Below are 115,343 nucleotides of genomic sequence, written 5' to 3' on the forward strand. Positions count from 1 at the left end.
AGGTGCTTTATCAGTATTTGGTTCTTCTTTCATGAACTTCGTATTCTTCTCTAAGATGAAGTTTGGTTCTAAGAAAGACAACATAGCTGTTGCTATAGAGCCATTAACTCAAGCGGACTTAATATCTGCTAACCCAATACCAGTATACGTTACTAACTTTATAGGTGGTGCTATGTCTGGGGTTATAATATCTCTAATGGGATTAACAAACATGTCTCCTGGTACTGCTACTCCAATAGCTGGTCTTGCTGTTATGTTTGCTTACAATGATCCAATGAAAGTTGTAATAACTGCTACTGGTTGTGCTTTAGTAAGTATAGCTGCTGGATTTATAGGACATGCAATATTCAAAAACTACAAAATAACTACTGCTGATATAGTTCGTGGAACTAACTCTAACGATTCTCAAGCTGCTTAATAAATAGTTAAATAGCTAATATCATTATTGATATTAGCTATTTTTTTATGTTTATCTATTAATCTTTCTTTTTCATATCCTGGATCGACTATATAACATTTATTATTGAATTCAATAAAGTAATATTCTATTCATAAATATTCATCCCAAATAATAATTAATAGCTTCTTTATATCCAACTAAATCCATTCGAGTTGATACTGCATGAAGCCCTATCAGATGTATCGATTCATTAATACTTGTACAGCAATCTTGTAGTATTTTAACATTATATTTTTCTGCTTATTTTGATATTGCAGTGTGTGTTACACATTCTTGTGTCATCATACCACATACTAAAAGTTCTGTTAATACTTTTTCTAAATCAGTTTTATAAAATCCATCTGCATATACTTTAACTACTATCTTACCTTCTGGTGCAGCTTGTAAAATTTATGTATGTATTTCTGCTCCAACTGTTCCTTCATTGAAAAATGACGCTAATCCTAAACTAGGATCTGCTATATGTCGAATGTGTACTATTGGTATATTATTCTCTTTTGCTTTTTTATTGCATTTAAAATATTTTGTAAATCTATTACTAAAAGTACTTTGCACATTTTTATATCTCCTTTTATGTTATAAATAACTTTATTATTTGATAAAGATCAGGTAAATATGTTTAATTTACTTTGTTATTTATCATAATTAAATTATAATATTTTTATATTATTTTTCAATTTTGTGACGAAAAAGTTATTGTTATAAAACTTTCATTATGAAAAACTTATAAAGAATTTGAATTTGAAGATTGATGAAATAGATTTAAATATACTTAAAGAATTAAAAGACGATTCTAAATTAACCTCCAGATACCTTGGATAAAAATTACATATGACTGGCCAGGCTGTAGGTGCTAGAGTTAATAAACTTATTAATGAAAGCGCTATAGAAAAATTCACTATTGATGTAAATAATTATAAATTAGGGATAAATAATAATACTTCATTTATAAAACTTATATGAACAGTTATGACCATATTAATATTAAGTCAATTATAAATAAGTATAGTGAAATTACTGAAGCTTTTAGTGTAAGTGCTGACTATTGTTACTTATTAAAAGTTGAAACTTTAGATAATATTTTATTTAATTCTATTTTAAATGAAATAAGCACATTTGCTAATTATCAAGTTTCTATGTCTATTGATAAAATAAAGTAAATCATTGATTTTTATATCTTTGAATTATATACATATGATAGTGGTCTAATATTCAATTTATTATACTTACTTTGAAATAGAATTATGTCGATTTTTTTCCTAGTATGGAAATTTTATTATATTTTAAACATTTTATTGTATTTTTCATATAATATGATATAAATATTATCCATATTTATAATCTATTATATGAGGTGATATAATGAAAACTGATGACTCATCTTATTGTTATCATAGTAAACATCATAATTGCACATACTGTGATTGTTTATACACAAATTATTTATCTAAGTTCTATAAGCTATTTTATACATTTTTGTCCAAAAGTCCATCAGAAATAAAAGAGGTTCTTCTTCCATTTATTAATAAAAAAATACAAATAATAATACCTGCGTCTCCTCCTGCTGCAAAACCACCTAATATAACAGGTACCCTAATATATATTGATGATACAATCATTAAACTTAAACTTAATATGGAAAGTAAAGAATCTACCAAAATAGGTATTTATTTATTAGATTCTATCTTAGGCTTTATACCTTTAAATGACAAGGATAATGGTGGATGTGAAAAAGAAACCAACCCTTTAACTACGGTTATCTCTCAGTATCTAGGAAAACGAATCCAATTATCTCTTATTAATGGTTCTACCGCAAAAGGAGTTGTGTTAGATATAACTAATGACTTTGTCAACATTCAATTAGATCAAACTGAACCAACAACAACTCCTCTTGTAGCAACCTATACTTTATCACAAGTATCTAGTGTTGTTGATTTAAGCCCTTCTATAAAATCCCACAGTAGTAAAGGGCAAGGCCATGGTAAAAATGGTCAAGGTAGTAGCGGTAAACATAGTAGTGAGGTTTCTAAAGGAAGTATAACTGTTCAAGTATCTGTTATTTGGGAAGATAATAACGAACATCCAAATGATATAGATGTAAACTTTATACGAGATGGAATTATAACAACAATTCATACTATTAATGGAGTTGCTACTTTTTCCTGTGAACCTAGCGGTAATTTAGTTATTCAATGCCAAGATATTCCTGGATTTATTACTCCATATAAGGAAATCAAATTACCAGGTAATGTTAGTTTTATTATCGAAACACTTATTTATGCCTCTGCTTCCATATCAGTTACCGGCATAACACTTTATCCATCTGATTTAGGACTAATAGTTAGTGATTCTTATAAATTAAAAGCACAAGTTCTTCCACTTAATGCTAATAACCAAGATGTACTTTGGGAATCTTTAAATGTAAATATCGCATCCGTTGATTCTACTGGAATTGTTACTGCTCATGAACAAGGGGATACTACAATAAATGCCTCTAGTGCAGAATCACCATATCTTGCTCAAACAAATGTATCAGTACTAACAATAACTAATATTGTTCCTATCCCAAGCATAGAAGCTATTCTTGGTGAAGTTATATTACTTCCAACTACAGCAAATGTAGTTAGAAGTGATTCTTATATAGTACCTATGCCTGTTACTTGGAAACTTAATGACTCTTATGTTGAAACTACATTTAAGGTACCATCTGACGCTACTGGTAATTTCACTTTAACCGGAGTAGTTGATAAAACAAATCTTCTTGCAACTTTAACTATATTAGTTGATACTTCTCAAACAGCTATACCTGTAACTGGATTAACCTTAAATATACTTTCTGATTCTATCTATGCAGGTGATAGTATAAAACTTATACCTACTATTGAACCAGATAATGCCACTATTAAGGACGTAGTATTCTCATCTAGTGATACATCTGTGGCTACAGTTTCTTCTAGCGGTACAATAACTGGTATATCTCCAGATTTTGCTACTATAGAAGTTACTACCGTAGATGGAAACTTTAAAGCTTATTGCATAATTTCAGTATCATCAGTTCCAGAAATAGACTTAATCTATTCGGTAGAAAATGTATATAGTTCTTATGAAGATGTTGTAATTAATGTTGAGAACTTAGTGGCTGACCGTATATTTTCACCGACTAAATACTATATAAAGATTGAGAAAACAGGTTCTAATCCATTAGTTGGTACAGGTTCGGTAATACTCCAACCAGATGCGACTACTTTTATGCCATATTTTTTTACAACATTCACAGCAACACCTAACTATAATAACCAGTACTTCTTCTATATGAGTACTGACCCTAGTTTTCCAAAGTCAGATGAACAAACTCTTTCTACTAACTTTAAAATAGGTTCTGCTGTACCTACATTTAATCCTAATGATATTCATGTTGATTTAACTATAATTGGTGGAGATTTAGACAATAATCCTTCTGACATTACTTTTATATTAGCTAGAGAAATTGATTTACCTATAAATGAAATCACGTGGAAGAATTATATTTTAGATTTAACTGCCGAAGATATACAATTTACAGATGAAGTTAAATTGAAGGGAAAATGCAATTCTGAAGGCGTTGTAATATGGGAAAAACCTAAGGAAACATTAAAACTTGGTGGATATATATTATTAGAGGTTACACCTGATGGGTATATTGATAACCTTAACTTAATTAATCCTGATGGTGATGGTGGACTTTTAAAAGAAGTTCAACTTACTCGTGATAACATTATTGTTAGACATGTTGTTAATACTCCTCTTTAGTAAATATAACTATATAAAATAACTTATCGTTAATTACTTTCTTTACAATTATAACAATTATTTGTTTATATGTTCGTTAATTTATAACAAAAAAGATATTAGCTAAATGGCTAATATCTTTTCGTGTATTTCAATGGTGCGGATGAAGGGAGTCGAACCCCCACGCCATAGGCGCCAGATCCTAAGTCTGGTGCGTCTGCCAATTCCGCCACATCCGCCAATATTTATTACAAGTTAATAGTAGCACATATACATATCAACCGCAACAAAATTTATAATAATTCATTATGATAATATTTATATTATCATAATGAATTATATGTTTTATAGTATTGTAACCGTAATCTTTAAAAATCTAATTTAATGTTTAATTTTAAATAAACTACCTAACGATTTTCCTAGTTAATGTACCTATACCAAGCCCCATCATTACTATTCCAATAATTACTTCTATATTAGTTAAGAAATAGCTAACCTTAGTTGGCTCACAATTTATACATCCTAGTCCACCAAATGTACCTACACTTAAATTTATAGTTTCATTAATATCATTAAAAAACTGTGCTAAAGAAAGTGTTCCTATTGTATTAACAGTATATCTAACTTCTTCTCCATCAATGGCTACGCCTGTAAACAAATATAAGATAGCAAATATAAATATTATTACTATTCCTGAATAAAGGGCGTATTCTGGTCTTTCTCCAAAACCGCAAGTAAACCAGTATATATATGCTCTAATTCTAGGGAATAAAGATATACATTTGCTTTGTATTCCTTTCGCTAAGTAATAGAATTCTCCAAAGTTATTATTTAAATTATTTTCTTTAAATTTATTTGCTAAAGTCTCATATGTCATATAAATTCCTTCATACTCAGATTTGTCCTTTACCCTAGGTTCAATTTTATCAAAGAAACTTTTTTCATCTAACTTTGTTCTATATTTGTCATCAAAAGTTAAATCAACTATATATGAAGCTACTATCTTCCCACCTGTGAAATCACAATCTTCAAAAGTAATCTTATTTAATTCACAGTTGCTTAATATTAAGCTAATCATAGATGTTTGCTCAAAAGAGGTATTTATTATTTTACTTTTTTCTATTATTGCAAAGGAAATATCACAGTTTAAAAACTTTGCATAAATATTACAATTATTGAAACTAGTGGACAAGTTGTCTTTTCTATTTAGTGATGGAAGCTTATCACTATCTTTCTTAACCATAAAACAGTTTTCAAATATTACCCCACCACCACAAAATTCACAGTTATCAAAAACACATGCAACAAATCTACAGTCTATGAATTTTACATTATTAAATTTGCAGTCAATAAATTTTGTACAAACGATATCTTCTTTACAAATAATATGAAAATCTTCTTCTCCTAAAACTCCTTTTTTTCCAAAACTATCTCCTTCATAGCTTTTAAAACTGTATCTTTCACTAGGTGTATATCCACTTAGGGAATCTTTATGTTTCAATATATTATTATATAAGTTTTCATTGTTATGTTTTCTTTTATCCAACTGATTATTAACTTTAGCTCTTTCCTCTTTAAAATTTATATAAGCCATAGTTTACTCCTTCTTACTGTTTTCATAAATATATGTTTATTATGTTGTTTTTGAGTACTAATTATACTTTCGCTAATTCATAAGCTATGAAAATTATATTTTATTTATATAAAAAATTCGCTTTATATGAGCGACTTCGTCCGTTGCTCAAAATCTTTTTTAAGTTCAAAGCCAGTTTTTGATATTACTTATGTTCAGAAATTATCCACATTTTTCGAAGTATTATAATATACTTAAGCATAAAAAATGCCTTAGTAATTTACTAAGACATTTTTATATCATCTTATTTAATTATATATATACTATTCAGCTAACTCTAAGTCAGCTTCTTCTATTCTCTTACCAAGTATTTGAACTCCTACAAATACTGCAAGTAAGGCTAATGGTAATACTAAATATATAGGTAACCCAAGTCCAGCTGGTATATATCCAAATAAAATTGTAATCGCACCTACAAATAAAGCATATGGCATTTGAGTCTTAACATGTTCAATATGATTACATCCTGCACCCATTGAAGATAATATTGTTGTATCTGATATTGGAGAACAGTGATCACCAAATATGGCACCTGTTAATACTGCACTTGTACTAACTATTATGAATGACATTTCTGGGTTTATAGAATGTGCAAGTGGTACTGCTAATGGCATTAATATACCCATTGTTCCATAAGCTGTTCCTGTTGAGAAAGATATTATAGAACCTAATACAAATATTAAACTTGGTAGTAAGAATGCTGGGAATGATCCTGATAATAATTTTATTAAGTATTTTGCTGTACCTAATTCCTTTATTACAGAGCTTAACGACCAAGCAAGTAATAATATAACCCCTGTTATTACTAATGTCTTCATACCATCAACCCAAACATCTATTGCCTCGGATATTGTGAATATTTTTTGTCCTACAGCCATGATTATTGCAACCACACTTGCAAGTAAAGCTGATTGGAATAATGCTACAGATGCATCAGATGCACTAAATGCTTCTTTTATAGCTTCAAAAGAAAATGGCGAATTTGTAAATATTGATATTAAAGTGGCATCATCTCCACCCATGATACTTGAGTATCCACTATAGTAAAATGCAACAAGAGCCGCAGCAATTAATGTTCCTATAGGTATTATTGCATTCCATATACTTAATTTTACGCCCTCTTTTGGTTCTAAATCAGATTCTACAGACTTTTCATCTTTAGTTGATGATACTTCACTTCCAGTATTTCCTCTTTGTCTTGCTCTTATTTCAGCCTTTCTCATCGGTCCAAAATCTTTCATAAGTAAAGCAGATATTACTATAAAAGCAAGTATTAATATATTATAAAATCTATATGGTATAGTATTTAAAAATACACCAAATGCATTTGTTTCTAATCCTATACCTTGAAAAGCTTCACCTATTAATCCAACTTCAAGTCCAATCCAAGTAGATATTATTGCTAATCCTGCTATTGGTGCAGCAGTCGCATCTATTATGAATGCTAGTCTTTCTCTTGATATTTTCATCTTATCTGCGACAGGTCTCATCATTGGACCTATTATTAATGCATTTGCATAATCATCAAAGAAAACTAAAAGCCCTGCAAACCAAGTAATTAATTGAGTTCCTCTAGCACTTTTTGCTCTTTTTGCTAATGCTTCAGCTATAGCTTTTGCACCACCCATTTTTGCTACTAAGTTTATAACCCCCCCTATAGCTAAAACTTGTAGTATAATTCCTGCATTCCAAGGATCAGCAAGAGAATTTAATGCTCTATTTACTACATCTAAGAAAGATTGAACTAATGCACTAAATACATTGCTACCTGTGATATTCAAGATAAAACTACCTGACATAATTCCTATTAACAATGATACTACAACATTTTTCGTTATAAATGCTAGTGCTATTGCCACTAATGGTGGTATTAAAGTTAAAATACCAAATTTAGCTGCATTTGCCGCCTGAATATCTACTTCCTCAGCAAATCCTGTAGTTGATGATAATATTAAAATCATCGCTGTCATTAAAATAAGTCTAAAATTTCTTCTGTTCATGTTATTTCCCCCTTTTAAGTAATTGTAGTGAATATTTTTGAGGGTTTGAGTAAAATAAAAAGAGCCTTGAGATAACACTCAAGGCTCTATATTTTGTACATCAAATTAAACTATATAAGCATACAAAAACTTCCTTAAATGATAGCTCACCACAAAACAAGTTTGTGACAGTGATACATATATTTTATGCATCCCCAGTTATACAACCTTAAAGCTTCAGTTATACACTTCGGCGATAATTCCTTTCCTAGTAAATCATTGTGCTTACCTCATTACTAGTACTCTTAAGTACCGCGCCTCTACCCTACATTTTATTCACTTTTCTTATACTTATTAGTATATATTACCAAAACATATATTTCAATAGTTTTTTCAGAATATTTTACAAAAGCTGAATTTTTTATATTGTCCATTTAATTATATGTGGTATTATATAATGAAGTTTAAATTTTAATACAATCCTTAAAATTAACTATATTTTTGTAATATCAATTCATATCTTATAGTTTTTAGACCTTTACCATTTCATTATAAAATAAAGCAAAAATTCAATATCAGTTTTCAATCATAAGTTTTTTTACTTTTTAACCTTATTTTATCATTTACTTTTCTAGCAAAGAGTATATAATATTAAGTATAGAATTATTTTTAATTATCTGACATTAAGGAGATGTTTGTTATGAGAACGTATAGTTTTAAAGAATTTCAAATGATGTATGGTAAAATAAGCCCTTTCGAATTTAAGGATAAATTAATAGACTTAGCCAAGTACTCTGCTAACAAAAATAAGAGATGTGTATTGGATGCTGGCAGAGGAAATCCAAACTGGACTGCAGCTACACCTCGTGAGGCTTTCTTTACTTTTGGACAATTTGCGGTAAGCGAAACCAGATCAAATTGGGATCTAGGTGATTTAGCTGGTATGCCCCAAATTAACGGAATTGGTGATCGTTTTTATAAATATATAGAGGAAAATAAAAAAATGCCAGGATCTGATCTTGCTAAAAGGATAGTTGACTTCGGAGTAAACGTACTTAATTTTAATATAGATGAATTTGTTCATGAACTTGCAGATGGAATAATTGGAGATAATTATCCTTTTCCAGATAGAATGCTTCCTCACTGTGAAAAAATTGTTCATGATTACTTAATCCAAGAAATGAAATATGACACAAAAGTAGGCGGTAAAATAGATGTATTTGCAGTAGAAGGTGCAACAGCAGCTATGTGTTACATATTTGATTCATTAATGGCTAATGAACTTTTAAGAAAAGGTGATAAAATAGCTCTTATGACTCCTATATTTACACCATATCTAGAAATACCTCATCTTCCACGTTATAATTTTGAGGTAATAAATATTAATGCTGATGAAGTTGACGAAAATGGAAATCACACATGGCAGTATTCTAAGAAAGAACTAGAAAAACTTAAAGATACTTCAATAAAAGCTTTATTTGTAGTAAACCCAAATAATCCCGCTTCTATAGCTATAAACGAAGATTCATGCAACAACTTAGTTGAAGTAGTTAAAAACTATAATGAGGATTTAATGATAATTTCAGATGATGTTTATGGTACTTTTGTAGAAGACTTTACTTCTTTAATGGCTAAGCTTCCATACAATACTATAGGGGTTTACTCATACTCTAAATACTTTGGTGTTACAGGTTGGAGATTAGGTACTATGGCTCTCCATGAAGACAATGTTTTTGATAAAAGAATTAATGACTTAGATGAAGGTTTAAAAAAATCTCTTAACAAACGTTACGGAGATATGAGTATGAATCCATCAAGTATACCATTTATGGACAGAATAGTTGCTGATAGTAGACTTGTAGCATTAAATCACACGGCTGGCCTATCTACACCACAACAAGTTCAAATGGCATTTTTCTCTGCTTTTGCATTAATTGACTGCCAAAATTCTTACAAAGCCTTAAATATGAATATTTGTCATAAACGTCAAAAATTATTATATGATGCTTTAGGAATAGAAATTAAAGAAGATAAAAACAATGCTGCTTACTACACTCAGTTTGATATAGAAGAATGGGCTAATACTACTCATGGTGAAGGCTTAACTAAGTATATAAAAGAAAAATATTCACCAGTAGATGTATTATATAAATTAGCTTACGATTACTCTGTTGTATTATTAAGCGGAAATGGCTTCGCTGGGCCTGAGTGGTCTATAAGAGTATCACTAGCAAACTTACAAGATGAAGCTTACACAGAAATAGGTAATGCTATTAAAAAGATCTTAGACGGATACTATACTGAATATGAAAAATCAATAAGCTTAGTAGTATAAATAGTATGAGGTTTATCAAAATAATTTGATAAACCTTTTTATTTTCTATAAATTTATCTTTTCACAGGTTAAAATTATTTACTTAAGACTACTAATAAGTATTTTTAATATAATACTTTTCTAATAAACTTAACAGTATCTCTTCTGTGCCATCCATACCAATACTTTTGCTTATTTTATAGTGTTCATCATTAAATTTAGCTAATTCACCATGTTTCAAAATATATGGATTATTTGCTATATTCAACATGCCCAAATCCATTATAGAATCGCCGATTGAACTAAATTGACTTATATTTTCTTTGTTTATTATAAAATCAATGGCATTTTCTTTATTTATTCCTTTTGGTAAGAAATATATCTTTCTCCCACTTATGTAGTGTAGCCATTTATTTTTATTTAGAGTTGTTATGTACTCTTTTATATTATTAATATTAAAAATACTTTTATCAACAACTAAATAAAAAAATAATTCTCCAGCATTCTTTAAACTAATTATTCCAGGAATATTTTTATATTTCACAAATTCATCCATCATATCTTTTCTTTTTCCAGATGAATTAACAATATCTTTTATAATAACATCCCATTCCTTTAACGGTTCATTGTCTTTAAGAATTGTACCCCCATTAGAAGTTATAGCATATTTAAATTTAATATTATAATTATTAAAATCTATCCTTCTAAATTGTTCTGCTGTTCTTGTTGTTGTTGGTATAAATGTTCCAAAATCTTGAATTTCTCTTAAATATTCTATTGTTTTTAAGGAAATATAAGATACTTCTTTATTATTTACTTTTTCTATACACTCATATTCATTGTCAAAATCATTAAATTCCTCGATAAATTTATTAGAATATATTATACTCCTATCTAAATCTGAAAAAATAATCATAATTATACATCCTTCATCTTTTTAATTACCCCACAGCACTTATAGGATTTTAGATCTATGATCTCAACTTTAACATTCTTCTCTTTTGCTAATATTAAAATATGCTCTAAAGACTTATCATTAATATCTTTTACTAATATTTTATCTGGTACTCTTCTTAATAATACTCTTGTTGTCTCGCCTATTCCTGGTTTTATAAAGTTAACGTTATCAATATTATATTTATTTTTTATTGTTGATATATCAATATCTCCACTTTTTGTTATTATATCTTCATCATAATTAGAAAGTTCTTTATCTATATTATTATACTGACTTATAAAACAACTACTAATTGTTTCTATATACCTTATAGACTCATCCTTATTTTCTAAATGTTTATAATATTTAGCTCCATGAAAATCTTCTATACCTATTAAATCATTTCTTAGTACCGTCCTACTAATTAATCCTGATACTGTAGAGTTTAAGCATGCACTTGGAATTAGAAAGTCTTCTCTAATTCCATATATACTCGAGTATCCTGCTGGATCTGCAAGTACTGCTAGGGTAGAATCTAAGCTGATTCCTAAATTATTTTTTATTTCAATACATGAGTTATTTAACTCTTTAGAAATAGTTCCTTTTCCTGTCCATCCATCTAAAAACTGTATTTTTTTACTTGGATGATTTCGTACAATATATTTTATTGCGTTAATATCTATTCCCCTGTCTCTTATTATAGATATTGTATAATGAGTAACCTCTATATTATATCTATTTTTAAGATATCTTTTTACTAATATTCCTATAGGTGTTCCTGCTCTAGCTAAAGATACCAGTACTAAGTCTTTGCCATTTTTTTTTAATATTTTCTCTGCCATTACTCCAATGCAAAAAGCTAGTTTTTCTTTTGTATCATTTAATTTTAAGTTATATAAATTGAGATATTCTTCACTTACTTCATTTTCTATTGGTATCATTTCAGAATAATGTCTTCCACTTTGTATTTTTATCTCTCGTTCTTTATTACCTTCTTCTATTATTAAATCTGAAATATCTTTGAGTAAAAATATTACATCTTCTTTATTGTATGTCCCAAATTTGTTCATCCATTTTCCCCTTATTCTACTTATCTACAACAAACTATACTTAGTCTTTCTATAGATGTATTTTTTACTATATCTATAAATTGATCAAAGTCTTCTTTTTCATTTTTTAATTCTACAAATAAGTAACACTCTTTATAGTTTTTTTTATCTAAATTATATACATAATTAACTACTTCAGGATTATAAAAACTATTAAGCTTAAACTTTGTTTTTATAGGATAATTTTCTTTATCTATTTCAATAATCGGACTTCTAGTTATAGAATGATAACATATATTGCCAACACATTCTTTAGCAAATAACATTGGAATATACATAAATTCCTCTGTTCCTAAAAACAAAATTTCATCGCTATAATTACTAATATCCAATTTGTTTTTTTCTCTTTTAACAATATCTTTAAGTTTATCCTGGTCTTCTTTTGTTATTCCAAATCTACCAGTATATTTTACATATTTCTTACTTCCTATATATTCATCCATATCTAAATCAATATATCTAACATCTAATTCTTTATTATTAATCTTACCTATACTTTTATTATCTGTGTCTATATTATTATAAGTAAATTCAAAACTACCTTTAAATAAATAAACGCACTCTATAATACAATTTAATTCTTTTTCTAAATCTTTTATTTTATTTATACTATCATCATCCATCCAGTTTAATATTGAACCTATTGTATATCTTCTCTTTGGATATAAACTTTGTATTTTCTTAATAATATTCATACAAGTTTTTGCAGTTGTAATTTCATCATCAACTAGTATTATTTCTTCCCCATTTTTAATACTTTCTAAGTTATTAAAATACAATTTGTGATCTGTTGCATGTGAATGTTCTTCTAAGAAATCTAAACTTTTGTATTCTTCAACTATTTCTCTTGTAGTATGTATAAATTCATAGTCGCCCTCAATATAATCAAAAACACTATGCCCTATTGCAGTGCCCGTTTCCGCAAAAGAAATAACAGTACCACTCTTGGTACTTATTTTTTTACTATTATATACCTCTACTATTAACTTTCCTAGTTCATCCATCTTCTCTGCTTTACATGGTAGGTGCTTACCTAATGGTTTTGATACAAATAGAAATCTTCTTTTAGGATTGTTTCTAACAGCAATATCTAAAAAATCATTAATTTTTAGATTAAGTGGATTTTCAATAATATTAAAATCACATTTAAAATTTAAGCAACTCATTGTAGTCTACCCCTTCATTTAAAACCCCATATATTTTTGATAAAATTATTATTTTCTTTGCCCATAGTAAGTGAGGATTTATTTCATTCATCCTTCCTCCATATACACCTTTACTAACACCATATATACTATCAACACTATTTATAATTGATGTAGCATCAACATAGTCTTCATAATTTACTACACATAATGCCTGTACTATTGGTATTTGTGATGGATGAATTACTGTTTTACCTATAAACCCATGAAATTTATCTAATAAGATTTCTTTAATGTATTTTTCTTTAATTTCTACATCATACATATCAAAGAATTCAGAAACGCCTCCACTTATAGGAATATCTATTTCTGGTCTATTCAAATGGTTAATAATATCTTGTATAAATGTTGATATTATCAAATTGTCATAAATAGAGAAATGCTTACTTCTTCTAATTCCATATAAACCTAAGATATCAGTTACCCCAATTCTGATATTTAGTATTCGTTTTTTATTACTTAATATAGTATTGTATAAATCATTAAAGTACTTATCTTTACTTTCTTTGTATACAAATTCCTTACTTTCTATAATGGGTATTACATACATATCCATTAAATCTGAATTATCAAGTATCTCAATACATTCTTTTAGTAAGCTGGCATTTGCTTTCGGAATTAATATTCCTGTAATAATTCCTTTGTTTTCATATATAATTTCCCCTATTTTTTTCAATTGTTCACTATCCTTTATTCTTACGAAAATTAAAGGAATATCATAATTATTTTTTAATTTGTCCTTTTTTATGTCTTCAAGGACATTTATCAAGTTGTTAATAGCTTCTTTTTCACCATTTATACCTACTGCATCTTCTAAGCAAATAGCTAGTGGTCTAACTCCCCTTACTTTTCCCGCTATACTTTTATAAATCATTTTGTATTGAGTTGCAGGTACATATAAAAAAGCCCCTAGTGCATACTTTAGTATATCTATCTCAGTACTATAATCAAATTCACAGGGCTTATTTAAAAATATTCTATTTATATTTTCATCATCTATGTAATCAAAGTATCTCATTTTTTATCCCCCCTTTTTATGTATATATACAAATAAGTAGATTATTAAAATTCAAACTTGTAAGCAAAATATCCAGAAGATAAAAATAATACCATCTTACACTTGTTATACAATTACTAAATGTAAGTTAAATCTTAAATCATCCTCTGGATATGCATTACTTATAAAAGTAATTTTAACAATCTACTTGTTGTATATTATAGAAGTATTTAATTCTTCTAACCTTTTCGTATTGTCTTTTAATGCTACTCTATTAGCTTCTTCTATTCTCATAGTTTCATCTATACCACTCTTAATAGTGTTATGCATTTTTTCTAATGTTTCTATTTGTATGGAACTCGAACCTGCCATTCTTGCTATTTGCGCACTTTGAGTAGTAACATTTTGTGCATTTCTTAATAATAATTCATTAGTTTTATCATCTAAAGCTTTTAGTGATTTAGCTTGTAACTCTTGTTTTTTAAGTAATATTGCTTGAGATAAACACTGCTTAAATACTGGTAGAGTTACTACGAAAGCACTGTTTATTTTTCTTACTAATCCAAAGTTATTATTTTGCATTCCACGAAGCATTGGGATAGTTTGTATTGCAATATTTTCAGCTACTCTCAAATCATAAACTCTTTGATTAAGCATATCATATACACTTAATAATTGTTGATAATCAATAGTTGCCATTGGATCAGCACTAGTTTCTGACTTTTCTTTGAAGAATGGTAGTATTTCATTATCCATTTCTTCTATTGCCATTTCACCTGCAACGATGTACTTTTGAAGTTCATTATAGAAATCAAAGTTTTCGTTTAACATTGCTCCTATTTGCTTATTAGACTGTGCTATTTCTCTTTCATAATTTTCAAGTTCTATTTGTATTTTTTCTACTTCAGAACCTAATGTTTCATATCTTTGGAACATTAACTCTACTGCATTATTAGCTTTTTTAAATATCTTTTGCATAAAAGTTGGTTCTTTAGCTTCTTGGAAATCATCTAAATCAAACTTATCCATTATTTTTGTAAGTTGAAGAAGCATTTTAGAGTTTTCTTCATTTCTGTTCATCTTTATTGAATTTAATAAGCTATCTGAAACTCTTGCTATACCTTCTGAAGCACCTCTTCCGAATTGAAGTATTGTTTGTGGATTTTCTACTTCAATAAGCGAAGTTAATGCTTCTACTTCTTTACTTTTTCTAAATTCTAGCTTCTTATTATTTGTATATTCCATAATATCAAAATTATCGTTATTGTTTTGAATATTAGTATTTTCTACTACTTCTGGCTTTTGATCATTCGATAGCCCATTTAAATTTATTGCCATTTTGACCCGCTCCTTTTCCCAAACAACTTTTTGAATAAAGGTACATCCTCTTCCAGTGAACCTAACTTTAATTCATAAGCCATTTTATCTAATCTATGTGTGTCTACTAATTGACTGTTTACAACACTTTCTATACAGCTTTCTCCACTTGGAGAAAATAAAATTATATCAAATCCTATTTTGTTAAGTAGTAGCATCAAGAATGTAACTTCTTTACTAAAAATAAATCCTTTTTCCATATACATAACTAGCTTCGGGTTGATCATAGCATAATCAAAGTTATTTATCATATATACAAACTTCTTATTCATATGAAGTACTGTATATAAGCCTTTAATTATGTCTTCCTTACTTAGCTTTTCTATAAACATATCATTTGCAATAACTTCTTCAACTTTTTCAAGTAACATAATTTTTTGCTCTAAATGAAGTGTAGAAATAGAGTAGTTATAGTCATTTATAACAGCTTGTTTATCAATAATTCCTTCCCCATTTATTACAAAAGATAAACTGTAAGCTTCTTTAGTAAATTCCTTAGAAAAATTGTTTACATTTCCATCAAATTCTATAAAGAAAACATCTTCCCCATCTTTAAGACTATTAACCAATTCTAAGTATTGATTATTATCATTATAAACTCCATTTATTTTAGAAAAAAATACAGGAACTATTACATTTTCATTGTCAAAAGTAAAGCCTGGTCTTAATTTTGAAGGTTGGTTATAATATATTGAAATCTCATCTATAGTTGAACTTAGTAATAAACTTTTCACTTTTCTATCTTGAAGTTGCCAAGGTTTTATAAAACCTGAATCATTTAACAACTCATCACTTATTCTTCGTGATGCCTGTGCGCCTACGGTCATAGTCTTTCTAATTGAAGTTCTATCTATTATTTCACCTTGATTTCTTCTCTCCTCAAAAGATAGCAATTCATTTGAAGCATTATATACTTCTTTTAAAAGACCATACTTACTTATATCTGAATCATTAATATTATTACATTTATTAGGGTTTAGATATAATACATCAAAGCCTGAAAGATGTAATATTATTAATAAATAAATTTCATGTTTTTTAATATCTCCATAAAAAATACTTATAGGAGCTTCATTTTTATTTATTTCTATTTTATTTATATATAACTTTATCCAAGACAATATTTTAATAATAAAATTCTGCTTAACTCTGTCATTTGCAAATTCATCTTTCTTATCTATTAGAAATATGTCTATTGCTTTTTTTATTCTATAGTTCATTGATTCTGAGTTAATTATATTAATATCTAATGTATCTAAATTATCTCTATAATTAATTAATTTATTTTTAAAATAATCTATCGTATCAAAATCACTTGGATTTGGTATTGTGTCATGAAATAATACCATATCCTTTCTACTTTCAAAGCTTTTGCTTATTTTATATATTTCAAGATTATACAAGTCCTCTTTATCTACGCCTTCATAAGAAATAAAATAGTTTTTATAACCTTTTGATGGCGTATAATTCCCTCTATCTGATTGGCTGGAGAATATTTTATTGAAAACTTCCATACTCATCTATCCTCCCATTTTATTAGAGGATGAATAATACTATTCATCCTCTTATATTTATTAATCTGCTATTGCACATTCAAATTTATCTAGATTTTGCATCATGTCCTTAAGACCTGTGTCATTAGTTCCTTGCCCTATTGCTCCAAATTGCCATGTATTCCCTTGTCTGTATATATTTCCAACCACTAACCCAGTTTTACCTGAATAATCGTCAGTTAAATTATATCTAGCTATTTCTTTTCTAGTGTTAGTATCTACAACTCTAATGAACGCATTTTTTATCATTCCAAAGTGTTGTTTTCTTTGCACACAGTTATATATATTTACTACAAAAACTAAATTTTGTATATTTCCTGGAATTTTATCTAGATTAACAAGTATTTGTTCGTCATCTCCATCACCATCACCAGTTAAGTTATCTCCTGAGTGCATTAATGAACCACATACACTTCTTAAATTTCCAAAGTATACAAGATCTTTCATATTATCAAGTGTTCCATTTTTATTTAACATAAAAACAGACGCATCACAGTCTACACTTGATTCTCCTCCACCGAATAATGATTTTAAAAATCCTCCACCAGTCGCTTGAACTGGATCCCATCCTAATCCAACAGTTATAGCACTTAAACCTGGATTAGCTTTTTTAAGGTCTATTTTTTGACCTTTACTTAAATTTATAGACATAACATTACCCCCTAATTAATTACACATTTATTCCGAAGTTATTGCATAATGCTTCTAGTCCACCTTCGAATCCTGAACCTAATGCGTTAAACTTCCATTCTCCATTGTGCTTGTATATTTCTCCAACAACTATAGCAGTCTCTACACTAAAGTCTTCACCTAGTTCATACTTTACAAGCTCTTCATTATTATCATTATTTAAAACTCTTATATATGAATTACTTACTTGTCCAAAGTTTTGTCTTCTTGAAACAGCATCATGTATAGTTACTGTAAAAGCAACTCTTGATATATTAGCTGGTATTTTTGTGATGTCAACCATGATTTGTTCATCATCTCCATCTCCATCACCATTTCTATTATCTCCTAAATGCTCTACTGCTCCTGAAGTATGTTTTAAATTGTTGTAGAATATAAAGTCTAAGTCATTAGTAACTTTTCCATTATCTCCAGCTAAGAATGCAGCTGTATCTAAGTCAAAATCAAATCCACCATCATATTTGTTTAAATCCCAACCTAATCCTATTATAAGTTTTTTAAGTCCTGGATTACTTTTTGTTAAGTCAACTTTTTGCCCTTTTGCTAATGTGATACCCATAATTTATTCACTCCTTGTTTATTTGTCCTAATTAATAAATAAAATTATATTTAATCTTATTATAGCATTTATTTTGTCTTCTTTTTAACTTTATCGCATATTTTTTTTGTTAATTTAAGTATATTAGATGTCTTTTTTTATATTTTAAATTAAATTCTTAAGTAGTAAAGCAACAATGATACATACTGTAGATTCCATAAAATAAGACTAGCACACAAAGTGCTAGCCATTTTAAAATACAATTTCTTTTTTCTCAATGAATATTTGATGCCATAAGCAAAACATAAATACTGTCCATATTTTTCTTGAATTGTCCTTTTTATCACTAATGTGTTCATCTAATAGTTTAATAACATAGTCTTTATTAATATATGTATCAACTTTTGCATCTTCAATTGTACTTCTTACTATATTTCCTAAGTCATCTTTTAACCATACTCTAATCGGAGTTGGAAATCCTAGTTTTTTCTTTTCAACTACATGTTTAGGTATAATGTCCTTAAATGCTTCTCTTAATAAAACCTTAGTATTATTATCACTAATCTTTTGATTTATTTTTAAGTTTCTAGCAACATTAAAAACTTCTTTATCTAAGTATGGCACTCTTAATTCTATTGATGCAGCCATAGACATTTTATCACCTTTTTGCAATATATCACCAGGTAACCATGTGTTTATATCTACATGTTGCATTGTAGTTACATAATCATAGTTTTTACTTATTGCATCTTCATATATATCGTCTAATATATTCTGATAATTTAATTCTTCTTTGTATTGTACCAAAACATCTTTTACTTCTTCATTTTCAAATATTTTTGCATTTCCAATATACCTTTGACTTAATGGCGTAGTTGCTCTATATAAATAACTTTTACCTCTCATTTCTGGCATAGATTTCGATGTAAAATTTAATATTTTTTTTATATACCTAGGCATCTTTATAATTGGTGCCACACTATTATATTCTTTATATATGTTATACCCTCCAAAAATCTCATCTGCTCCTTCACCTGATAATACTACTGTTACATGTTTTTGTGCTTCTTTTGATAAAAAATAGATTCCTACTTCAGAAGGATCAGCAACTGGGTCGTCTAAGTGATATGCTACTTTAGGAAGGGCTTTTATATAATCGTCCTGACTTACTTTTATTTGTATATTTTCTATACCTAAAGCAGTAGCAGTTTTATTAGCTACCTCTAATTCATTATATCCATCTGCTTCAAATCCAACAGAGAATGATTTAATTTTAGGATTAATACTAGAAGCAATAGTAGCAACTATTGATGAATCTATTCCACCTGATAAAAAAGTCCCAACGTCAACATTGGCTTCCATATGACGAGATATAGAGTCTACTATTACATTTTGTACATCTTTTGCTTCGATGCTTTTCTCCGGTGTTAGCTTTACTTCAAAGTATTCTTCAATAGATAGATTATTATCTTTTACAAAGAAATAATGTCCTGGTGGAATATGATTAATATCTTTTACCATAGTTTTATTTTTTGGCACAAACTGAAATGATAAGTAACTTTGTAAGCTTTCTTCGTTAATTTCCGGCTTATCTAATAAATTAAATATAGATTTGTATTCAGAAGAAAATGCTATAATGTCTTCATTGTTTATATAGTATAAAGGTTTAATTCCAAATATATCTCTAGCTCCAAATAATTCATTACTTTCCTTGTCATATACAAGAAAAGCAAACATACCTCTTAACTTATTTACACAATCTCTTCCATATTCTAAATATGTAGTTAGTAACACTTCAGTATCACTTTTAGTATTAAATTCATATCCCTTTTCTATTAAATCATTTCTTAGTTCCTTATAATTATATATTTCACCGTTAAATACCATTACTTTGTTTCCTTTTTCAAATGGCTGGCTTCCACCAACAATATCTATGATACTTAACCTTTTAAAAGCAAAATCAATTTTTTCATCTTTAAAATATCCAGTATGATTTGGTCCCCTATGATCTATATCTTTTGCTATACTCTCTATATCAATGTTTTCAGTAATATTTTTATAATAAATTGAAACGTGTCCACACATAAATTATTATTCCTCCATATAAATTGTAGTACCTTATATTTTTGTCCTAAAAAATAAGTTTATTCAATTTTACAAAGAATATTTTCAATAAATTAAAATAAGCTATACAAAATAATATTTGCATAGCTTATTATATAGTTTATATTACTATCTAACTTTAATTCTTAGAACTGTTTTCATTTTAGCTTCTTCTGTTTTTCTTGGATCTGAAATGTATATTTCTTTATGTATTTTCTCTATCCTTTCAAGGCCATTTTCTTTGCAGTATTTTTCCATTAATGAGAAAGTTTCTGGTTCATTATCATAACTTCCTATATGCATACATTGAACACATAAACCTTCTTCAATTTCTTCAAACTTCACATGTTCTAAGTATGGATTATCTTTTTTATCTTTAACACTTTCTACTGCAAGGTTAAAAATTTCCTCAGTTACAAAATCTGGTTGTCTAATCATTAGTTTATACTTAAAATGGTCCTTGCTTAAATAATCTAATTTTCTTCCTTCTTCATCTAAATCCCATACTCCCTCTAGAGGAAATACTGTATATTCATAATATCCTTCTGGTGCTATATTCTTCTTATGCATCATTCTTACAAAATAAGAAGTTGAATATAAAGATTCTACTGCTCTTGAAAATTCTTCATTATTTGGATTACCTTCTCCTTCAACAGTAAAGTATTTCATCTTAGGTACATTTATACTTATAGGCTTAGATTTTGGTAAGTATAAATCTTTATCTTTTTTTCTCCATTCATATTTAGTCATAAATATTTCTCCTTTTTATATTTCAACATACTTATATTCCTAAAGTTTATTTACTAATCTTCATTTCTTTTTAATATACAAAAAAATTATACCATATAATCTGACATCTTATTCTAGATATCTTCATATATGGTATAACATCCAATCAACATATTTATTAACTATATTATTTTGTTATAAGTATTAATTCTACAGGAATAAAAGCATCTACTTTTTCCCCTTTAAGTATTTTATCTATTGTATCTACTGCAGTTTTACCTATTAATAAAGGTTGTTGAGCTACCGTTGCCGCCATTTCACCATTTTTAACTGAGTTAACAGCATCATCTGTTGCATCAAATCCAACTATTAATACATCCTTCATTCCTGCATCAGCTAGTGCTTTTTGTGCTCCTAGTGCCATCTCATCATTTTGAGCAAATACTGCATCTATTTCATTTTTAGATTGTAAAATATTCTCCATAACAGTTAAACCTTGAGTTCTATCAAAATCAGCACTTTGCTTAGATACTATATTAATCTTACTTTTAGCTATTTGATCATCAAATCCTTGCCCTCTATCTCTTGTAGCTGATGACCCTGCTGTTCCTTCAAGTTCTACAATGTTGCCTTCTCCACTTAACTTTTCTATTAAGTAATCAGCTGCCATCTGTCCTCCAGCTACATTATCTGAAGCAATATGTGAAACTACCTCACCACCATTTGCAACCCTATCTACAGTTACAACTGGTAAATCATTGTTATTTGCGATCATTACAGAAGCTACAGCCGAATCTGAATCAACTGGGTTTAATAAAACCATTGATACATTTTTTACTGTTAAATCTTCCATATTTGATACTTCTTTTGCTGGGTCATTTTGAGAGTCTAGTACTACTACTTCATATCCTAACTCTGCTGCTCTTTTTTCAATACCACTTTTTAAATCAACGAAAAATGGGTTATTTAAAGTTGATACTATAAATCCTATTTTTTTAGTTCCATTGTCTTCAACTTGGCATCCAACAAGCATTAAGCTTGCTAACACTATTGTCATTATTATAGAAAGAAATTTTTTCATGATATCTTCCCTTCTTAGTTACTTTTTCTATCTAATAGTACAGCTATTAATATAACTATACCTTTAACCATCATTTGATAATATGATGATACATCTAATATATTAAGTGCGTTACTTAATACACCTATTATTAATGCACCAATTATTGTACCACTTATCTTACCTTTTCCTCCAGCGAGCTTAGTACCTCCTAGTACTACTGCTGCTATTGCATCAAGTTCATATCCACTTCCTGCTGTAGGTTGTGCTGAGTATAATCTTGAAGTAATTATTATACCTGCTACTGCTGATAATATACCACTTATTGTATATACCCATATTTTTATTTTATCAGTGTTTATTCCTGATAACTTTGTAGCCTCTTCATTACTTCCTAATGCGTAAGTATATCTACCCATTTTTGTATTTTGAAGTATATAGTAACATAATATAAATACTAATATCATTATTATTGCTGGTGTAGGTATACCAAAAATTGTTCCTCCACCTATTTTACCAAAGTTCATTGCTAGCTCATTACTTCCAAGAGTTATTGGCTTTCCATCTGTAAATACTAATGTTAAACCTTTAAGTACTGTCATAGAAGCAAGTGTTGCTATAAATGGTTGTAATTTACCTTTTGATATTACAAATCCATTCATAAACCCTACTATAGCCCCTGCTAATAATGCAGCTGCTACACCAACAAATATACCTTTCCCAGATACTAATAAGCTTGCACATACAGCTCCACTTAAACCTAATATTGAACCAACTGATAAATCTATTCCACCTGTAAGTATTACAAAAGTCATACCAGCTGCTATTATTGCATTAACTGATGTTTGTCTTAATATATTTAGTATATTTTTTACACTTAAAAATGCTGGATTTAGCATTGATACTATAGCTATTAATAATACTAAGCCTACTAAGCTTTTATATTTAACTAAAATTTCTTTTATGTTTATTTTCTTTTCTGCCTTAACTGACGTTGATGATGTTTCCAATGTTATGCCTCCTTAGCTTCAACTGCACATTTTAATATAGCTTCTTGTGTTGCATTACTGCTATCAAACTCTCCTGTAACACTACCTTGACTTAAAACTAATATTCTATCACTTAGTCCTAATATTTCTGGCATTTCAGAAGATATCATTATTACTGCCTTACCTTGACTTTTAAAGTTATTAACAAGGTCATATATTTCTTTTTTAGCTCCAACATCTACACCTCGAGTAGGTTCATCAAGTATAAGAACATCTGGATCTGTCATAAGAGCCTTTGCTATAGCAACCTTTTGTTGATTACCACCACTTAAGTTTCTTATTAATTGATTTTCACTTGGAGTCTTTATATTCATCTTATTTATATAATCTTTCACTTCATTTAATTCTTTTTTCTTATCTACCTTGAAGAACGAAGAAATTTTATTTAAAGATGATATTGTCATATTTTCCTTTACAGATAAATCTAATATCAATCCATCACCTTTTCTGTCTTCAGAAACATATGCTATTTTATTTTTTAGACCATCTTTAGAGCTTTTGTTATCTATGCTTTTACCATTCACATATATATTTCCACTACTCTTCTTTAAATGACCATATATTGTTTTTGCAAGTTCCGTTCTTCCTGCTCCCATTAATCCTGATATACCAAGTATCTCTCCACCTGCTACCTCAAATGAAACATTATCAACATATTCATTACTTAAGTTATCAACTTTTAAAACAACTTCTCCCTTTTTCATCTCTAACCTTGGAAATTGATCTGTAAGCTTTCTACCTACCATCATTTCTATCATTTTATCTTCATCTAAGTTTACTATTTCTTCTCTACCTACATACTTACCGTCTCTAAGTACAGTTATATAATCACAAATTTCAAATATCTCTTTTAATCTATGTGAAATATAAACTATTGCTTTCCCTTCATTCTTAAGTTCATTTATTACATTAAATAAACTTTCACTTTCTCTATCTGTAAGTGCATCTGTAGGCTCATCCATTATTATTATTTTTGCATCTAATGATAATGCTTTTGCAATTTCAACCATTTGTTGTTCTGCTATGCTTAAGTTTTCTACTAACTCTCTTGAACTAATTTTTACATTTAGTTTTTCAAGTAATTTATCTGCATCCTTATATAACTTCTTAAAATCTATCTTTAAGCCACTCTTTGGCTCACGTCCTAAGAATATATTCTCCCCTATTGATAAATCATGTATTAAATTTAATTCCTGATGAATTATAGCTATACCTTTTTCACCAGCATCTTTTGGTCCTTTTATGTCAGTAAGTTCACCTTTGTAGTAAACTTGACCACCATCTTTTTTATAAACACCACTTAAGATTTTCATAAGTGTTGACTTTCCAGCTCCATTTTCTCCCATTAGAGCCATTACTTTTCCTTCGTAAAGTTCTAAGTTAACCCCATCTAACGCCTTAACTCCTGGGAATTCCTTCACGATGTCCTTCATTTGTAAAATAGGGCTTTTCATTTAAAATACAACTCCTGATTTTAATATTATATTTGCATATGGGCTACATTCACCTGTTCTTATTACTGCCATACTTTCTTTTGTCATATTTTTAAATTCCTCATGACAAACCTTTGTTATCTTTACATTTTCAAAACGCTTTAATATTTCTTCATATATATTTGCGTTCATTTCTTCTATTTCATTAGCTATTATTATTTCTTCAACACATAGCTCTTCTAATACTGCATCCAATGTATCTAAGAAAGTCGGAACTCCATATTTTAGAGCTAAGTCTATTCTATTTACGTTAGATGGTATTGGTAATCCACAGTCACCTATCGTTAAACTATCAGTATGTCCCATTTTCGATATAGTGTACGATATTTCACTATTTATTAATGCTGTCTTTTTCATTATGTCTACTCCCTAAAGTTTTCTACATCTTCTAATGTTGGAAGAGAGCTTTGTGCGCCTTCTTTCATAACACTTAGTGCTCCAACCTTTGATGCAAAGTCCATTGCCTCTTCAATATTTTTTCCATTTGCAAATGCTACTGATAATGCTCCAGTAAAGCTATCTCCTGCTGCTGTAGTATCAACAGCATCAACCTTATAAGCATTTTTAAACATCTGTCTTTCTTTATTTATATATAAACTTCCTTTTGATCCTAACGTAACTATTAATTCTTTAACACCTTTATCTATCATTAACTTAGCAGCTTTGACTATATCATCTTCACAATTTATACTTATTCCACTTAATATTTCTAGCTCAGTTTCATTAGGAGTTAATAAATCAACATTCGCTATTATTTCATCTTCTAACTTAACTGCAGGTGCAGGGTTAAGTATGATATATTTATTTAATTCTTTAGCTTTATTTAGTGCATACTTTATTGTATCTAGTGGTGTCTCAAGTTGTACTACCACTATGTCACTTTCTATCACTGCTTCTATATTATTATCTATATCAGATTCCTTTACCTTGAAATTTGCTCCAGGTGCTACTACTATTGAATTTTCCGCATTTTTATCAACAGTAATCATTGCTACACCTGTAGGACCTTCTTCTATGTGAATGTACTTAGTATTTACATTATCATTTTTAAGTGCATCTATTAATGTTTTTCCGAAGCTATCATTTCCAACTTTACCTATCATATTTACACTTCCACCAAGTCTAGCCATAGCAACTGCTTGATTAGCACCTTTACCTCCAGGTACCTCTTTAAAGTCACTTCCAATTAGAGTTTGACCTCCCTTAGGCATGTTATCAACTTTTACTACTAAGTCCATATTTAAACTTCCAATAACGCATATCTTTTTCATTTATGACCTCCTGATGTATGTATATATAATAAATAGAATATTAAATTTACTTTTATTTTTCTTTATATAGAGTATCATATATATTTTATTAGTGCAACACAATTATGGATTTTGTATACAATTCAATAAAAAAATCACCTTATTAGGTGATTTTTATTAATTTTATTCTATTCTAGCTACAATTAATTCCTTATATATATTTTGTGATTTATATTTAAAATAGTCTTCTTTTGATAATTCGAAAACATGACATTTTATATAATTGTGCCTAATTTTCTTGTCATAAGTTTTAATATATCTAAATCCAAGACTCTGTAATGATTTTCTGGTATATTTATTATCTTCGTAAGTAATAGCCACAAGTTTATTCATATTTAAATAGTCAAATCCATACATTAATGTGCACACAGTTAGTTTAGTAGCTAGATTATCTCCCCAGTACTTTGGATTAATACATATACCGATTTCGCCTTTCATATCTCCTTTTCTGATATTATTAATTCCGATGTTACCTATAACCCTATTATCTTCTTTTGAAAAAATTGCTAAATGACCTATTCTACCTTCCCTATAATTTCTAATAAAAAATGTATTTATAAATCGTCTTGTTTCTTCTACGCTATCATGGGATTTAAAAGGTAGGTATTTAACTACTTTATCTTCCTTATAGTAATCATACATATCCTCTGCATCACTTAATCTTGCAGGTCTTAGTATATACTTATCAGTTTCTACTACTTTCATCTGAGGATATAAATTATCATTCATATTAATCACTTCCTCACATATTTGTTACTATTTATATATGAGAATGAACTAGTCATTGTTAATAAATTTTAGTATTAATATATTATTACTTTTTTAATAAAAAAATGGCTATGTAATATATACATAGCCATTTTTTTATTCATTATTTATTCATCAATTATTTAGTAAAATGTCTTTCTAATAACCCTAAGAATGCCTTACCATGTCTAGCTTCATCTTTACACATTTCATGAACTGTATCATGTATAGCATCTAATCCTAATTCTTTAGCTTTTTTAGCTATTTTTAATTTTCCTTCAGTAGCTCCATATTCAGCTTCTACTCTTGCTTGTAAGTTAGCTTTAGTATCAGCTACTACTACTTCTCCTAATAATTCAGCAAACTTAGCAGCATGTTCTGCTTCTTCAAATGCTATTCTCTTATATGCTTCAGCAACTTCTGGGAAACCTTCTCTATCAGCTTGACGGCTCATAGCTAAGTACATACCAACTTCTGTACATTCTCCAACAAAGTTTGCTCTTAATCCTTCTAATATTTCTTCATCTATACCTTGAGCAACACCTATTCTGTGTTCATCAGCCCAAACCATTTCTCCACTCATTTCATCGAACTTTTCAGCTCCAACTTTACATACAGGACAAAGTTCTGGTGCAGTTTCCCCTTCATGTATATATCCACATACTGTACAAACAAATTTCTTCATTTTTTTCTCCTCCTGATATTTATATATATATATTTTCCAACATTTTCTTTATTTCTATATTAATTATATACCACCAAATTATAACTTTAAACAAAAAAATAAATTTTTTTAATATTTTTTTATGATATAATCAAACGTGACAAAGTCACATATTTTTCCAATTAATTTGTATAGAATATATATATAGATTAAATGAAACAATATATATGTATATCATTATAAACAAGGAGTGTATAATTATGGTAAATGTAATAAACAACGATGCTTTTAAAACAGAAGTAGAATCTTACAACGGTGTAGCAATAGTAGACTTCTTTGCAACTTGGTGTGGACCTTGCAAAATGTTAGCGCCAGTACTAGATGGATTAAGTAACGAAATGGAAGGACAAGCTAAATTTTTAAAAGTTGATATAGATGCAAACTTAGAATTAGCTCGTAAATTTAATATAAGTTCTGTTCCAACTATGATAATATTCAAAGATGGTAAGCCAGTTGATACATTAGTTGGATTTGTTCCAAAAGAAAGTATAGCAGCTAAATTAAAAGCTCAATTATAATAATAAAAAAACTATCTGGATAAATTCCAGATAGTTTTTTTATTATTTACTACTATATAAAGAAGATGCTCCTATTATTCCAGCATCATTACCTAATTTGGCAATAACAATATTGCCAAATTCATATTTTTTGTACAAAACATTTTCTCTTACCATTTCTTTTAATCCATCTAATATTATATCACCTGATTTTGATAGCCCTCCGCCTATTGCAATAATTGAAGGGTCTAGTGTATTTATCAGACTACCTATTCCTTTTGATAAATAATTTTTAAATCTATTTATTACTTCCACTGATAAGCTATCTTTTTCTCTATATCCATCAAAAACCATCTTTGCTGTTAAGTCACTTATATCACCAACATAATTAGTCAATATAGTTTCTCTACCTTCATTTATTAGCTTTTGAGCATACTTTATAATAGCAGTTGCCGAACAGTAAGTTTCAAAGCATCCATTTGTTTTACAATTACAATCATAATAATTTTCTCCAATTACTATATGACCAACCTCTGATGCCATGTTATTTGCACCACTGAAGCATTTACCATTTAGTATTATTCCACCTCCCACTCCTGTTCCAAGAGTTAACATTAAAGAAATATCATGATTTTTCATAGCTCCAAAATTATATTCTGCTAAAGCTGCTACTGTTGCATCATTTTCTGCATAAACTTTAGTACCTTTAAACTTACTTTCTATATTGTTTATAAAATCTATATTGTCCCATCCTAAATTTACACATGTTACTCTTCCATCTTTGCTAATAAAGCTTGGTACCCCAAATCCAATTGACTTTATACTATTTATATTTAAATTATTTTTATTCAGTAATTTATCAATATTCATTTTAATATCTTCTAATACATCTTTAAATCCGCCTTTATTGGTGTCAAATTCAGCTCTATCCATAATTTTACCATTAGTATCTACTATACCAATCTTTATACTAGTACCGCCAATATCTACTCCAATGTTATACATGTCATATCTCCTTCGCTATAAAATATTTCTGTACATATAAAAATAGACTATTTCGATATAAAGAATTATAATTAGTATACCATTTTTTATCTTAAATCTTAGATTGGGGGTATTCCTGCCTAATTGATAAAAATATCTTTGGTTACTTTATTTAATCCTATCATGAAATAGTCTATTTTATTGTATATTAGTTACTACTCTGCATCTTTAAATTGTACACTCTTCCATACATCTGCATATGCCGTTTTGTTTATTTGATAGTTAGTTATTTTTTCTTTTATTAAGAAAGTCTTAGCACCTTGTACTATTGGAACTTTTACTGCATCTTCTTCAACAAATATCTTTTCAGCATCTAATAACATTTGCCATCTAGTAGCTGGGTCATTTTCTACTTTTGCATCAGCCACTAACTTATCGTAAGCTGGGTTATTATAGAAAGCATTGTTTATTGAACTATCACTTACCCATAATTCTAATAGAGCCATTGGATCTGTGTAGTTAAGTCCATATGTACATAAAACCATTTGATAGTTACCTTCATTTTCAAGGTCTAGTCTATTCTTAAATGGAACTTGCTTTATTGATACTTTTAAACCTGGTAAGTTCTTTTCTAATTGAGATTGTAAATATTCTCCATTTTTCTTATCTCCTGCAGAGTCAGTTAATAATAATTCTATATTTATATTTTCACCTAAAGCTTTCTTAGCTTCTTCAAACTCTTTTTGAGCTTCTTCTACATTGAAGTTTACACCTTCATAAGAATCTCTAAAATCCTTTCCATCTGGTCCGAAAGTAAATCCTTTTGGTATTATTCCTGTTGCAACTACAGATCCATTGTTAACAACAGAGTTAACATATTGATCTTTATCTATAGCCATAGATATTGCTCTTCTTAAATTAACATTTGATGCAACTTCATCAGTAACATCAAACTTTAAAGAAGTAGCTGCACTTCCTAAAGTAGACATAAACTCTGGGCTATCTTTATACATTTGAGCATCATCACTTGATAAAGAAACCTTATCTATATCTCCAGCTTCATATAAATTTCTACTTGAAGCTGTATCCTTATTTATTATTATTTCTACTCTTTCAGCATCAACATTTTTTGCATCCCAGTATTCTTCATTCTTAACGAAGTTTAATCCTTCATCAGTTCTCCATTCTTCAATTATAAATGGTCCAAAAGATAATGTAGTGTCTATTGATGTACCAAAAGTTTTTCCTCCTTCTTCTACCTCTTTTACAAAGTCTTCGCTTATTGGGTAGAATGATGGCATTGCAAGTAATGATTCAAAATATGGTACATTTCTTTCAAGTTGTACTTCTAAAGTATACTCATCTATTGCTTTTACTCCTAATTCACTTGGCTGTAATGTTCCTTCAAATATTTGTTTATAATTCTTTATACCCGCATAATCTAAGAATTGAGCTTGCTGAGAACCTACTTTAGGATCTGCTTGTCTCTTCCATGCATATTCAAAGTCTTTTGCATCTACAACATCTCCAGTTTCTACAGGCTTTCCATCTACAGTTTTAAACCACTTAACACCTTCTCTTATCTTAAAAGTATAAGTTAAAGTTTCTTCATTAAATTCATAACTTTCTGCTAATGCATTTATTGGCTGGTCATTTTCATCTAACATGAACAAACCTTCCATAATATTTGCTAATAAATCCTTTGTTGCACCATCATAAGCATGTGTAGGGTCAGTTAATTTTATATCTGAAGTCCATGCTAATTTTAATACATCAACACTATCTCCATTTCCTGCGCTATCCCCACCTGACGAGCTTGAACATCCAACTGTTAATGTCCCAATTAATAGTGATGATACTAATAACATAATACCTTTTCTTCCTAGTTTCATTATGTTGCCCCCTTAAAATAATATTGTTGATAATTTATATGAAAGTTTTTAAGTCACTTAAAAACTCTTCATTCAACTCTTTTAACATTTCTTTAAAAATTCTTGTAGCATTTTCTAAATCATCAAGATGAATGATACTATTATGTGAATGACCATATCTAGTTGGTATACATATTGTCATACCAAATGAACCTTCCTGATTAGAGTGCATTGCACCATTGTCAGTACCACCATTTAGCATAATATCAGTTTGGAAAGGTATATTATTTTCTCTCGCTACTCTTCTTGCTAGACTTACAAGTTTCTTATTTCCTAAACTTGTTGCATCAAGTACCATTATTGCAGGACCCTTCCCAAGTTCTAAAGTTGAGTCATAAGGATCAATCCCTGGAGTATCTCCATAAGCCCCTATATCTATTGCAATAGATATGTCCGGCTTAACTTTGTAAGAAGCTGTTTTACCACCTCTTATCCCCACTTCTTCCTGTACAGTTCCAACTAAATTTAACTCACAAGGCAATTCTTCTTTAGAAATATTTTTTAGTAACTCACTAATTATTGCACAACCTACTCGGTTATCCCACGCTTTTGTAGCTACATATTTTTCATTGCACAGTGGTTTATATGAAGATATTGGAGTTAGAGGGTCCCCTATTTTTATTCCATATTCTTCTAGTTCCTCTTTGGAAGAAACACCAAAGTCTATAAATAAATCAGTGAACTCAATTTCTTTTTTATTCTTCAATACTTTTACAGGCTTGTGACCTATTATGCCTATATATTCTTTATTATCTTCTGTTTTAACAGATACTTCTTGTGTCATTAGCTGAGTTGGGTACCATCCGCCTATAGGTTTGAAATAACAGAATCCTTTATCATCTATATGAGTTATTACAAAACCTATTTGATCTATATGCGCCGCTATCATTACTTTTGGACCATTCTCTTTACCTTTTTTAGTAAAAATAATACTTCCTAATTTATCAAAACTAACTTCATCACAATGATTTTTAAGTTCTTCATACATTACTTTTCTTATTTCCTCTTCATGACCAGAAATAGAATTTGTTTGAGTTAATTTTTCAATATACTGATAATCAAATTTCATATCTTCTCTCCCCGTTTATTTATGCATTTACTATTAATTCTTTTTTATATACTTTTATTTCACTTTCTGATCCATATATAAAGTGACCTGGTTTTATTTCAATCCATTTAGGATCTTCTTTATCGTAATTATGAATGCTTGCATCATATACTATTCTTTTTCTATTTCTTTCATACTCTGGATTAGGTAGTGGTATAGCAGATAACAAAGATTTAGTATATGGATGCAAAGGATTATCATATAGTTCCTCTGCAGTAGCTAATTCAACTAATTTCCCTCTATACATAACACCTATTCTATCTGAAATATACTTAACCATTGAGAGGTCATGAGCTATAAACATATATGTAAGACCTTTCTCTTCCTGAAGTTCTTTCATTAGATTTACAACTTGAGCTTGAATAGAAACATCAAGTGCTGATATTGGCTCATCAGCAATTATAAACTCTGGTTCTACAGCTAGAGCTCGTGCAATACCTATTCTTTGCCTTTGACCTCCTGAGAATTCATGAGGATATCTACTAGCATGGTCTGCGCTTAGTCCTACTGTTTCAAGAAGCTCTACAACTTTTTCTCTTTTTTCTGCACTATCTTTTGCAATGCCATGGACATCTAATCCCTCTCCGATAATATCTTCTACTGTCATTCTAGGATTTAGTGATGCATATGGATCTTGGAATATCATTTGTATATTCTTTTTAAATTGCTTCTTTTCAGCACTAGAATACCTACCTTTTGTATTTTTACCTTTAAATAAAATATCTCCACTTGTTTGATTATAAAGTCCTATTATACTTCTTCCTGTTGTTGACTTTCCTGACCCAGACTCCCCAACTAAGCCGAAAACTTCACCTTTGTATATATTAAAACTAACATTATCAATTGCTTTAACAGTGTTATGTTTATCTATTTTAAAATACTGCTTTAAATTTTTGACTTCTAATAAAACCTCTCTTCTTTCCATGCTCTAAAACCTCCTTATACATTTTTATTTAATTTTGCATCTAATACAGCTTGTGGAGGTATTACCTTTGGAGCCTTTGGATGCAATAGCCATGTTGCTGCATAATGTGTATCACTTATTTTAAACATTGGAGGCTCTTTAACAAAATCTATTTCTAGCGCATATTCGCTACGATATGCAAATGCATCACCTACTGGTGGATTAAGTAGATCAGGTGGTGTTCCTGGTATATTGTAAAGCTTTGAATCTTTACTATCTAAGTTAGGCATTGATGCTATTAATCCCCATGTATAAGGATGCTTAGGTTCATAGAATATTTCATCTGTAGTTCCTATTTCTACAATCTTACCTGCATACATTACAGCAACTCTATCAGCTACATTTGCTACAACTCCCAAATCATGAGTTATAAATATTATGGATACACCTGTTTTTACTTGTATATCCTTTATTAACTCTAATATCTGAGCTTGTATTGTAACATCAAGGGCTGTAGTTGGCTCATCAGCTATTAATATTTTTGGATTACATGCTAATGCTATAGCTATTACAATACGCTGTCTCATTCCCCCTGAGAATTGATGGGGATATTGCTTATATCTTTTCTCTGCCATTGTTATTCCAACTAATTCTATAAGCTCTATAGCTTTTACTTTTGCATCTGCCTTAGATAGCCCCTGATGCTTTATAATTCCCTCTGAAATTTGTTTACCTATTGTCATAGTTGGATTAAGAGAAGTCATAGGATCTTGGAATATCATCGCAATATCCTTACCTCTTATTTCTTGTATCTCTGGTTTACTTAATTTTATTAAATCTTTTTTGTCAAATATTATTTCTCCACTTTCTATTATTCCGTTTTTTGCAAGTATTCCCATTAGAGCCTTAGTAGAAACTGACTTACCAGAACCAGATTCACCAACTATAGAAAGAGTCTCTCCTTTTTTAAGGTCAAATGTTACGCCTCTTACTGCTTTTACTTTTCCTGCATGTGTTTCAAATGATATTCCTAAATTTTTTACTGATAGTAACGTCTCCATTTTAAGCCCTCCTCCTATTTATTACGCATTTTTGGATCTAATGCATCTCTTAATCCATCTGCTAGCAGATTGAAACTAAGCATTAGTACACTAATTATTGTTGCTGGTACTATAAGTAGATAAGGTGCTGAAAACATTGTTTGGAATCCATCATTTACTAACACTCCAAGAGAAGCACTAGGAGCAGGTAGTCCAAGGCCTATAAATGCTAAGAATGCTTCGTAGAATATTGCATTTGGTATTGTAAACATTATCATTACAACAATTTGTCCAATAGTATTTGGTATTAAATGTTTTGATATAATCTTTTTATGTGAAACTCCCAATGTTTGAGCTGCCATAACAAATTCTTGTTCTTTTAACTTTAAAACTTGGGCTCTAACTATTCTACTCATTCCTATCCAACCTGTTATAGCAATGGATAATCCTATTGGGAAAATTCCCGGATCAAATGCTAGTATGAATAATATTACTACTACTAACCCTGGTATTCCAGCAATAATTTCTGAGAATCTTTGCATAAGCATATCAACCTTGCCACCAAAATAACCTGATATACCACCATAAGTAACTCCTATTAGGAAGTCTACTAGTGCTGCTATACATGCAATCAATAATGATATCCTTACACCACACCATATTCTAGTCCATACATCTCTACCTAAATCATCTGTTCCAAAATAAAAATATTCATCCTCTATTCCTCTTTGTTCATATACATCTACACCTCTAAGTTCTCCATCAAAGAATTCACCAATCACTGGAATATTTTCTAAAACTGGTACCCTCGGTGGAAGTTTAGAATATACTGCAAATGGTTCTAACTGTTGTGAATAAGTATATTTACTAACTACTGGAGCAATAAGCGCCGTAGCAACAATTAAAGTTATCATAAACATACCTACTATAGCTGCCTTATTTTTTAATAATCTAACTCTAACATCTTCCCAAAATGTTAGTGAAGGTCTATCTATTTTTTCATGATTTTGACTATTACGTCCTACAAGACTAAAAAGTTGGTCGTCAAGTTCTTCTATGTCTTCTATATTTTCTACATAATCTCTCATTAACTCTTCCCTCCTGCAACTCTTATTCTCGGGTCAATTATTCCGTATAGTATATCAACTATGAATAATGCAAGTAGATATAATATAGAATAGAACATTGCTACCCCCACTATTACAAAATAATCATTAGTTAATATTCCGTCTACTAGTAATGATCCTACCCCAGGAACTGAGAATATCCTTTCAATAACTGTCGATCCTGTTAGTAATCCTACCGTCATTGGTCCAACTATTGTTATTACAGGTGTAAGTGCATTTCTTATGGCGTGTTTAAGTATTACTGAACTTGTTTTTATACCTTTTGCTTCTGCAAGTAATACGAAATCTGATCCTAATACTTCTATTAATTCTGTTCTCATAAATCTAGCTATTGTTGCTATTACTCCAACTGAAAGTGCTATTGTTGGTAAGATACTTGATACAAATGGATTACTTCTTGAGTATACTACTGAGAAGAACTCAGAGTTAACGCCTAGTGTTGATTGCAACAGTATCGCAAATATAAAGGATGGCACCGAGATTCCAAGCACTGCTACAACAGTTGATGCATAATCCCATACAGTATTTCTCTTTAGTGCTGCTATTACCCCTATTAATATACCAATACAGGAACCTAATAGAAGAGCTTGCGTTCCTATTTTAACAGTTGTTGGAAGTCTTTCAGCTATTAGTGTTGTTACTTCTTTCTTAGTTTGGAATGATTGCCCTAAATCCCCTTTTAAAATATTCCCCATATATCTAGCATACTGAGTAAATATTCCATCATTTAATCCATAATTTTCTTCTAATATCTCTATTTGTTCCTTACTTAGTTGATCATCATTAAATGGTGATCCTGGCATAAGTCTTATTAGGAAAAATGTTGCTGTTACTACAATAAATAAAGTAAGTAACATAAACATGAATCTTTTCACAATATATTTAAGCACTTCTATCCCTCCATATTTTTTGAATTATTTTCCGATGCTATTAAATGCTCTTTCTATATCCTCAATTAATATATCTGTATCTTCTAATCCAACATAAATTCTTATAAGATTTTTATTAATATTAGTAGCTTTTAATCCTTCTTCATTATTTCCATAATTAGGTGTAATAATTAAACTTTCGAATCCTCCCCAGCTAACACCTAGTTTAAATGATTTTAAGCTGTTCATAAAAGTTCTAACCTCATCATATGAGCTAAAATCAACTTCTACACTGAATAAACTTGAGTAACCATTCATTTGTTTTTCATATAGTTCTTTTTGCTTTCCATCTAGGCAAAGAGGGTGATTTATTTTCTTAACTTTGTTTTGAACTTTTAAAGCTTCAATTACTTTTTTTACACTTCTTTGTTGATAATCCATTCTTTGCGGTAAAGTTCTTAACCCTCTTATCACTAACCATGCGTCAAATGGGCTAAGCGCACCTCCTCCAAACTGATGTCCGATTTCAAATATCTTATCAACCATTTCATAGTTTCCTATAACTGCTCCAGCAACAGTATCACTATGTCCACCTATGTACTTTGTACATGAATGTAGCACTAAATCTATGCCCATAGTTAAAGGCTTTTGATTAAGTGGAGTAGACCAAGTATTATCTATAGCAGTTATAATACCGTTTTCCTTAGCTATATTAGAAACCACTTTAAGGTCAAGTATTTGCATATTCATAGTAGAAGGACTTTCCACATATATTAGCTTTGTATTTTCTTTAATATGATTTTTTATTTCTAAAGCATCTTCAACGAACACGTTGTTATGTTCAACACCAAACTTTTCTAAAATTTTTGTATAAGCTAATGCTGGTCCATATACGTTATTTACGAATAAAACGTGATCTTTACTTTCTAGTATCGTAAATAATGTTGAGCTAATGGCAGCCATCCCAGATGCAAAGCACTTACACTTTTCTCCTCTTTCAAGCTCTGCTAACTTTTTTTCTAAAATTTCTGTAGTAGGATTTACCCCTCTAGTGTATACATAATGATTTCTTTCTGCTGTTATCCCCTCTAGGAACTTATCCCAATTTTCAAAAGCAAACAATGATGTCTGAACAATTGGCGGTGCCACAGCTCCAAAATATTTATTATGATCTTCACCATGATATATACATATCTCTGAATCTCTTTTAAACTCTTTCATTTTTAACTCCCCTCTTGATAGAAATAATTTTAAAGTCTTCCCTTTTCTTAAATTCATTATAAAATATAAGTCATTTTACTTCCTTCTCCTTTTTGTCTACTTAAAGGACATTTCAAGGAAAAAGTTTCCACAAACAAAAAAAGTTGTCTCTCTCGAGACAACTTTTTTGTTTTATCTATTTTACTTGGTTTTGTTTTATCAGTCTATTTCTATATAATATGTTAGATATAGCTATAAATATAGAACCTGCTGCTATACCACATAAGTACGCTAAGAAATTTTCAGCAAAAGGCCAAGCCCATATTGCCGATTCAGGGAAAGTCTGAACAGCCCCCATACTAATTGCTACTAAGACACCTATTATAGTTCCAATTATATTTATAGGAATTACAAAATGAGGCATTTCTAATGCAAAAGGAAGACCTCCTTCTGATATTCCCATTATTCCTAACCATAAAGCATTTTTACCACTTTGATAAAGTCTACTATCAAATACTTTTTTACCTATTAATTTTTCATCTATTATTGTACTAAGTCCCAATCCAATTGATGGTATGACTACAGCTAAAGTTCTGGCTGTTACAGGAAAAATACCATCCATGTATAAACCCATACAAACGACACCTGAAACCTTATTAATAGGTCCTCCCAAATCAAATGTGGTTGCTATAGCCATAAGAATAGAGTAAATATATTCATTATAATGCTTAGTATTTTCTAGTAATACTCTTACAAACTCTCCCACATAAGCAATTATTGGATTTATTACAAATATCATTAATAATATACATATAATAAGCCCTATAGTTGGAACGATTAAATGCACTTTTAAAGAAATATTTTGCCTATTTACCTTTATTTTTTCATTCAGGTATTTTACAACATAGCCAATTATAAGTGAAATAATTAAAGCACCTAAAAAACCAGATGGCGTTAATTTTATTACATCCACAGTTTCACTTTTATAAACTAAAGTAGTTATTGGATTATTAGCAATAAACCCTCCAACAATTCCTAATATTAGTGCGTTCTTTCCACCTATTGAATTAGCAGTAAAGCCTGCAAAAATAGGCGTTGCAATTTGAAATAATATATTTCTAAACTGTTGAAGCAAATAGGTTACATTTATAATGGCTAATATAAATTTAGTATTTTCTCCATTATTAAGTAGTTTTATTGCTTCTTCAGTTGTTGTTACTCCTAGAGTAAGCATTGGTATTATTTGTTCAAAAGCTCTAACAATGCTAAACAATACTAAAATAGGTACCATATATGACATACCTGTTAAAACATGCTTTATTATTTCAAAATCATTATTTTTTTGTGTTTTAATATTCACTTGTTGATCGTATTCTGATGTGTTCCTAATGACCCTTTTCTTTATTGACATTTTAATCCCCTATCAAAATAATAATTAATGCTAATAACCCTTATTATCCTATACTCCCAGGTCTTGTTCTATCTCCCTAATAATAGAAACTGGATTACTAATTACATCCTTTGGATTAATTTCATATACTTCATGACCTTCAAATCTCCACATATTTTCAGGTGTGATTGAAACTGCATGTATAATAATATCAGCACTTTTTATATCTTCTAAATTCAATTCGTTACTAATACCATCTGCACCTTGAGTTTCAACTTTTATTTCATACCCTAGTTCTTCACAAGTTTGTTCTAGTGCTTCTGCTGCCATAAATGTATGTGCTAATCCCATTGAACAAGCACATACTGCAATTATTTTTTTCATTATATTTACCCCTTCCATACTAACTACATAATGCGCTTTCAATTAAATTATATATAGTGTCTTTATCTTTACTATTTGATAGTAAATTTTTATAGTCCTTATTTACCAGTTTTCTAGATAAATTAGAAAGTAATTTAATATGTAAATTTGAATCTACCTCTTTAGGCGCCAGTATAGAAATAATTACATTAACTTCTTCATCTTTCTCCCAATAAAACTCTTTCTCAGGTTTAATTATAACTAGTGTTACTTTATTAATATAATCACTTTTTATATGAGGTATTGCTATTCCAAGTCCTACATTTGTACTACATTCATTTTCACGATTTAATAATTCTTTATATATTATCTCTTCATTTTCACATATTCCTAAGCTTTTTGCAACTTCAGAAATGTTTAAAAGTGCATCTTCTTTTCTTTTAATATCTATGTCAATTAATATGCTATCCATATTTAATATTGCTACCATTTGTTTTATCTCCTTTTTAGCTTATGGTGTCAACAAGCTTATTAAAATCTTTTAAATTAATTATGCTTTTTACCCCACCTATGTCCTTAATAAAATTGTATAAGTGCCTAAATACAGGAGCATTTTGTTTTTGATTTTTATTTAGAAATACCATAAAAACTAGTTGCACTTCTTGTTTTTCCCAAATTATTGGCTTTTCTAGTACACCTACCCCTATTATAGAGTCCACATCTTCATCAATTATTGCGTGAGGTATAGCAACTAGGTTTCCCGTTTCAGTACTTCCCGAAATTTCTCTATCAATTATTTTCTTCATGGATGATTCTGATATGTAATTTCTTTCTATCATTTTCTTCCCCATAATATCTATTACTTCTTCCTTTGATGATGCGTCTATACAGAAGAATGCATCACCATCAAACATACTAGCAAGTATTCTTCTCCTCTCGTTTCCCTCATTTATCCTTGTTTTGATATTTTCTATCATTTCCTCAGAAAATACGTTATTTACATGAATCACTTCTTTTTTTATATTTTTTAACTGAACAGTTGATATAATTAAGTCTACATTTTCATTTAATGCAAGATCTAAGTATTTTGCTGGATAAACTCCAATGATATTTATTTCATTCATAGTTTGTTTTAATTTTTCTGCAATCAATTGCCCTGTACCAATCCCATAGTGGCATATAATACATATATTTTTCGCATTTGATTTCTTAATTCTTTCTGTTGCCACAGCAAAATGTATTGCAATATAAGATTTTTCTTCTTCTCTAATATCTATATTAAACTCTTTTTCTATATTTTTTGAAATAAAGTTAGCCAAATTTAATTCCATTGGAAAGCTATTTTTAACTTGAAACGTATGAGGATTATTTAATCTTACCTTATCAAAAACTCTATTTATAAGTCTTTTCATATGCATTGATACTAGCTTTATAAACTCTTTATCATGTTTATAATCTATACCTGATATTAAGTAAATATCTTCTAGAGAACTATTTATTATTGATTTTACCCTTTTCTCTATTTCACAACTTTCAAACTTATTTAGATGACTGCAAACATAAAACAATTCTCTTTCATCAAAGTCAATATTTAACTTTATACCTACTTCTTTCAATATATCATTAATTAATATAAAATCATCATCTTCAAAAGTTTTTTTATCATCCTTGTGATACTTTTTACTTCTTCTTATTCTAGCTAAAGATATGATGATTTTCGAAAGAATAAGATTAAAATCCTTGTCAGAAATAACACTATTTTCATCTTTTAATCTATTTATAATAATATTTTCTATTATGGTTATTTCTTTTGTATAAATATTATCTATTTCTGCGCTAATATTTTCGCTTGCTGTAACTTTTATAACATAGTCTAGCATTAATTGTCTTATTGCTTCTTCTGATCCTTCAATATAACTTCCATAACATGGCTTAGATTTAATGCCTAATTTATATTCTTTAAGTATTTTCTTTACTTTAGAAAATACCTTATTTGTAGATGCTATGCTTAGACATAGCCTTTCTGCAATTTCTTCAATACTAATAGATTCATTATTGATTAACAAGCTAATAAATAACTCTATTCTCTTTTCTATAGAATCTTCATTTAATTCATCTAAAAAGCTTTGAGAAATATTATATAAGTGATCAATATCTTTTTTACTACCTTCAATAATATAACCTAATCCCCTTGATGATACTATATTAACATTGTAATTTTTAATATCATGGTTAATATCACTCATAGCTCTTTTTATTGTCTTGGTAGATACATCTAATATATTGCTTAACTCATTTGAAGTAGTATATCCTTCTTTTTTACATAGATGATTTATGATAATAGAGCCTTTTTTCGTTAACATTGTATTCCCCCCAATATAACCATTATAATAATATATTAAAATATTTTTATATTAGTGTATATACCCAATCTGTCTATATTAGGGACATATTGTATTCTCACTAAAAATTCGCTTCGCTCATGTCGCCAACGACTTCGTCCGTTGCTCAAAATCTTTTTTACGCTCAAAACCAGTTTATTGATATTACTTAGGTTCAGAAGTTATCCTCATAATTTGAAGTATTATACTATCCTCAAGCGTAAAAAAAGTGTAAAAAATATATTGCATAAATATGCATATATTTTTTACACCTTAATTTTATACTTGAATTGTTAATATATCTAAATTATTATCTTCTTTTTCTTCAAACCTTAAAGAAAACGTTATCCTGCAATCTTCATGAGATGCTTCTTGTAAACACTTTGCAACCTGTTGTATCAACCTAAAAGCTTGGTTATAGTTCATTTTATCCTTCGGAGCTTTTGCATTTATTATTATTTTCTTAGACATCTTCTGTCTACTTCTTGATACCACACTTTTAATAACCTTAGATTTAATATCTTCTAATAAATCTTCTTCATTTATATTAGTTATACTAATTTGCATACTATTATTACAGTCTTCAAATAGCCACTGAATATCTTCATAATCCAAATTACAACTACATGGTGACATAATATTTTCTAAAAACATATCAATTATTAAGTTTATTATTTCATATTCATCACCAATTTTATAAGGATCATTCTTGCATATGTTAATTACTGGTCCGACACTTCTATTAATCTTTTTTATAAAGAATTTGCTATCACTTTCTTTAGTAGCAGACTTTTTATCTGTCTGTATTATTACTGGCAATACTAAACTATTATTTTGTTTGGATATCTTTCCAAACTCCAATAAAGTATGAAGAGATACTAAATCACTATCCTCACATATTACTACTACAAGCTTTTCATCTTTTATTAAAGAATTAAGCACTTCTCCTTTTTTCCCAATTGTATCAATTAATTCGAAAAAATCACACTTACACCACCAACACCACTCGTATATATCATTTGCATAATTTATATGTTCTTTTATCTTAGGATTGTTATTAACACCTTTAATATCTATTGTAGCTAGATTAATATAGTCCTTTTTGTTTTGGGATATTTTATTTACTAGCTCAATACCCTTATGTCCTAGGCCTATAAATTTTATAGAATTTATATTATCAACAATTCTTCTTCCCTGAACACTTTTCATTAATCATCCTCCTTAATATAAATTTGATGAATATTAAGTATTTCAGTAATTCTCTAATCTGTTACAATCTTCTTTAGTTTAAAGCTATATTAATGGTTAATTATATTCTTATTATCTATAATAGTTTCGTTATTTTTGTCCTAAGTATAATAATTACATGCTTTTATTTTATAATACTAATATTATCCTGCAATTGTCAACCATGCATACAGTATTTTTCTAAATTTTCTGATAATTTTATTTTTGTCAATTTCCTTTCTTTTTATAAACAATAATAAAAGGAGATATTTATTTTTATTTTAAATATCTCCTTTTATATCTATTAATTTTACTTACTTTCTATCCGCCAACTTGATACATCTTTCTAGATGTTTGACTTTTACCTAATTCATTTAAGTTATGTTCTTTCGGCTTTGATTTTATTGTTTTCTCAATGAAGTTTATAAATTCTTCATCACTAGTTAAATAAGGTTTTATATCGATTTCCTCTTCGGAATGTAAACATAACTTAAGATTACCTTCTGATGTAAGCCTAATTCTATTGCATTTACTGCAGAAAGAACAGCTCATCGGTGTTATTATTCCTATTCTTCCTTTAGCACCTTTTATCTTGTAGTAATCTGCTACACTTTTTTCATTACTTTTATATTCTTCAAGATTGTTTAATTCGTTTATTTTATCTCTTAGATTTATATAACCTTTTTCGAATATTTTCTCTCCTTGCCCAATAGGCATTAGCTCTATAAACCTAACATCAATCTTATTACCTTTAGTTATATTTATCAATTCTTCAAATTCACTGTCATTCATTCCATTTATAAATACACAGTTTATTTTGATTTTTATATTTAATTCTAAACATTTATTAATTGATCTTAATACTTTCTTTAAGTCTCCACCACCAGTTATCTTTTTGTACTTTTCTTCATCGAAAGAATCTAAGCTAATATTAATGTTAGTAAGTCCACTTTCTTTAAGCTCTTCTATTTCATCACATAAATTTATTCCATTAGTAGTTATAGCTATTTCCTCTACATTACATTCTTTACTTGCATATTCTATTAATTCTTTTAGGTGGCTATACATTAATGGTTCGCCGCCTGTAAACCTTATTTTATTTATACCCATTTTTGCAAAGTTTTTTATTATTTTCTTATAATCTTCAAAACTAATAACTTCATTAATATAGTCGTCTTCAATATTCATATCTTGTGGCATACAATAGATACATCTTAAATTGCATTTTTCTGTTAAAGATATTCTTAAGTAATCTATCTCTCTCCCATAATTATCAACCATTTAATACTTCAACTCCATTTAATATTCTTATTATTTCGCCAATGTTGTCTAAATTGTATCCACCTAAAGCATGGACTTTTGCTTTAAAAGAATCCTTATTTATAGTTTCTAATAAATACTTAATATAATCTGATTCTAGCATTTTTTCTTTTAGTAATAAATCATATTCTTCCTCACAAACTGGTATAAAATCAAGGTCAAATACCTTTGCTGCTGAATATACCCCTAAGCCACAGTCTGCATCTCCATTTTGGATTGCTTTTGCTAAAGACATGTGTGTTGATTCTTCTCTTTCATACCCTAATATTTGGCTCTTTTTTATATTTTCTTTTTTTAGTAGATGATCAAATAGTATTCTAGTACCTGAGCCTTTTTGCCTATTAATATATCTTACATTAACTAAATCCGAAACATTTTTTATATTTAAAGGATTTCCCTTTTTTACTATAATCCCTTGAGTTCTTTTAACTAATTTTATTAATACGCTATCTTCATCTATATACTTATATATATAAGGTATGTTATAGTTCTCACTATCTATATCAAACAAATGTATTGGAGCAATATGGCTTTCATCTTTTTTTATAGAAAGTAAACCTTGAAAACTTCCAACATGTGTAGAGCTTAATTTTATATTTCCAAAATGTGTTTTTGTAAGTTCATCATTAATAATATCCATAACTAAATCATGACTTCCTATTGATACAATAGTATTTTTTATATATTCTATATCTTTTAGTAATTCTACCTCTACTACTGATCCGTCTTCTAGTCCCTCTACATTTTGAGGAATTCTTAAAACTCCATCTGCATGTACTAGACTAGTAATAGTTCCAGCACCTCTCTTTATAGGTGTTACAATATATTTATTATCAACAAATCCTAGTTTAACTCTAATAAATTCTTCATATTTTAAAGAACTCATTACTCTTTTTGTTAAAACAGCATTTATTTTTTCCTTAGGCTTTATACTTTTGTAGTTCATATTTCTAACCACTGGTTTTACTATATTTTCCATAACAACCCATGCAGATACTGGATACCCAGGTATACCTACTACAGGCTTTCCTTTAACTTGTCCTAAAATAGCTGGCTTTCCTGGCTTTATAGCTAAACCATGAATTAAAACTTCACCTATTTCTTCTATAATATCATATGTAAAATCTTCTCTTCCTTGAGATGACCCTGCATTAATTAACACCATATCACATTCATCTAAAGCTTTTAATACACTTGATTTTATTTTTTCATAATTATCTTCCACTATTGGATACCTTACAGGCTTTGCTTCATATTCCAATACTAGTCCTTCAAATAGCCTAGAATTAAATTCAATTATATCACCTATTTGTGGAGTTTTATCTCTATCTATAAGTTCTGTCCCTGTTGGTATAATACCCACCTTAAATTCCTTAAAAACTTTTACTTTATCTATTTTTGCACTTATCATAGAACCAATATCCTGAGGTCTTATATTATGGAAGCTAGGTATTATCATTTCATTTTCAACTATGTCCTCTCCAAGGCATCTAATATGTTGCCATGGCATTGCTGGTTTATATATTTTAGCTAAACCATTTTCTTTTTCTAATACATCTTCAATCATTATTACCGCGTCAAATTCCCTTGGTATTGGATCTCCTGTATCTACTTCTATATAATCTATATTCTCCTTTAATGTCAATATATTTGAATCATTTGCATTAAATGTATTTTCAGCTTTTACCGCTATACCATCCATAGCAGAACAATTATAAAAAGGTGCAGATAAGTTTGCATAAATGGCTTCGCTTGTCATTCTATTTAGTGAATCTTCAACATCTATATACTCTTCTTGTCTATTTTTATAATTTCCTAAAGTCTTAATATACTTGTTTATCCCCTCTTCTAGAGGTATATTTGTTAGATATTTCCCCATTTTTTCTCCCCTTCAGTCCAATCTTTCTTCATATAATTTGGTTAAAATAAATATACTTTTACCTCTTCTCCCTTTTGAATTCCTTCTAAATCTCTATGTATTCTAATATATCCATCACTATTTGCAAAATGTTTTATCATAGATGATTTAGAAAATATAGGAGTACATATTAGTTTATCCTTTTCCTCACTAATATTAACTGCTAAAAACTCTTCCCTTCCTTTTGCCTTGTGATAATTGTATTTAAACTCACAACTTATATACTTTTTATTTTTTTCTTCAAATAATGAAAGAATAAAAGGCTTTACAATAGCTTCAACCACAAAACCACAAGATAGTGGATGACCTGGCAATCCAATAATTAGCTTATCTTCTATTTTTCCTATTATAGTTGGTTTTCCTGGCTTAATAGCAATTCCTTCAATTAATATTTCACTATTATCAAAAGACTCTATCGCTCTTACTGTTTCATCTTTCTTCCCAACAGAGCTTCCACCTGATATAAGAACAATATCACATTCTTTATTTGCTTTGTCAATAAGTCTAATTATATCTTCAAGATTATCTTTAACTGGTGGATATATTATAGGCTCACAAGAAATTTCTTTTAGTTGACCATATAATACATATGCGTTAATGTCTTTAATTTTTGCTTCCTCTATATTTTCTTCTAATCCAAGTATTTCATCTCCTGTAGAGATAATCCCTATTTTAATCTTTTTATAAACTGGTACACTTTTAATATTTGCACCTGCTAATACTCCCAAGTCTCTATTATTTATATAATGTCCTTTATTATATAATAATTCTTTTTCTTTAATGTCTTCACCAATTTCAACTATATTTTCGTTATATGCTACACCCTTTTGTATCAGTATAGTTTTATCATCAAGCTTTTCTGTGTACTCTATCATAACTACACCTTCAGCATTTATCGGTACCATACCTCCTGTTGGAACATAGACACAAGTTTCTTCGTCAAGCACAGCACTACAAACTTTCCCCATGTGACTCTCATCTATTAACTCCATAGGTACAGGACTACTTTCACTAGCAGTAAATACATCTTTAGAAAGTAGAGCATATCCATCTACTAGTGACTTTCTAAAGTGAGGTACATTTATATTTGAATTAATTTCATCCCCTATAAATCTATTTAAACTTTCAATCAAACCTACATTTTCTACAGACAAACTTATATTAAAGTTATTATTCATAATTTCTAATGCTTCGTCTATAGTTACAACATCAAACAACTTCATTTTATGATTCCCCCTAATTGTATGTAAATGTTTATACTATCCTAAAATAGATTCTATAAGTTCCTCTTTCAAAGAATAATCTATAATATTTTTATTTGTTAAAAATTTACAAAATCCTAGTTCTTCTAGTCCATTACTTAATTTATCTTTACTTTTATCTTTTATCTTAAGTTTTTCTATACTTATATAAGCACTAAAATCTATATCATGATTTACAACCTTATTAGCAAAATCTAAATAATCTATTTCTTTTATTTTATTATTATTTTTGTATTTATCTAATATATTTGCAAACACAATACTATCCATCCCCAAAACATTGCATATCTCATCTATTTTATTTGCTTCTTCCATTGAAAAATTAAGCTTCATTATCTTTTTAGTAGCAGTACTTTTACAATTTAATATACAACCATAACAACAATTACTATCATCATACCAGCCTTGTCCATTGTTACTAACTCTATTAATCATCAAAGTATTAATTTCAGATAATTTATCTTCATCTTTAGCTTTCAGACTATCATGTCTTTTAAGTACTATGGCCTTTACATTCTTTTCCCCCATAATTTTTCCTAAGCCATTTTTCCCACAAGACTTAATTCCTCTAAACATTATTTTAGCAAAATCAACTTTATTTACGCCTGCTAATCCAATCTCACTTATTTCTAAACCTTCACTATTTAGCTCCATTTTTATTAATTTTTCTGTTTCTTTTGGATTCATATAATTTAGATGGTTAGCTTTTCTTATTTCAATATTATCCTTATCTATATATAAATATATCGGTTCCCTAGATTTATCTCTTAGTACTAAATAATCATAGCCACTGCATTTTAGATGATGCGCGAAATAACCGCCTACCTTAGAACTATTCTCTCCACATAATATATTTAATCTGTTTATTCCAACTACCCCATACCCTGCTAATATAGGTGCTTCATATATTAAGTCATTATCATTAAATACAATAACCTCTTCCTTATGAACATTAGAAATTTCTAATTCTAGTGTACTTAAGTTAATGTATAATATCTTCTTAATAATAAGCCACCTCCTCTATATTTATATTATAGCATTTATACTTGCATGTTTTTTCATAATTTTCCATTATTTTTTACATTACACAATCTATATTATCTTATAACTTTGATATTTTATTTGGTCATATTATAATTTAAATTATATTATAAATAGTAGAAGCTATCTCAAATATACTACATCGAGATAGCTTCCTTTAATAGATTATGATTTTTTAACGTTATCTTTTACTTTTTTTCCTACATTCTTACCAGTTTTATAAGTTTCTTTAGCCACGTTACCTACTGTGTTTATAGTTTCTCCAGCTACATTCCCTACTCCACTTACTACGTCCTTACCTACGTTACCTACTGTTTTAATAGTTTCACCTGCTACATTTCCTACACCTTTTAATGCTTCTTTACCTACATTACCTACTCCATTTAGTACTTCTTTGCCTACATCTTCTACCGGTTTAGTAACTTTTTTTACTGGATCGGTTACCTTCTTTACATTTTTTTCAATTTCTTTTTTCACTTCTTACCATCTCCAATACATCATATATCAAATTAACAATATCGATAAAGCTTCAATAGTTTACACTATCTTACAATAAATATATGATAAACGTTTTATTTAGGTTACATAATTAATAGATTCATTTTGATATTAAATATTTACTTTGTTTTTTCCCTAAGTAATTCTTTAAGATGTTGTAATTGTTCATGATGTTTTTTATGCTTCATATTTGGAAATGCATTGAAAAGTCTTTTTTGAATTTTATTTTTAGATTTTATCTGAGATATTTTATAGCTAATTTCTTCTAATTTATTTTTTAATCTATTATCATTATTTCTTAGCTCATTAATTATTCTTCTTAATTCTTCACTATCATATTTATCTAATCTTATATCTATCTTTTCTAGTTCAGTTTTTACTTGACCTAGCCCTTCAAGCTTTTTACCAAGCTTATTTAGTGAACTAATAGTTGTTATAAGTTCTGTTATCATCCATAAAATTAAAATTATTGCTATATAGTATATTACTTTTCCTGGTATTAAACGTACTAACTCTCTTATCCTAGGGTGAATTACCTTTGTTAGTAATACTCCCATTAATCCAAATAATATAGAATTTTTTAAACAAATCCTTCCATGCAAGTTGAAAAATTTACAAGAGTAATCCCACCATTTAGCATGAAACATTTTTTCTAATCCTACAGATGAAAAATATTCAAGAATAGAAGTCCCTATCATAGCATAAATAAACAATATATATATATTATTACTATAACTTCTAAGCACTAGTACAACAAACAAAGCCCCAAAACCATAAATTGGACATATAGGACCGTTTAAAAAACCTCGGTTTACAAACTTCCTGCCTCCAACAGAGCAATAAACAGTCTCACATACCCAACCAAAAAAACTATATATGAAAAAATACATAATGTATGTACATAAGTTTTTCATAATAATTCGCCCCTATATTATAAAATTTTGTTTAACAATCGCCTTTAATATACTTTAACTCATCTATCGAAACATTTCCCACGTGAACAATATTTAACTTTTCTCTTAGGGTCCTATATGCAAGTTTCATTACATCCAAATCGGTTGCTTTATTATCTAGTTTATACCTAGGAAAATACCTAGATATATGTAGAGGTATATTTTTATCAAGTTTTTCTATAAAATCTCTAATAATCATTAACGTTTCAATTGAAGTATTTTCTTTAGTCACTAGTAGTGTAGTTATTTCAATATGACATCCATATTTATGCGCAATCTCTATTGTATCTAATACTGGTTGAATTCTTCCTTTGCACAACAATTTATAGTAGTTATCATCACCTTTAAGGTCTACATTCATCGCATCAATGTATGGAAGTAAGTTTTCTAAAGGCTCTTTATTTACATAACCATTTGTTACTAAAACAACCTTCCTATCAGGATCTTTTTCTTTTAATAATTTAGAAACATCTAAAACATATTCATACCATATAAATGGTTCATTATATGTAAATGCTATACCTAAATTATTCTCCGTTTCTATAATTATATCTACCAGTTCATCGACACTTACACTTTTATAATCTACTTGTTGCTGTGAAATATTGTAATTTTGGCAAAATGAACATTTAAAATTACAACCAAAGGAACCTATTGATAGTATATTATTTCCAGGGTGAAAATGATACAAAGGCTTTTTCTCTATAGGATCGATTGAAACAGAAGTTATAGCATCATAATTTAATGTAGATAATATTAGTTCTTTATTTTCATTTTTAACTGCTTTTCTTGCTATACATATTCCAGTTTTATCATATGTTATTATACAGTAATGAGGACATAAATTACATTTAACTTTATTTTCATCTATTTTTTCGTAATAAAGAGCTTCTTTAATCATCTAAATTATTCTCCTTATGTCTTTCAACCTTAAATCTTTCTATTATATAATTTTCATCTCTAGATATCGAGCCTTTTTCAAGCGCTATAGAAAGTTGATAATCTACTTTATCAACTCCTTCTAAATTTGGTAGTAATAATCCTCTTCTATTGCCACAAGTAACTATTACACCATATTCCTTAACATCTAAATCTTCTTTAGTACATATTTCTGGTTCATATAAAACATCTACTGATATATCTAATTCTGGTAGTTCATTATATTCTACTTTTGAAAATCTAGGATCTGATGTTGCTGCACTTATTGCATTTTTAATTATTTCTTCGGCTACACAACTTGTTGTTGGAGATATTGTTCCTATGCAACCTCTTAGGTCTCCCTCTTTTTTTAAGGATACAAAAACACCTCTCCTTACATTTTGTAACTCTTTTGATAAGCTATTCTCAATATCCATTGGTTTATTATTGTCGTAATAATAATATAAACTTCTTCTAGCAAGTTGAGTGTAAATATCTCCAGAAGATAATTTATCGGTTTTTATTTTTCTATTATTAATTATCAACTTATTATAAAGGCTATCCTTTTCATCATAGCTGCTTTCAAACTTAACAACACCATATCCTACTCCAAAGGTACCCTCATAGCTTAATACTTTTCCTTTTATATCTAAGCTATCCATAGCTCCTGCAAGAATGTATAAAGATCTCATACCACATTCTCCAGCTTCTTTTATCATTATAGGATTAATATTAAATAATTTTTCCATATCTCCCTTTGATAAAATATTCATAAGTTGCTCATCAAATTTTTTACCATATGGGCTATAATCAAATGGTCCATCATTTTTTAATCTATGTGATAAATCTCCAGATGCTATAAATACAGCATTATGACCACACTCTTTCACTGCTTCACTAACTGCCATACCAAATTTGTAAAGCTCTAATTTGGATAATAATCCATAAGTAATATGAACTAGTTTATATTTCTTGTACTTACCAATATAATATAAAGGAACCATTGCACCATGATCTAGTTCTATTTTTATGTTGTAGCTTCTAGATGTATCTTCGTCAAGTTTAGCAACTAGCACGCCTTTATTACTTGCATTTTTAATTATTGAATCTGTAAGTTCTTTATCTATTTCAAAATCCATGCTCACTTCACTAACACCAAATTTGCTCAAATCACCACATAATCTATTACTAGTTACCATAGCTACCGCATCTCTAAATATTGTTCCATGAGGTGTTACTATTATTATGGTTTCAACATCCATATCCTTAATTTCTTTTCCTATTAGCTCACAACTTTCTAGTGTGTCTTGAATCATTTTTTCTTGGCCTCTCCCTACGTCGGGTATCATAAGGGGAGGGTGGGGCATTAAATAAAATCCTTTCATATCATCACCTTACTATTCTTTTTAGTATTACTCGATTTTAGTATATGTTAAATAGTAATTCATTATCGCATAAAAAAAATTCGCTTATACGCAAAAAAGCACGATAGGCAAGCTATCGTGCTAGGTACATAGTATTAAAATTGTTATGTTTTGAGGTTAAATTATAGCATTAAACGGTTAAATGCTATAAATCTACTATGTACCCTTGTATTACCATCCAACAATTTATGCTAAGATAATAATTCATTAATTTTAGTTTTAATTAACTTTGTTTCTAGTATATCATTTTTTGTAATTTTAATCAACGTTATACTATTCTTACTCTTCGTCTTCCTCTTCCATGTAGTCTTCAACAGTATGACCGCATTCTGGGCACTTATATGTATCTACTACATACTCAAACTCTTCTCTTGTTTCATTTTCAGTACCTTCATTTAATATTTCAAAATCAGTACCTTCTTCATGGTTTATTAAATCCATTACTTCTACTATACATTTTGGACAATACATTGTAGCCATTTTCTTTACCTCCGAATTATAATGTGATTTATATATTTTATCATTATATCAATATTTTTACTATATATTCATTAATTATCACATTATAATTTTACATTTTTAAATATCTGAATTGGTCATCTAATTCTTCTATAGCTAACAATGTATGTAAATAAGAAGAAAAGTGCAGATATTAATACAATAGTTGCTCCAGTAGCACATCCATAAATATAAGATAGTATTAAACCACTTATTCCTGATATTGTAGCTATTAATAATGAATATACATGGTATTGTTTCATATTTACAGAAATATTTCTAGCTGCAGCTGCAGGTAATATTATCATTGAACTTATAACAAGTATACCTACCCATTGTATTGATACAGTCACAACTATTGCAACTAATATTGTAAATACAAGCTCATAAATCTTAACATTAATTCCTCTACTTCTAGCAAAACTATTATTTACACTTACTATCAAAAATTTATTAAAGCATGTTATCCAAATACCAATTACTATTATAAATAATATTCCAAGCATTATAATATCAACGTTACCTATACTTAATAAATCTCCTATTAAATATATAGAGTATTTATTAAAACCACCATTAAAAGATAATATTACTATTCCTAGAGCAACAGAAGCTGATGAGAACACGCCAATAATTGTGTCCATAGAAGCTGTATTTATGTTTTTTACCTTTAATATAGCTATTGATAATATAAGTGCAAAACCAAGCATTGAAAATAAGTGATTATCAATACCAAACATTACTCCAACAGCTATTCCTGTTAAAGCCGAATGACCTAGTGCATCTGAAAAGAATGCCATTTTATTGTTTACAACCATAGTGCCTAGGAGTCCAAACATAGGAGTAACTAATAATATACCAAGAAGAGCATTTTTCATAAAATCATATTGTAACCACTCAAACATGCCCATTATTTTATGCTCCCTTCTATGTCTTTTGATAGGTATCTATTCCACTGAAGTCCAAAGGTATTTATTACTTTCTCACTGTTAAAGATTTCTTTTGGACTTCCAAAACATTCTATTGTTTTATTATTTAAAAATGCAACAGTATCTGCATACTTATATACCATATTAAAGTCATGAGATACTAGTATTATTGATAAATCATAGTTTTCTCTCAAATTAGATACTGTTCTATAAAATAATTTAAGCCCATTTTGATCAATTCCTGACACAGGTTCATCAAGAAGTAGTATATCTGGAATAGGTTCAAGTGCTAATGCTAATAATACTCTTTGAAGCTCCCCACCTGATAATACACCTATTCTTTTATTTACTAAATCTTCGCCCTGAACTCTTTCTAAACTTCTTAATGCTCTTCCTTTTATCTTATCAGAGTATCCTAAATAGACTGGCCTTTGTGTCTGAGTCGCTGCAAATAAATCTAATACACTTATAGGTGAACTTTGCTCAAAATCTAGTTTTTGAGGCACATATCCTATTACCGGTTTTCGAGATAACTCTTTGTTCCCATCTGTAAAAGTTAAATTGCCCATATAATTATTTTCGCCAATTAAAGCTTTCAATAAAGTACTTTTCCCTGCACCATTTGGGCCTATTATTGCAGTAAGTTCTCCACAATGTATATGAAGGTTAATATCTTTTAAGATTTCATTATCTCCCTTTTTTACACTTAAGTGATCAATACAAGTACAACATAGTCCACAACTACATTTATTACATGAAACTGTCTTTAAAGTATTATTTTTCATCATTTCAACGCCTCTTTTAAGGTTTTTAAATTTTCTTCCATTATATTAATATAAGAATCTAAATCCATCTCTCCTGTTACAATTGGATCAAGGGTATAAATTTTAACACCTGTTTCTTTTGATATAGTCTCTGCTACTTTAGCTGGATATTGTGGTTCTGTAAATATAGCTTTTACGTCTAAGCTTTTAATCAATTTTATAGTTTCCTGAAGTTCTTTTGCATTTGGTTGTGAACCAGGCTCTCTTTCAATTACTCCAACAATATTTAAGTCAAATTCTTCTGCAAAATATGGAAATGATTCATGGAATGTAATAATATTTTTGTCCTCAATATTATCTAGTGAATTGTGCATCTCTTCTTTTAAAGTTTCTAGCTTAGCAATGTACTCTTTAGCATTTTTCTTGTATTTATCTTTATTCGGTTTATCATAATTAGAAAGCATATTTTCAATGTTTTCTACTTGTTCAATTGCTTTTGAAATACTTAACCATACATGAGGATTAACATTGTGTTCATGGTTTTCTTCATTGTTTTCATCACAACCTGCTTCTAATAATTCTATTCCCTCACTTGCTTCTATAATGTTTAGCTTAGGCATTTGTTTTATTATTTTATCCATAAAAGACTCCATACCTGCTCCATTAATTACAAATACATCACTATTTTCAAGTATCTTCATTTCATTAGTTGTAATAGAGTAGTCATGTAAACATCCTGTATATGGCTTTGTCAAATTTATCACTTCTACATTATCTATATCTTTAGCCACATTAGAAGTTAATATATACATTGGATAAAAAGATGTTACTATTTTTAACTTTTCATTTGTATCTATATTAACAGTTTCCTTAGAAGAGCTACAACCTGTTAAAAGAGAAACCATTACTATACTTAATAAGATAAGTTTAATAAATTTATTCTTCATAATAATCTCCTTTCAAGCTTATTTCATCTATAAATTATATTAATAACTTTTATTTCAAATACCACTTAATATTTTAAAAATAATAAAAGTGCCTAACACCTTTAAGTATTAGACACCTCCTATATTTTACATATTAGTATGTATATCATTTATATTATAAGGAGTATTTTGATAAACACAATAATTTAGCCAATTACCAAATACTATATTGGCACTAGCTCTCCAATTTACTAATGGCATTTTATTAGCATCATTATCCTTAAAATAGTTTTCTGGTACACTAATTTTTAATCCCTTATTAATATCTCTTAAATACTCTTCTTTTAAAGTATCTCTATCATACTCTAAGTGACCACTAATAAATATTTGTCTTCTATCTTTTGTAGCTACTATAAATACACCAGCTTCTTTTGACTCAGCAAGTATTTCTAATTCTTCTACTTTTTCTATATCCTCTTTCTTAATATCTGTATGTCTAGAGTGAGGTGCAAAGAATATATCATTTAAACCTCTTGTTAAATCTGCATTTTGATTATTAACCCAGTGTGGATATACTCCAAATAACTTTTCTTTTAATTGATATTTGTTAACTCCATAATGATAATAAAGTGCAGCTTGAGATCCCCAGCATATATGTACTGTTGAAAATACATTTTCTTTTGTCCAACCCATAATATCTTTAAGCTCATCCCAATAACTTACTTCTTCAAAATCTAATTGTTCTACTGGGGCACCGGTAATAATTAAACCATCAAATTTTTCATTTTTTACATCTTCAATATAGCTATAAAACTTTTCAAGGTGCTCTATTGGTGTATGCTTAGATGTATGACTTTTAGTTTGAAGTAAAGTTATCTCTACTTGAAGTGGTGAGTTTGATAAATATCTAAGAAGTTGATTTTCTGCATCTATTTTTAATGGCATTAAGTTAAGTATTGCGATTTTAAGCGGTCTAATATCTTGAGTGTTTGCTCTTTCTATATTCATAACAAATATATTTTCATTTGACAAAAGATCAAAAGCAGGTAGTTCTTTTGGTATTTTTATTGGCATAATTATCCCCCTAAATAATTAAAGTTGAAATGTCTGTATTATTTTAAAATATATTCTAGCATAGTTCTACTTTTCTTTGTTTATATAAAATAAACTATATAATAATAAAAAATTCGCTTCGCTTGAGCGACTACGTCTGCGAATCACTTCATGTCGCCAACGACTTCGTCAGTTGCTCAAAATCTTTTTTTACTCTCAAAACCAGTCTATCGATATTACTTATGTTCAGAAGTTATCCACATAATTCGAAGTATTATAATATCCTTAAGCGTAAAAAACGTAGATGAGATAATCTACGTTTTTTTGACTCGAATAATGAAATTGTATTTTCAACGACCTAAAGTTTAGGTAGTGTTTTTTAATTTATGCTACATGTTCAATTTTGCTATTTTCTTTCTTTTTAAATACTATATTAGCTACAATATGTATAGTCATACCAACAACTATTGCTATAACTAAATCAAATACTATTGTTAAGATAAATGTAGCTAAAAGTACTATGACGTCTTTTTTAGGTAAACTCATCATTTCCTTCATTTCTTTCCACTCACCCATATTGTAAGATACTATGATTAATATTGCGGATAATACTGTCATTGGTATCATCTTTGCAAGTGGCATTAAAGCTACCATTATTAAAAGAAGAGTTACTGCATGCACCATACCTGATATGGGACTTCTTCCTCCATTTTTTACGTTAGCTGCAGTTCTTGCAATTGCACCAGTTGCAGGTATTCCTCCAAATAAAGCTGATACTATATTTCCAAGACCTTGAGATACTAGTTCCATATTAGAATCATGTTTATCATTTATCATCTTATCTGATACTACACAAGAAAGTAATGATTCAATTGCTGCTAATACTGCTATCGTTATAGCTGGTTGTATTAAGGATACTATATTGTCCATACTAACACTTGGTATACTTGGCATTGGTATGCTTGCTGATATGTGAGTGTATACACTTCCTATAGTATCTACGTTTAAATTAAATACATTTACAACTACCGTCGAAAGCACTAATGCTATTATAGATGCTGGCACAGTTTTATTTATCTTTGGCCAGTATATCATTATTAGTATACATGCTATACCTACTATGAAAGTCATCATATCAAAAGTATTAATATTATGTATGTAACTTTCTATTTTTCCTATAGCTTCTGCTGGAACATCGTTTATTTTAAGACCTAATAAATCTTTGATTTGAGTTATAAGTAAAGTTACTGCTATACCACTAGTAAAACCTACTGTAACAGTATGAGGAACATGTTCTATGAGATTTCCAAATTTTAAAAGACCCATTATTACAAGAAGTATACCTGCCATAATCGTTGCTATTATAAGACCATCTACTCCATGAGTCTTAACAATACCATAAACTATTACAACAAATGCTCCTGTTGGTCCTCCTATTTGTACTTTACTTCCTCCAAGGAAAGATATGATAAATCCTGCAAATATTGCAGTGATAAGACCTTTTTCTGGTGACACACCTGAAGATATAGCAAGTGCTATTGATAATGGTAGTGCAATTATTGCTACTATAAAACCTGCTACTATATCTTTTCTTACTTGTTCACCACTTAATTGATTTTGCTTAAACATTGTAAATAACTTTGGTGACATGTTCTATTTTCACCTCCAAATAATTTCGTCCTTTTACATAATACTCCTCCTTTTTAATAAAGTCAAAAAAATTATTCCTTTTATTGTTAGAAATCTAATACTTTACATATAATTAGTTTACAAACTATCTTTGTTTATAATTTTTAGTGGTATAATGTGTTTATGATTATTTTATGTAAATGTTGCCTATGCCGGTCACACCATCAAAAAAGCTTAGGAAATCTCCTAAGCTTAAAAAATACATTTTTCAATAAAACTATTAAATTCTTCTTTTGTTTGAAAATCTGCACTTATAACACATATATCTGAATCAATATTATCTTCTTGTTTATCTATTAATTCTATGTAGTTCTCCAAAAATGTACCCTTATATTTTATAGCCAATACTTTCTTGGTTTTCCATGCTTCATTTATAAGAAATTCTAAATTAGTGTTATTAAATTTAAATTTACCTATTTTCATCTGGCCACTCTCCTATTATCTTAAGACTTTCCAAACTACCTAGTGTATATAAATTGTAACACAAATATAGGTTTTTATCTTTTGTTTTTTTACAAAGTTTTACATGTTTCTTGCGTTAAAAATTTTCTTATATGATTTTTGTCATCTATCTCAAAGTTGTTTTTTATATATAACTTTCTTAAATCTTCACTGCTAATAATATTAGTATTTGCTATCATTACACCTTCTAATAATACTACTTCCTCATATCCTAGTTTAATCATAGCTTTATTTATGCTTAATATTAATTCATCTAAATTATCCAATATTAAGCTTCCATAACCTTGTCTTGGCTTTGAGGATCTAAAGTCATTTAGGTATAATCTTCCTCCGTATAAATTGTTATAGTATGTACAGTTTAAAAATGCACTACAGTCATTTCCACTTAGTACCTTTATTTCTAATGGTAAACCTATGTCACATTTATTTTTTTCAATCTTAACAGCTATACAAGTAATTTTTTTTAATCTATCCTCAGTCATTTTTAGTATTGTCTCTTCATCTTCATTTTCCCTTATATATTTTTTTATCCTTTGCTTTAACTTTATAAGGTAGTTATATTCACACTGTAAATACAAATATTTCTGATCATCAGAGTTGATTTTTATAGGTTTTGCTTTATTTTTCTTAATAGCTACTATATTAATGTCCATAAGATTTTTCTTAAGTTCACTTATTTTCATAGGTAGACTATCCATACAAACCCCCAACATAATAAAATTTATTTTTAAGTTTTAAATTTTATCATTTGTTTATAAAACAACTTGTATAGTATTATGTTTTAAATGTTCTTAGTTTTTTTAATATAACTTTTTATATTTTTATTTATTGTTAGACTCTAGCATTTCTTTTATTTCTAATAAGAGTTCTTCTTTAAGTTTTCTTTGATTTTCTTCTATTTCTATATGATTTTTATTTATGTCTTCCCTTATTTCTTCAACACTATTTTCGATTTTTAAATTCATATTATCTTCAAAGCTAATTAAGTATTCTTTTAGTTCTTTAATATCTTCCTTTAAATTTTCTTTGTAAAGCTTTAGATTTAATAATTTTTCATATTCTCTATTTATATTAAGTTGTGTGCTCTTTATGTTATCTAATGAAGATACTAGTTCTAAAGACTTTTTTGTTATTTCCTCTACCTTAGTAAGTTCATAAACTTCATTTATTGAACTATCTAAGCTTCCAAGTGCTCCTTCTAGTCCCATCATTATATCTGTTAGCTTTTCTGTATTATTTAATGTTTCTTCAAATTTTTCTATTAATTTTAATATATTATTTTCACTCATATTATCTCCATGTCTTATTTACCTATTTTGTATTGATTCAACTGTAGCTTTTATTAATTCTATATTTTCATTATTTTTATGAATTTTTTGTGATAAATATTCTTCATACAAATTATAGAATTTATCTACCCAATCTGCCTTTGATTTTTCACTTAACATAAGCTCTATTGGGTTAATACTAATATTTTCAAATTCATATAATATATCTTCATAACTTTTGCTACCTAATACTAAGCATTTTAGCAAGTTGTTATAGCTTTGTGCTTCTCTATAACATTCCGATGCCAGTGAATACTCTTTAATCTTTAGAAGTTTTCCTCCAGCTTCAAAGTATTTACCTTCTTCTCTAATCATTAAGGCCTTACATCTATTAATACAAACATCTACTTTTTTATGGCTTGATTTTTTGTATTGTGATATTGCTTGCTCATACTTTCTTCTTGATTCTAGATACAATCCTTCATCATAGAAATCATCTTCACTAGATATATAGTCAAACATCATAGCATCTTCATTAAATTTATCTTCAATTTGTATATAATCTTTAATATTATCGTAGAAAAAATCAACATTTTTATCTTCAAAAAAAGTAATATAATCTCTAGCCCTCGTAATAGCAACATACATCATATTAAAATAATATCTGTATAAAGAATGATTGTCATAATCTATTCCCTTTAATATTTTTTCCCATACTTTGTAATACTTTGAAATTATGTTGTAACAAATTATGTACTTTTTTTCTATACCTTTTATTTCACTTACAGTAAATACGTTTTCTTCAATTTCTAAGTCATACTTTAATCTATTTTTATCCTCTTCATCACAAACTACTATAGCTACATAGTGGCGATCCTTTACCATATTAAGTAACTTTAGCTTATCATCAATATCACCTTTTAATATAAAAGGTTTTTCTGTATTATCTCTTATAGGCTTTTCTATATAATCATTTCTTTTGTTTTTATATAGCTTATCTATTCTTAAGTCTGCTATCTTATTTGATAAATCTACTATATCCTTACTGCTTCTATAATTAGTATTTAATATTTTCTTATTAAAATTATCAGAAGGATTATAGATTTTTAACAAACTTTCTATTCTTGTTGTGTTAAAGTATGTAGGATTTATAGTTTGATGAAAATCACCACTAAAAAGTACATTTCTTGAGTTTTTAACTAAATTATAAATAAGATATATTTGCTTTTCAGTTAAATCTTGTATTTCGTCTACTAATATAAAGTCATATTTTTTTAATTTTTTAGCTTCTAGTTTAGCAATAACTAACCTAGTCATATCATTTTCATCTAATTTATTTTCTAGTTCTAAATACTCTTGATATTTTAAGGCAATTTCATAAATTAAAATTCTTTCTTCTTCATCAAATATAGAATATTCTTTTGAAAGGTTTATATATATGTCTCTGTTTAAAAGCTTTTGTTCACTAATTCTAACATCAGTGCACCAATCAATTCCGATCATTCCTTTAATGATTCCTCTAATTTCTTTCCATACATCTATTGCCGAAAGTTTAGCTTTACTATAATTATTACTTCTAGTAATATTTTTTTCAAACCATTCTCTAAATTCTTCAAACTTTACAAAAGAAGATTTGTTACACTTATCTTTTAAATATTTATTTACTTCTTGAAAGTCAACTTTGCTATTGTATAAGCTACTTCCTTTTTTTTCAATTAAATATTTAAACATATTACTAGTATCTTTTTTTAATAAAGCTGAGTATGTAAAGTATCCTATTTCAATATTATTTTGTTTGTATAATGAGTATATTTTATTTACACCAACAGTTGTTTTTCCACTGCCTGCACTACCAAATAAAAATAATGGTGTAAGATCACTTCTTAGACAATCATTTTGTTCTTCATTAAGATAGTAAATCGCATTTTTCTCATCTTCTTTAAGAAGTTCTACTAAACTTTGATTATCTACAACTCTAGTAATAGTATCATCAGGATTGTAGTTATATGTTTTGTAGTTTTCATCAATTATTTCTTCAAATTCTTCTTCTTTATCAATATTTAAGAAATTAACATTAAGCCCTAAATTTCTAGCTCTAGTAATTTGGTTATCATGATTACAGTAATCTAATAAGATTATATAATTGTTATTTTTAAACTCTTCCCTTATTTCTTTTATTTTTGAAGCAAATGTAAATATTACTCTATTTGACCTATCTACTCTAAACTTAAACAGTTCACTATTTCCCTTTATTTTTCTTACAGAAAAACTATTAGAAATATTTTTTATTTCATTATTACTTTGCTTTAGTTCATCAAAAAACTTATCTATTTTAGCTAGAATAGTGTCCTTTTTACCTAATGGCAAGTTTTTAATAAAGTTATCTGTTACTAATTTATTCATAATCATACTTCTCTCTAATTATTTATTTTCTATAATTATATTATATTTGTGTTAAATATTATAGTATATCCTATTATGTTGTAGCGACGCATATTTATTATTATTACAATAATGTTATGGAAATAATATTGAAATTATAATTTTACTTTTTAAGGGGTGATATATATGAATATTATAATTAAAGAAGTATCCATATCTTCATTTTATGCAACTGTTAAAATGATTACCGAACTAACGAATTTTCATAGAGATTTACATAATTCACCTAAAGAATATTGGCAAAATGATGATCAATCTGAAGAATTATTACATGAATGGCTATTAGATGGTGAAGTTTATAATATAATCTTAGATAATAAGCCTGTTGGATTCTTTTATATTAAGTTTGGAGGTCAAAATGTCGCTTGGCTAGAAGACTTATTTATTATAGAAGAATATAGAGGCAATGGTTTAGGACGAAAAGCTTTAGCAAAATTAGATGAAATAATGATAGAAAAGAAAGTTATTTCTATGTTTGTAGATGTAGTACCTAGAAATACAAGAGCTTTACAATTATATAGTGATTGTGGTTTTGATCACTTAAATTTAATACAACTTAGGAAAAATTATACAGATATTTTGAATAAAGAAGATGAAGTTGAGGTTTTAGGTATTAATTTTAAAAAGTATTAATAAAAAACGGCTGTATAATAATACAGCCGTTTTGCTTATATATTTTAAATCACGTTATTTTAAATACACTCATTTTGATTACTTAATACTAACTCATGATTATTTTTTAATAATTTAATACACATTAATAATGTAACAACTTCAGCAAATACAGTTGTTCCCCATATTCCATTTATTCCAAAGATATATGGTAGTGTACAAATACCTACTAATATAAATACTATACCTCTTGATGTTGCTACTATTATTGAAGATTTTGCGTCGTCTATTGCTGTAAAGTATCCAGATACGAAAATATTTACACCATTAAATAAGAATGTTAATCCATAAATTTTTGCACCATTTGTAGCAAGCTCTAGCACATCTTTACCGTCTTTTAAGAATATTAAAATTAACGATTCACTAAACATACTTAAAATAACAAATATTATTAAACCAATTATAAGATTTACTATTATCGATGCTTTTAATAATTTTTTTAACCTTTTCTCATTTTTTGCACCATAATTATAGCTTATTATAGGTCTTACACCATCAGATATTCCAAATAATATCATATACCCTATTTGTGATATATAGTTTATTATTGAAAATGCTGCTATTCCACCTTCTCCTGCTATTTTCATAAGAGCTGTGTTAAATAAAAACATTGATAATGCTGTAGCCACTGAAGAAATTCCTTCTGATGAACCATTATAAACCATAGGCACTACTGAATTTTTATCAAACTTCCCTTTAAATAAGTTTATAACTTCCTTTTTCTTTAAAAATGGAATAATTTCTATAAAAAATGCAATAGAATATGACATTCCTGTTGCTAGTGCCGCACCTTTGATTCCTAAATTAAGTTCTTTTATAAATATATAATCTAATACTATATTTAGTAGCACTGATATAATCATAGATACTAGTGAAATATTTGGTTTACCTATACTTCTAACAGATAAATCAAATAAAAACATTGTTGATAAAAATACTGTGAAAAAAGATAAGTATCTTATATAAGTAGCTGTACCTGTAAGCAATACCTCATTAGCTCCTAAAAATCTAGCTATTTGTTCACTAAATCCTACTCCAAAAACTAATATTAATATAGAAATACCAACAACTATTATAACTGCAGTCTTAAAAATATCTTGCGCTTTTTTTTTGTTATTTTTACCTAAATTAATTCCAATAATACTTTGTGCACCAACACTTATAATAAGTGAATATGCCATTACTATTTGAACGTATGGTTGTGCTAAGTTTACACTTGCTAATGCATTCCCTCCTACAAGGTTTCCTACAAAAATTCCATCTATTATTCCTTGAATACCTATAAATATCATACCTATAATACTTGGTATTGCAAATTTTATAAATAATTTACTTAGCCTTTCTGTTCCTAAAAAATCTTGTGTCATTATTATCACCTCGAGTAAATTATAAACTTTTGTGTTACACAAAGGTCAATAGGAATTTTATTTAATTTATAGGTATTGAAATTTCCACTAAATAATTGCTTTCTTCCTTATTGTATATATTCCAAATGTATTTAACTGCAATATCTATATCTTCTTTTATAATGCTAATATCTTTGTAAAAATAATTTACTATAGCTTTTATATATTCTTCTATACTATTTAGGCTACCATAAAATTTTACTTCTACAAATTTATTATTATAATCCTTAGACTTACTAATATTTTCAGATAAAAGCTCTAAATTATCTGTTTTATTATCATATATTCCAAAAAATTTAGTATCTTCATATATTTCATTTCTATTGTTTATTTTATATATTTGTAGCCATTCTTCTAAATACATATTTCTTAATGTTGAATCTTTTTGTTTTACCTTATTATTTGCTACATGACCTATTGGAATATATAATATGGTCTTGCTTCTTTCTACTATTTTTAAAGTGTCAAAATCATAATTGTTTTTAAAAGATAATATTTCGTTTAAAATTTGCTTCCTCTCCTTAACGCCTTTCTTAATTTTTTCAAGATGGTGTATTTTTTCTTCTATAACTTTTTCTTGATATTCCATTAAATCTAATTGACCTTGAGCACTATTTTTATCTAAAGATTCCTTTATATCTTTTAGTGGAATCTCCAGATATTTACCTTCTAGTATAAGGTCTAGAATCTCCATCTCTTTCCATGTGTAGTATCTATAGCCATTATTCTCATCTATTATTGGTTTTAAAATTCCTTTTCTATCGTAATGTCTTAATGTTTCTGAAGAAATATTAAAAAACTTACTAGTCTGCCCAACTGACAAATACCATTCCATACTAACCTCCAAATTATATAATCATAAGAGTAATATAATATTATTGCCTATGATTTATTCATTTAATGATTATATACTATAATCTTAATAATTACTAATGATTACCTTATTTTAAATATTTAGATTAATACTACAGTTTAAAGTATATAAGTATATATGACTAGCAATATGTTACTTGCTGACATTATAAAAGCACTTAAATATTTTTAAGTGCTTTAAATAATTTAATCTTATTTGTTTTTGTTATATCCCTTTATAAAAAATATTATTGATGCTAATAAAGATATATATGCCCATAAAATATTATTTCCGTATTTAAACACAGGTACATGTGATTTGAAGCATATTATTGAGTTTACAAGCCATAACAAAGCACCACAATAAAAGCTTGTTCCTTTTTTTAAAGTATCCATAATATCCACCTTTATATATCTTATTATAGATTATTTTAGAATTTACATATTATAAATTAGAATATTTGACTTATATTTTTTCTAATAATAATTTATAGCGTTCTGTGTGTTTTATAAAATCATAAGACTTGTCTTCAATAAGCATACTAATATTTTTTTCTAGATATTCCTTTGAAAACATTGCATTAGTAGTTGTTAGCTTATCAAAAAACTTAATTTTTGATATATCAATTGGTTCTGTTATATTATTTTTATTTTCCACTATCTTTTCTAAATAAGTTAAAGTCATATTTTCATCCTTCATTTTTGCATATATATCAGCAAATATTATATAATTAGTTTGGTGCATTAAATGAGGTAATTCAAATATTTCAGTTATCTTTTTATGTATGTTTGCTAATTCTAGTGCATATTCATAATTTTCTTCACCTCTAGCAGTTTTAGATAAACTTAGTATTATATTTTGTAATTCATTTATTTTACCAAATAAACATTCTTGATCAATCTTTTTAGATTTTTCTTTTTCCCCCATTACATAATATATAGAAGACAACATTATCTTAGGATCTAAAATAGGTTTTTGAATTTTTTCAACATATTCTATAGCTTTCTCATGTTCTTCAACCATCATATACAAACTTCCAAGCATTGCAAGTGATGCTTCTCTAACCTCGATTTCTTCACTTTTTGTACAATCTATCATTAAATCAATAGAAGCTCTAACCATTTTTTCTATATTTTCTTCATTACCAGCATACATAATATATTGCTGTAACATACTTCCTAACCTAAATTTTAGATGTAAGTTAGTTGGATATTGCCTTATGTAATCTCTATAAAAATCCATAGCCTCATCAAATGAAGAATTCATAAACTTATCACAACACTCTTTATAAATATTTATAATCTCCTCTTGAGATAAACTAGCTTCAAACTCCAAAAGACCATCAACACTTGTTCCTAAAAACCTAGCAATAGGAGATAACAAAGTAATATCCGGATAAGCAAGACCATTTTCCCATTTAGAAACAGCCCCAGTAGAAACCCCAACTGCACTAGCAAGACTCTCTTGAGTAATCCCCTTACTCTTTCTTAAATTATATATAACACTACCAATAGGTAATTTCATAGTATTTCCTCCAGTCATTTATATTAATAACTTAATTATACTTACGAAACCCCCATCCCACAATGGAGAGGCAGTTAACTATTCTTCAAAAAATATTTACCACAGGTAAAGTAGCAATTTAACTTAATAATTTATAAAACATAAAATTTTTCAAATATGTAATTATTAATATTTTTACTTTTGGCCTTTATATACCCCCACCCATATAAAATCAAATTTAAAGTTGTATAAACTAAAAAATTTTGCGAGTAATCCAGCGAAGGTGTGAATATATAAGTTCCCTAGCCATTCGCAGACCCGCCCTTGGTCTGCATGGCTAAGAACTTATATATTCACACCGGAGCGCCGATTACTCGCAAAATTTTAGTGCTACAACATATTAAAATTGATTTAATAAATTACTCATTTCGATGGCTGTTACAGCTGCATCATATCCCTTATTTCCAGCCTTAGTTCCAGCTCTTTCTATAGCTTGTTCTATAGAATCAGTAGTTAAAACACCAAATATTACAGGCTTTTTCGATTCTAGTGAAACAGAAGCAACCCCTTTACTAACCTCAGCACATACATAATCAAAGTGAGGAGTTGATCCTTTAATAACTGCTCCTAAACATATTACTGCATCATATTTATCACTACTAGCCATTTTTTGAGCAATTAACGGTATTTCAAATGCTCCTGGTACCCATGCTATTTCTATATCATTTTCCTCTACACCATGTCTTTTAAGTCCATCTAATGCTCCTCCTACCAACTTTGAAACTATAAATTCATTAAATCTTCCTGCTACTATACCTACTTTTAATCCTTGCGCTACTAAATTTCCTTCTATTATTCTCATTTTTCTTCCCTCCAAAATTTATGCTTATTAATTTATTTATAATGCTTAATATTAAGCTTTATTTTTTATATTTTTACTTATATCTAAAGTTTTTCTATACTAACATATGAGCAAGTTTTTCTTGCTTAGTTTTTAAATAAAATTCATTGTATTCATTATGATTCATTTGAATAGGCTCTCTTGAAACTATTTCTATTCCATATTCTTCTAGTCCATCTATTTTTCTAGGATTGTTAGTCATTATTCTAAGCTTTTTAGCACCTAAATCCTTTAATATTTGTGCACCTATATCATAAGTTCTCATATCTTCAGCAAATCCTAACTTAAGATTTGCTTCTACTGTATCGTAACCTTCATCTTGAAGAGCATATGCCTTTAATTTATTGATAAGGCCAATACCTCTTCCCTCTTGTCTCATATAAAGTAATATTCCACAACCTTCTTCTGTTATTTTTTTCATGGCAGCATCATATTGTTGTCCACAATCACATCTTTGAGAACCTAGGGCGTCTCCTGTTAAGCACTCTGAGTGGACTCTTGTAAGAATGCTATCTATTTTACTAATATCTCCCTTTACTAAGGCAACATGATGTTCCCCATTTAATTTGTTTACAAAGCCATACATTGTAAATTCACCATACTTTGTTGGCATTTTAGTTTCTACTACTCTTTCCACTAATTTTTCTTTTTTTCTTCTATACTCTACTAGGTCTGCTATAGTAACAATCCTTAGACCATGTTTCTTTGCAAATTCCATAAGCTGAGGAGTTCTTGCCATTGTTCCATCTTCATTCATTATTTCACATATAACTCCTGCTGGCTTTAATCCTGCAAGTCTTGGTAAATCTACACCTGCTTCTGTATGACCTATTCTTTCTAGAACACCATTTTTCTTAGCTTTTAGTGGGAAAATATGACCTGGTCTTCTAAAATCATCTTCCTTAGCATCTTCTTCTAATACTTTTTTCATTGTTAATGCTCTCTCATAAGCTGATATTCCAGTGTCAGTATTTATATGGTCAACAGATACTGTAAATGCAGTTTCATGGTTATCAGTATTGTTTGCTACCATCTGATGAAAGTTTAACTCTTTAAGTCTTTGTTCCTCTAGTGGCATACATATTAGACCTCTAGCATTAGTTGCCATAAAGTTTACAGCCTCTGGTGTAACTTTTTCTGCTGCCATTAATAAGTCACCTTCATTTTCTCTGTCTGGATCATCAACAACAATAACCATTTTACCTTCTTTAATGTCTTTTATAGCTTCTTCAATAGTATTAAATTCAAACATTTCCCTCTCTCCTTTTTCATTTATATAAATATCTATTTAATTATTTTTTATATTTTTGCCACTTAATCAATTAATTTTTATTACTGCAATTCTTTATACTAAGTTTTTTAGAAAAATCCATTTTCTCTTAAAAATGATTCTGTTATTGAACTTTCCTTTTTATTAGCTTCAGATTTTAGACCTAACAACTTTTCTACATACTTACCTAATACATCACATTCTAAATTCACAGTATCATTAATATTTTTGCTAAGTAGTGTTGTCTCATCTTTTGTATGTGGGATAATTGAAACTTTAAAAATCTCATTATCTACATAAGCAACTGTTAAGCTTATCCCATCAATAGCAATAGAGCCTTTATAAACTATATATCTCAAAATATCTGAAGGCGCTTTAATACTTACCCAAAATGCATTATCTTCTCTTTCTATTGAAACTATTTGACCTGCCCCATCTATATGACCGCTAACTATATGTCCACCTAGTCTTCTTTGTAAATTTAATGCTCTTTCTAAATTAACTTTACTACCTACGCTTAAATATCCCAAATTACTTTTTCTTAAAGTCTCTGCCATTACATCTGCATCAAAGCTATTATTAGATATATTTGTTACTGTAAGACAGACTCCATTTGTACAAATACTATCTCCAAGATTGACATCTTCAAGTATCTTATTTGCTTTTATAGTTAGTTTTGATGATTTTTGACCTCTATTTATTTTTTCAATACTTCCAATTTCTTCAACTATGCCAGTGAACATGTAACTTTCATCTCCTTATCTATATAGCATTCAATAAATATATCCTCACCTATCATCCTTGTATTTAGAGATTTAACCTTATAAGCATCTTTTAAAAATTCTATCCCCATACCTCCAACTGGTGTCTTAGAATTTAACCCTCCTATAATTTTAGGTGCAATATAAAATTGAATTTTATCTACAATATTTGCTTCTAGTGCAGAGTAATTAAGTGTTGCACCACCTTCAAGTAATATACTATCTATATTTAATTTTCCTAGTTTTTCTATTAAATCAACCAAGTCTACTTTTTCATTATTTGTATTGCATATTAATATCTCCACGCCTTTGTTTTTAAGTAAATCTATCTTTTCTTTATTAGCATTATTAGTCGTTGCTATTATTGTTTTTGATATGCTTAAATTAGTAATCACCTTTGACTTAATAGGAATTCTTAAATTAGTATCTACAATTATTCTTATTGGGCTTTTTAAATCGCCTATCCTACAAGTTAACTGTGGGTCATCCTTAATAACTGTTTCTACTCCTACCATTATCCCCATAACTTCTCCTCTTAGCTTATGCACTTCTTTTCTTGATTCTTCACAAGAAATCCACTTTGATTCACCGAAGCTAGTTGCAATCTTTCCATCAAGCGACATTGCACATTTCATTATTACAAAGGGTTTATTTGTTGATATATATTTCATAAATACTTCATTAAGATTAATACATTTTTCTTCTAATACTCCTGTTATCACTTCAATGTTATTTTCTCTTAGTTTTTCAACTCCATTACCACTAACTAATGGGTTAGGATCTAAACTACCTACTACAACCTTTGATATTTTATTTTTTATTATTGAGTCTACACATGGAGGTGTTTTACCATAATGTGAACAAGGCTCTAAAGTAACATACATAGTTGCATTTTCAACACTTTCACTTGCATTTTCTAAAGCGTTAATTTCCGCATGATTCTCTCCATATTTCATATGATATCCTTTACCAATTATCTTATCTTCCTTAACTATTATTGCTCCAACCATAGGATTCGGACTTACTTTTCCTTTTCCACATCTGGCAAGCTCAAGTGCTATTTCCATATATTTTTCATGCATATATTTTCATCTCCCAATTATATTCAAATTAATTAAACAAAATAAAAGCCCTAAGAATTATCTCAGGGCTTTAACTTCTAACTAATAATGTTTTGTATTTTAAAATTCATAATACTCTGATATTTAAAGTTGCATAAACCTTATTTAATATTCCACAGATTATTAGAATTAATAAAAAAAGCTCTGAAATATAAAATATTCCAGAGCTAGATATACAAAACAACACTAAATAAAATTAGTTATTTTTATAATCATCTTCTTTCATCCAGACTTTACTGTCGGCTTCGGAGTTTCACCGAATCATGCCATATTGGCTCGCGGGCTTTACCGCCGGTAGGGAATTTCACCCTGCCCTGAAGACTTATTAAGTTATATTCTCATTGTATTTATTGTAGAATAACTTGTCAACTATTTTTTATTAATTTTGATTTTCTTTACAATTCTCAGAAAGTCCCCACATTCCAAATTTTAGGTTTAAAAATAAATCTTCACCTTTAAACTTTTCATCATCTTTACATCCATTTTGTAGAATTTGTCCAACTACATGATGTGTCCTTGCTAGATTTTCATTAAGAATTATCTCTGTAATTTCTGAGTATTTCATATTCCCATTCTCTCCTAATAACACTATTATTCTTTTCTTAATTAATTCTTTTTCTTTTTTTGAATAAATCATTATTTCATCCCCAACCTTTTATATACATATAATCTTAGACATACTATATATTTAATTAATTAGTAAAACCTTTATAAATATTTTAAAACTAATTAAATAACTAAAACGTCTAATATATGTAATTATATTTTATAAGTATATTATAAGGAGATTAAAAAGATATGTTAATATCAAAGTTAATAAAACCTACGCTAATGATAATAATTTTAAGCATGATATTAGTTGGTTGTTCTTTTGAAAATAGTTCTTCTAAAGAACAACCAGAAGAAATACGCTACGAGATAAAATCTACAATGGATAACACAAAGGATATTTATGTCAAAAAGTTTAATTTAGGCTCAAAAACATTTGAAGAGAGAGGAAAAACTATCCCCTTTGATAAAGAAGGAATAATTGCAATCCCAAAAGATATAAAAAATAATGCGCCTGTTGTATTTGTTTTTCATGGATGTCATAGCGATAAAGAAAATACTGATTTTGAAGATGGCTTTAAATATTTAGTAGAAAATCTAGCTAAAAATGGTTTTATAGGAATTTCTATAGATTCATCAATAAACTATACATTTGAATATGGTGAGCCTGTAGAAAACGAAAGATTAATCACCTTATTTCAAGAGCATTTAAATTCGTTAAAATTAGCAGATGAAGGTAGTAGTATGGACTATGGATATGATTTAAAAGATAAAGTAGATCTAGATAATATTGGATTAATAGGCCATTCAGTGGCAGGTTCTGGAGTCTTTAAAATTACCTCAAACCAAATTGAAAATGGATCAAAATCTATTAAAGGTATTATAGCCGTAACACCTGCTTACAACGCTATTATTAATAATTTTCCCGATGTTAAGTCATCAATCATTGTTTCTGAGTATGATGGAGATGTTATACATGCAGGAGCTGATTTATATGAAGATATATTAAAAAAGGATTCAGAAAGAAAAAAACCTCTAGGTCTTACTTATTTGGAGCTAATCATAATGGATTTAATTCAGTACTAAGTAATAAAGAATTTTCTGCACCTCCAACTACAAATGGTACTTATCCAGATAAAATAAGTCCTGAAAATCAAAGAGATTTTTTATCAAATTATTCTGTTGATTTTATGAAATCAGTATTTAATATAGATGAAAATATAAGCCCTATATTTATTAAAAATAAGGTTACTCCTTCTAAGCTTTATGGATATGAAGTAGTTAATAAAATTTATTACAATGATACAGAAAATATTTTTGATGAAAAAGACTTTAAAAATGTTAATATATCTAAAGTTGAAAGTGAAATAGTTACAGAGTCTTATATCCCTGATAAAGACAATATTGGTGTATTTAGAACTATTGAATATGCAGAGAAATTAAATTTACTAAAATTAGATTGGAAAAATAAAAATAGCAGTGTAGAAGTCCCCTTAAGCACTAAGTACTTATCTGAGTTTTCCCAAATAGGATTAAGCTTTGCATTAAACTCACCTAGTGAATTAAACAGTATTTATAAAGAAGTAGTGTTTGATATATCATTAGTTGATAATAATGGCAAAGAAAGTACTCTTACTATATCCAATAATAATATCTCTTCTCTAAAATATATTGAAGGTGAAGTAGTGATAAATGAATATGTTGATAATATGTATCATAATTATTAGTCAAGGCCCACACCAATAAGTTATACTAATATTCCCTTAGAAATGTTTGATAATATAGATTTAAGTAATATTAAATACCTTAAAATTAATTTTAATAATACAGAGTCAGGCTCATTAATAATAGATAAAGTAATGGCTATTAAGTAAATATCTAGTTATTATTCCCTCTCAAATTAAAAATTGTTACTGATACTGATTTTGTTTTTATAAAACTCCTTATAATAAAAAAAGGATTTGCAAATGCAAATCCTTTTTTTATTATATTAACTAGCTTTATTTAATTCTGATTTATCTTCTTTCTTACTTAAAGCTGCTGATAACATTGTAATTGCAGTATATATAACTACTCCTACAACTAACCACTTCAACCAATAAACAGGCATGTTAGTTACAAATAATAATGCTAATATAGAACCAACTACTCCACCTAAAGTTATTGGCATAGCTATTCTTCTATCATAAGATTCTTCTTTTATGAATTTTGTACTAGCTATAGGTCCAACGAATGCACAAGCACCCATCATTATTGGGAATGCAGCCTTTGGATCCATTCCCAGTAAAGCAACTAATGCCATACATGGAGCATATAATCCTATTCCTGCTGTCATTAATGCACCTAAAACAAAGTTTCCTACTACCCCTATTATTAACTTAGTTCCGCTAAGAGCTAATGCATCTCCACCTGCTGGCATTAATCCAACTTGTCCAAGTGTTAGTAAAATAGCTGTCCCTATTAGAGCTATTCCCATTGTTAATTGTACTTTTTTCTCAGGTAACTTAGATATTACACCTGCACCTATCCAAGATCCAACTACTGCAGCTACAATCATAGCTATAAGAGTTATCATATCTACACTTATTACTGCTAAAGACATAAATGCTTGTGTTATCATTGGTAATGTATGTGCAACGTTTAGTGTTCCAGGTAATAATTTATCTGAAACATTTATTTTTTTAGATAATTTTAAAATTGCTGTTGTTGTAGCGAAAGACCCAACACCTATTGCGTCTAAGAAATCAGTTATAAATCCTATTAATAGTCCTGTTTTAAATAATGAACCGTCAGTTGTTGCTTTATGCTTATTAAAATCTTTTACATATACAGTAGAAAATGCAGCTGTAACTACCGCTAATAAACCTAACATTGCTTTTAACATATTTTACCTCCGTTGTTATATAATTCTTTTACCTCGTTAATTATACTACAAAATCTTTTCACATACTATTATAAAATATCATTTTCCTACGTATTTCTTTCTGCATATTTCGACATTTGCTAAATACTAATTTAAAAACTGTATTTCAAAAGCAACCCACTCATTTTTTGTTGAAATTCCAACATTTTCTTAACATAATTTTAACATTTTTAATATATTCATTTTTTAGAATTCATATAATTTTTAATATATTCATTATAAAAACATATTTTTAAAAGTTATCATTATTCTATTTTTTTCTACATTATTCCCTTATAGTTAATATTCATTTTTAAGATTATTTCGATATTTTTTTAACATAATTTTTATAAAATTATTTATATTTAGAAAATTTAAAAAACCTTTTCCTGTTTTAACTTAATTCTAAGCAAATAAAAATAACCATTACTTCATATGTTCTTAAGTAATGGTTATCTTTTATATCTGGCTACTTTTTTTCCAATCAAATGGCAAAAGTTCCTTAAGTTTTATTATTGTATTTTCATCAATTTTTACTTGTGCTTCAAAATTATCACTATGTAATTGCCTTAAGAATTCTCTACACCTTCCACAAGGAGGCATAATATTCCCTTTTTTACCAACTGCAATTATCTTTATGATATGGCTTTCACCATTAGTTATCATTGATGCAGCAGCTGAGTGTTCCGCACAAAATCCCATTCCACATTCAGTTTCAATATTAACACCTGTATATATATTACCTGAAGCTGTTAATATTGCTGATCCAACACTACCTGATTTAGCAAATTCAGAAAGTTTAATTGGATTTATTACTGAATAAGCTATACCATAAAGTTTATCAAAATCCATTGTATTATCTCCTAACTATATTGATTTTATTAATGTTGATAAAATTATATGCTAGGATTATAATCATAATTCATATTAAAAGTCTTGTAATTGTGATTTTTAAAATCTATTCATATGTTCCAAATACTATTACTTCCTTATCTTCAACCATAACTTTTCCTTTTGAAATAACAGTGTCTATTTCTAAGTCTTTGTCTAAAATCAACATATCAGCATCACTATCTTCACATATAGCTCCTTTTAAAGGATATAATTGAAGTGCTTTTGCTACATTTGAAGTAATATAAGTTAATGCATCTTCTATTTCAAATTTATTTTCTATAACCATTGCTTTAAATTCTTTATGTAAGCTATCTACCGAAGATACACCTATTTTTATTAAGTTCCCTTTTTCATCATATTTTGACCAGCTTCCATATCCATCTGAGCTTATAGTAATATTTTCCATAGGAATATTTTTTTCTTTAGCACTTTTTATAACATTTTTAGGACTAAGTTCATCATATATTCCACAAGTTAAATCTATTATTCCACCCATGTTTGCATATTCAAAAGATTGCTCTAAAAGCTCTTTCTTTCTATTAACATGTGTAGGTCTTATAGTTTTTACAGGTATATCACTTTCTTTTATTACTTCAAATATCGGAGTTAATCCTTTGTCTCCGTCTCCCATATGAACTACAAGTATTCCAGCTTTACCACTTATCATTCCTGCTACTCTTACATCTGATGCAACTCTTTTTAACTCACTATTAGTAATACTTGCTGAACGGTGGTCTGATAAAGCAATTTTAGCTCCTATTATCTCTTCTATAAATACTATATCTCTTTTTACACTATTAGTTAATGTAACTGTTGGGTATTCGTAAGAGCCTGTGTGTACATATACACTTACTCCCTCTTCTTTTAATGCCTTTGCTTTTGCTACTAAATTTTCTACACTTCTTGTAGTTCCATCAGTTCCTAATAATCCTACTACTGTAGTTATACCATTTGATGTAAGCTTTGATAAGGTAATTTCAGGAGCTCTAGTCTTAAAGCTTCCTTCTCCACCTCCACCTGTTATATGTACGTGTTGATCTATAAATCCTGGAGTAAGTATTTTACCTTCTCCATTTATAACTTTTAACTTTGAATGATTTAAATCTATTTTATCTTCTATACTAATTATTTTACCACCACTAATAAGTACATCTTTTCTTCCAAGGTACTTAGGTGAATATAATTCTATATTTTTAATAACTATCATAATATCTCCTTAATTTCCTTTAATTTAATTTGCCTTAGATAATTTTTCATTATTATCTTTATTATCTTTATCATCTAACTTTGCTATTCCAAAGCCTGTTAAAGCTAGTATTATTGCAAATATTATACCTGTATAATTTAGTATTGCCCAAGGTAAGTATTCTAGTGTTGGTACTCCAAGTGTAGAAGCCATATATGCACCTGCTGCTGACCAAGGAATAAGCGGAACTATAACTGTGCCTGAATCTTCAAGAGTTCTTGAAAGGTTCTTTGGATGTAAGTTCTTCTTTGGATATACATTTTTAAATAACTCACCTGGTATAAGTATTGATAAATATGAACTTCCTGTAACAAATGCAACTGTTGCACAAGATACTATAGTTGATATTATTATACCTGCACTAGATTTTACTTTAGACATTAATAAGTCTAATGCTACATCTAACATTCCTGATACACTTACTATTCCAGCAAATCCCATTGCACAGAATATTAATACAGTTGTACTAGTAACTGATGCTACTCCACCTCTGTTTATAAGTTTCATTACTTCTGGTGATGCTTCTCCCATAAACCCAGTCATACCTATATCAAATCCACCTACTAACGCTTGAAATCCATCTACAATACTAAATCCTTGCATAAATACACCTAATATTATTGTTAAAATACTTGTTCCTAACATTGTAGGTATTGTTGGCCATTTTTTTACTGAACCTAATATTACTAATACTATTGGAATTAATAATATTATATTAAAGTTAAACATTGAGTCTAACTGAGTCATCATTGTTGTAACTAATTCTGGTGTTGCCATATTTCCTTCTGTACTTAATCCTACAATAAAATATACTACTAATGATACTATTGCTGCTGGTATTGTAGTGTAAAGCATATGTTTTATATGGTCGTATAAATCACTACCAGCTGCCATTGGTGCTAAGTTTGTAGTATCTGAAAGTGGCGATAATTTATCTCCAAAGAAAGCTCCACCTACTATTGCCCCAGCTGTAGCTGGTAAAGATACTCCTAATCCTCCTGCAATACCCATCATAGCAACACCTATTGTTCCTGCTGAACCCCAAGATGTTCCTGTTACTGTTGAAACTAAAGCTGATGCTAAGAATGCTGTTACTAATAAGAACTTAGGGCTTATTAACTGCACTCCATAATAAATTATCATTGGTACTGTTCCTGCAAACATTAGTGATCCTATTAAGAATCCAACACTCCATAATATTAATGTTGCTGGAAGTGCACTTGCTATCTTATCTATAATTGCATCTTGCATTTCTTTCCATGTATATCCTAAACTCAAAGCTATTATCCCTGCAAAGAAAGCTGATAAAACCATTATTGGCTCAACCTTCATCTTTAAGAATCCATTTCCTATTGTAAGTGCAACAATCATAAATATAATTGGTGCTAATGCTTGTACTACTGTTGGTTTTTTCTTCATTGTGATTCCCCCTTAACTACTCATTTTCCATTTATTTAATATAATTTATATAAGCAATTAGTGTGCCAAGTTTGATTTTTTATATCTTTTTATAAAAATACAGTTATTTGGCAACTTACAATAAGAATTTTCGCAATATTTTTAAAATAAATTCATCAAAATAGGGATAACAGGATAAATTAAATCCCATTAATTCATCCCATTATCCCATTCAGTTATTTATTTTCGATTACTTTTCTACCATCAGGAAGTATTTCTGTACCTTTTATCCCTTTGTTCACTTTGATTAAAGATAATTCTTGCATTTTCACAAGAATAGTTCTTATTTTACCTTCACCCAAATCCAAGTTTTCTTCTTTTGCCATTATAGCTAAGCTTCGTCTTCCAATATTTTCGTATTTATTTATTTTCTCTAATATCCAAATAATGTTGTCATCTATTTCTTTATAACTTAAGCTATTATTTTTATAAACGTTCATATTTTTCATCATATATGATGGTAAATCTTCTATTGTAAGTAGATCTTCATCTTTAATATTAATAAGATACTCTACAACATTTATTAATTCTCTAATGTTACCTTTCCAATTATATTCCTTTAGAAATTTTAAAGTTTCATCATCCATAAAGTCATTTAAATTTACGAATACTTTATTTTTCTTAAGGTAAAATTTAATTAAAGTCTCAATATCGTCTACTCTATCTCTAAGAGGAATGGTACTAATTGGCATAACATTAAGCCTATAAAATAAGTCTTCTCTAAAATTGTTTTTCTCAACTTCCTCTAATAAATTTTTATTTGTAGCAGCTATTACTCTTACATCTATAGGTATACTTTCTGTACCTCCAACAGGTGTAACTTCTCTTTCCTGAAGAACTCTAAGTAGTCTTGACTGAAAATGATAGGGGGCATCTCCTATTTCATCTAAGAATATAGTTCCTTTGTGGGCTCTTTTAAATAAACCTACCTTACCACCTTTTTTAGCTCCAGTAAAAGCTCCATCTTCATATCCGAAAAGCTCACTTTCAAGTAAATTTTCTGATAAAGCTGCAAAGTTAATTGCAACAAATGGATAGTTTGCTCTATCGGATTCATTATGTATCGCCTGTGCTAATATTTCTTTTCCTGTACCACTTTCACCTTCAATTAAAACTGTTGAATTAGTCTTTGCAATTTTTTTAGCAAGCTTTATTGATTTAAGAGTTTTAAAGCTACTTCCTATCATATCTTCAAAAGTATATTTTGCTTGTACCTTTTTTTCTTTTTTCTTCCTTCTAAGTTCATCGTCCATTTTCTCTATATTTTCAGCTGTATCTAAAGCAATAACATAACCAACTATGTTATTATCACTATAAATTGGCTTTCTTGTAATAACTACTTCTTTGTCATTTATAGTAGCTATATCATTATCTAAATCACTGCAAACTTCATATATATTTTTAGAAATTGCATCTTCTTTTTTTATTTTAAGTATATCTTGTGCCTTTTTATTTAGTACAAGTACACAGTCTATTGTATTAGTGTATATTATGCCTTCTTGCGAATTATCAACTATATCTTGAAGAATATTTTTTAATTTATTAGATCCCTTAGCAATATTTATATATCTTTTAGAAATACTAACCATATCTCTAAAATAATAAGCAAATAATGAATCTCCAAATTCATCAATATAATCTAAATTAATTAATACCTCAACAATACTTGTAACATCCATTTCTCTACAACCAATATCTATTATTTCTTTTACACAATTAGGAGCAAACTGAGATTCCCCTGGTGTAATTGCTATGTCTAATTTATCATAATTATCAATTTTGGGAAAATAGGGATGGTAATTAATATGATTAATACCATGATTCTTCAACTGATTTATAGCAACTTTACAAGTATCTTCTTCATCATTTACTAATAAAACATTTAAATCTTTTGGTAGATTTATAAGTCCATAAATAGATTGGTGCTTTATTACTCTCCTTGCTATAATATATTTACTTTTAATCTTATGCTTATTTAAAACTAAATCTTTAACACTACTTCCAGAAAATATTATTAAATCACAATCTAAGTCTTTAATATAATCATCTTCTGTGCAATAAGATATTACTTCTGCCTTTTCTCCTAATATAGATTGGAGTTGCTCTTTCAATGAATTTGCTGTTTTTCTTCCTAATGATATTATTACTACTTTTTTCACCTACTGCCTCCTATAAATGATCTACCACACTAAATACCAGAATGTATTTAAATAATTACTTTATTATAATGCTTCTTTTAGAAACTTTCCTATTACTTCATCACATTCTTTTTTATTGTTCCAATATGTTTCAGTGTGATCGCTATTTTTTCCAATATATATCATAGTACATACATTTTTATCTACACTCTCTTTTCTTACTTTATACATGTCTTCACTCATCTTACAAGGTGTAAAATTATCTCTATCACCATGTATAAATAATATAGGAACCTTTAATCCATATTTTTTTATACTTTCAATAGGAAGTATATCTTCATATTTATATCCAACACGTAATTTATTAAATATACTTGCAATATTTAAAAATGGAAATGAAGGCAAGTTAAATTGCTTCTTTATCTGATATGATAGCTCATCTCTTAGATTTGAATAACCACAATCAGCAATAATAAAGTTTATATTGTCTTCAATTTCTAAAGTTAAAAGTGATGTAGAAGCTCCCATTGATTCTCCATGTAATCCAATAATTGCATTTTTTCCAAATAGTAATTTTACTTCGTTTATCACTGTTTTTAGGTCTTCTTTTTCTAAGTATCCCATTGTAGTTGTATCTCCACCACTGTTTCCACTATTTCTATGGTCATACATTACTATATTAAAATCTCTATTTCTAAATATTTCAAAGTATTTTACACTTCCTATTTTGTTGTACTCAAATCCATGAACAAATATTACTACCTTTTCTTTGTCTTTAATAATATTTTCTCTATTTATACCTTCTCTATATATAATAGTTGTATCTAAATCATATCCATTAGTTGATTTTATAGTTATATCTTCTTTAATTAATTTATTGTACTCATTTTTATTAATCCTACCTGCTTTATTTTCTATATGCATAGATTTATCTAAACAAACTCTCTTAGGATGAAGTACTTTGTTTGATAAATAATAAGAAGATATAAATATTAATACTATTACTATAGTCACCACAATTAATAAAATTTTTAGCCACATACTTCTTCCACCTACTTTCATTTATAGAGATTTTACCATATATGTATCATTGCTTTCTATTATTAGGACTATTTTCATTCATTTTTTATTTAATTTGTATAATATAATAACATTTTACATAATACTTTTAGTATAATAAGTTAAAGGAGGTGTTATCAATGGAGCTTGTATTAGATATTGGTACACTTTTATTAGACTTTGTTTTAACTTTCTTTTCTGGAGATGAATGGAAGCAAATTCGTAAATTCATAGAGAAAAGAAAAAAATAGTTTTTTATATTTATTCTTAATAATAGAGAAAGAGTAGATATATTCTACTCTTTCTCTATTATTACTATAGGAACTTAATGCTTATATTCTATGCTAATTTATTATTTTCGTTAAATTAACAATTTTTTGATATGTTATTAGCTATCATAAACCATGCTATTAATTTAAATAACATCACTACTGCTAACATAATTGTTATGTTTGTATATCCTAATAATGTTGTAATAAATATCACTAAACACTCCACATATATAAACAATGAATATACTTTAGAATTTGTTTTTTCTCTTATATAAATATTTCTTTCATCCTTTTCATTTGTTTCTATTTCTTCAATCTTTGCTGGATTTTTTAAAGAAATGCTACTTACTATTACACCACCTAATCCTGCACCTATTAGACCCCATGACATTCCAAAAATTATATTACTAACTTTCCCTACCTCAAAATCAGATAAATATAAGAACACTAATAGTCCTAACCCTAATATTAATGTTATTCCATACCCAATAATGTTTTTCTTTACACTTTTCATACTTACTCCTCCTCAAATATAAATACTTCTTCAATAATACATCCAAAAATCTTAGCTATTTTGTAAGCTAAGTGTATTGATGGATTATACTTACCATTTTCTAGAGATATTATCGTTTGTCTAGAAACTTCACACATCTTACCTAGCTCTTCTTGAGTAATTTTTTTTTGCTTTCTTAGTTCTTGTATCCTATTTTTCATTTTCTAACCTCTCTTTATGTAAACTTAACTTTACATTTTAAGTATAGTTTCCTTTACATTTTATGTCAAGTATGTTTTACATTTTATTTTCATACTATTTATTTTAATCGCTCGTATAACTTTTTTAATTTTTTAAATTATTTGACTTTTTTCTATATATATTATAGAATCGTTAATTATACATTTTTAGCTATTTATTAGAATGAGCGAAATTAAAAATATATATTTTTATTATCTATAGGAGGTGTTATTTAATGAAAAAATTATTATTTATTACAGATTTATACTACGAGGCCAAAGGAAGACTTTATTATGAAGAAGATTTGTTTTTAACCTCAAAACTAAGAGAAGATTTCAACTTAGTTCTTTGCCATCCCGAAGATGTGGAGGCTTTTGAAAAGGAATCTGATTTAATAGTATTTAGAAATGCAGGACCAGTTGCAAACTTTAAAGATAAGTATGAGGCCTTCCGTAAAAGAATAGTCTGTAATAATCTTAATACATATAATTCTTTTAATGGTAAAGCTGATATGAATGGAAAAGAATATTTAATAGAATTAACTAATAGCGGCTATCCGGTTATACCTACTATTGATACATTAAATTCTTTTGATAAACTTCCAGAGGTTAGTACTTATGTTATAAAACCAAAAGATGGAGCAGATTCAATTGGAATGGAGTTTTTAACAAAAGAAGAAATCTTTGATAAGGTGGATACTTCTAACAGAGACACATTAATTCAACCTTTAATCAATTTTGAATATGAAGTTTCTTTCTATTTTATTGATAAAGAATTCCAATATGCACTTTATGCACCAGATAAAGACAGAAGATGGGAGCTTAAAGAGTACTCTCCTACAAAAGAAGATTTAGAATTTGCCCAGAAGTTTATAGATTGGAACAATCTTAACTGTGGAATTCAAAGGGTAGATGCATGTAGAGGTGAAAATAAAGAACTTTTACTTGTAGAATTAGAAGATTTGAATCCTTATCTTTCTCTTTTAGAATTAAAAGAAGAAACTCGTGATAAGTTTATAAATAATCTAAAAGAATCATTAAAGAAAGCTCTTTAAGAAGGATTATAGGATTTTATATAGTTAAAGATTATTTATAAAACTACAATGAAATATATTTAATATTATTAAATATATTTTGTAAGCAAAATAGCTAGAGTAAAATATTTACCTAGCTATTTTTTATTATTTAGAAAGTATAGTATTTTAAAAATTTTTAATTATAAATTTTCTTTTACTATTTTTATTACATTTTCTGGCGTTAATCCATGCTTTTCTAATAATTCTTTTGGTGTTCCTGATTCTCCGAAAACATCATTTATCCCTAACTTAACAACTTTAGTTGGATTAGTTTCTGAAGTTACAGATGCTACTACTTGCCCCAATCCACCTATGATTGAATGTTCTTCACAAGTTAAGATAAACTTAGTTTCTTTAGCTGCCTTTGCTATTATTTCTCTATCAATAGGCTTTATAGTAGGCATATGAATTAGCCTAACATTTATCCCTTCATCTTTAAGAGTATTACAAGCTTCCTTTGCTATTGCACTCATTAAACCTGTAGCTATTATTGTTGCATCTTCACCTTCACATAATATTACACCTTTGCCATACTCAAACTTATAACTATCATCAAATATATCCTCAGCATTAAGTCTTCCAAGTCTTATATATACCGGTCCTTTGTAATCAGCGGCAAACTTTATTATTTCATTTGTTTCTTTAGCATCCGCAGGCACTAGCACTGTCATATTCGGAAGTGAGTTCATTATTGCTATATCTTCTATTGATTGATGCGATCCTCCATCTTCTCCTACAGTTATTCCTGCATGTGTAGCTGCTATTTTAACATTTGATTTTGGATAGCAAATTGAGTTTCTAATTATTTCAAAAGCTCTTCCTGTTGCAAACACTGCAAAAGTACTAGCAAAAGGAACTTTTCCGTATCTTGATAAACCAGCACTTATTCCTAATAAGTTTTGCTCTGCTATACCTACATTTATAAATCTTTCTGGATATGTCTTGGCAAAGTCAGCAGTTTTTGTAGATTTTGATAAATCTGCATCAAGTACTACTATATCTTGATTTTCTGCTCCTAACTCTACTAATGCTTTTCCATAGGCTTCACGTGTTGCTAATCCCATTATAACCACCCCTTTTTAACTTCATCTAATTCATTTATAGCAGTATCCCTTTGCTTAGCATCTGGTGCATTACCATGCCATCCTGCATTATGCTCCATAAATGATACTCCTTTACCTTTTACTGTCTCCGCTATTATAACAGTTGGCTTATTTTCTATATCTCTAGCATGATTTAATGCATGTTCAATTTGTTCAAAATCATGTCCGTCTATTGTAATTACATTCCATCCAAAGCCTTCAAATTTCTTATCTAAAGGTTTTATATTCATAACATCTTCATTTTTTCCATCTATTTGTAAAGTATTATAATCAACTATTGCTACTAAATTATCTAATTTATAGTGAGCAGCACTCATTACAGCTTCCCATACTAAACCTTCTTGTAGCTCTCCATCTCCAAGTAGTGTGTATACTCTAGAACTTCCATTGTCTATTTTAGCCCCTAATGCAAGTCCTACAGCATTTGATATTCCTTGTCCCAGGGAACCTGTTGATATATCTATAGCTTTTATTTTTTTGCTATCAAGGTGACCTTGAAGCTTAGAGCCTAACTTTCTTAAAGTCTTAAGCTCATCCTCAGGTATAAATCCTTTTTCACTTAAGGTAGCATACAATACTGGGGCCGCATGTCCTTTACTTAATACAAAAAAGTCTCTATCCTTACTGTCTAGATTATTTTCATTGATATTCATTTCTTTAAAATAAAGATATGTAAGAATCTCAACACCAGATAAAGATCCTCCAGGATGCCCAGACTTAGACTCATGAATCATCTCTATAATATTTTTTCTAATATTTATTGCATGAACTTGTAATTGATTATACATTTTGCTTCCCTTCTTTCTTATTTATATAAAATTACTAACTTTATTAGCATTTACTATCTACCTTTTTATTCTTCTATAAAATCAATATTTTTAATCTTATTTTTTGAGTTTAATTATTTTTTATTTAACATTTATCCTAAGAATTATTATCACTTAATCTGTTACTTAATATATGGTTAACCTTTATTATTAGCTTTATCCTTTTAATTTTCATTTTTATTATCGAAATAGTAGACATTTTTATGTTTTTTGTCATATATAATAGTATCTTTAATTTTGAGGTGATTAATTATTAACAATATAACCGTTTTTTTTGATTATAATTGTCCATTCTGTTATATTAGTTTTAATATTATTGAGGAACTTAAAAAGAATTTTGATATAAATTGCATATATAAACCTTGTGAATTATATCCTTATATTGAGCCTGGAGGTATGTTAAAGGAAGAACTAATGGATGGATATGATATTGAGAATATATATAAAAAACTTAGAATTTTGGGAAGTAGAAATAATATAGACTTCGGAAACTTAGATAAGAAGTACAACTCTCATATGTCTTTACTATTAGCTGAATATGCTCAAACTCATAATAAAATAACTGACTTTTGTAAAATCATTTTTGAGGAGTATTATTTTAATGATAAAGATATTTCAGATGAAAAAATGCTTAAAGAAGCTTTTGAGAAAATAAATTTAGATTTTGATGAAGCAATGGAAGAAATAAGAAATGGCAATTTAGAAAAAAAATTAATTGAAAACCAAAAACTTAAAGAGCAACTAAATATCGAGATTTTTCCAACTTATATAATAAATGATGACAATTACTTAAGTGGTATACTAACTAAAAGAACCTTCTTAAAAACCTTTGAATCATTAAATTAAAAAGGTGTGTAAATACACACCTTTTTAGCTATTCATAAAATTAACTTGAGCTTCTTCTACCCTTTTTAAATCACTAATAAAATCTTTTGCTTGATTATAGTCTATATAAAGTAAACATGAAATATCATCAATTTTTTCACTTATTCTTGTTGCTACTCTAACGTGGTCTTCTAACTCACTTATATCAAATTTATATATTAAATCTAAATGTGCCTTTTCTCCGTTGATTAATACATTGATATCATTTTCTAATGTCTCTATTTCTACATCTCTTTTAGTATCGCTCTTAGATATATTACCAAACTTAGTATATTTATATGAGTGTCCTTTATAGTCAAATCTATTACTTTCTTTCATTTGATTTAATATGTATTCTCCATCTTCTACCTCTTTAACAAATTCTTCTTCTTCATAAAAATAATATTTTGAAAAATAATCTAATCTATATTTACTCATGACTTTCCTCCTCAGTGGTTGATATAGTTATTATTTGCATATATTATTTTTTTATTTAAATCTCTTTACTTATTAGACAATAAAGCTTACTGTGAAATACTTGCATGGTGTATTGTTCTTATCATATCAATAATCATAGTGGGATATTCTCTTAATAAATAATTAATCCTAACTTTAATATGTGTGTTAGATGCTAATCCTTCATTATCAATATTTAAAATGTTAGTAATAGTTTTAGCTCTAAACAAGTGAAAATCATTAGTTACTATTAAAACTTTTTTATCTTCATCATTTCTTTCTAAAAGTATTTCTTTAATAAATTTTATATTTTCTAATGTAGTTGTAGCCTTATCTTCTTTAATTATTTGTTCGCTATCTACACCATTTTCTATTAAATAATTATACATAGCCTCTGCTTCAGATATAATTTCATCTTCTCCTTGCCCTCCAGATACTATAAATATTGAATTTTTATTAAGATTGTAATATTCTAAAGCTTTGTCTAACCTAGATTTCAATACTTTGCCTACTTTATTTCCATCAAGACCTGCTCCAAGAACTACAATATAATCTAATTTCTCTATATCTTTAGGTTCTTTACTATTTACCATATCTATAACAATTATTGATTGTATAATCAAAAATGATGCAATAAATAATATTACCAAAATGTTAATAACTTTAGAAAATACTTTTATAAAGTTATTGTTTTTATTTTTAGCAATTCTATTAATAACTACACTGATATATATTATTAATAATGTACTAATAATAAACAAAGCTCCAAAATTTATTCCATTAAATAGTACTAAAAAAGCGCTAAATAATATAATGCCTAATATCTCATAAATACTTTTCATCATATATACTCTCCTAATTTGCTTCCTACATATTTTATTTATCTATTTATTATACACTTCAATCACTTTTATTGTTATCTTAAAATGTATATGATACATATTGTATTATTTATAAAAATGTTATTTTGTATGGCTTTGCATAAGAACTTAAAGAAACATATAAAAACTTTAAATTCGAGTGAATTAGAAGAATTAAAAGATGGAATTTATCATATTCAACGCGCTAATAGTTACCACAGTAGATTAAAGGGTTGGTTTAGAGGTTTCAATTGAGTTACAACTGAAAATTACTCAACTATAACTACTATTAAAAATAGGTATATTGAACTAAGTTAAAATAAGATATTTTACCTAAAACAATGAAACCATTTTGTAATCTGAAAATAATTAAATATCATATATAATTTAATTGAGTTCGCAAACGTTATATAACACGAAATCTAGAAGTAGATAGCGACAATAAAATAATATAGGGGAGATAGACTATGAAAAAACACATAATTATATTCGCATCAATAGCTGTTATTATATGGGGAATGATCAGTATGAAAAACAATTATCTACTAAAAGATGCTTTTGTTTTTAGTGATAAAGATATAGTAGCTACAATTTTATTAATGGATAAACCTGAGCCAGATAACTTTGAATATCAAATATCAAAAGATTTAGCTAATAATATTAGTAAAGCTTTAATTGAGGGAAAAAAACATCGTATATCAGGAGATAAATTTTCAAATAACTATTCACCTAAAGGAATAGAAATTTTCTTAGATGGAGAACAGAAAGTTACTAAAGATGATGTATCTACTACATTTAAAAGAAGGATAATCTTGGTTAAAGAAGAAAATAATGATATTCATGTATCTATAGATATAAATGAGATAGAAAATAATGATATGACTAATTTATTGACTAGAGATTATGTTGTAGAATCAAAAGAATTAGCTGGTTATATAGATGCGTTATATAAATAGTTTATGTGACTATATAGAAAAAATAATCAACTATCTGCCTTAAAGATAATAGCAACTGTACTTTAGTTATTTATAAGAACATTTACAATATTAATATAAAGCGAATTAACTAAGAAAATGACTGATACTATTTAATATATAGTGTCAGTCATTTTTATTATTTATATTTAGCAACTAAATAATTTAACATAGACTTTTATATTGCTACTTTAATATTCTACCAGATTCTATGTTTCTTAAGTGCTATTATATTTAGCATAGCAAATACAAATGTAAATCCTAGTAATACTCCTAAATCTGGTAACACATCCATTATTGTTGCACCACTTATCATTACATCTCTAAGAGCCTCAGCTGCATATGTTAAAGGCATAGCCTTTGATAGAATCTGTAATGGTTCTATCATTCCTCTAATAGGGAATAGTCCTGAGAAAAATGCTTGAGGTACTATTACTAAAGGTATAAACTGAATAATTTGAAGTTCATTATTTGCATACGCTGATAAAAACATTCCAAAACTTAGAGCACATAAAGCTATAACTATAGTAACTACCATTATTGATAATATATTTCCTGCATTATAAATATCAAGAACCCAAATGCTATACAATGATATTATTGCTGATTGGAATATTGTAAATAATCCAAAACCTATCAAATACCCTAGTACTATTTCATATCTTTTTATTGGAGTTGCTAATAATCGTTCTAATGTACCCGTTGTACGCTCACGTAAAAAGCTAACTCCTGATATTAAAAATACAAAGAAGAAAATAAAAAATCCTATTAATACTGGGCCTAAATAATCTATTGTTGCCATATTATTACTTCCATAGTAATTTTCTGTTGTAACTTGAGGCATCATAGCTTGAGATGGCATATTTTCTTTTAATCCACTTTGAATTTCTTTAATTACTTTACCATTGATTGAACTATCAGAGCCTTGAAGTATTACGTTTAAGTTGTTGTTTTTATTTTGGATAAAAGCATCCAAATCTTTAACTTTAAACTTATCTTCAGCTTCACTTTTAGTCATTATAAAAATATTATTATCTTCATCTAAAAAACTTAAAGTTTTTTCCATATTCTTATCTTCTATACCAATATTTAAAGGACTATCATGTTCTGTAAACACATAATTCATAAGAGTTAAAACAAGTAATGGAGCAAATATTAACAGTGCTAAGGTACGCTTATCTCTAAAGAACTGTCTTATTATTCTAGTTATTATTGCATTAATCCTCATTTATCTCGCCCCCTAATTTTAAGAATACCTCTTCTAAGTCCTTACAATTAGTTTCTTTTATTAACCCGTCGGGTTTTCCGACGGAGATACAATTTCCTTCTCTAATCATAGCCACTCTATCACATTTTGTAGCTTCATCCATAACATGAGTAGTAATTACTATCGTTACCCCTGTTTCTCTTAATTTTTCAAATTGAGCCCATATTTGCTTACGGAGTAGTGGATCCATTCCTACTGTTGGTTCATCTAATATTAGTAAGGTAGGTTTATGAATTAATGATATAGCCAAAGATAGTCTACGCTTCATCCCTCCAGAAAACTTACTTACTATTTTTTTGCCATCATCTTGTAAATTTACTACGCTTAAAGATTCATTAATTCTTTCTTTCCACATCTTTTTAGGAACCTTATATAATTGGCAGTAAAACTTCATATTTTCTTCACAAGTTAAATCTGTATATAAAGCATCAGCCTGAGCTGTATAACCTATTTTCTCTATAATTTTAATATTAGGTACAATATTTTCCATTATTTCAATGCTACCACTGTCAAGAGACTCCATTCCCATCATTAATCTTATTAATGTTGTTTTCCCTGCTCCTGATGGTCCAAGTAAACCAAAGATTTCACCATTTTTTACTTCAAATGATATATCCTTTAAAACATGTTGTTTTTTATAACTTTTATTTACTTTGCAAACCTTAATAGAATTTTCAGTAGACATATTCCCTCCTAATACACTCAAAATGAGTTATTATTAACTACAATATATTCATATCTATAATCGTTAATACTACAATACTTTATATTTTATTTAGTTATAGAATATATAAGATGAGGCATCTCTTTACCTTCATATACCTTTACAAATTCTCCAACTAATTTCATATTTAATTTATCTGCAACTTTTCTTGAAGACATATTTTCAGGTCTTATTTGTGCTATAACTTCTTTAGCTTTAAGTTTATCAAATGCATAGTTAACACACTCTTTAATACCTTCTATGGCATATCCATTGCCCCAGTATTTTTTATTTAAAATATAGGCAACACCAATATAATCTTTATTTTCTATATTCTCAACCAATGGTCCCATTAGGCCTACAACACTTTTATCTTCTTTCCTAATTGCTAAAAAATAACTAAATCCGTCTTTTTCATATCTTGAAATATTTTTTTCTATCCACTCAGATACTTCATCATCACTAAAAGATTTCTCCCAAGCATACATTACTTCAATATCTTTTAAAATCTTAGCTATTTCATTAAAATCACTTTTTTCTATTTTCCTAAATACTAATCTTTTCGTTTCTATTATGTAATTATTCATATTTAACCCCTAAAATAATATTATTTTAACTTTACCATACCTACTAGTGAAAAGTCTTCACCAAATCCTACAGTATCAATTAATATACTATAATCACCTTGAGCATATATTATTCTTTTTGTTTCTTGATCATAAAAAGCTTTTATTGAATTTATAGATATTTTTTGGTGATTTTCTTTTGCAAATTTATACATGTATAAATCTTTTTCAATTTGTACTACTATTTCTTTGTTACCATTCTTATAAATTATTTTACCACATTTCGCTATTGTTTTATCTTCAACCATACCTTCTGTTCCCTTTGCCATATAGATTTCTTCAAAACCTTCTGGTTGATTTATTATAAACTCAGCTCCTAATTGATTAAATATTTCACTTATATTATTTACATCTGTCCATGGATTTGCTATCTGAGTATCTTCGTAATTAATATCATCAACTTTTTCTTCCAATTTCATAATACTAACACTAGTGGTTTGTACAGGATAGCTTTCTCTTATTTCTGGTAAAATCTCTATTTCTACCATATCCCCTATCTTTGGCTTAAAGTCTAAGTCTTCTCCTTTATAGCTTACACTTGCCTTATCAAAACTTAACTTTTCATCATTAGTTCTAACTATTAAAGAATTGTCGTATATTTCTTCTATAGTTCCATTAAATTTTATGCTGTCTATTTTAGTAGGTTCATTAGCACAACCTGCTAGTCCTAACATACTTAAAAATAATATTATTAAAAGTGACTTTTTCACCACCAACTTCCTCCTAATTCTTTTCTTACATTTTCTTATTTATGTTTTTATTAATCCTATTATAGTAATCATTTCCATTAATTACTACTATTATAAAAATATTTGTTATTTTACTGTCACAAACTCATACTCTACATCAATAAATATAAAAAATCAATACCTTTATTATTTTTTCTGCATACTATTATATTATCAAACATTATTTTATGTAAATATGCATTAAGGAGGTAATAATCATTCGTATATTATTTCTTGAGGGTCAGAATCAATGGATTCACACCTTACCACAAGGTTTTATAGATTTAGGCTATAAGGTTAAAATTGCTGGTGATATAGATAAAGGTACATTGCCTTATATAATAGAAGATTTTAAACCAGATCTAGCAATAAGTATTGGATGGGGACCTGGACAAAGTGTAGAAAATCAATTGATTATAAAAAAATATACAGAATATTATAAGGTTCCTCATATTTATTGGTCAACAGAAGACCCTACCTTTACGTGGAACTTTTGTTTGCCACTTATAAAAAGGATGAACCCTGATTTTGTATTTAGCGTATCTAGGGAAAGCGTGGATTTGTATAATCAATTGGGAGTTAGATGTGCTTACATGGATTTTGGATATTCAAGTCACATACATCGTCCCACAAACCCTAGTAAAATATATAAAAGTTCTATTTCAATAGTAGCTAATGCTTATCCACAGGTTTTGGCTTCCCATCCAGAACATTATAGACATGAATCACTTAAAAGATTAATAGTACCACTACTTAAAGAAAACATCAGAGTAGATTTTTGGGGAAGGCATTGGGAGGATGTAACTCCTTATTTAGGTTATGAAATTCCTAAAGAGTGGTTACATGGATATGTACCTTATGATGAAACTAATATAGTATATAACTCTTCAAACATAATGTTAGGCCTTCAAAACTATACTACTCAACTTACACAAAGAACCTATGAGATATTATCTTCTAGTGGCTGTCTTCTCACTATGGACACTTTGGCTATACGTGAAAATTTCGAAAATGGTAAGCATTTATTAATGAGTTCTACTCCTGAACAAAGTGTTGAATTAGTTAAGTACTATGTAAATTATCCTGACGAATGTAAAAATATAGGAATAGCCGGTCGAGATAAAATATTAATTGGTAATAGTTATAAGAATAGAGCCGAATATATGCTAGAAATATTAGAAAAGGAAAATATAATATAAATTTTATAAATCTTAAAATAAATTTAACATTAATTTTCTATTGCCATATCTACGATTCTTAAGGTTATAGCCTTTAGGTATTATATATATGGCTTATTTATTTTAATAAAAATCTTAAGTTATATAATCCATTTATAACTTCTTCGGTTTTATATTAGTTATTTTATACATATACATATATTATCTAAGTATAGAGGTGATTATTATGAAAGTATTATTTTTAGAAAGCCATCCATTGTGGGTTTATGGTTTACCAAATGGATTTTTAGATGCAGGTCATGAAGTGAAAGTATCAGGCCGTCTTAATGAACAAAAAATATCCTCTCTAATTTCTGAGTTTAAACCTGATTTAGTTATCACTATGGGGTGGACTGATGAAAATAATAGCCTTAATAAAATAGATTGGATAAGAAATAATGTTAAAGCTAACAATATACCTCTTGTATATTGGGCAACTGAAGACCCTACTCATACCGATCGATTTTCTAAACCATTAATAGAAAGACTTCAACCTGATTTTATATTTACTATTTGTAAAGACAAAGTAGAATTTTATAATGAATTAGGTATACCAGCGAGTCTCCTAGACTTTGGTTATCATCAATTTGTCCATCATCCTGCTGTACCTGATGAAAGTTTTAAGTATAATATTGTAGTTGTTGCAAATGGTTATCCAAATAATTTAAAAAACTTTCCAGATCATTATAGAATAAAATCTATAAGTAATCTTGTAGCACCTTTGATTAAAAGAAATATAAGAGTGGATTTCTTTGGTAACGATTGGGATAAGATGGCTAAGTTCATTGGTAAGCCAATACCTAAAGAATGGATTCATGGATCTGTTCCATATATTTTCACTAATGATATTTATAGTTCTAGTGATATAGTAATAGGACTTCAAAATCATGAAACACAGCTTACTCAAAGAACTTATGAAGTTTTAGGGAGTGGCGGATTCTTACTTACAAATGACACACCTGAAGTGAGACGTCTGTTCACTCCTGGTAAAGATTTATCTGTTTCATCTTCTCCTGAGGAGACTGTTGAATTAATTAGGCACTATCTAAAAAACAAAAAAATCAGAGATGAGATAAGGGCCAATGGATTAGATTCTGTAAAGCCTCATAATTATAAATATAGAGCAGAGTATATGTTATCAGTATTAATGGATAATAAAGTAATACATTAATAAATATAAATTATACAAATTAAATTATTATTAACATATATTATAAAAGCTACCCTAATTTTATTAAGGTAGCTTTCTTTATTTAATCTATAACAAATATTTTAATTACTTGTTATTATCAATATATTCTATTATATGTTTTAAGCTGTTTAATGGAGTAGTAAAGCTTCCAATAGTAACTTCTTTACCAAATGTACCATGGAAATCACTTCCTCCTGTAAGTATCAAATTATACTTTTTGGAAAGATCGTCAATAATTTTATAGTCTTCTTCACTATGAGATACATGGTATTTTTCAACACCTACAAGTCCCTTTTCTACTAATTCTTCTAATAATTCATAAGAATTTAGCTGTCCTGGATGGGCAAGAACTGGCATTCCACCATCTTTAATAATTGCATCCATAGCTTCAAATATATCAATATATTCAACTTCCAAATTACAAGGACTATCTCCTTTAAACAACTTTTTATATAAAGGCGCATATATTGCGCCACAGTAGCCCTTGTTGATTAGTTCTTGCATAATATGTTGCTTATATACTATTTCACTATTTATTGAGTATTTTTTTATATCTTCAATTTCTATATCATAGCCCATTTCTTTTATTATTTTGGCTTGTTTTACAGACAGATTATTCCTATCATTTAATAATTTAGAACAAAGTTTTTTCAAGTTACTTCCTTCTAAATCAAATCCATAGCCTAGTAAATGAACTTTTCTTTTTCTTTTGTAGTCATAAGCCGATATTTCTATTCCAGGAATAACATATAATCCTTCTTCTTTGCCAATTTCTATTGCTTCTGCTAGCCCTTTTACTGTATCGTGATTAGTAATAGCTATATGAGTTACTCCGTTTTTCTTTGCTAGTTTTACTGCTTCTTCTGTTGTAAGTGACCCATCTGAAATATTAGTATGAACATGTAAATCTGCTATTATCATTTAAATTAACTCCCCTTATACATATTGTGTTTATGTCTTTAATATTAATTTTTATCATCAATTTCTTGAAAAAATTTTATTATATATTTATTGTTTTCATTATGATGATTTTTTACTATATCTAATAATAACTGATCCTCATTCATTTCTTTTAATATTTCATAGCTATATTGACTATGATTGTAATAGCACTGCACTTTCTTTGATCTCTCTACATTTCTTAACTTACCTTTCGTAAGCTTATTTAAAATTACAATAATAGATTTATCAAATACATTTAGTCTTTTTCTTATCTTTCCAATATCATGTACTAGTGCAGCTTTTACTAAAATATCTCTATTGTTTATTATTTCATCACTATTTACTAAATTGTTGTCAATGGCATATTCAATGTCTTTAGCATTTCTAACACTATGCTTTTGTTCTGACTTTAAAAGCTTAGTAAATAAATCATATTCTTCTTTATTTAAAATACTTTTTACATATTCATAATCGTCTTTTTTCATAACATCCGTAACATTTATATAAAATTGTTTTACTCTCTTTGGTACCATTACTTTTCTCCTAGGCAAATTATTTATTAGACCGTATTACTTAGGATTTGAAGTGTTATTTTTTAAGTTTTCCTTTTACTTTGTCCATTATTAAATTAACTTCTTCTACTTTAAGAAGTACAACACTTAATCCATATACTACAGCACCTATACTTACAGATATTGCAAGTTTTAGTGCATCCATAATAAAGCTACTTGGTAATAACTTTCCTAAGCTATTATAAACTAATAATGTAACTATCGCCATAAATAGTGAAGATATTAATGACTTAATCATTACAATTATTATTGATTTCCCTCCAAAAGGACCAATTTTTTTTCTAAGACTAATAAACAACAGTATTATTGTTATTAAAGCTGATATACTAGTTGCAAAAGCAAGACCTGCAAGTTGCATATTAGTAAATTTAACAAAGTATAAATTAAGAGCTATATTTAATACCATTGCGATAGCTCCATTAACCATAGGTGTTTTAGTGTCTTGTAATGAATAAAATACTTTACCAAGCATATCTCTAAGACCAAAACCTATCATTCCTATTGAATAAAATACTAATGCTATGGCAGTCATTTGAGTGGCTCTTGCATCAAATTCTCCTCTTTCGAATAGCAGCTTAACAATAGGTGTTGCAAGTATTATTGCACCTACTGATATTGGAATTACTAACAATGATACAGTGTTTACTGATTTTGTTATAGAATAATTAAACATTTCTTTATTATCTTCTGATGTATATTTTGATAATAATGGATACACAACTGAAGATATAGATACTATAAACATTCCCATAACAAATTGATTAAGCTTTGTAGCATAGTTTAATGCTGATATACTACCTTCAACTAATGTAGAGGCTATTGTTCTATCTACTATTGTATTTATTTGATTTACAGCTACTCCTATAAGCACTGGTCCTATTAACCATAACATTCTTTTTATATGTTCATCTTTGAAATTTATGTATGGTTGATATTTATATCCTTTTTTCATTGCAAATGGCAATTGGAAAATAAACTGAGCCAAAATACCAAAAAGTGCTCCCCAAGGTAATAAATTTGGATTTATTTTTGCACTTACTAATATTGTTGTTATCACTATAAGATTATTAGGTACTGGCATAAGCCCTGGTACTATAAAGTTTTCTTTTACTTGTAAATAAGCCATCATAATATAGCTCATTCCTAAAAATGCCATACCTAGTATTAAAACTCTTGTAAAATATACTGCTTGAGTTAAAGTCTCTCCCTTAAACCCAACCGCAAATATTTTAACTATTTCAGGAGTAAAAGTAACTCCTATAATAGATAATAACAAGCAAATAAGAACTACTATATTAAAAACATTGTTTGTGAATTTTACACACTCTTTCTCTCCTTTTTTTGCACTTATATCACAATATAATGGAATAAATGCAGTTCCAAGTGAAGTACCTATTGCTGTGAATATTACATTTGGAATATTCATTGCAACCAAAAATGCATCACTAGTTCCTGATGCTCCGAAAGCTGAAGCCAATGCTAGCTCTCTACCAAATCCTAAAATTTTTGCCATAAGAGTTGCTACCATTAAACCTACAGCTGCTTTTGCTACCTTTGACATGTCAATTCTCCTACTTATCTTTAGTTATATTTTTTCTTTTCATAAAAAGATAACCTATTGATAATAATATAATTACAACTACGCTCATTGTGTAATTATTTAAAATAACCAATATTGTTTCAAGGTTATCTCCTACGAAAAATCCTATACTTATTAAAAGTAAATTCCATAATAGTATACCTATACCCGAATATATAGTAAATATATAAATATTCATTTTTGTAATACCAGCAGGTATGGAAATGAAAGTTCTTGCTAGTGGAACTACCCTAGTTAACATAACTGATAGCTTATCTTATTTTTGTAGCCACATATATGACGCTTTCGCTGATTTTTCAGTTCTAGGGTATTTCGTAACCAACAAATTTATTATAGGCTTTCCAAAATAATAGCCAATATAATAATTTATTATGCTTCCAACTATTCCTGCAATTACGGACACTGTTACTGCACTGGCAAAGTTAATATTACCTTTGGCCACCATAATACCTACAAATGGCAAAACCACCTCACTAGGCAGTGGTATATTTGCATATTCTAACATAACAATAAGAAAAATACTTATTAGTCCATATTGTTCAATAAAATTTTGTATAATTATATTTAAATCCATATTTATATTCCTCTAATATTTATTTAGTTTCACTTACGTATCTACATAGATAAACATATTATAATTTATGGAAATTAAAGGATTCTTAATTAAAGATTAAAATCACATTAAAAAACTAATCTTTTGATATTTTTTTACTTGCATCTTTAATATCCTCTGAGTCTAAATACATCATTAGATTTTGAACTGAGTTATCTCCATCCGTACCCATGTTCATCATATCTGCAATAAACAAATCTCCAAGTATTTTATATTCTAATTTTTCTAATTCTTTTTCTTTATTTTTATTATTATTATTTTTCATGATTATTCTCTCCTTAATTTTACTAATCTCCTATATTAGTATTCTTCTATTAAGGACTAGTTATACTTGACTATCTTTTTAGAAAATACAAAAATACACTTACTTTAGTTTAAGTGTATTTTTGTATTCTCTATTTTAATTTAAAGCCTTTGTATATCTAGCATTGCCCGAGAAATATACATTCATTAGACTTTATATAATTATACCTGGTCATTAAATAAGACCAGGTGAATATGATCTTCCCATTTACCATTTATTTTTAAGTATTTTTTGCCTATACCTTCATTTTCAAATCCAAGCTTGTTTACAACAGCCATTGATGGCTTATTTCTAGGCATTATGTTTGCTTCTATCCTATGAAGCTTAAATTGATTAAATATTATTTCTATTCCTTTTTTAACTGCTTCTGTCATATATCCATTATTTATTTCATCTTTATCCAACTTATACCCAAGGAAACAAGATAAGAAGGGACCTCTAATTATATTACTAAATCCTATTGTACCTATTAATTTATTATTATCTTCTTTTTTGTAAATCCATAATCTTAATGAATTTCTTTGTTCCATATTAATTAAATCACTATTTAATCTTTCTTGATGATATTCTATTGTGTAGAAACTTGAATCTCTACTTTCTTCAAATTCACTTAAAAATTCCTTATTTCTTAAATAATAATCTAATACCTTAGAAGCTTCTCTATTATCTATAACTTTTAATACTAATCTTTCTGTTTCATATACAGTATTAAAGTCAAGAGAACTTAAATCTGGAGTTTGACTTTTAGCATTAGATTTATAATAATCTTTAAGAAGCTTGTCTCTTTGTGATCTTAGTATATTCATAATATTTTCTAAATCTTTTTTACTTAATTTCCATACATTATCACAACTAGAAATATCATCTCCTAAGTTATGTTTATGCTTATCTATTAACTCTTCTATTGCAATTACTATTTCTAAGTAATTATTATTCTTTAGCACTTCTTCACATCTTTTTATATCTGCATCTAGTATTATTAGTAAATCATTCAACTTTTTCTACCTCTTTCGTATAATTACTATATATAAATCATTATTAACAATATAAGTATAGTTCTAAGAATATTCCTTGTAAATACAATTTAATATTTTGTACATATTGTTAAAGCTTATTTAAATATTTTTATATAAATTAATAATTTCATATTATTTTATTGTATTTTGGAAAATTTACCAATAAACTATAAATATATTGTATTTTCTTGGGGGGTAAATATGAACAAGCTACTAAAAACCATGATGGATAATAGTCCTCTAGCTTATTTTTATATTAAAGGTATTAAAGATAGCCATGGTATCTACAAATCACTCGAGGTGATAGATGCAAACAAATCTTTTTCAACAATGTTCAATGTTGATTTGAAAAAGATTATTAACAAAAGAATTGATGAAGAGATACTTTTATCAAAAGCACCTAGATTTAACGAATTATTACAGAAATCTATTGAAAGTAAAAAGTATACTACAAAGTTATTTTTAAAAGAACATGATCTTTATTTGGATTTAGAGGTATATAGCGGAGATAATGATGAATTTGGATTTAGAATAAGTGAGGTAAAGGAAGAATCTATGAAATTTAAATCCATACTTAGATTTTCACCTTTTTATACTTGGATACAAGATATATCTGGTAGATACGTAGATGTAAATGACGCTTATTTAAAATTAATTAATAAGTCTTACAATGAAGTTATAGGGAAAACGGCATATGATATTTATGGTAAAGATCAAGGAGATATCTTCATGCAAAGAAATCATCAAGTTGTGAAAGATGATAAACTAATAGTCTATGATGATATCCACTATTCATGTAACAATGAAATAATAAATACAGAAACAAATATATGGCCTTATAAAGATTGTAATAACAATATTTTAGGTACTATAGGTGTGGCAATGGACGTTACTGAGAAAAAGGCTCTTTTAGAGAATATAAAAAGAAATGAGCAATTTTTCCTAGATATAGCTGATAATATAGGAGATGTACTTATAATAAGAGAAGGGGATAAGATCATATACATTAGTCCATCATTTGAAAAAATATTTGAGGAGAGTCCGGATAAAATACTAGAAGACTCTGATTATTTTATGAACTATTTTAACAGTGATGATATACTAAACTCTATGGAATATGATCATTTGAATTATTTTGATGCAAAACTTAGGTTAAAATCAAATAAAGATAAATGGCTTTGGGTAAAATCAGTTCCTATAAAAGATGATAAAGAAAATACAATAAAGCGTATTGGTATTATTAGCGATATTTCTGTTGCAAAAAAATTTGAAATAGAATTAGATAACTTAAGAATGGACTTTTTTGCAAATTTATCTCATGAACTTAGAACTCCTATAAATTTGGTTTTAAGTTCTATTCAATTAATAAATTTAAAGCTAAATAATATTCCTTCTACAGAGAGAGAATTTTTAATTAAATACCTTGATATTATTAATCAAAATGGATTGAGATTACTTAAATTAGTCAACAACCTTATAGACACTACAAAGTTGGATTCTGGACAATTTAAATATCATCCTCAAAATTATAACATTGTGTGTTTTATAGAAGACATATGTACATCTGTAGTTGATTTCGTAGAAAGTAATAATTTAGAAATAATCTTTGATACTAATGTTGAGGAGAAAACTATCGCTTTTGACTTGGATAATATGGAAAGAATAATACTTAATTTAATTTCTAATGCGATAAAATTTAATAAACCAAATGGTACTATAAAAGTAAGTATAGATTGTCAAAAAGATATAAAAATCAGTGTAAAAGATAGTGGAATGGGTATTCCTCCCGAGAAAATGAACAGCGTATTTGGTAGGTTTGAGCAAGTCTGTAGTAAAATTAAAAAAGAGCGTGAAGGCAGCGGGATAGGTCTATCTTTAGTTAAGTCTTTAGTTGAGATAAATGGTGGTATTATAGAATTAATTAGTGAAATCGATAAAGGCAGTGAATTTATTATTACTTTACCTGATAAGGCTTTAAATATTCATGAAGAAAAGTCTTTTGAAAACTCTTCTTCTTCTAAATGTATTAATCATAAGACTAATCGTATGACGGTTGAGTTTTCAGATATATACACACATAAAATTTAGTTCTTATATATAAATTATAATATAAATGGTATACAACAATATTGTTGTATACCATTTTTACTAGTCTTGGTAATTGCTCAGTGCATTTGCAGCGGCAAATACTGCTTTTTCTACTGCAGATAAAGTTCTTTGTATCTGTTGCTTGTTATTATCCTTCTCTACATTGCCTAAAGCTTCATGTAAAGAACTAGAAGCGCTCTTAATCTCATCACATGCAGACTGTAAATGTTCTTTTGAGTTCATTTGCATAATAATACCTCCAACGTAATTTCATAAAAATATAATCACAAAGGATATTTTCTGCTATTTACAACTTTTTATACATAATATTCAACATTTCCTCATTAAACTACTTTACTGAATCTAAAAAATCTAGAACAGTTTGCTCCATATACTTTCCTTTTCTATATTCTTTCTTAATTAGGATTCTTTCTACTTGATTTTCAGTTTCTTCAATATCTCTTACATTACTAGGCACTTCAATAAAATCCCCTATCTTATTGTAATTTTCATCTAGCATTAAGAATATTGGAATTTTTACATTTCCATCATCACTATGTTCTTTTATTATTTCTTCATTCCCTTTTAAAGATACTAACCTTAAGTTAATATTTGGATTTAACTGTGTTAAATAGTTCATTACAGATGCATTTATTTGGCAATCTGCACACCATAGCTCAGAAAAACCAAGTATGTTAACTTCTTTATCTATTTTTTTTACTTTTTCAATAATTTCTTCACTAATTACCATATTATTAATGTAATCTAGTGCTTTTTGTTTATGTTCTTCCTGAGATTTGTCAAACTCTTGCTTAAAACTAATCCCTGATTCAAATAAATTTTTTAACATATTCTCTATATCCCCCTAAATATAATTTATCAAATATATAGTTCAACTGTATGTGATATTTTCCTTTATTTTTTCTCTCTAATACTGTATTACTATTTATCAAATTTACGCATATAAAAATCCCATCAGGAATTTTCTAATGGGATTTATAATTATAATATTAGCTTGATATTAATTGCCTTAAATACTTTTGCTCTACCTCTATAGATCTAATAGGCTTTTCATAATAATAGCCTTGGATTATATCGCAATTAAGCTTTCTAAGTGTGTCTAATTGACTTTTTGTTTCTACACCTTCAGCTACTACTTCTAAGTTCAAACCTTTACTTAAACTTATTATAGCCTTAGCAATTTCAAAATCTTCTTTGCTCTTATCAATATTATTTATGAGAGACATATCTAATTTTAGACAATCTACAGCGAAGTTTTTAAGATACTCAAAAGAAGAATATCCACTACCAAAATCATCAATTGATACTTTAACTCCCAACTGTCTTATTTGTTTTAGCTTGTTAATATTTTCAAGACTATTTTTTACTGCAACATCCTCAGTCAACTCAAGATTTATTTGACTAGGCTTAATATCAATTAAAGTTAATCTTTCTTTTAATATATCTAAAAAATTATCATCCATTAATTGTATTGGCGATACGTTAATGCCTATTTCTATTTCTGTATTATATTTTTCTTTCCATTTCTTAACCTGTAAAAATCCTTCTTCTAGTACCCAGTTTCCTATATCTATTATCATTCCAGTTCTTTCTGCTAAAGGAATAAACTTTGCTGGAGATACAAATCCAAGCTCCTCATTATTCCATCTAATTAATGCTTCTACACCAACTAATTTATTATTTATTGGATTAAATTGAGGTTGATATCTAAGGTTAAATTCCTTATTTTTCAATGCTCTTTTCATAAGTTCTTCCATTTTTATATTTAAAGCTATTTCAGAGTCTGGCTTGTATATTTTAATTTGGCTATAGTTTTCATTCTTTGCTGTATACATAGACATATCCGCCTTTTTCATTAGGGTTGATCTATCTTTACCATGTATTGGGTAAACTACGCCACCTATACTAAGTTCTATTTCACAGCTTTTATCATTAATAATAACTTCACTTTTCTTAAATTCATTTATTACAATATTAGCTTTTCTTATAATATCTTCTTCACTTTTAATCTCTTTACATATGATAATAAATTCATCTCCACCTTGTCGAAACACATAGGTGTTATCACTAGAGTATTTATTCAATCTTTTACTAACTTCTTTTAAAACAGCATCTCCTATATCATGACCATATAAGTCATTAATATTTTTAAAATTATCTAAGTCTATAAACATAATACCAAAATTTTCAACATCATTATCATCTATTAATTCATCAATTTTTTTGATTAAATATCTTCTGTTATATAAGTTCGTAAGTGCATCTTTATTAAGCAAGCTTTCTAACTCAATATTTTTCTTACTTAATTCAATAGTTCTTTCAAATACTGTGGTTTCTAATGTATTATTTATTTCTTTATATCTTTTTACAAGTATTTTGTTTTCATTTAAGATTTTGATTTGTTTTAATACCACTATTGTTGTTATAATACCTATCATTGCTTGATATTTTTCACCAATATCTACTGTAAGCAATACGATAACAGGTATAACACTTAAATAGGTTGCTGAGTTTGAAATTTTAAACTCTGAGTCATTATATATTCTATTAATCTTTTCTAAGGCTGCTAGTGACATTATCATAAAACTAATCATCCAAAAAGAGTTTATGATTGAAGTTGTTACATATTCACTTTTAGTTAACTCATATGCATAAATTATATCGGAAAAAGTATATAATGATATACCTAAGAAATGATATAAAATAATTTTATCAGGCATATTGTGATTTACTACAATATATAAAATACTCAAGTTAATTAGGGTAATTATATCTATTGCTATATATACAACTGAATATAATTGGCTCACCGTTTCAATATCTCCTATTCCAAATATCTTAAATGACCTAACTGCTAACAAGAAATACAACACGAGAATAAAGAATATATCTATAGAGGTCTTTCTGTTAAGTTTTTTAATTTCAATATTTGACTTTAACAATATAAAACTTGCTGCAAGTAATGATATATTTGCAACTAAAAAAATATTTTCAGATAATGTAATTGATCTTAAGTAATCCTTTGAAACATAATCTGCAAATAGCCATAAGGAATCTCCTACAGTAAAAGTAGCCACTCCAACGAAAACAAAAAGCCAATAATATTTTAAGCTTTTCTCTTGAGTAATTTTATAAATTCTATAAAAAGGTATACTTACTGCAACTCCCATAGCTATTTCTAGAATATTTTCTAAACTAGAATTTTTTGGTGAATATATATTATATATTACTGCTATTAAATATAAAATTAATAAGGCAATATATACATCATAATACCTGAGCTTAATTATTTTTTTCATCTATATCTCCTATATTTTTCTATATTAATATTTTGTCGATTTTCAATTAGATAAACATTATATATTATAATATTTATATATTAAAATTTTTTTATTTATTTATTTTTTGTTCTAATAGAAGAAAAACACCCACTTTTGTGGGTGTTTCGATACAAAATAATTATTCAGCGTCAAAATCTACATGTATTCTTCCTGCTGGAGAGTTTATGTCTATGTATGATAGATTAAAGTCTTCGTCATTAAGATCAATTTTATATTCAAAGAATATATCATCTTCCTTCTTTGACATGAATATGTAACTTCCATTTTCTTTATCTTCTATTTCATCACAGATTTCGTTGTAAATTTCTTCACCGTCTACGTTTCCAAAGTATCCTGCATCTTTTATTTTTTCTTCAATTGCTCTATAGATTTCTTCCATTTGCATAACCTTCTTTCATTAATTATCAGTTATAGTCTACCGTTAGAATATATCCTGTGTCAAGGTTGTTTATATACTTGTATCCATAGAATTATTTAAATATCCCTTTTTAAAGGATGCCCCTATATTTTATAGCAGCATCCTCATTATATGTATCTTTAGTGTATTGTTTACTATATAAAAATATTTACTAATTAGTACGTCGTGTAACATGAACTTTTATATTCTGGAGAGTATATTTTATGGACGATGGTGTAACTATTATCATTAATGATGATAATATTCCTACAATATAATCATAAGGTTTTAATTCCATAGTGACCTCCCAAATTACATACTTATTACAGTATATGAAAAAAATCACTAATGTTGTCTTGTCTTTAATTTTTTCTCCATTATATATATCTTCTTTTAATATATTTTCAACCAAGGTATTTAAGACATTCCCTAAATTCTTCTTTGGTCATAGGATATACAGTAATCATTGTAAGTTTCTCTAGTTTTTATTTATTCTTCTAGTAACAATTAACTATACCTTACATAATTGGAATTTTTTTCAACATTATATTCAATACGGATATTATACAACATTTCTTAATATATTTATCAAATTCTTAATAAAATTTTAGTATTTAGTTATAAAAATTCACTTAAAACCCTTTTAAAATTGTTAAATTTTAATTTTTCCTTAGGAAAACGATAATTATTAGAACATTTTCCCAATTCTAAAAATAGTATATTGTATACCAACATAAAAAATGCTATCCTTATATAATGATTATTATATAGGTATTTTTATTACACATGAAAGGAGACATTATGACTAAAGACATGACTAACGATATGACAACAGGAAACCCTGCCAAACTTATTTTGATGTTTTCAATTCCATTATTAATAGGTAACATTTTTCAGCAGTTTTATAGTATGGTGGATACAATAATTGTTGGTAGATTTTTAGGTGTTGAAGCACTTGGTGCGGTTGGTTTAACTGGTGCTATGACATTCTTAATAATTGGATTTATTCAAGGAATAACATCTGGATTTTCAGTATTAATCGCCCAAAGGTTCGGAGCAAGCGATGAAGAAGGTTTAAAAAAGGCTGTAGCAAGTTCTCTTGTTTTAACAATACTATTATCTGTAGCTCTGACAGCTATAAGTTTACTATTAACAGATCCTTTATTAAAATTTATGAATACGCCATCTGATATTTATCATCTTTCTAAAGAGTATATATCAATAATATTTATAGGAATCGGTGCAACATTCTTCTATAATATGCTATCAAGTGTATTAAGAGCTGTTGGGGATAGTAAAACACCACTTTACTTCTTAATAATAGCTTCTATTTTAAATATAGTACTTGATATTGTTTTAATAGTAAATGTAGATATGGGAGTTGCTGGTGCGGCTTATGCAACTATAATATCTCAAGGTTTCTCTGCTATATTATGTTTAGTTTATATATTAAAGAAATTTAAAATATTAAAACTTAAAAAGAGACATTTTAAGAATAACAAAGAGTATAATAAAGAGCACTTAAGAATCGGATTCCCTATGGGTATACAAATATCTATTATAGCAATCGGGGCTATAATAGTTCAAAGTGCGGTAAATTCATTTGGTTCCACTGTTGTTGGTGCTTACACTGCTGCTTCTAAAGTTGAACAGCTTGTTATGCAACCAGCTATATCTTTCGGTGTAGCTATGGCTACTTATACAGCTCAAAACCTTGGTGCTGGAAATATTGACCGTATAAGAGAAGGTGTAAAAAAATGCGCTCAAATAAATGTATTCATCGGAGTTAGCGCGGGAGTTATACTAATAGTATTCGGTGATTTCTTCATAAATCTATTTGTTACTAATCCTAGTGCGGAAGTTATTTCTTACGCTAAGCAGTATTTAAATATTTCGGGATTATTCTTTACTGCTGTAAGTATGATATTTATTTATAGAAATGCTCTTCAAGGTATGGGGCATACTAGAGTTCCAATGATAAGTGGCTTTGCTGAGTTATTTGCTAGAAGTATTATTGCTTTTACACTTCCATCAGTAATCGGATTTGCTGGAGTTTGTTTAGCAGGACCTATTGCTTGGGTTTGTGCTTCTAGTTTATTGATATTTGATTATTATAAAAAGATGAATCCAAAAACTAACCCATCTCTATCGGCGGAGATAAATTAATCTTTTTGGGTTAACTGAAAAATGGAGAGTAATCGGCGCTCCGGGTAAATATAAATTTTCTACCATGCAGGCATGAAGCCGCCTGCAAATGTTCGAAAATTTATATTTATCCCTCCGCTGGGTTCCCCTCCATTTTTCTTGTGTTAACTCATAAATCTTAATTTTGGTGTTAGTACTTAAAACCTAGAACCTAAAATCTAAATTATAAAATCTTTTCAAAGGCTACTCTTGTATCTCCATCATTTAAGTATATTATTCCACAGTATTTAAATCCGTTTTTTTCTAGTAGTTTTTGCATTGAGATGTTATCTTTGTGTGTATCTACTTTTATGCTTTTTATATTTCTTTCACTACACTTTTTTTCTGCTTCTTTTATTATCTCTCCTGCTAGTCCTAATCCTTTGTAGTTTGTGTTTACTGCTATTCTATGTATTACTGCATAGTCATCATTTGATAACCACTTTCCATCATGTATTTCATTGTATGTTTCTTCTCCATCAAAAGATAATACTGTTGTTGCTAATATTTTGTTGTCTTTTAATAATACATAACTATGATCATTAGATATGTCTTCTTTTATTACATCTTCGTTTGGGTATCCATTTTGCCACTGGTCTATTCCTTGATCTTTAAAGTATTGTTGAGATTGTTTTATTATTTCCATCACTTGTTCTACGTCTTTATCATTTGTTTTTCTAAATTCCATTTTTATCTCCCTTTTATTATATTTTTATATAAATAATCTTATTTTATCATATGTTATTCTTATATTAAACTTTATAAACTATAGTTTTTCTTTATATTATAAAGGAATCACTATTTTAGTTTAAGTGATTCCTTATTTTTAACATTATATTATTATATTTCTAACTGTGGTTGTGGTTTACCTTTTCCTATTGCTAATAATACTCCAAGGGCTATTGATAAACTGGCTGCAAATATTACTCTATACTCTCCTGGTAGTAAAAATGTTATAGTGTGAGCTGGTATCCAAAATAGTGGTACTGTCTTTCCTATTACAAAAGATAAAAAAGCTTTAAGATCGATTCTGTCTACTATTTTACTTACATTGATATCTTTAACTCCTTCTCCTTTTAAGTCTAGGTATGTATCACTTATTTTGTGTGCAAACATAAACGTTGGAGCAAATGTAAGATTCATTATTGCTGATGTGAAGAATGCAAAAGCAAATACTGAGCTTCCTCCTGGAAGTAAGTTACTTTCTAATGCCTTTGTCACACCTGCATCAAAGATTGTAAACATTAGTGTAATTACTACCCCAAGTATTCCCCATATAAAGGCTCTTGCAAATAAGTAACTCGGAAACTTCCAGTCTCCCTTTGTTATTCTTAGTGCTAATAATTCTCCCATAGTTGAAAGAACTCCAAACTTAATAAAACCTCCAAATAATTTATAATTACTAGTAAATTCAATAAACGCATCTCTACTTGGCTCAATTATTAACATTGCTGCCATTGCCAAGATTATGCCACCCCAAATAAAATCACCCTTTTTCATAAACTCTCCTTTTGTAAATTTATAGTTGTTTATGTAATATTATACTACATGGATAATTTCTATATTAGTTTATATAATTCCTCTAGTTTCATAATAATTTTTTTATACAAGTGCTATATTGATTGTAAATCTATATTTAAAACTCTTATTATGAAGAAAGTATAGTTACTTTATATGTATAAATATTTATATCTAAAAAGCTATCACTTATGATTATATTAATCACTTGTAATAGCTTATATATTATATATCTAATTTATTTATATTTTCTTTCATTATCTTTATTGAATTATCTAGCTTATTCTTTTCTTCTTTTTCAAGGGCAAGGTGAATAACTTCTCTTACTCCATCTTTATTTACTATACTTGGAACAGCTATATAAACATCATCATGACCATATTCACCGTTTAAGTATGATGATACTGTAAGCACACTATTTTCATTTTCAAGTATTGCCTTTGTTATTCTAGTAAGAGCCATACCTATACCATAATATGTTGATTTTTTGCACTCTATTATTTTGTATGCTATGTTTCTTACTTCATCTTCTATCTCAGATAAATTATTAAAATCTATATTAGAATCTTTTCTTGATGCTATTTGATATATTGGTTGTACTCCAGATAAAGCATAACTCCATGCTACAAATTGAGAGTCTCCATGTTCTCCCATAACATAAGCATTAATGTCTTTTGGATTTACATCTAATCTATCACTTAAAGTATATCTAAGTCTCGCTGAATCCAGTGTAGTGCCAGACCCTATTACTTGATTTCTTGGAAGCCCTGATAATTTCCATGCTACATAAGTCATTATATCAACCGGGTTTGTTGCTATTAATAATATTCCATTAAATCCTGATTTCTTTATTTCATTTATTATACTTCTCATTATTTTTGTATTTTTATGTAATAAATCAAGTCTAGTTTCACCTTCGACTTGTATAGCTCCTGCTGTTATACATACAATATATGCATCCTTACAATCACTATAATCCCCTGCATATATATTCATTTTTCTTGGAGCAAATGCAAGACCATGATTTAAATCTATTGCTTCTCCTTCAGCTCTCTTTTTATCTAAATCTATAAGAACTAATTCTTCACATGCCCCTTGATTTACCATAGAATAAGCATAACTCATTCCTACCATTCCTGTTCCTACTATTACTACCTTGTTTTTTATCATTATTTTCCTCCTGCAAAACTCTGTGTTATATTATAATTTCCCAATTATTCAACTCTCTAAACTTAAAATCATATATTTTATAATCCTATCTACTTTAAATTCTAGTAAACTAACCTTAGCTTTTTCCAAAATATAATTGTCTTATGATTATAAGGGAATTTTTTATACTAATTTGAATTGAATTCTGTTAAAATTTGAATAATAAGTGTATAATAGTGTAATGCAATAATTTATATTATAAGGAGTACACAATGACAACTTTTAAAGACTTAAATTTAAATCTTAATGTAATAGATGGATTAAATAAACAAGACATAACTGAACCTTCTGATGTTCAGGCTTTAGCAATACCTAAAATCTTAGAAAACAAAGATTTAATAGTACATGCTCAAACAGGAAGCGGTAAAACTCTTACTTACCTTTTACCAATGTTCGAAAAAATAGATACTACTAAAAGAGAGACTCAAGTTCTTATACTTGCACCTACTCATGAATTAGTTATGCAAATAGTAGACCAAGCTAAATTTTTAGCTTCTAACTCAAATATGGATGTTACTGCTTTCTCTTTAATAGGAGAAGTAAACATACAAAAGCAAATAAAAAATATTAAAGCTATAAAGCCTCATATAGTAGTAGGTACTTGTGGTAGAGTTTTAGATTTAATACAACAAAGAAAATTAAAAGCACATACTATAAAAACAATAATATTAGATGAAGTAGATAGCTTATTTAGTGGAAACAACACTTCAAACGTTAAAGCTATAATAAAAACTACTTTAAGAGACAGACAATTATTAGCTTTCTCTGCTTCATTCAACGAAAAAACAGTAGATATATGCCAAAGTATAATGAAAGAACCAGAATTACTAAAAACTTCAGATGACTTAACTATAAATCCTAAGATAAAGCACTCTTATTTATTAGGTGAAAAAAGAGAAAAGTTTACACTTCTTAGAAAAGCATTAGCTTCTGCTAAGCCAAAGAGAGCTATAGTATTCGTTAATGATGAAGAAAGTATAGAAGTAATAAGCGAAAAATTAAACTTCCATGGATATACATCTGTAGGAATCTTTGGTCAAATGGCTAAAGAAGATAGAAGAAATGCTATGAATGCATTTAGAATAGGTAAAGCTAAGGTGCTAGTATCTTCTGATTTATCAGCTAGAGGGCTTGATGTTGTTGAGACTTCTCATGTATTTAACTTAGACTTCCCAGGAAGTAAAAATGAATACATCCATAGATCTGGTAGAACAGCTAGAGGAAACAGAAGTGGTGACACTATATCTATAGTTACAAAAGCTGAACTTGCTGATATAAAGAGATACAAGAGAGAGTTTAACATAGATATTAAACCTATAAAATTAACTGAAGGTAACTTTGTTGAAGTAAGAGAAAACACATTCAAAAAAGAAAACAAAGATAAGAAAACTTTTAAGCCAAACAAAGACAACAAGGCTTCTAAGAATAACAGTAACTTTAAAAATGACAAAGATAATAAAAACAATAAACCTAATAAAGATACTAGAAACAACAAGACTACTAATAAAAATAACAACAAAAACAAATAATATTATTTAAATCTTATTATTTTAAACTACTATAAATATAAAATTTTATTATGAACATAAAAAATAGATACTTAATTGTATCTATTTTTTATTATGTCTCTCTTTTTATCATGGTGTTATTTAATAATATTTTTTTACTATATTTATTATCATTTTCTATTTTTTCTATAACTAATATTGCTGCATTCTCTCCAAGTAAAAACATATTTTGATCTACTGTCGTTAGCTTAGGATTTATCATCTCACTTAATTCTATATTATCATAGCCTATTATTGAAATTTCTTCTGGTATTTTTTTCTTTAATTTTTTACAAGCATTTACTACACCCATTGCCATTAGGTCATTACAAGCAAATACTGCACTAATCTCAGGATTTTGACTTATTATTTCCTCAAATGCTTTGGCTGATCTACTAACTGTCTCAAGACTATTCCCCTGACCTATATTTATAATAAACTTTTCTTTCAAATTATTTATATCTTTCATTACATTTCTGTAAACCTTTTCCTTTATATCATAAGAATAACTACTTCCACCTCTAATGAATAAAATATTTTTATGATTATTATCAATTAGATAATCCATAACTATTTGTCCTCCAAATTTTTCATCATTTGATACAGAGGACACTCTTGCACTATTATTATATCCATTAACAAATACTATTGGATTTTGCTTGGCAATATTATCAAAATACTTAGATTTACAGTTTTCTATTGTTGGGTCTACTACTATTATTCCAGCTACATTTCTTGCTAGTAACTCATTTACTCGTGCTATTTCCTTTTCACTATCATGATTTGTTATACATAAAAAAATTGAATATTGGGTAGAATTAAAATAACTTTCAATTCCATTAATTACTTCTGTAAAAAACATATTGCTCAGACTTGGAACTACTACTCCAATAGTACTAGATTTTTGTTTTATTAAATCCCTTGCTTGCATATTTGGTGTATATTGTAATTCATCAATTATTTGTAATACTTTCTCTTTAGTGGCTGGTTTAACTGGATAGTTACCATTTACAACTCTTGAAACAGTCGCTACTGAAACATTAGCTTTTTTAGCCACATCAACGATTGTTACTTTCATATCAGACTCACCTCTCTATAAATAGTAAACGATTACCTTTCATATGTAAAGTTATTATATTAATAAAAAATTCGCTTCACTTGAGCGACTACGTCTGCGAACTACTTCACATCCCGTCACTCAAATTTAAAGCAGTTGATATTATAAATTATAAGTTAAATTATAGAGAATTTTAAATACTTTGTAGCATTTTAATTTTTTTTAAATATTATATATTATCTTAGTATTTTTGGAGGAAGAATTATGGACATAATTGACAGCATGGTTGCTAAAAGATTTGGCGATTTGTCGTTTTTTAGCACTACAAGTAGACTTTACAAATTTGAAAAAATAAAAAATATGATATGTGAAACTAAAAAGAATAATCCTGATGTAAAGCTTATTGATATGGGTGTTGGAGAACCTGATAAAGTAGCTGATGAAAGAATAATTGACGTACTAAATATTGAAGCTAGAAAATCAGAAAATAGATTTTATGCAGACAATGGTATTTTAGAGTTTCAAAATGCTGCATGTAGATATATGAAAAATGTTTATGGTATAAATAATTTAACAAGTGAGAATATAATGCATGGTATAGGGTCAAAATCTATTTTGGCTATGCTTCCTATTGGCTTTATTAATACTGGTGATGTTTGTTTAATGACTGTACCAGGTTATCCAATACTTGGAACATATACCAAATTTATGGGTGGCGAAATATATAAATTACCTCTTTGTGAAGATAAAGATTTCTTCCCTGACTTAGATAATATACCTTTATATATTCTAAAAAGAGCCAAGCTATTATATATTAACTATCCAAACAACCCTACTGGAAAAGTAGCTACAAAAGAGTTTTATGAGAAGGTTGTTGCCTTTGCTAAGAAGTATCATATCTTTGTTATTTCTGATATGGCTTATGGAACTTTATTATATGATGATGAAAAACCGCTTAGTATCTTTAGTGTTGAAGGTAGTATGGATATATGTGTTGAGATCCATTCATTGTCTAAATCTTTTAATATGACAGGTTGGAGGATGGCATTTTTAGTTGGCTCAAAGAAAGCTATTAAGCTTTATTCCACAATAAAAGGCCACACTGATTCTGGTCAGTTTAGAGCTATACAAAAGGCGGGTGCTTTTGCTCTTGATAATTATCATCTAACTAATATAAACTGCGAAAGATACGATAGAAGACTTGCTATGTTGGCAGAGACTTTAAGAGAGGTTGGGTTTAAGGCTTGTAAACCTAAAGCAGGCTTTTATCTTTATGTTCCTATTCCTAAAGGTATAAAAGATGGAGTTAGATTTGAGTCTGCTGAAGAAGCTAATTTATACATTTTATCTAAGGCCCTTATTTCTACAGTTCCTTGGGACGATTGTGGTGCTTATCTAAGATTTTCTGCTACTTATGATGCAGATAGTATTGAAGAAGAGATTGCTTTAATGGAAGAAATAAAAAATAGATTGTTAGCTTTAGATTTAGAATTTTAATAATAAAGGGATAGATTAATAATAATCTATCCCTTTATTATTTCAAACTCTACTACGTATTCATCCGCTGAACTTAGTAAAGCATTAACATCTACTGTTACAGTTAATGTTTTTTTCACATCATCAACGATGGGGCTACCTAATAAAGGAAATATCATATTTGGCGCTCCTAGTTTATAAACTTTCACATTATTTCCTGTAGGCTTTACACCATTGTCAGTATAATTTATAACAAAAACAGTTGGATTAATTTTATTTGGCTCAATATTTAATGTTATTGGCTTAGCTATGATATTAGTTCCAGCTATAATATTAACCTTTTTAGATTCTTTTGTTGAACTTATAATTTTATCTTCCAATTCTAGCACCTCCATGTATTATTTACTTTTTTATAATTTTCATAGGAGTTACTTGGATCTTATAGCATTAAAGTTATTTGTCACAACATAAGTTGGTAAATATCTTTTGCTATTATAACTTACGTTTATTATCCAACATAATAAATATTTTAACTGTTGTACACTATTTTGTAATTTCGTAACTGTATTTACAATCCTACCCATATAAAGGTCAAAAAGACGTCTATTTCTACAGCTACATTTTGAATTTAAAGAACTTATACCATCAACTATTGCTATACTATTAGCTAACGTTAATGTATTATCATATAGCCATATAAATATATTATTTAAAATACATATCTTACATTCGTCATTCACTATTAATTTAGGCGCTGTAATTAGGAGATAATTTATTAAGTCTAATAATCTAGATAGTTGAGCTTTATATCCAAAATCACATATCCATCCATTGTTTAACAGTGTTTGCACATATGATATTATAGATGGTAATATATTTATATATTCTATAACAGCGCTATTCATTAGACTTATACTGTTTACACAATCAATTTCTACTAAATATGAATTTATAAATGTTAATAGTTGTTCAATTGGATTTGATGATATAGTTATGTCGACAGGTTTAGAAATAATAATATTTCCAGGTATTATATTTGAAAATATTACTGAATATGTTCCTCTTGAAGTGTTGGGCATAAGTTTTCACCTCAATAATTTAAACTATAAATATACAGGGGGATTGCTCCCCCCTTTTTTGTTCCAGTAATTATATTATATATTTATTAAGATATTGTTCTCTCATAGTAGAATTCAAAAGTAACAGATACGAATCCATCAGTTGCATCATTTGCACTTAATGCATTTGCAGCTATAGTAATTACTAAGCTTCCATCACTTGGTTCAGCTACAGTATAATCTGTACCTAATGCTAGAGTTCTTGGAGTTCCACTTGTAACACTAGCAGCAAATCCTGTTGATATTACTGGTATAGCTGTTCCTTTGTAAGGAATAGTAATTTGAGTTGCATTTTTATACATCGGCAGTATATCTAACACTTGCTCAGACGCAGTAAAGTCATGCCCTGCTAAGAATTTAGTTCCTACACTTTGTTTAGTAGTACTAATATAAGAAGTTGTTGCCATATTGATATTCACCTCTACAAAATATATGAGAGCATTTAATACTCCCATAACACATAATATGTATTATGTATTATTATGTTACATGAATTCTTATTTTTAGATAAATTCATTTAAGAAATTTTATAATATGACATATTCTATT

Annotated in this window: 112 protein-coding genes, 1 tRNA gene and 2 riboswitches; of the genes, 17 read left to right on the forward strand and 96 right to left on the reverse strand. The window is 28.1% G+C overall.

Going from position 1 to position 115,343, the window contains the following annotated elements; genetic code table 11:
• Positions 1 to 418: PTS sugar transporter subunit IIC (locus tag ACI48P_RS00005; protein ID WP_475212210.1), on the forward strand; the 418-nt coding region annotated here is incomplete at its 5' end.
• A gap of 282 nt (positions 419 to 700) precedes the next feature.
• Here ACI48P_RS00005 and ACI48P_RS00010 read toward each other — a convergent pair.
• Both ACI48P_RS00010 and ACI48P_RS00015 read right to left on the reverse strand, forming a co-directional pair.
• Entirely contained in the window at positions 701 to 850 is a 150-nt protein-coding gene (locus ACI48P_RS00010; RefSeq protein ID WP_475214098.1) for an isochorismatase family protein, read from the reverse strand.
• A complete protein-coding gene (locus tag ACI48P_RS00015) occupies positions 851 to 1,015 on the reverse strand; it encodes a hypothetical protein (RefSeq protein ID WP_475212212.1) in 165 nt (54 codons plus the stop codon).
• Between the two features lie 404 nt (positions 1,016 to 1,419).
• On the opposite strand from ACI48P_RS00015, the gene ACI48P_RS00020 reads away from it, so the two are divergent.
• Together ACI48P_RS00020 and ACI48P_RS00025 are read left to right on the forward strand one after the other, a co-directional pair.
• Positions 1,420 to 1,620 (forward strand): Lrp/AsnC ligand binding domain-containing protein, encoded by a 201-nt coding sequence (locus ACI48P_RS00020; RefSeq protein ID WP_475212214.1) that lies wholly within the window; start codon positions 1,420 to 1,422, stop codon positions 1,618 to 1,620.
• Between the two features lie 202 nt (positions 1,621 to 1,822).
• Positions 1,823 to 4,249: an Ig-like domain-containing protein gene (locus ACI48P_RS00025; protein WP_475212216.1), complete on the forward strand. Its 2,427-nt coding sequence runs from the start codon at positions 1,823 to 1,825 to the stop codon at positions 4,247 to 4,249.
• A gap of 134 nt (positions 4,250 to 4,383) precedes the next feature.
• On the opposite strand, the gene ACI48P_RS00030 is transcribed toward ACI48P_RS00025, so the two are convergent.
• The 3 genes from ACI48P_RS00030 to ACI48P_RS00040 all read right to left on the reverse strand — a co-directional run bounded on the left by ACI48P_RS00030 (position 4,384) and on the right by ACI48P_RS00040 (position 7,861).
• Positions 4,384 to 4,467, reverse strand: a tRNA-Leu gene (locus tag ACI48P_RS00030).
• Positions 4,468 to 4,631: 164 nt separating this feature from the next.
• Complete coding sequence (locus ACI48P_RS00035) at positions 4,632 to 5,822, reverse strand: pentapeptide repeat-containing protein (RefSeq protein WP_475212218.1); 1,191 nt, start codon at positions 5,820 to 5,822, stop codon at positions 4,632 to 4,634.
• Positions 5,823 to 6,124: 302 nt separating this feature from the next.
• Positions 6,125 to 7,861 carry a Na+/H+ antiporter NhaC family protein gene (locus ACI48P_RS00040; RefSeq protein WP_475212220.1) on the reverse strand — a complete coding sequence of 579 codons (1,737 nt, stop codon included), beginning with the start codon at positions 7,859 to 7,861 and terminating at the stop codon, positions 6,125 to 6,127.
• A gap of 134 nt (positions 7,862 to 7,995) precedes the next feature.
• A riboswitch (Lysine riboswitch) is annotated at positions 7,996 to 8,171 on the reverse strand.
• A 369-nt stretch (positions 8,172 to 8,540) separates the two neighbouring features.
• On the opposite strand from ACI48P_RS00040, the gene aspD reads away from it, so the two are divergent.
• A complete protein-coding gene (aspD, locus tag ACI48P_RS00045) occupies positions 8,541 to 10,175 on the forward strand; it encodes an aspartate 4-decarboxylase (RefSeq protein ID WP_475212222.1) in 1,635 nt (544 codons plus the stop codon).
• 91 nt (positions 10,176 to 10,266) lie between these two features.
• On the opposite strand, the gene ACI48P_RS00050 is transcribed toward aspD, so the two are convergent.
• The 17 genes from ACI48P_RS00050 to ACI48P_RS00130 all read right to left on the reverse strand — a co-directional run bounded on the left by ACI48P_RS00050 (position 10,267) and on the right by ACI48P_RS00130 (position 27,736).
• The gene (locus tag ACI48P_RS00050; RefSeq protein WP_475212224.1) at positions 10,267 to 11,070 is read right to left on the reverse strand and encodes an HAD family hydrolase; all 804 of its coding nucleotides are present in this window, start codon (positions 11,068 to 11,070) and stop codon (positions 10,267 to 10,269) included.
• 2 nt (positions 11,071 to 11,072) lie between these two features.
• Complete coding sequence (locus ACI48P_RS00055; RefSeq protein WP_475212226.1) at positions 11,073 to 12,161, reverse strand: cysteine protease StiP family protein; 1,089 nt, start codon at positions 12,159 to 12,161, stop codon at positions 11,073 to 11,075.
• Positions 12,162 to 12,181: 20 nt separating this feature from the next.
• Positions 12,182 to 13,366 carry a phosphoribosyltransferase family protein gene (locus ACI48P_RS00060; protein ID WP_475212228.1) on the reverse strand — a complete coding sequence of 395 codons (1,185 nt, stop codon included), beginning with the start codon at positions 13,364 to 13,366 and terminating at the stop codon, positions 12,182 to 12,184.
• Positions 13,347 to 14,423 (reverse strand): HpcH/HpaI aldolase/citrate lyase family protein, encoded by a 1,077-nt coding sequence (locus ACI48P_RS00065; RefSeq protein WP_475212230.1) that lies wholly within the window; start codon positions 14,421 to 14,423, stop codon positions 13,347 to 13,349. The genes ACI48P_RS00060 and ACI48P_RS00065 overlap by 20 nt, the downstream gene beginning before the upstream one ends.
• Positions 14,424 to 14,606: 183 nt before the next feature.
• Positions 14,607 to 15,740, reverse strand: coding sequence for a toxic anion resistance protein (locus tag ACI48P_RS00070; RefSeq protein ID WP_475212232.1), 1,134 nt, complete (start codon positions 15,738 to 15,740; stop codon positions 14,607 to 14,609).
• Complete coding sequence (locus ACI48P_RS00075) at positions 15,731 to 17,299, reverse strand: YceG family protein (protein WP_475212234.1); 1,569 nt, start codon at positions 17,297 to 17,299, stop codon at positions 15,731 to 15,733. Before ACI48P_RS00075 ends, ACI48P_RS00070 begins: the two co-directional genes overlap by 10 nt.
• Before the next feature lie 54 nt (positions 17,300 to 17,353).
• Positions 17,354 to 17,983, reverse strand: coding sequence for a TerD family protein (locus ACI48P_RS00080; protein ID WP_475212236.1), 630 nt, complete (start codon positions 17,981 to 17,983; stop codon positions 17,354 to 17,356).
• Between the two features lie 19 nt (positions 17,984 to 18,002).
• Positions 18,003 to 18,581 carry a TerD family protein gene (locus tag ACI48P_RS00085; protein ID WP_475212238.1) on the reverse strand — a complete coding sequence of 193 codons (579 nt, stop codon included), beginning with the start codon at positions 18,579 to 18,581 and terminating at the stop codon, positions 18,003 to 18,005.
• A 231-nt stretch (positions 18,582 to 18,812) separates the two neighbouring features.
• Positions 18,813 to 20,645, reverse strand: coding sequence for an asparagine synthase (glutamine-hydrolyzing) (gene asnB / locus ACI48P_RS00090; RefSeq protein WP_475212240.1), 1,833 nt, complete (start codon positions 20,643 to 20,645; stop codon positions 18,813 to 18,815).
• A gap of 147 nt (positions 20,646 to 20,792) precedes the next feature.
• Positions 20,793 to 21,413: a GyrI-like domain-containing protein gene (locus ACI48P_RS00095; RefSeq protein ID WP_475212242.1), complete on the reverse strand. Its 621-nt coding sequence runs from the start codon at positions 21,411 to 21,413 to the stop codon at positions 20,793 to 20,795.
• 166 nt (positions 21,414 to 21,579) lie between these two features.
• Entirely contained in the window at positions 21,580 to 22,473 is an 894-nt protein-coding gene (gene rbsB, locus ACI48P_RS00100; RefSeq protein WP_475212244.1) for a ribose ABC transporter substrate-binding protein RbsB, read from the reverse strand.
• A gap of 14 nt (positions 22,474 to 22,487) precedes the next feature.
• Entirely contained in the window at positions 22,488 to 23,462 is a 975-nt protein-coding gene (rbsC, locus tag ACI48P_RS00105) for a ribose ABC transporter permease (protein WP_475212246.1), read from the reverse strand.
• A 2-nt stretch (positions 23,463 to 23,464) separates the two neighbouring features.
• Entirely contained in the window at positions 23,465 to 24,955 is a 1,491-nt protein-coding gene (rbsA, locus tag ACI48P_RS00110) for a ribose ABC transporter ATP-binding protein RbsA (RefSeq protein ID WP_475212248.1), read from the reverse strand.
• Positions 24,956 to 25,351, reverse strand: coding sequence for a D-ribose pyranase (gene rbsD, locus ACI48P_RS00115; RefSeq protein WP_475212250.1), 396 nt, complete (start codon positions 25,349 to 25,351; stop codon positions 24,956 to 24,958).
• Between the two features lie 5 nt (positions 25,352 to 25,356).
• Positions 25,357 to 26,265 (reverse strand): ribokinase, encoded by a 909-nt coding sequence (gene rbsK / locus ACI48P_RS00120; protein ID WP_475212251.1) that lies wholly within the window; start codon positions 26,263 to 26,265, stop codon positions 25,357 to 25,359.
• 162 nt (positions 26,266 to 26,427) lie between these two features.
• Entirely contained in the window at positions 26,428 to 27,033 is a 606-nt protein-coding gene (locus ACI48P_RS00125; protein ID WP_475212253.1) for a GNAT family N-acetyltransferase, read from the reverse strand.
• A 157-nt stretch (positions 27,034 to 27,190) separates the two neighbouring features.
• Entirely contained in the window at positions 27,191 to 27,736 is a 546-nt protein-coding gene (locus tag ACI48P_RS00130) for an NADH peroxidase (RefSeq protein ID WP_475212255.1), read from the reverse strand.
• 239 nt (positions 27,737 to 27,975) lie between these two features.
• Between ACI48P_RS00130 and trxA the strand changes: the two genes are divergently transcribed.
• Positions 27,976 to 28,293: a thioredoxin gene (trxA, locus tag ACI48P_RS00135; protein WP_475212257.1), complete on the forward strand. Its 318-nt coding sequence runs from the start codon at positions 27,976 to 27,978 to the stop codon at positions 28,291 to 28,293.
• Positions 28,294 to 28,335: 42 nt separating this feature from the next.
• On the opposite strand, the gene ACI48P_RS00140 is transcribed toward trxA, so the two are convergent.
• From ACI48P_RS00140 to ACI48P_RS00290, 31 genes are all read right to left on the reverse strand, one after another.
• Positions 28,336 to 29,277, reverse strand: coding sequence for an ROK family protein (locus ACI48P_RS00140; protein ID WP_475212259.1), 942 nt, complete (start codon positions 29,275 to 29,277; stop codon positions 28,336 to 28,338).
• 194 nt (positions 29,278 to 29,471) lie between these two features.
• Complete coding sequence (locus ACI48P_RS00145) at positions 29,472 to 31,148, reverse strand: peptide ABC transporter substrate-binding protein (protein ID WP_475212261.1); 1,677 nt, start codon at positions 31,146 to 31,148, stop codon at positions 29,472 to 29,474.
• Positions 31,149 to 31,182: 34 nt separating this feature from the next.
• Positions 31,183 to 32,256, reverse strand: a complete 1,074-nt coding sequence (locus ACI48P_RS00150) for a M42 family metallopeptidase (protein ID WP_475212263.1) — start codon at positions 32,254 to 32,256, stop codon at positions 31,183 to 31,185.
• 19 nt (positions 32,257 to 32,275) lie between these two features.
• Entirely contained in the window at positions 32,276 to 33,220 is a 945-nt protein-coding gene (locus ACI48P_RS00155) for an ABC transporter ATP-binding protein (RefSeq protein ID WP_475212265.1), read from the reverse strand.
• A 14-nt stretch (positions 33,221 to 33,234) separates the two neighbouring features.
• A complete protein-coding gene (locus ACI48P_RS00160; RefSeq protein WP_475212267.1) occupies positions 33,235 to 34,260 on the reverse strand; it encodes an ABC transporter ATP-binding protein in 1,026 nt (341 codons plus the stop codon).
• Between the two features lie 14 nt (positions 34,261 to 34,274).
• A complete protein-coding gene (gene opp3C, locus ACI48P_RS00165) occupies positions 34,275 to 35,327 on the reverse strand; it encodes an oligopeptide ABC transporter permease (RefSeq protein ID WP_475212269.1) in 1,053 nt (350 codons plus the stop codon).
• Entirely contained in the window at positions 35,327 to 36,256 is a 930-nt protein-coding gene (locus ACI48P_RS00170; RefSeq protein ID WP_475212270.1) for an ABC transporter permease, read from the reverse strand. The genes opp3C and ACI48P_RS00170 overlap by 1 nt, the downstream gene beginning before the upstream one ends.
• Before the next feature lie 24 nt (positions 36,257 to 36,280).
• Complete coding sequence (locus tag ACI48P_RS00175) at positions 36,281 to 37,456, reverse strand: trans-sulfuration enzyme family protein (RefSeq protein WP_475212272.1); 1,176 nt, start codon at positions 37,454 to 37,456, stop codon at positions 36,281 to 36,283.
• Positions 37,457 to 37,631: 175 nt separating this feature from the next.
• Complete coding sequence (locus ACI48P_RS00180) at positions 37,632 to 38,846, reverse strand: PTS transporter subunit EIIC (protein WP_475212274.1); 1,215 nt, start codon at positions 38,844 to 38,846, stop codon at positions 37,632 to 37,634.
• 48 nt (positions 38,847 to 38,894) lie between these two features.
• A complete protein-coding gene (locus ACI48P_RS00185; RefSeq protein WP_475212275.1) occupies positions 38,895 to 39,209 on the reverse strand; it encodes a PTS fructose transporter subunit IIB in 315 nt (104 codons plus the stop codon).
• Positions 39,210 to 39,228: 19 nt separating this feature from the next.
• A complete protein-coding gene (locus ACI48P_RS00190; RefSeq protein ID WP_475212277.1) occupies positions 39,229 to 39,678 on the reverse strand; it encodes a PTS sugar transporter subunit IIA in 450 nt (149 codons plus the stop codon).
• A 16-nt stretch (positions 39,679 to 39,694) separates the two neighbouring features.
• Positions 39,695 to 41,551 carry a BglG family transcription antiterminator gene (locus ACI48P_RS00195; protein WP_475212279.1) on the reverse strand — a complete coding sequence of 619 codons (1,857 nt, stop codon included), beginning with the start codon at positions 41,549 to 41,551 and terminating at the stop codon, positions 39,695 to 39,697.
• A 297-nt stretch (positions 41,552 to 41,848) separates the two neighbouring features.
• A complete protein-coding gene (locus tag ACI48P_RS00200) occupies positions 41,849 to 42,778 on the reverse strand; it encodes a hypothetical protein (protein ID WP_475212281.1) in 930 nt (309 codons plus the stop codon).
• 339 nt (positions 42,779 to 43,117) lie between these two features.
• On the reverse strand, positions 43,118 to 44,077 hold the full coding sequence (gene moaA, locus ACI48P_RS00205; protein ID WP_475212283.1) for a GTP 3',8-cyclase MoaA: 960 nt from the start codon (positions 44,075 to 44,077) through the stop codon (positions 43,118 to 43,120).
• A complete protein-coding gene (locus ACI48P_RS00210; RefSeq protein WP_475212285.1) occupies positions 44,070 to 45,995 on the reverse strand; it encodes a molybdopterin biosynthesis protein in 1,926 nt (641 codons plus the stop codon). The genes moaA and ACI48P_RS00210 overlap by 8 nt, the downstream gene beginning before the upstream one ends.
• A gap of 41 nt (positions 45,996 to 46,036) precedes the next feature.
• Complete coding sequence (locus tag ACI48P_RS00215) at positions 46,037 to 47,257, reverse strand: molybdenum cofactor synthesis domain-containing protein (RefSeq protein WP_475212287.1); 1,221 nt, start codon at positions 47,255 to 47,257, stop codon at positions 46,037 to 46,039.
• Between the two features lie 36 nt (positions 47,258 to 47,293).
• Positions 47,294 to 48,304, reverse strand: a complete 1,011-nt coding sequence (locus ACI48P_RS00220; RefSeq protein WP_475214100.1) for an aldehyde ferredoxin oxidoreductase N-terminal domain-containing protein — start codon at positions 48,302 to 48,304, stop codon at positions 47,294 to 47,296.
• Between the two features lie 198 nt (positions 48,305 to 48,502).
• Positions 48,503 to 48,814 (reverse strand): hypothetical protein, encoded by a 312-nt coding sequence (locus ACI48P_RS00225; RefSeq protein ID WP_475212289.1) that lies wholly within the window; start codon positions 48,812 to 48,814, stop codon positions 48,503 to 48,505.
• Positions 48,815 to 48,954: 140 nt separating this feature from the next.
• Complete coding sequence (locus tag ACI48P_RS00230; RefSeq protein WP_475212291.1) at positions 48,955 to 49,749, reverse strand: putative ABC transporter permease; 795 nt, start codon at positions 49,747 to 49,749, stop codon at positions 48,955 to 48,957.
• Positions 49,750 to 49,780: 31 nt separating this feature from the next.
• Positions 49,781 to 50,689 carry an AmmeMemoRadiSam system radical SAM enzyme gene (gene amrS / locus ACI48P_RS00235; RefSeq protein ID WP_475212293.1) on the reverse strand — a complete coding sequence of 303 codons (909 nt, stop codon included), beginning with the start codon at positions 50,687 to 50,689 and terminating at the stop codon, positions 49,781 to 49,783.
• Positions 50,682 to 52,091 carry an AmmeMemoRadiSam system protein A gene (amrA, locus tag ACI48P_RS00240; RefSeq protein WP_475212295.1) on the reverse strand — a complete coding sequence of 470 codons (1,410 nt, stop codon included), beginning with the start codon at positions 52,089 to 52,091 and terminating at the stop codon, positions 50,682 to 50,684. Before amrA ends, amrS begins: the two co-directional genes overlap by 8 nt.
• Before the next feature lie 318 nt (positions 52,092 to 52,409).
• Positions 52,410 to 52,610: a hypothetical protein gene (locus ACI48P_RS00245; protein WP_475212297.1), complete on the reverse strand. Its 201-nt coding sequence runs from the start codon at positions 52,608 to 52,610 to the stop codon at positions 52,410 to 52,412.
• A 116-nt stretch (positions 52,611 to 52,726) separates the two neighbouring features.
• Positions 52,727 to 53,539: a metal ABC transporter permease gene (locus tag ACI48P_RS00250; protein WP_475212299.1), complete on the reverse strand. Its 813-nt coding sequence runs from the start codon at positions 53,537 to 53,539 to the stop codon at positions 52,727 to 52,729.
• A complete protein-coding gene (locus ACI48P_RS00255; RefSeq protein WP_475212301.1) occupies positions 53,539 to 54,345 on the reverse strand; it encodes a metal ABC transporter ATP-binding protein in 807 nt (268 codons plus the stop codon). The genes ACI48P_RS00250 and ACI48P_RS00255 overlap by 1 nt, the downstream gene beginning before the upstream one ends.
• Positions 54,342 to 55,268 carry a metal ABC transporter substrate-binding protein gene (locus tag ACI48P_RS00260; protein ID WP_475212303.1) on the reverse strand — a complete coding sequence of 309 codons (927 nt, stop codon included), beginning with the start codon at positions 55,266 to 55,268 and terminating at the stop codon, positions 54,342 to 54,344. The genes ACI48P_RS00255 and ACI48P_RS00260 overlap by 4 nt, the downstream gene beginning before the upstream one ends.
• A gap of 126 nt (positions 55,269 to 55,394) precedes the next feature.
• Positions 55,395 to 56,321 (reverse strand): homoserine O-acetyltransferase MetA, encoded by a 927-nt coding sequence (metA, locus tag ACI48P_RS00265; RefSeq protein ID WP_475212305.1) that lies wholly within the window; start codon positions 56,319 to 56,321, stop codon positions 55,395 to 55,397.
• 363 nt (positions 56,322 to 56,684) lie between these two features.
• Positions 56,685 to 57,950, reverse strand: a complete 1,266-nt coding sequence (locus ACI48P_RS00270; protein WP_475212307.1) for a SulP family inorganic anion transporter — start codon at positions 57,948 to 57,950, stop codon at positions 56,685 to 56,687.
• Positions 57,951 to 58,181: 231 nt separating this feature from the next.
• Complete coding sequence (locus ACI48P_RS00275) at positions 58,182 to 58,412, reverse strand: hypothetical protein (protein WP_475212309.1); 231 nt, start codon at positions 58,410 to 58,412, stop codon at positions 58,182 to 58,184.
• 89 nt (positions 58,413 to 58,501) lie between these two features.
• Positions 58,502 to 59,149: a hypothetical protein gene (locus ACI48P_RS00280; protein WP_475212311.1), complete on the reverse strand. Its 648-nt coding sequence runs from the start codon at positions 59,147 to 59,149 to the stop codon at positions 58,502 to 58,504.
• A 123-nt stretch (positions 59,150 to 59,272) separates the two neighbouring features.
• Positions 59,273 to 59,740 carry a hypothetical protein gene (locus tag ACI48P_RS00285; RefSeq protein ID WP_475212313.1) on the reverse strand — a complete coding sequence of 156 codons (468 nt, stop codon included), beginning with the start codon at positions 59,738 to 59,740 and terminating at the stop codon, positions 59,273 to 59,275.
• 18 nt (positions 59,741 to 59,758) lie between these two features.
• Positions 59,759 to 62,122 carry a UvrD-helicase domain-containing protein gene (locus ACI48P_RS00290; protein ID WP_475212315.1) on the reverse strand — a complete coding sequence of 788 codons (2,364 nt, stop codon included), beginning with the start codon at positions 62,120 to 62,122 and terminating at the stop codon, positions 59,759 to 59,761.
• A gap of 165 nt (positions 62,123 to 62,287) precedes the next feature.
• Between ACI48P_RS00290 and ACI48P_RS00295 the strand changes: the two genes are divergently transcribed.
• Complete coding sequence (locus ACI48P_RS00295; RefSeq protein WP_475212318.1) at positions 62,288 to 62,794, forward strand: GNAT family N-acetyltransferase; 507 nt, start codon at positions 62,288 to 62,290, stop codon at positions 62,792 to 62,794.
• Positions 62,795 to 62,853: 59 nt separating this feature from the next.
• On the opposite strand, the gene ACI48P_RS00300 is transcribed toward ACI48P_RS00295, so the two are convergent.
• From ACI48P_RS00300 to ACI48P_RS00340, 9 genes are all read right to left on the reverse strand, one after another.
• Positions 62,854 to 64,200 carry an MATE family efflux transporter gene (locus tag ACI48P_RS00300; protein ID WP_475212320.1) on the reverse strand — a complete coding sequence of 449 codons (1,347 nt, stop codon included), beginning with the start codon at positions 64,198 to 64,200 and terminating at the stop codon, positions 62,854 to 62,856.
• Between the two features lie 61 nt (positions 64,201 to 64,261).
• Positions 64,262 to 65,074 (reverse strand): MerR family DNA-binding transcriptional regulator, encoded by an 813-nt coding sequence (locus ACI48P_RS00305; protein ID WP_475212322.1) that lies wholly within the window; start codon positions 65,072 to 65,074, stop codon positions 64,262 to 64,264.
• Between the two features lie 230 nt (positions 65,075 to 65,304).
• The gene (locus tag ACI48P_RS00310; protein WP_475212324.1) at positions 65,305 to 65,487 is read right to left on the reverse strand and encodes a hypothetical protein; all 183 of its coding nucleotides are present in this window, start codon (positions 65,485 to 65,487) and stop codon (positions 65,305 to 65,307) included.
• Positions 65,488 to 65,557: 70 nt separating this feature from the next.
• A complete protein-coding gene (locus tag ACI48P_RS00315; RefSeq protein ID WP_475212326.1) occupies positions 65,558 to 66,616 on the reverse strand; it encodes a helix-turn-helix domain-containing protein in 1,059 nt (352 codons plus the stop codon).
• A gap of 379 nt (positions 66,617 to 66,995) precedes the next feature.
• Positions 66,996 to 67,457, reverse strand: a complete 462-nt coding sequence (gene ribH, locus ACI48P_RS00320) for a 6,7-dimethyl-8-ribityllumazine synthase (RefSeq protein ID WP_475212328.1) — start codon at positions 67,455 to 67,457, stop codon at positions 66,996 to 66,998.
• Positions 67,458 to 67,551: 94 nt separating this feature from the next.
• The gene (locus ACI48P_RS00325) at positions 67,552 to 68,748 is read right to left on the reverse strand and encodes a bifunctional 3,4-dihydroxy-2-butanone-4-phosphate synthase/GTP cyclohydrolase II (protein ID WP_475212330.1); all 1,197 of its coding nucleotides are present in this window, start codon (positions 68,746 to 68,748) and stop codon (positions 67,552 to 67,554) included.
• Between the two features lie 107 nt (positions 68,749 to 68,855).
• Positions 68,856 to 69,509, reverse strand: a complete 654-nt coding sequence (locus ACI48P_RS00330; RefSeq protein ID WP_475212332.1) for a riboflavin synthase — start codon at positions 69,507 to 69,509, stop codon at positions 68,856 to 68,858.
• Complete coding sequence (gene ribD / locus ACI48P_RS00335; RefSeq protein WP_475212334.1) at positions 69,494 to 70,609, reverse strand: bifunctional diaminohydroxyphosphoribosylaminopyrimidine deaminase/5-amino-6-(5-phosphoribosylamino)uracil reductase RibD; 1,116 nt, start codon at positions 70,607 to 70,609, stop codon at positions 69,494 to 69,496. The genes ACI48P_RS00330 and ribD overlap by 16 nt, the downstream gene beginning before the upstream one ends.
• A gap of 249 nt (positions 70,610 to 70,858) precedes the next feature.
• Positions 70,859 to 70,974, reverse strand: a riboswitch (FMN riboswitch).
• 53 nt (positions 70,975 to 71,027) lie between these two features.
• Entirely contained in the window at positions 71,028 to 71,285 is a 258-nt protein-coding gene (locus ACI48P_RS00340) for a hypothetical protein (protein WP_475212336.1), read from the reverse strand.
• 161 nt (positions 71,286 to 71,446) lie between these two features.
• On the opposite strand from ACI48P_RS00340, the gene ACI48P_RS00345 reads away from it, so the two are divergent.
• Positions 71,447 to 72,283, forward strand: a complete 837-nt coding sequence (locus tag ACI48P_RS00345; protein WP_475212337.1) for an alpha/beta hydrolase — start codon at positions 71,447 to 71,449, stop codon at positions 72,281 to 72,283.
• Between the two features lie 104 nt (positions 72,284 to 72,387).
• A complete protein-coding gene (locus ACI48P_RS00350; RefSeq protein ID WP_475212339.1) occupies positions 72,388 to 72,924 on the forward strand; it encodes a hypothetical protein in 537 nt (178 codons plus the stop codon).
• Between the two features lie 263 nt (positions 72,925 to 73,187).
• On the opposite strand, the gene ACI48P_RS00355 is transcribed toward ACI48P_RS00350, so the two are convergent.
• From ACI48P_RS00355 to ACI48P_RS00390, 8 genes are all read right to left on the reverse strand, one after another.
• A complete protein-coding gene (locus ACI48P_RS00355) occupies positions 73,188 to 74,081 on the reverse strand; it encodes a TSUP family transporter (protein WP_475212341.1) in 894 nt (297 codons plus the stop codon).
• Between the two features lie 477 nt (positions 74,082 to 74,558).
• On the reverse strand, positions 74,559 to 74,951 hold the full coding sequence (locus ACI48P_RS00360; protein WP_475212343.1) for a cytidine deaminase family protein: 393 nt from the start codon (positions 74,949 to 74,951) through the stop codon (positions 74,559 to 74,561).
• A gap of 106 nt (positions 74,952 to 75,057) precedes the next feature.
• Entirely contained in the window at positions 75,058 to 76,200 is a 1,143-nt protein-coding gene (gene iadA / locus ACI48P_RS00365; protein ID WP_475212345.1) for a beta-aspartyl-peptidase, read from the reverse strand.
• Between the two features lie 24 nt (positions 76,201 to 76,224).
• The gene (gene nhaC, locus ACI48P_RS00370) at positions 76,225 to 77,658 is read right to left on the reverse strand and encodes a Na+/H+ antiporter NhaC (RefSeq protein WP_475212347.1); all 1,434 of its coding nucleotides are present in this window, start codon (positions 77,656 to 77,658) and stop codon (positions 76,225 to 76,227) included.
• A gap of 215 nt (positions 77,659 to 77,873) precedes the next feature.
• On the reverse strand, positions 77,874 to 79,856 hold the full coding sequence (locus ACI48P_RS00375) for a sigma-54 interaction domain-containing protein (RefSeq protein ID WP_475212349.1): 1,983 nt from the start codon (positions 79,854 to 79,856) through the stop codon (positions 77,874 to 77,876).
• Positions 79,857 to 79,919: 63 nt separating this feature from the next.
• Positions 79,920 to 80,876, reverse strand: coding sequence for an alpha/beta hydrolase (locus tag ACI48P_RS00380; RefSeq protein ID WP_475212351.1), 957 nt, complete (start codon positions 80,874 to 80,876; stop codon positions 79,920 to 79,922).
• 384 nt (positions 80,877 to 81,260) lie between these two features.
• A complete protein-coding gene (locus ACI48P_RS00385) occupies positions 81,261 to 81,680 on the reverse strand; it encodes a hypothetical protein (RefSeq protein ID WP_475212353.1) in 420 nt (139 codons plus the stop codon).
• A gap of 2 nt (positions 81,681 to 81,682) precedes the next feature.
• The gene (locus ACI48P_RS00390; RefSeq protein WP_475212355.1) at positions 81,683 to 81,880 is read right to left on the reverse strand and encodes a helix-turn-helix transcriptional regulator; all 198 of its coding nucleotides are present in this window, start codon (positions 81,878 to 81,880) and stop codon (positions 81,683 to 81,685) included.
• Positions 81,881 to 82,134: 254 nt separating this feature from the next.
• On the opposite strand from ACI48P_RS00390, the gene ACI48P_RS00395 reads away from it, so the two are divergent.
• A complete protein-coding gene (locus ACI48P_RS00395) occupies positions 82,135 to 82,953 on the forward strand; it encodes an ATP-grasp domain-containing protein (protein WP_475212357.1) in 819 nt (272 codons plus the stop codon).
• A gap of 161 nt (positions 82,954 to 83,114) precedes the next feature.
• Here the strand turns inward: ACI48P_RS00395 and ACI48P_RS00400 are convergent, their stop codons facing one another.
• Positions 83,115 to 84,041 (reverse strand): transketolase family protein, encoded by a 927-nt coding sequence (locus ACI48P_RS00400; protein ID WP_475214102.1) that lies wholly within the window; start codon positions 84,039 to 84,041, stop codon positions 83,115 to 83,117.
• Complete coding sequence (locus tag ACI48P_RS00405; protein WP_475212359.1) at positions 84,038 to 84,865, reverse strand: transketolase; 828 nt, start codon at positions 84,863 to 84,865, stop codon at positions 84,038 to 84,040. The genes ACI48P_RS00400 and ACI48P_RS00405 overlap by 4 nt, the downstream gene beginning before the upstream one ends.
• Positions 84,866 to 85,165: 300 nt before the next feature.
• Between ACI48P_RS00405 and ACI48P_RS00410 the strand changes: the two genes are divergently transcribed.
• Positions 85,166 to 85,750 (forward strand): DsbA family oxidoreductase, encoded by a 585-nt coding sequence (locus ACI48P_RS00410; RefSeq protein WP_475214104.1) that lies wholly within the window; start codon positions 85,166 to 85,168, stop codon positions 85,748 to 85,750.
• Between the two features lie 24 nt (positions 85,751 to 85,774).
• Here ACI48P_RS00410 and ACI48P_RS00415 read toward each other — a convergent pair whose 3' ends face one another.
• Positions 85,775 to 86,206 carry a hypothetical protein gene (locus ACI48P_RS00415; RefSeq protein ID WP_475212360.1) on the reverse strand — a complete coding sequence of 144 codons (432 nt, stop codon included), beginning with the start codon at positions 86,204 to 86,206 and terminating at the stop codon, positions 85,775 to 85,777.
• 86 nt (positions 86,207 to 86,292) lie between these two features.
• Complete coding sequence (locus ACI48P_RS00420; protein WP_475212362.1) at positions 86,293 to 87,069, reverse strand: YdcF family protein; 777 nt, start codon at positions 87,067 to 87,069, stop codon at positions 86,293 to 86,295.
• Positions 87,070 to 87,551: 482 nt separating this feature from the next.
• Between ACI48P_RS00420 and ACI48P_RS00425 the strand changes: the two genes are divergently transcribed.
• Positions 87,552 to 88,040, forward strand: coding sequence for a hypothetical protein (locus tag ACI48P_RS00425; protein WP_475212364.1), 489 nt, complete (start codon positions 87,552 to 87,554; stop codon positions 88,038 to 88,040).
• Between the two features lie 217 nt (positions 88,041 to 88,257).
• Here the strand turns inward: ACI48P_RS00425 and ACI48P_RS00430 are convergent, their stop codons facing one another.
• The 4 genes from ACI48P_RS00430 to ACI48P_RS00445 all read right to left on the reverse strand — a co-directional run bounded on the left by ACI48P_RS00430 (position 88,258) and on the right by ACI48P_RS00445 (position 91,367).
• A complete protein-coding gene (locus tag ACI48P_RS00430) occupies positions 88,258 to 89,286 on the reverse strand; it encodes an ABC transporter permease (protein ID WP_475212366.1) in 1,029 nt (342 codons plus the stop codon).
• On the reverse strand, positions 89,276 to 90,010 hold the full coding sequence (locus ACI48P_RS00435; protein WP_475212367.1) for an ABC transporter ATP-binding protein: 735 nt from the start codon (positions 90,008 to 90,010) through the stop codon (positions 89,276 to 89,278). The genes ACI48P_RS00430 and ACI48P_RS00435 overlap by 11 nt, the downstream gene beginning before the upstream one ends.
• An 86-nt stretch (positions 90,011 to 90,096) precedes the next feature.
• Positions 90,097 to 90,615: a GNAT family N-acetyltransferase gene (locus ACI48P_RS00440; RefSeq protein ID WP_475212369.1), complete on the reverse strand. Its 519-nt coding sequence runs from the start codon at positions 90,613 to 90,615 to the stop codon at positions 90,097 to 90,099.
• Between the two features lie 20 nt (positions 90,616 to 90,635).
• Entirely contained in the window at positions 90,636 to 91,367 is a 732-nt protein-coding gene (locus ACI48P_RS00445; RefSeq protein WP_475212371.1) for a hypothetical protein, read from the reverse strand.
• 239 nt (positions 91,368 to 91,606) lie between these two features.
• On the opposite strand from ACI48P_RS00445, the gene ACI48P_RS00450 reads away from it, so the two are divergent.
• A complete protein-coding gene (locus ACI48P_RS00450; protein WP_475214106.1) occupies positions 91,607 to 92,581 on the forward strand; it encodes a CgeB family protein in 975 nt (324 codons plus the stop codon).
• Positions 92,582 to 92,786: 205 nt separating this feature from the next.
• Entirely contained in the window at positions 92,787 to 93,770 is a 984-nt protein-coding gene (locus ACI48P_RS00455; RefSeq protein WP_475212373.1) for a CgeB family protein, read from the forward strand.
• Between the two features lie 105 nt (positions 93,771 to 93,875).
• Here the strand turns inward: ACI48P_RS00455 and ACI48P_RS00460 are convergent, their stop codons facing one another.
• The 7 genes from ACI48P_RS00460 to ACI48P_RS00490 all read right to left on the reverse strand — a co-directional run bounded on the left by ACI48P_RS00460 (position 93,876) and on the right by ACI48P_RS00490 (position 98,817).
• Positions 93,876 to 94,712 carry a PHP domain-containing protein gene (locus ACI48P_RS00460; RefSeq protein WP_475212375.1) on the reverse strand — a complete coding sequence of 279 codons (837 nt, stop codon included), beginning with the start codon at positions 94,710 to 94,712 and terminating at the stop codon, positions 93,876 to 93,878.
• A gap of 44 nt (positions 94,713 to 94,756) precedes the next feature.
• Complete coding sequence (locus ACI48P_RS00465) at positions 94,757 to 95,266, reverse strand: HD domain-containing protein (protein ID WP_475212377.1); 510 nt, start codon at positions 95,264 to 95,266, stop codon at positions 94,757 to 94,759.
• Between the two features lie 55 nt (positions 95,267 to 95,321).
• The gene (gene murJ, locus ACI48P_RS00470) at positions 95,322 to 96,866 is read right to left on the reverse strand and encodes a murein biosynthesis integral membrane protein MurJ (RefSeq protein WP_475212379.1); all 1,545 of its coding nucleotides are present in this window, start codon (positions 96,864 to 96,866) and stop codon (positions 95,322 to 95,324) included.
• A gap of 10 nt (positions 96,867 to 96,876) precedes the next feature.
• A complete protein-coding gene (locus tag ACI48P_RS00475) occupies positions 96,877 to 97,146 on the reverse strand; it encodes a DedA family protein (RefSeq protein WP_475212381.1) in 270 nt (89 codons plus the stop codon).
• A 15-nt stretch (positions 97,147 to 97,161) separates the two neighbouring features.
• Positions 97,162 to 97,479 carry a DedA family protein gene (locus ACI48P_RS00480; RefSeq protein WP_475212383.1) on the reverse strand — a complete coding sequence of 106 codons (318 nt, stop codon included), beginning with the start codon at positions 97,477 to 97,479 and terminating at the stop codon, positions 97,162 to 97,164.
• A gap of 115 nt (positions 97,480 to 97,594) precedes the next feature.
• Complete coding sequence (locus ACI48P_RS00485) at positions 97,595 to 97,783, reverse strand: hypothetical protein (RefSeq protein ID WP_475212385.1); 189 nt, start codon at positions 97,781 to 97,783, stop codon at positions 97,595 to 97,597.
• Between the two features lie 200 nt (positions 97,784 to 97,983).
• Positions 97,984 to 98,817, reverse strand: a complete 834-nt coding sequence (locus tag ACI48P_RS00490) for a GNAT family N-acetyltransferase (RefSeq protein ID WP_475212387.1) — start codon at positions 98,815 to 98,817, stop codon at positions 97,984 to 97,986.
• Positions 98,818 to 99,039: 222 nt separating this feature from the next.
• Here ACI48P_RS00490 and ACI48P_RS00495 point away from each other — a divergent pair, with 222 nt between their 5' ends.
• Positions 99,040 to 100,926 carry a sensor histidine kinase gene (locus ACI48P_RS00495; protein ID WP_475212389.1) on the forward strand — a complete coding sequence of 629 codons (1,887 nt, stop codon included), beginning with the start codon at positions 99,040 to 99,042 and terminating at the stop codon, positions 100,924 to 100,926.
• 60 nt (positions 100,927 to 100,986) lie between these two features.
• Here the strand turns inward: ACI48P_RS00495 and ACI48P_RS00500 are convergent, their stop codons facing one another.
• The 4 genes from ACI48P_RS00500 to ACI48P_RS00515 all read right to left on the reverse strand — a co-directional run bounded on the left by ACI48P_RS00500 (position 100,987) and on the right by ACI48P_RS00515 (position 104,667).
• Positions 100,987 to 101,175: a hypothetical protein gene (locus tag ACI48P_RS00500; protein WP_475212390.1), complete on the reverse strand. Its 189-nt coding sequence runs from the start codon at positions 101,173 to 101,175 to the stop codon at positions 100,987 to 100,989.
• A 100-nt stretch (positions 101,176 to 101,275) separates the two neighbouring features.
• Entirely contained in the window at positions 101,276 to 101,776 is a 501-nt protein-coding gene (locus tag ACI48P_RS00505; protein ID WP_475212392.1) for a thioredoxin family protein, read from the reverse strand.
• Between the two features lie 160 nt (positions 101,777 to 101,936).
• Positions 101,937 to 104,246: a putative bifunctional diguanylate cyclase/phosphodiesterase gene (locus ACI48P_RS00510; protein ID WP_475212394.1), complete on the reverse strand. Its 2,310-nt coding sequence runs from the start codon at positions 104,244 to 104,246 to the stop codon at positions 101,937 to 101,939.
• Between the two features lie 160 nt (positions 104,247 to 104,406).
• Entirely contained in the window at positions 104,407 to 104,667 is a 261-nt protein-coding gene (locus ACI48P_RS00515) for a hypothetical protein (RefSeq protein ID WP_475212396.1), read from the reverse strand.
• 819 nt (positions 104,668 to 105,486) lie between these two features.
• Here ACI48P_RS00515 and ACI48P_RS00520 point away from each other — a divergent pair.
• Positions 105,487 to 106,851 carry an MATE family efflux transporter gene (locus ACI48P_RS00520; protein ID WP_475212398.1) on the forward strand — a complete coding sequence of 455 codons (1,365 nt, stop codon included), beginning with the start codon at positions 105,487 to 105,489 and terminating at the stop codon, positions 106,849 to 106,851.
• A gap of 202 nt (positions 106,852 to 107,053) precedes the next feature.
• Here the strand turns inward: ACI48P_RS00520 and ACI48P_RS00525 are convergent, their stop codons facing one another.
• From ACI48P_RS00525 to ACI48P_RS00535, 3 genes are all read right to left on the reverse strand, one after another.
• Positions 107,054 to 107,557, reverse strand: coding sequence for a GNAT family N-acetyltransferase (locus tag ACI48P_RS00525; RefSeq protein ID WP_475212400.1), 504 nt, complete (start codon positions 107,555 to 107,557; stop codon positions 107,054 to 107,056).
• A 152-nt stretch (positions 107,558 to 107,709) separates the two neighbouring features.
• The gene (locus ACI48P_RS00530) at positions 107,710 to 108,369 is read right to left on the reverse strand and encodes a hypothetical protein (protein WP_475212402.1); all 660 of its coding nucleotides are present in this window, start codon (positions 108,367 to 108,369) and stop codon (positions 107,710 to 107,712) included.
• Positions 108,370 to 108,612: 243 nt separating this feature from the next.
• Positions 108,613 to 109,557 (reverse strand): L-lactate dehydrogenase, encoded by a 945-nt coding sequence (locus ACI48P_RS00535; RefSeq protein WP_475212404.1) that lies wholly within the window; start codon positions 109,555 to 109,557, stop codon positions 108,613 to 108,615.
• 251 nt (positions 109,558 to 109,808) lie between these two features.
• On the opposite strand from ACI48P_RS00535, the gene ACI48P_RS00540 reads away from it, so the two are divergent.
• The gene (locus ACI48P_RS00540; protein WP_475212406.1) at positions 109,809 to 111,125 is read left to right on the forward strand and encodes a DEAD/DEAH box helicase; all 1,317 of its coding nucleotides are present in this window, start codon (positions 109,809 to 109,811) and stop codon (positions 111,123 to 111,125) included.
• Positions 111,126 to 111,216: 91 nt separating this feature from the next.
• Here the strand turns inward: ACI48P_RS00540 and ACI48P_RS00545 are convergent, their stop codons facing one another.
• Positions 111,217 to 112,221, reverse strand: coding sequence for a LacI family DNA-binding transcriptional regulator (locus ACI48P_RS00545; RefSeq protein WP_475212408.1), 1,005 nt, complete (start codon positions 112,219 to 112,221; stop codon positions 111,217 to 111,219).
• 243 nt (positions 112,222 to 112,464) lie between these two features.
• Here ACI48P_RS00545 and ACI48P_RS00550 point away from each other — a divergent pair, with 243 nt between their 5' ends.
• Positions 112,465 to 113,697, forward strand: a complete 1,233-nt coding sequence (locus tag ACI48P_RS00550; RefSeq protein ID WP_475212409.1) for an aminotransferase class I/II-fold pyridoxal phosphate-dependent enzyme — start codon at positions 112,465 to 112,467, stop codon at positions 113,695 to 113,697.
• Positions 113,698 to 113,723: 26 nt separating this feature from the next.
• Here ACI48P_RS00550 and ACI48P_RS00555 read toward each other — a convergent pair whose 3' ends face one another.
• The 3 genes from ACI48P_RS00555 to ACI48P_RS00565 form a co-directional block, all read right to left on the reverse strand.
• Complete coding sequence (locus tag ACI48P_RS00555) at positions 113,724 to 114,056, reverse strand: hypothetical protein (RefSeq protein ID WP_475212411.1); 333 nt, start codon at positions 114,054 to 114,056, stop codon at positions 113,724 to 113,726.
• Positions 114,057 to 114,104: 48 nt separating this feature from the next.
• Positions 114,105 to 114,755, reverse strand: coding sequence for a hypothetical protein (locus ACI48P_RS00560; RefSeq protein ID WP_475212413.1), 651 nt, complete (start codon positions 114,753 to 114,755; stop codon positions 114,105 to 114,107).
• Between the two features lie 86 nt (positions 114,756 to 114,841).
• Complete coding sequence (locus tag ACI48P_RS00565) at positions 114,842 to 115,201, reverse strand: hypothetical protein (RefSeq protein ID WP_475212415.1); 360 nt, start codon at positions 115,199 to 115,201, stop codon at positions 114,842 to 114,844.
• Positions 115,202 to 115,343: the final 142 nt, after the last annotated feature.

The organism is Romboutsia sp. LXY-2, assembly GCF_056171995.1.

Bases quoted from the DNA above. Each gene is read 5' to 3' on its own strand.
- ACI48P_RS00020 (WP_475212214.1), top strand. From the start codon at position 1,420: ATGAACAGTTATGACCATATTAATATTAAGTCAATTATAAATAAGTAT.
- ACI48P_RS00025 (WP_475212216.1), top strand. From the start codon at position 1,823: ATGAAAACTGATGACTCATCTTATTGTTATCATAGTAAACATCATAAT.
- ACI48P_RS00035 (WP_475212218.1), bottom strand. From the start codon at position 5,822: ATGGCTTATATAAATTTTAAAGAGGAAAGAGCTAAAGTTAATAATCAG.
- ACI48P_RS00040 (WP_475212220.1), bottom strand. From the start codon at position 7,861: ATGAACAGAAGAAATTTTAGACTTATTTTAATGACAGCGATGATTTTA.
- aspD (WP_475212222.1), top strand. From the start codon at position 8,541: ATGAGAACGTATAGTTTTAAAGAATTTCAAATGATGTATGGTAAAATA.
- ACI48P_RS00050 (WP_475212224.1), bottom strand. From the start codon at position 11,070: ATGATTATTTTTTCAGATTTAGATAGGAGTATAATATATTCTAATAAA.
- ACI48P_RS00055 (WP_475212226.1), bottom strand. From the start codon at position 12,161: ATGAACAAATTTGGGACATACAATAAAGAAGATGTAATATTTTTACTC.
- ACI48P_RS00060 (WP_475212228.1), bottom strand. From the start codon at position 13,366: ATGAGTTGCTTAAATTTTAAATGTGATTTTAATATTATTGAAAATCCA.
- ACI48P_RS00065 (WP_475212230.1), bottom strand. From the start codon at position 14,423: ATGAGATACTTTGATTACATAGATGATGAAAATATAAATAGAATATTT.
- ACI48P_RS00070 (WP_475212232.1), bottom strand. From the start codon at position 15,740: ATGGCAATAAATTTAAATGGGCTATCGAATGATCAAAAGCCAGAAGTA.
- ACI48P_RS00075 (WP_475212234.1), bottom strand. From the start codon at position 17,299: ATGAGTATGGAAGTTTTCAATAAAATATTCTCCAGCCAATCAGATAGA.
- ACI48P_RS00080 (WP_475212236.1), bottom strand. From the start codon at position 17,983: ATGTCTATAAATTTAAGTAAAGGTCAAAAAATAGACCTTAAAAAAGCT.
- ACI48P_RS00085 (WP_475212238.1), bottom strand. From the start codon at position 18,581: ATGGGTATCACATTAGCAAAAGGGCAAAAAGTTGACTTAACAAAAAGT.
- asnB (WP_475212240.1), bottom strand. From the start codon at position 20,645: ATGTGTGGACACGTTTCAATTTATTATAAAAATATTACTGAAAACATT.
- ACI48P_RS00095 (WP_475212242.1), bottom strand. From the start codon at position 21,413: ATGACTAAATATGAATGGAGAAAAAAAGATAAAGATTTATACTTACCA.
- rbsB (WP_475212244.1), bottom strand. From the start codon at position 22,473: ATGAAAAAATTTCTTTCTATAATAATGACAATAGTGTTAGCAAGCTTA.
- rbsA (WP_475212248.1), bottom strand. From the start codon at position 24,955: ATGAAAAGCCCTATTTTACAAATGAAGGACATCGTGAAGGAATTCCCA.
- rbsD (WP_475212250.1), bottom strand. From the start codon at position 25,351: ATGAAAAAGACAGCATTAATAAATAGTGAAATATCGTACACTATATCG.
- rbsK (WP_475212251.1), bottom strand. From the start codon at position 26,265: ATGAAAAAGATATGCGTTATTGGAAGTTTAAATATGGACTTAGTAGTA.
- ACI48P_RS00125 (WP_475212253.1), bottom strand. From the start codon at position 27,033: ATGAATGATAATTTATATCCTCAGATGAAAGTAGTAGAAACTGATAAG.
- ACI48P_RS00130 (WP_475212255.1), bottom strand. From the start codon at position 27,736: ATGAAGAAATTTGTTTGTACAGTATGTGGATATATACATGAAGGGGAA.
- trxA (WP_475212257.1), top strand. From the start codon at position 27,976: ATGGTAAATGTAATAAACAACGATGCTTTTAAAACAGAAGTAGAATCT.
- ACI48P_RS00140 (WP_475212259.1), bottom strand. From the start codon at position 29,277: ATGTATAACATTGGAGTAGATATTGGCGGTACTAGTATAAAGATTGGT.
- ACI48P_RS00145 (WP_475212261.1), bottom strand. From the start codon at position 31,148: ATGAAACTAGGAAGAAAAGGTATTATGTTATTAGTATCATCACTATTA.
- ACI48P_RS00150 (WP_475212263.1), bottom strand. From the start codon at position 32,256: ATGAAATTTGATTATCAGTATATTGAAAAATTAACTCAAACAAATTCT.
- ACI48P_RS00155 (WP_475212265.1), bottom strand. From the start codon at position 33,220: ATGGAAAGAAGAGAGGTTTTATTAGAAGTCAAAAATTTAAAGCAGTAT.
- ACI48P_RS00160 (WP_475212267.1), bottom strand. From the start codon at position 34,260: ATGGAGACGTTACTATCAGTAAAAAATTTAGGAATATCATTTGAAACA.
- opp3C (WP_475212269.1), bottom strand. From the start codon at position 35,327: ATGAGAGATTATGTAGAAAATATAGAAGACATAGAAGAACTTGACGAC.
- ACI48P_RS00175 (WP_475212272.1), bottom strand. From the start codon at position 37,456: ATGAAAGAGTTTAAAAGAGATTCAGAGATATGTATATATCATGGTGAA.
- ACI48P_RS00180 (WP_475212274.1), bottom strand. From the start codon at position 38,846: ATGTCAATAAAGAAAAGGGTCATTAGGAACACATCAGAATACGATCAA.
- ACI48P_RS00185 (WP_475212275.1), bottom strand. From the start codon at position 39,209: ATGAAAAAAATAATTGCAGTATGTGCTTGTTCAATGGGATTAGCACAT.
- ACI48P_RS00190 (WP_475212277.1), bottom strand. From the start codon at position 39,678: ATGGTAGCAATATTAAATATGGATAGCATATTAATTGACATAGATATT.
- ACI48P_RS00195 (WP_475212279.1), bottom strand. From the start codon at position 41,551: ATGTTAACGAAAAAAGGCTCTATTATCATAAATCATCTATGTAAAAAA.
- ACI48P_RS00200 (WP_475212281.1), bottom strand. From the start codon at position 42,778: ATGAAAAGTGTTCAGGGAAGAAGAATTGTTGATAATATAAATTCTATA.
- moaA (WP_475212283.1), bottom strand. From the start codon at position 44,077: ATGGTTGATAATTATGGGAGAGAGATAGATTACTTAAGAATATCTTTA.
- ACI48P_RS00210 (WP_475212285.1), bottom strand. From the start codon at position 45,995: ATGGGGAAATATCTAACAAATATACCTCTAGAAGAGGGGATAAACAAG.
- ACI48P_RS00215 (WP_475212287.1), bottom strand. From the start codon at position 47,257: ATGAAGTTGTTTGATGTTGTAACTATAGACGAAGCATTAGAAATTATG.
- ACI48P_RS00230 (WP_475212291.1), bottom strand. From the start codon at position 49,749: ATGAAAAACTTATGTACATACATTATGTATTTTTTCATATATAGTTTT.
- amrS (WP_475212293.1), bottom strand. From the start codon at position 50,689: ATGATTAAAGAAGCTCTTTATTACGAAAAAATAGATGAAAATAAAGTT.
- amrA (WP_475212295.1), bottom strand. From the start codon at position 52,091: ATGAAAGGATTTTATTTAATGCCCCACCCTCCCCTTATGATACCCGAC.
- ACI48P_RS00245 (WP_475212297.1), bottom strand. From the start codon at position 52,610: ATGGCTACAATGTATTGTCCAAAATGTATAGTAGAAGTAATGGATTTA.
- ACI48P_RS00250 (WP_475212299.1), bottom strand. From the start codon at position 53,539: ATGGGCATGTTTGAGTGGTTACAATATGATTTTATGAAAAATGCTCTT.
- ACI48P_RS00255 (WP_475212301.1), bottom strand. From the start codon at position 54,345: ATGATGAAAAATAATACTTTAAAGACAGTTTCATGTAATAAATGTAGT.
- ACI48P_RS00260 (WP_475212303.1), bottom strand. From the start codon at position 55,268: ATGAAGAATAAATTTATTAAACTTATCTTATTAAGTATAGTAATGGTT.
- metA (WP_475212305.1), bottom strand. From the start codon at position 56,321: ATGCCAATAAAAATACCAAAAGAACTACCTGCTTTTGATCTTTTGTCA.
- ACI48P_RS00270 (WP_475212307.1), bottom strand. From the start codon at position 57,950: ATGTCACCAAAGTTATTTACAATGTTTAAGCAAAATCAATTAAGTGGT.
- ACI48P_RS00275 (WP_475212309.1), bottom strand. From the start codon at position 58,412: ATGAAAATAGGTAAATTTAAATTTAATAACACTAATTTAGAATTTCTT.
- ACI48P_RS00280 (WP_475212311.1), bottom strand. From the start codon at position 59,149: ATGGATAGTCTACCTATGAAAATAAGTGAACTTAAGAAAAATCTTATG.
- ACI48P_RS00285 (WP_475212313.1), bottom strand. From the start codon at position 59,740: ATGAGTGAAAATAATATATTAAAATTAATAGAAAAATTTGAAGAAACA.
- ACI48P_RS00290 (WP_475212315.1), bottom strand. From the start codon at position 62,122: ATGAATAAATTAGTAACAGATAACTTTATTAAAAACTTGCCATTAGGT.
- ACI48P_RS00295 (WP_475212318.1), top strand. From the start codon at position 62,288: ATGAATATTATAATTAAAGAAGTATCCATATCTTCATTTTATGCAACT.
- ACI48P_RS00300 (WP_475212320.1), bottom strand. From the start codon at position 64,200: ATGACACAAGATTTTTTAGGAACAGAAAGGCTAAGTAAATTATTTATA.
- ACI48P_RS00305 (WP_475212322.1), bottom strand. From the start codon at position 65,074: ATGGAATGGTATTTGTCAGTTGGGCAGACTAGTAAGTTTTTTAATATT.
- ACI48P_RS00310 (WP_475212324.1), bottom strand. From the start codon at position 65,487: ATGGATACTTTAAAAAAAGGAACAAGCTTTTATTGTGGTGCTTTGTTA.
- ACI48P_RS00315 (WP_475212326.1), bottom strand. From the start codon at position 66,616: ATGAAATTACCTATTGGTAGTGTTATATATAATTTAAGAAAGAGTAAG.
- ribH (WP_475212328.1), bottom strand. From the start codon at position 67,457: ATGAGAATAATAGAAGGAAATTTAGTAGCGCAAGGATTAAAAGTAGGT.
- ACI48P_RS00325 (WP_475212330.1), bottom strand. From the start codon at position 68,748: ATGTTTGAATTTAATACTATTGAAGAAGCTATAAAAGACATTAAAGAA.
- ACI48P_RS00330 (WP_475212332.1), bottom strand. From the start codon at position 69,509: ATGTTCACTGGCATAGTTGAAGAAATTGGAAGTATTGAAAAAATAAAT.
- ribD (WP_475212334.1), bottom strand. From the start codon at position 70,609: ATGCATGAAAAATATATGGAAATAGCACTTGAGCTTGCCAGATGTGGA.
- ACI48P_RS00340 (WP_475212336.1), bottom strand. From the start codon at position 71,285: ATGATTTATTCAAAAAAAGAAAAAGAATTAATTAAGAAAAGAATAATA.
- ACI48P_RS00345 (WP_475212337.1), top strand. From the start codon at position 71,447: ATGTTAATATCAAAGTTAATAAAACCTACGCTAATGATAATAATTTTA.
- ACI48P_RS00350 (WP_475212339.1), top strand. From the start codon at position 72,388: ATGAAATCAGTATTTAATATAGATGAAAATATAAGCCCTATATTTATT.
- ACI48P_RS00355 (WP_475212341.1), bottom strand. From the start codon at position 74,081: ATGTTAAAAGCAATGTTAGGTTTATTAGCGGTAGTTACAGCTGCATTT.
- ACI48P_RS00360 (WP_475212343.1), bottom strand. From the start codon at position 74,951: ATGGATTTTGATAAACTTTATGGTATAGCTTATTCAGTAATAAATCCA.
- iadA (WP_475212345.1), bottom strand. From the start codon at position 76,200: ATGATAGTTATTAAAAATATAGAATTATATTCACCTAAGTACCTTGGA.
- nhaC (WP_475212347.1), bottom strand. From the start codon at position 77,658: ATGAAGAAAAAACCAACAGTAGTACAAGCATTAGCACCAATTATATTT.
- ACI48P_RS00380 (WP_475212351.1), bottom strand. From the start codon at position 80,876: ATGTGGCTAAAAATTTTATTAATTGTGGTGACTATAGTAATAGTATTA.
- ACI48P_RS00385 (WP_475212353.1), bottom strand. From the start codon at position 81,680: ATGAAAAGTGTAAAGAAAAACATTATTGGGTATGGAATAACATTAATA.
- ACI48P_RS00390 (WP_475212355.1), bottom strand. From the start codon at position 81,880: ATGAAAAATAGGATACAAGAACTAAGAAAGCAAAAAAAAATTACTCAA.
- ACI48P_RS00395 (WP_475212357.1), top strand. From the start codon at position 82,135: ATGAAAAAATTATTATTTATTACAGATTTATACTACGAGGCCAAAGGA.
- ACI48P_RS00405 (WP_475212359.1), bottom strand. From the start codon at position 84,865: ATGTATAATCAATTACAAGTTCATGCAATAAATATTAGAAAAAATATT.
- ACI48P_RS00415 (WP_475212360.1), bottom strand. From the start codon at position 86,206: ATGAGTAAATATAGATTAGATTATTTTTCAAAATATTATTTTTATGAA.
- ACI48P_RS00420 (WP_475212362.1), bottom strand. From the start codon at position 87,069: ATGATGAAAAGTATTTATGAGATATTAGGCATTATATTATTTAGCGCT.
- ACI48P_RS00425 (WP_475212364.1), top strand. From the start codon at position 87,552: ATGAAAAAACACATAATTATATTCGCATCAATAGCTGTTATTATATGG.
- ACI48P_RS00430 (WP_475212366.1), bottom strand. From the start codon at position 89,286: ATGAGGATTAATGCAATAATAACTAGAATAATAAGACAGTTCTTTAGA.
- ACI48P_RS00435 (WP_475212367.1), bottom strand. From the start codon at position 90,010: ATGTCTACTGAAAATTCTATTAAGGTTTGCAAAGTAAATAAAAGTTAT.
- ACI48P_RS00440 (WP_475212369.1), bottom strand. From the start codon at position 90,615: ATGAATAATTACATAATAGAAACGAAAAGATTAGTATTTAGGAAAATA.
- ACI48P_RS00455 (WP_475212373.1), top strand. From the start codon at position 92,787: ATGAAAGTATTATTTTTAGAAAGCCATCCATTGTGGGTTTATGGTTTA.
- ACI48P_RS00460 (WP_475212375.1), bottom strand. From the start codon at position 94,712: ATGATAATAGCAGATTTACATGTTCATACTAATATTTCAGATGGGTCA.
- ACI48P_RS00465 (WP_475212377.1), bottom strand. From the start codon at position 95,266: ATGGTACCAAAGAGAGTAAAACAATTTTATATAAATGTTACGGATGTT.
- murJ (WP_475212379.1), bottom strand. From the start codon at position 96,866: ATGTCAAAGGTAGCAAAAGCAGCTGTAGGTTTAATGGTAGCAACTCTT.
- ACI48P_RS00475 (WP_475212381.1), bottom strand. From the start codon at position 97,146: ATGTTAACTAGGGTAGTTCCACTAGCAAGAACTTTCATTTCCATACCT.
- ACI48P_RS00480 (WP_475212383.1), bottom strand. From the start codon at position 97,479: ATGGATTTAAATATAATTATACAAAATTTTATTGAACAATATGGACTA.
- ACI48P_RS00485 (WP_475212385.1), bottom strand. From the start codon at position 97,783: ATGAAAAATAATAATAATAAAAATAAAGAAAAAGAATTAGAAAAATTA.
- ACI48P_RS00495 (WP_475212389.1), top strand. From the start codon at position 99,040: ATGAACAAGCTACTAAAAACCATGATGGATAATAGTCCTCTAGCTTAT.
- ACI48P_RS00500 (WP_475212390.1), bottom strand. From the start codon at position 101,175: ATGCAAATGAACTCAAAAGAACATTTACAGTCTGCATGTGATGAGATT.
- ACI48P_RS00505 (WP_475212392.1), bottom strand. From the start codon at position 101,776: ATGTTAAAAAATTTATTTGAATCAGGGATTAGTTTTAAGCAAGAGTTT.
- ACI48P_RS00510 (WP_475212394.1), bottom strand. From the start codon at position 104,246: ATGAAAAAAATAATTAAGCTCAGGTATTATGATGTATATATTGCCTTA.
- ACI48P_RS00515 (WP_475212396.1), bottom strand. From the start codon at position 104,667: ATGGAAGAAATCTATAGAGCAATTGAAGAAAAAATAAAAGATGCAGGA.
- ACI48P_RS00520 (WP_475212398.1), top strand. From the start codon at position 105,487: ATGACTAAAGACATGACTAACGATATGACAACAGGAAACCCTGCCAAA.
- ACI48P_RS00525 (WP_475212400.1), bottom strand. From the start codon at position 107,557: ATGGAATTTAGAAAAACAAATGATAAAGACGTAGAACAAGTGATGGAA.
- ACI48P_RS00530 (WP_475212402.1), bottom strand. From the start codon at position 108,369: ATGAAAAAGGGTGATTTTATTTGGGGTGGCATAATCTTGGCAATGGCA.
- ACI48P_RS00535 (WP_475212404.1), bottom strand. From the start codon at position 109,557: ATGATAAAAAACAAGGTAGTAATAGTAGGAACAGGAATGGTAGGAATG.
- ACI48P_RS00540 (WP_475212406.1), top strand. From the start codon at position 109,809: ATGACAACTTTTAAAGACTTAAATTTAAATCTTAATGTAATAGATGGA.
- ACI48P_RS00545 (WP_475212408.1), bottom strand. From the start codon at position 112,221: ATGAAAGTAACAATCGTTGATGTGGCTAAAAAAGCTAATGTTTCAGTA.
- ACI48P_RS00550 (WP_475212409.1), top strand. From the start codon at position 112,465: ATGGACATAATTGACAGCATGGTTGCTAAAAGATTTGGCGATTTGTCG.
- ACI48P_RS00560 (WP_475212413.1), bottom strand. From the start codon at position 114,755: ATGCCCAACACTTCAAGAGGAACATATTCAGTAATATTTTCAAATATA.
- ACI48P_RS00565 (WP_475212415.1), bottom strand. From the start codon at position 115,201: ATGGCAACAACTTCTTATATTAGTACTACTAAACAAAGTGTAGGAACT.